This window comes from Pseudomonas vancouverensis (assembly GCF_004348895.1).
Classification (GTDB): domain Bacteria; phylum Pseudomonadota; class Gammaproteobacteria; order Pseudomonadales; family Pseudomonadaceae; genus Aquipseudomonas; species Aquipseudomonas vancouverensis.
The window spans coordinates 1-115343 of the sequence record NZ_RRZK01000031.1 but is presented as its reverse complement, the minus strand read 5'-3'; the positions used below and the strand labels follow the sequence as shown (position 1 = coordinate 115343).

Annotated in this window: 99 protein-coding genes and 4 pseudogenes (1 of these 103 running past the window's edge); 51 read left to right on the top strand and 52 right to left on the bottom strand. The window is 61.3% G+C overall.

The window, feature by feature from the left end; all coding sequences use genetic code 11:
• From EIY72_RS24140 to EIY72_RS24080, 13 genes are all read left to right on the top strand, one after another.
• Window positions 1-603, top strand: the 3' portion of a protein-coding gene (locus tag EIY72_RS24140; protein WP_093227551.1) for an ABC transporter permease. Its footprint begins 249 nt before the window's first position; only the last 603 of its 852 coding nucleotides appear in the window; its start codon lies beyond the left edge, outside the window; its stop codon occupies window positions 601-603.
• A complete protein-coding gene (locus EIY72_RS24135; protein WP_093227549.1) occupies window positions 600-1430 on the top strand; it encodes a quaternary amine ABC transporter ATP-binding protein in 831 nt (276 codons plus the stop codon). Before EIY72_RS24140 ends, EIY72_RS24135 begins: the two co-directional genes overlap by 4 nt.
• A gap of 81 nt (window positions 1431-1511) precedes the next feature.
• The gene (gene hutH, locus EIY72_RS24130; protein ID WP_093227547.1) at window positions 1512-3035 is read left to right on the top strand and encodes a histidine ammonia-lyase; all 1524 of its coding nucleotides are present in this window, start codon (window positions 1512-1514) and stop codon (window positions 3033-3035) included.
• Between the two features lie 116 nt (window positions 3036-3151).
• Window positions 3152-4684: a histidine ammonia-lyase gene (gene hutH / locus EIY72_RS24125; RefSeq protein WP_093227545.1), complete on the top strand. Its 1533-nt coding sequence runs from the start codon at window positions 3152-3154 to the stop codon at window positions 4682-4684.
• A gap of 100 nt (window positions 4685-4784) precedes the next feature.
• Window positions 4785-5990 (top strand): imidazolonepropionase, encoded by a 1206-nt coding sequence (hutI, locus tag EIY72_RS24120; protein ID WP_093227542.1) that lies wholly within the window; start codon window positions 4785-4787, stop codon window positions 5988-5990.
• A 10-nt stretch (window positions 5991-6000) separates the two neighbouring features.
• On the top strand, window positions 6001-6804 hold the full coding sequence (gene hutG, locus EIY72_RS24115; RefSeq protein WP_093227540.1) for an N-formylglutamate deformylase: 804 nt from the start codon (window positions 6001-6003) through the stop codon (window positions 6802-6804).
• A 250-nt stretch (window positions 6805-7054) separates the two neighbouring features.
• On the top strand, window positions 7055-8026 hold the full coding sequence (pip, locus tag EIY72_RS24110) for a prolyl aminopeptidase (RefSeq protein WP_093227538.1): 972 nt from the start codon (window positions 7055-7057) through the stop codon (window positions 8024-8026).
• Window positions 8023-8460 carry a D-aminoacyl-tRNA deacylase gene (dtd, locus tag EIY72_RS24105; protein WP_093227536.1) on the top strand — a complete coding sequence of 146 codons (438 nt, stop codon included), beginning with the start codon at window positions 8023-8025 and terminating at the stop codon, window positions 8458-8460. The genes pip and dtd overlap by 4 nt, the downstream gene beginning before the upstream one ends.
• A gap of 321 nt (window positions 8461-8781) precedes the next feature.
• Complete coding sequence (locus tag EIY72_RS24100; RefSeq protein WP_093227534.1) at window positions 8782-10596, top strand: glucan biosynthesis protein G; 1815 nt, start codon at window positions 8782-8784, stop codon at window positions 10594-10596.
• A complete protein-coding gene (mdoH, locus tag EIY72_RS24095; protein WP_093227532.1) occupies window positions 10589-13159 on the top strand; it encodes a glucans biosynthesis glucosyltransferase MdoH in 2571 nt (856 codons plus the stop codon). Before EIY72_RS24100 ends, mdoH begins: the two co-directional genes overlap by 8 nt.
• Before the next feature lie 190 nt (window positions 13160-13349).
• Window positions 13350-14147: a transporter substrate-binding domain-containing protein gene (locus EIY72_RS24090; protein ID WP_093227530.1), complete on the top strand. Its 798-nt coding sequence runs from the start codon at window positions 13350-13352 to the stop codon at window positions 14145-14147.
• Window positions 14148-14328: 181 nt separating this feature from the next.
• Window positions 14329-15288, top strand: coding sequence for an amino acid ABC transporter permease (locus EIY72_RS24085; RefSeq protein ID WP_093227527.1), 960 nt, complete (start codon window positions 14329-14331; stop codon window positions 15286-15288).
• Window positions 15281-16015: an amino acid ABC transporter ATP-binding protein gene (locus tag EIY72_RS24080; RefSeq protein WP_093227525.1), complete on the top strand. Its 735-nt coding sequence runs from the start codon at window positions 15281-15283 to the stop codon at window positions 16013-16015. The genes EIY72_RS24085 and EIY72_RS24080 overlap by 8 nt, the downstream gene beginning before the upstream one ends.
• Window positions 16016-16180: 165 nt before the next feature.
• On the opposite strand, the gene EIY72_RS30430 is transcribed toward EIY72_RS24080, so the two are convergent.
• From EIY72_RS30430 to ubiE, 11 genes and pseudogenes are all read right to left on the bottom strand, one after another.
• Window positions 16181-16894, bottom strand: coding sequence for a methyl-accepting chemotaxis protein (locus tag EIY72_RS30430; protein ID WP_425048633.1), 714 nt, complete (start codon window positions 16892-16894; stop codon window positions 16181-16183).
• A 141-nt stretch (window positions 16895-17035) separates the two neighbouring features.
• Window positions 17036-18097 (bottom strand): annotated as a pseudogene (locus EIY72_RS30425) (methyl-accepting chemotaxis protein); the annotation flags it as partial.
• 92 nt (window positions 18098-18189) lie between these two features.
• Entirely contained in the window at window positions 18190-18897 is a 708-nt protein-coding gene (locus tag EIY72_RS24070) for a 16S rRNA (uracil(1498)-N(3))-methyltransferase (RefSeq protein ID WP_093227521.1), read from the bottom strand.
• Window positions 18894-19688 carry a twin-arginine translocase subunit TatC gene (gene tatC, locus EIY72_RS24065; RefSeq protein ID WP_093227519.1) on the bottom strand — a complete coding sequence of 265 codons (795 nt, stop codon included), beginning with the start codon at window positions 19686-19688 and terminating at the stop codon, window positions 18894-18896. Before tatC ends, EIY72_RS24070 begins: the two co-directional genes overlap by 4 nt.
• A complete protein-coding gene (gene tatB, locus EIY72_RS24060) occupies window positions 19685-20173 on the bottom strand; it encodes a Sec-independent protein translocase protein TatB (protein WP_093227517.1) in 489 nt (162 codons plus the stop codon). The genes tatC and tatB overlap by 4 nt, the downstream gene beginning before the upstream one ends.
• A 10-nt stretch (window positions 20174-20183) precedes the next feature.
• The gene (locus tag EIY72_RS24055) at window positions 20184-20456 is read right to left on the bottom strand and encodes a twin-arginine translocase TatA/TatE family subunit (RefSeq protein ID WP_093227515.1); all 273 of its coding nucleotides are present in this window, start codon (window positions 20454-20456) and stop codon (window positions 20184-20186) included.
• A 25-nt stretch (window positions 20457-20481) separates the two neighbouring features.
• Window positions 20482-20814, bottom strand: coding sequence for a phosphoribosyl-ATP diphosphatase (locus EIY72_RS24050; RefSeq protein ID WP_046816939.1), 333 nt, complete (start codon window positions 20812-20814; stop codon window positions 20482-20484).
• Window positions 20807-21208 carry a phosphoribosyl-AMP cyclohydrolase gene (gene hisI, locus EIY72_RS24045; protein WP_007989281.1) on the bottom strand — a complete coding sequence of 134 codons (402 nt, stop codon included), beginning with the start codon at window positions 21206-21208 and terminating at the stop codon, window positions 20807-20809. The genes EIY72_RS24050 and hisI overlap by 8 nt, the downstream gene beginning before the upstream one ends.
• Before the next feature lie 80 nt (window positions 21209-21288).
• A complete protein-coding gene (gene ubiB / locus EIY72_RS24040; protein WP_093227513.1) occupies window positions 21289-22893 on the bottom strand; it encodes a ubiquinone biosynthesis regulatory protein kinase UbiB in 1605 nt (534 codons plus the stop codon).
• Window positions 22890-23513: a ubiquinone biosynthesis accessory factor UbiJ gene (locus EIY72_RS24035; protein ID WP_093227511.1), complete on the bottom strand. Its 624-nt coding sequence runs from the start codon at window positions 23511-23513 to the stop codon at window positions 22890-22892. Before EIY72_RS24035 ends, ubiB begins: the two co-directional genes overlap by 4 nt.
• A complete protein-coding gene (gene ubiE / locus EIY72_RS24030) occupies window positions 23513-24283 on the bottom strand; it encodes a bifunctional demethylmenaquinone methyltransferase/2-methoxy-6-polyprenyl-1,4-benzoquinol methylase UbiE (protein WP_093227509.1) in 771 nt (256 codons plus the stop codon). The genes EIY72_RS24035 and ubiE overlap by 1 nt, the downstream gene beginning before the upstream one ends.
• A 166-nt stretch (window positions 24284-24449) precedes the next feature.
• Here ubiE and EIY72_RS24025 point away from each other — a divergent pair, with 166 nt between their 5' ends.
• The 3 genes from EIY72_RS24025 (at window position 24450) to EIY72_RS24015 (ending at window position 26298) form a co-directional block, all read left to right on the top strand.
• The gene (locus EIY72_RS24025; RefSeq protein ID WP_093227507.1) at window positions 24450-24725 is read left to right on the top strand and encodes a polyhydroxyalkanoic acid system family protein; all 276 of its coding nucleotides are present in this window, start codon (window positions 24450-24452) and stop codon (window positions 24723-24725) included.
• Between the two features lie 246 nt (window positions 24726-24971).
• A complete protein-coding gene (locus EIY72_RS24020) occupies window positions 24972-25394 on the top strand; it encodes a phasin family protein (protein ID WP_093227505.1) in 423 nt (140 codons plus the stop codon).
• 10 nt (window positions 25395-25404) lie between these two features.
• A complete protein-coding gene (locus tag EIY72_RS24015; RefSeq protein ID WP_093227503.1) occupies window positions 25405-26298 on the top strand; it encodes a phasin family protein in 894 nt (297 codons plus the stop codon).
• Between the two features lie 90 nt (window positions 26299-26388).
• Here the strand turns inward: EIY72_RS24015 and EIY72_RS24010 are convergent, their stop codons facing one another.
• From EIY72_RS24010 to EIY72_RS23960, 10 genes are all read right to left on the bottom strand, one after another.
• On the bottom strand, window positions 26389-27009 hold the full coding sequence (locus EIY72_RS24010) for a TetR/AcrR family transcriptional regulator (protein ID WP_093227501.1): 621 nt from the start codon (window positions 27007-27009) through the stop codon (window positions 26389-26391).
• Window positions 27010-27066: 57 nt separating this feature from the next.
• Complete coding sequence (gene phaC / locus EIY72_RS24005) at window positions 27067-28749, bottom strand: class II poly(R)-hydroxyalkanoic acid synthase (protein WP_093227499.1); 1683 nt, start codon at window positions 28747-28749, stop codon at window positions 27067-27069.
• Window positions 28750-28864: 115 nt separating this feature from the next.
• Window positions 28865-29719, bottom strand: a complete 855-nt coding sequence (gene phaZ / locus EIY72_RS24000; protein ID WP_093227497.1) for a poly(3-hydroxyalkanoate) depolymerase — start codon at window positions 29717-29719, stop codon at window positions 28865-28867.
• Between the two features lie 153 nt (window positions 29720-29872).
• Window positions 29873-31552 (bottom strand): class II poly(R)-hydroxyalkanoic acid synthase, encoded by a 1680-nt coding sequence (gene phaC, locus EIY72_RS23990; RefSeq protein ID WP_093227495.1) that lies wholly within the window; start codon window positions 31550-31552, stop codon window positions 29873-29875.
• A gap of 260 nt (window positions 31553-31812) precedes the next feature.
• Window positions 31813-32184 (bottom strand): gamma-butyrobetaine hydroxylase family protein, encoded by a 372-nt coding sequence (locus tag EIY72_RS23985; protein ID WP_093227493.1) that lies wholly within the window; start codon window positions 32182-32184, stop codon window positions 31813-31815.
• A 143-nt stretch (window positions 32185-32327) separates the two neighbouring features.
• Entirely contained in the window at window positions 32328-33665 is a 1338-nt protein-coding gene (gene hslU, locus EIY72_RS23980; RefSeq protein WP_093227491.1) for an HslU--HslV peptidase ATPase subunit, read from the bottom strand.
• A gap of 55 nt (window positions 33666-33720) precedes the next feature.
• A complete protein-coding gene (gene hslV, locus EIY72_RS23975; RefSeq protein ID WP_007975582.1) occupies window positions 33721-34251 on the bottom strand; it encodes an ATP-dependent protease subunit HslV in 531 nt (176 codons plus the stop codon).
• 280 nt (window positions 34252-34531) lie between these two features.
• Window positions 34532-35245, bottom strand: coding sequence for an SPOR domain-containing protein (locus EIY72_RS23970; RefSeq protein ID WP_093227489.1), 714 nt, complete (start codon window positions 35243-35245; stop codon window positions 34532-34534).
• Between the two features lies 1 nt (window position 35246).
• Window positions 35247-36983: an arginine--tRNA ligase gene (gene argS, locus EIY72_RS23965; RefSeq protein ID WP_093227488.1), complete on the bottom strand. Its 1737-nt coding sequence runs from the start codon at window positions 36981-36983 to the stop codon at window positions 35247-35249.
• A 258-nt stretch (window positions 36984-37241) separates the two neighbouring features.
• Complete coding sequence (locus EIY72_RS23960) at window positions 37242-39461, bottom strand: primosomal protein N' (RefSeq protein ID WP_093227484.1); 2220 nt, start codon at window positions 39459-39461, stop codon at window positions 37242-37244.
• Between the two features lie 282 nt (window positions 39462-39743).
• Between EIY72_RS23960 and rpmE the strand changes: the two genes are divergently transcribed.
• The 3 genes from rpmE to EIY72_RS23945 all read left to right on the top strand — a co-directional run bounded on the left by rpmE (window position 39744) and on the right by EIY72_RS23945 (window position 42238).
• Complete coding sequence (gene rpmE, locus EIY72_RS23955) at window positions 39744-39962, top strand: 50S ribosomal protein L31 (protein ID WP_008047849.1); 219 nt, start codon at window positions 39744-39746, stop codon at window positions 39960-39962.
• A gap of 35 nt (window positions 39963-39997) precedes the next feature.
• Entirely contained in the window at window positions 39998-40786 is a 789-nt protein-coding gene (locus EIY72_RS23950; protein ID WP_093230753.1) for a thermonuclease family protein, read from the top strand.
• A gap of 183 nt (window positions 40787-40969) precedes the next feature.
• Window positions 40970-42238 carry a malic enzyme-like NAD(P)-binding protein gene (locus EIY72_RS23945; RefSeq protein ID WP_093227482.1) on the top strand — a complete coding sequence of 423 codons (1269 nt, stop codon included), beginning with the start codon at window positions 40970-40972 and terminating at the stop codon, window positions 42236-42238.
• A 154-nt stretch (window positions 42239-42392) separates the two neighbouring features.
• Here EIY72_RS23945 and EIY72_RS23940 read toward each other — a convergent pair whose 3' ends face one another.
• Window positions 42393-44834: a penicillin-binding protein 1A gene (locus EIY72_RS23940; RefSeq protein ID WP_371315407.1), complete on the bottom strand. Its 2442-nt coding sequence runs from the start codon at window positions 44832-44834 to the stop codon at window positions 42393-42395.
• A gap of 216 nt (window positions 44835-45050) precedes the next feature.
• Between EIY72_RS23940 and EIY72_RS23935 the strand changes: the two genes are divergently transcribed.
• The 23 genes from EIY72_RS23935 to gspM all read left to right on the top strand — a co-directional run bounded on the left by EIY72_RS23935 (window position 45051) and on the right by gspM (window position 71805).
• Window positions 45051-46103 (top strand): pilus assembly protein PilM, encoded by a 1053-nt coding sequence (locus EIY72_RS23935; protein WP_093227478.1) that lies wholly within the window; start codon window positions 45051-45053, stop codon window positions 46101-46103.
• A complete protein-coding gene (locus EIY72_RS23930) occupies window positions 46103-46669 on the top strand; it encodes a PilN domain-containing protein (protein ID WP_093227476.1) in 567 nt (188 codons plus the stop codon). Before EIY72_RS23935 ends, EIY72_RS23930 begins: the two co-directional genes overlap by 1 nt.
• Window positions 46666-47289 (top strand): type IV pilus inner membrane component PilO, encoded by a 624-nt coding sequence (locus EIY72_RS23925; protein WP_093227474.1) that lies wholly within the window; start codon window positions 46666-46668, stop codon window positions 47287-47289. Before EIY72_RS23930 ends, EIY72_RS23925 begins: the two co-directional genes overlap by 4 nt.
• The gene (locus EIY72_RS23920) at window positions 47286-47813 is read left to right on the top strand and encodes a pilus assembly protein PilP (RefSeq protein WP_093227472.1); all 528 of its coding nucleotides are present in this window, start codon (window positions 47286-47288) and stop codon (window positions 47811-47813) included. Before EIY72_RS23925 ends, EIY72_RS23920 begins: the two co-directional genes overlap by 4 nt.
• 13 nt (window positions 47814-47826) lie before the next feature.
• A complete protein-coding gene (locus tag EIY72_RS23915) occupies window positions 47827-49587 on the top strand; it encodes a type IV pilus secretin PilQ (RefSeq protein ID WP_093227470.1) in 1761 nt (586 codons plus the stop codon).
• A gap of 4 nt (window positions 49588-49591) precedes the next feature.
• Window positions 49592-50110, top strand: coding sequence for a shikimate kinase AroK (gene aroK, locus EIY72_RS23910; protein WP_093227468.1), 519 nt, complete (start codon window positions 49592-49594; stop codon window positions 50108-50110).
• A gap of 150 nt (window positions 50111-50260) precedes the next feature.
• Complete coding sequence (aroB, locus tag EIY72_RS23905; protein WP_093227466.1) at window positions 50261-51361, top strand: 3-dehydroquinate synthase; 1101 nt, start codon at window positions 50261-50263, stop codon at window positions 51359-51361.
• Between the two features lie 10 nt (window positions 51362-51371).
• Window positions 51372-52964: an AAA family ATPase gene (locus EIY72_RS23900; protein WP_093227464.1), complete on the top strand. Its 1593-nt coding sequence runs from the start codon at window positions 51372-51374 to the stop codon at window positions 52962-52964.
• 350 nt (window positions 52965-53314) lie between these two features.
• Entirely contained in the window at window positions 53315-57760 is a 4446-nt protein-coding gene (gene gltB, locus EIY72_RS23890) for a glutamate synthase large subunit (RefSeq protein ID WP_093227462.1), read from the top strand.
• A gap of 32 nt (window positions 57761-57792) precedes the next feature.
• Window positions 57793-59211, top strand: a complete 1419-nt coding sequence (locus tag EIY72_RS23885) for an FAD-dependent oxidoreductase (protein ID WP_093227460.1) — start codon at window positions 57793-57795, stop codon at window positions 59209-59211.
• A gap of 251 nt (window positions 59212-59462) precedes the next feature.
• Window positions 59463-60530, top strand: a complete 1068-nt coding sequence (hemE, locus tag EIY72_RS23875; protein WP_093227458.1) for a uroporphyrinogen decarboxylase — start codon at window positions 59463-59465, stop codon at window positions 60528-60530.
• A gap of 294 nt (window positions 60531-60824) precedes the next feature.
• Window positions 60825-62291: an N-acetylglucosamine-binding protein GbpA gene (gbpA, locus tag EIY72_RS23870; RefSeq protein ID WP_093227456.1), complete on the top strand. Its 1467-nt coding sequence runs from the start codon at window positions 60825-60827 to the stop codon at window positions 62289-62291.
• A gap of 145 nt (window positions 62292-62436) precedes the next feature.
• Window positions 62437-62970 (top strand): type II secretion system protein N, encoded by a 534-nt coding sequence (locus EIY72_RS23865; protein ID WP_231985510.1) that lies wholly within the window; start codon window positions 62437-62439, stop codon window positions 62968-62970.
• A gap of 8 nt (window positions 62971-62978) precedes the next feature.
• Window positions 62979-64898 (top strand): type II secretion system secretin GspD, encoded by a 1920-nt coding sequence (gene gspD, locus EIY72_RS23860; protein ID WP_093230748.1) that lies wholly within the window; start codon window positions 62979-62981, stop codon window positions 64896-64898.
• A 4-nt stretch (window positions 64899-64902) separates the two neighbouring features.
• Window positions 64903-66375 (top strand): type II secretion system ATPase GspE, encoded by a 1473-nt coding sequence (gene gspE, locus EIY72_RS23855; protein WP_093227454.1) that lies wholly within the window; start codon window positions 64903-64905, stop codon window positions 66373-66375.
• Window positions 66376-66379: 4 nt separating this feature from the next.
• Window positions 66380-67585 carry a type II secretion system inner membrane protein GspF gene (gspF, locus tag EIY72_RS23850; protein ID WP_093227452.1) on the top strand — a complete coding sequence of 402 codons (1206 nt, stop codon included), beginning with the start codon at window positions 66380-66382 and terminating at the stop codon, window positions 67583-67585.
• A 3-nt stretch (window positions 67586-67588) separates the two neighbouring features.
• A complete protein-coding gene (gspG, locus tag EIY72_RS23845) occupies window positions 67589-68044 on the top strand; it encodes a type II secretion system major pseudopilin GspG (RefSeq protein WP_093227450.1) in 456 nt (151 codons plus the stop codon).
• 3 nt (window positions 68045-68047) lie between these two features.
• Window positions 68048-68515, top strand: coding sequence for a type II secretion system minor pseudopilin GspH (gspH, locus tag EIY72_RS23840; protein WP_093227448.1), 468 nt, complete (start codon window positions 68048-68050; stop codon window positions 68513-68515).
• Window positions 68508-68891: a type II secretion system minor pseudopilin GspI gene (gspI, locus tag EIY72_RS23835; RefSeq protein WP_093227446.1), complete on the top strand. Its 384-nt coding sequence runs from the start codon at window positions 68508-68510 to the stop codon at window positions 68889-68891. Before gspH ends, gspI begins: the two co-directional genes overlap by 8 nt.
• Window positions 68884-69426: a type II secretion system protein GspJ gene (locus EIY72_RS23830; protein ID WP_093227444.1), complete on the top strand. Its 543-nt coding sequence runs from the start codon at window positions 68884-68886 to the stop codon at window positions 69424-69426. The genes gspI and EIY72_RS23830 overlap by 8 nt, the downstream gene beginning before the upstream one ends.
• Window positions 69423-70274 carry a type II secretion system minor pseudopilin gene (locus tag EIY72_RS23825; RefSeq protein ID WP_093227442.1) on the top strand — a complete coding sequence of 284 codons (852 nt, stop codon included), beginning with the start codon at window positions 69423-69425 and terminating at the stop codon, window positions 70272-70274. The genes EIY72_RS23830 and EIY72_RS23825 overlap by 4 nt, the downstream gene beginning before the upstream one ends.
• Window positions 70271-71377 (top strand): type II secretion system protein GspL, encoded by a 1107-nt coding sequence (gene gspL, locus EIY72_RS23820; protein ID WP_093227440.1) that lies wholly within the window; start codon window positions 70271-70273, stop codon window positions 71375-71377. The genes EIY72_RS23825 and gspL overlap by 4 nt, the downstream gene beginning before the upstream one ends.
• Complete coding sequence (gene gspM / locus EIY72_RS23815) at window positions 71374-71805, top strand: type II secretion system protein GspM (RefSeq protein ID WP_093227438.1); 432 nt, start codon at window positions 71374-71376, stop codon at window positions 71803-71805. The genes gspL and gspM overlap by 4 nt, the downstream gene beginning before the upstream one ends.
• Here gspM and EIY72_RS23810 read toward each other — a convergent pair.
• Window positions 71794-73045: pseudogene (locus tag EIY72_RS23810) on the bottom strand (MFS transporter); the annotation flags it as partial. The gene gspM and the pseudogene EIY72_RS23810 overlap by 12 nt on opposite strands.
• Before the next feature lie 153 nt (window positions 73046-73198).
• On the opposite strand from EIY72_RS23810, the gene EIY72_RS23805 reads away from it, so the two are divergent.
• Complete coding sequence (locus EIY72_RS23805; protein ID WP_093227434.1) at window positions 73199-74101, top strand: LysR family transcriptional regulator; 903 nt, start codon at window positions 73199-73201, stop codon at window positions 74099-74101.
• Window positions 74102-74346: 245 nt separating this feature from the next.
• Window positions 74347-74790, top strand: a complete 444-nt coding sequence (locus tag EIY72_RS23800; protein WP_093227430.1) for a DUF2846 domain-containing protein — start codon at window positions 74347-74349, stop codon at window positions 74788-74790.
• A 38-nt stretch (window positions 74791-74828) separates the two neighbouring features.
• Here EIY72_RS23800 and EIY72_RS23795 read toward each other — a convergent pair whose 3' ends face one another.
• From EIY72_RS23795 to EIY72_RS23695, 21 genes are all read right to left on the bottom strand, one after another.
• On the bottom strand, window positions 74829-75266 hold the full coding sequence (locus tag EIY72_RS23795; protein WP_093227428.1) for an excinuclease: 438 nt from the start codon (window positions 75264-75266) through the stop codon (window positions 74829-74831).
• Between the two features lie 234 nt (window positions 75267-75500).
• On the bottom strand, window positions 75501-76727 hold the full coding sequence (locus EIY72_RS23790) for a beta-ketoacyl-ACP synthase (protein WP_093227426.1): 1227 nt from the start codon (window positions 76725-76727) through the stop codon (window positions 75501-75503).
• Entirely contained in the window at window positions 76727-77455 is a 729-nt protein-coding gene (gene fabG / locus EIY72_RS23785) for a 3-oxoacyl-ACP reductase FabG (protein ID WP_093227424.1), read from the bottom strand. Before fabG ends, EIY72_RS23790 begins: the two co-directional genes overlap by 1 nt.
• Window positions 77448-77921: a hotdog family protein gene (locus EIY72_RS23780; RefSeq protein ID WP_093227422.1), complete on the bottom strand. Its 474-nt coding sequence runs from the start codon at window positions 77919-77921 to the stop codon at window positions 77448-77450. The genes fabG and EIY72_RS23780 overlap by 8 nt, the downstream gene beginning before the upstream one ends.
• Window positions 77918-79114 carry a beta-ketoacyl-[acyl-carrier-protein] synthase family protein gene (locus EIY72_RS23775; protein ID WP_093227420.1) on the bottom strand — a complete coding sequence of 399 codons (1197 nt, stop codon included), beginning with the start codon at window positions 79112-79114 and terminating at the stop codon, window positions 77918-77920. Before EIY72_RS23775 ends, EIY72_RS23780 begins: the two co-directional genes overlap by 4 nt.
• Entirely contained in the window at window positions 79111-79602 is a 492-nt protein-coding gene (locus EIY72_RS23770) for a hypothetical protein (RefSeq protein ID WP_231985509.1), read from the bottom strand. The genes EIY72_RS23775 and EIY72_RS23770 overlap by 4 nt, the downstream gene beginning before the upstream one ends.
• A complete protein-coding gene (locus tag EIY72_RS23765) occupies window positions 79599-80324 on the bottom strand; it encodes a class I SAM-dependent methyltransferase (RefSeq protein WP_093227416.1) in 726 nt (241 codons plus the stop codon). The genes EIY72_RS23770 and EIY72_RS23765 overlap by 4 nt, the downstream gene beginning before the upstream one ends.
• Window positions 80321-81568, bottom strand: coding sequence for an NAD(P)/FAD-dependent oxidoreductase (locus EIY72_RS23760; RefSeq protein WP_093227414.1), 1248 nt, complete (start codon window positions 81566-81568; stop codon window positions 80321-80323). The genes EIY72_RS23765 and EIY72_RS23760 overlap by 4 nt, the downstream gene beginning before the upstream one ends.
• Window positions 81555-82715: a sodium:proton antiporter gene (locus EIY72_RS23755; protein ID WP_093227412.1), complete on the bottom strand. Its 1161-nt coding sequence runs from the start codon at window positions 82713-82715 to the stop codon at window positions 81555-81557. The genes EIY72_RS23760 and EIY72_RS23755 overlap by 14 nt, the downstream gene beginning before the upstream one ends.
• Complete coding sequence (locus tag EIY72_RS23750; RefSeq protein WP_093227410.1) at window positions 82712-85051, bottom strand: MMPL family transporter; 2340 nt, start codon at window positions 85049-85051, stop codon at window positions 82712-82714. Before EIY72_RS23750 ends, EIY72_RS23755 begins: the two co-directional genes overlap by 4 nt.
• Window positions 85035-85793, bottom strand: a complete 759-nt coding sequence (locus EIY72_RS23745; protein ID WP_249044121.1) for an outer membrane lipoprotein carrier protein LolA — start codon at window positions 85791-85793, stop codon at window positions 85035-85037. The genes EIY72_RS23750 and EIY72_RS23745 overlap by 17 nt, the downstream gene beginning before the upstream one ends.
• Window positions 85790-86215 carry an acyl-CoA thioesterase gene (locus EIY72_RS23740; protein WP_093227407.1) on the bottom strand — a complete coding sequence of 142 codons (426 nt, stop codon included), beginning with the start codon at window positions 86213-86215 and terminating at the stop codon, window positions 85790-85792. The genes EIY72_RS23745 and EIY72_RS23740 overlap by 4 nt, the downstream gene beginning before the upstream one ends.
• A complete protein-coding gene (locus EIY72_RS23735; RefSeq protein WP_093227405.1) occupies window positions 86205-87752 on the bottom strand; it encodes an HAL/PAL/TAL family ammonia-lyase in 1548 nt (515 codons plus the stop codon). Before EIY72_RS23735 ends, EIY72_RS23740 begins: the two co-directional genes overlap by 11 nt.
• On the bottom strand, window positions 87733-88674 hold the full coding sequence (locus EIY72_RS23730) for an LpxL/LpxP family acyltransferase (protein ID WP_093227396.1): 942 nt from the start codon (window positions 88672-88674) through the stop codon (window positions 87733-87735). The genes EIY72_RS23735 and EIY72_RS23730 overlap by 20 nt, the downstream gene beginning before the upstream one ends.
• Window positions 88671-89405 (bottom strand): glycosyltransferase family 2 protein, encoded by a 735-nt coding sequence (locus EIY72_RS23725; protein WP_093227393.1) that lies wholly within the window; start codon window positions 89403-89405, stop codon window positions 88671-88673. The genes EIY72_RS23730 and EIY72_RS23725 overlap by 4 nt, the downstream gene beginning before the upstream one ends.
• A gap of 53 nt (window positions 89406-89458) precedes the next feature.
• Complete coding sequence (locus EIY72_RS23720) at window positions 89459-91144, bottom strand: acyl-CoA synthetase family protein (protein WP_093227390.1); 1686 nt, start codon at window positions 91142-91144, stop codon at window positions 89459-89461.
• Window positions 91141-91686: a COG4648 family protein gene (locus EIY72_RS23715; protein WP_093227387.1), complete on the bottom strand. Its 546-nt coding sequence runs from the start codon at window positions 91684-91686 to the stop codon at window positions 91141-91143. Before EIY72_RS23715 ends, EIY72_RS23720 begins: the two co-directional genes overlap by 4 nt.
• The gene (locus tag EIY72_RS23710; protein WP_007992314.1) at window positions 91683-91937 is read right to left on the bottom strand and encodes an acyl carrier protein; all 255 of its coding nucleotides are present in this window, start codon (window positions 91935-91937) and stop codon (window positions 91683-91685) included. The genes EIY72_RS23715 and EIY72_RS23710 overlap by 4 nt, the downstream gene beginning before the upstream one ends.
• Before the next feature lie 9 nt (window positions 91938-91946).
• Window positions 91947-92207: a phosphopantetheine-binding protein gene (locus EIY72_RS23705; protein ID WP_093227384.1), complete on the bottom strand. Its 261-nt coding sequence runs from the start codon at window positions 92205-92207 to the stop codon at window positions 91947-91949.
• Window positions 92188-92997, bottom strand: a complete 810-nt coding sequence (locus tag EIY72_RS23700) for a lysophospholipid acyltransferase family protein (protein WP_093227381.1) — start codon at window positions 92995-92997, stop codon at window positions 92188-92190. The genes EIY72_RS23705 and EIY72_RS23700 overlap by 20 nt, the downstream gene beginning before the upstream one ends.
• Window positions 92973-93698: a beta-ketoacyl synthase chain length factor gene (locus tag EIY72_RS23695; RefSeq protein WP_093227378.1), complete on the bottom strand. Its 726-nt coding sequence runs from the start codon at window positions 93696-93698 to the stop codon at window positions 92973-92975. Before EIY72_RS23695 ends, EIY72_RS23700 begins: the two co-directional genes overlap by 25 nt.
• A 275-nt stretch (window positions 93699-93973) precedes the next feature.
• On the opposite strand from EIY72_RS23695, the gene EIY72_RS23690 reads away from it, so the two are divergent.
• Complete coding sequence (locus EIY72_RS23690; protein ID WP_093227375.1) at window positions 93974-94744, top strand: ParA family protein; 771 nt, start codon at window positions 93974-93976, stop codon at window positions 94742-94744.
• A 114-nt stretch (window positions 94745-94858) separates the two neighbouring features.
• Here the strand turns inward: EIY72_RS23690 and trxC are convergent, their stop codons facing one another.
• From trxC to EIY72_RS30415, 6 genes and pseudogenes are all read right to left on the bottom strand, one after another.
• Window positions 94859-95293, bottom strand: coding sequence for a thioredoxin TrxC (gene trxC / locus EIY72_RS23685; RefSeq protein ID WP_093227372.1), 435 nt, complete (start codon window positions 95291-95293; stop codon window positions 94859-94861).
• 74 nt (window positions 95294-95367) lie between these two features.
• Window positions 95368-96831: a protein adenylyltransferase SelO gene (gene selO / locus EIY72_RS23680; protein WP_093227369.1), complete on the bottom strand. Its 1464-nt coding sequence runs from the start codon at window positions 96829-96831 to the stop codon at window positions 95368-95370.
• A gap of 48 nt (window positions 96832-96879) precedes the next feature.
• Window positions 96880-100251, bottom strand: coding sequence for a mechanosensitive channel MscK (mscK, locus tag EIY72_RS23675; RefSeq protein ID WP_093227367.1), 3372 nt, complete (start codon window positions 100249-100251; stop codon window positions 96880-96882).
• A gap of 34 nt (window positions 100252-100285) precedes the next feature.
• A complete protein-coding gene (locus tag EIY72_RS23670) occupies window positions 100286-102028 on the bottom strand; it encodes a potassium/proton antiporter (RefSeq protein WP_093227364.1) in 1743 nt (580 codons plus the stop codon).
• A gap of 302 nt (window positions 102029-102330) precedes the next feature.
• Window positions 102331-103194, bottom strand: a complete 864-nt coding sequence (locus tag EIY72_RS30420) for a methyl-accepting chemotaxis protein (RefSeq protein WP_425048632.1) — start codon at window positions 103192-103194, stop codon at window positions 102331-102333.
• Window positions 103186-103941: pseudogene (locus EIY72_RS30415) on the bottom strand (MCP four helix bundle domain-containing protein); the annotation flags it as partial. The pseudogene EIY72_RS30415 and the gene EIY72_RS30420, both read right to left, overlap by 9 nt.
• Before the next feature lie 289 nt (window positions 103942-104230).
• On the opposite strand from EIY72_RS30415, the gene EIY72_RS23660 reads away from it, so the two are divergent.
• From EIY72_RS23660 to EIY72_RS30405, 4 genes and pseudogenes are all read left to right on the top strand, one after another.
• Window positions 104231-104461, top strand: a complete 231-nt coding sequence (locus EIY72_RS23660) for a hypothetical protein (protein WP_093227358.1) — start codon at window positions 104231-104233, stop codon at window positions 104459-104461.
• Window positions 104458-104760 carry a cell division protein ZapA gene (locus EIY72_RS23655; protein WP_093227355.1) on the top strand — a complete coding sequence of 101 codons (303 nt, stop codon included), beginning with the start codon at window positions 104458-104460 and terminating at the stop codon, window positions 104758-104760. Before EIY72_RS23660 ends, EIY72_RS23655 begins: the two co-directional genes overlap by 4 nt.
• Before the next feature lie 101 nt (window positions 104761-104861).
• Window positions 104862-105935: pseudogene (locus EIY72_RS30410) on the top strand (HAMP domain-containing protein); the annotation flags it as partial.
• 18 nt (window positions 105936-105953) lie between these two features.
• Window positions 105954-106799, top strand: a complete 846-nt coding sequence (locus tag EIY72_RS30405; protein ID WP_408003247.1) for a methyl-accepting chemotaxis protein — start codon at window positions 105954-105956, stop codon at window positions 106797-106799.
• A gap of 173 nt (window positions 106800-106972) precedes the next feature.
• Here EIY72_RS30405 and EIY72_RS23645 read toward each other — a convergent pair whose 3' ends face one another.
• Window positions 106973-108775 (bottom strand): acyl-CoA dehydrogenase, encoded by a 1803-nt coding sequence (locus EIY72_RS23645; RefSeq protein ID WP_093227349.1) that lies wholly within the window; start codon window positions 108773-108775, stop codon window positions 106973-106975.
• A gap of 259 nt (window positions 108776-109034) precedes the next feature.
• Window positions 109035-112985, bottom strand: coding sequence for a trifunctional transcriptional regulator/proline dehydrogenase/L-glutamate gamma-semialdehyde dehydrogenase (gene putA, locus EIY72_RS23640; protein WP_093227347.1), 3951 nt, complete (start codon window positions 112983-112985; stop codon window positions 109035-109037).
• 459 nt (window positions 112986-113444) lie between these two features.
• On the opposite strand from putA, the gene putP reads away from it, so the two are divergent.
• Together putP and EIY72_RS23630 are read left to right on the top strand one after the other, a co-directional pair.
• Window positions 113445-114929: a sodium/proline symporter PutP gene (putP, locus tag EIY72_RS23635; protein ID WP_093227344.1), complete on the top strand. Its 1485-nt coding sequence runs from the start codon at window positions 113445-113447 to the stop codon at window positions 114927-114929.
• 288 nt (window positions 114930-115217) lie between these two features.
• Window positions 115218-115343: PAAR domain-containing protein (locus tag EIY72_RS23630; RefSeq protein ID WP_132680171.1), on the top strand; the 126-nt coding region annotated here is incomplete at its 3' end.

The following is a 115343-nucleotide window of genomic DNA, read 5'->3' as shown; positions in this document are numbered from 1 at the left end:
GGTGCGGTCGGCCTGTGGGACAAGCTGATGCAGACCCTGGCGCTGATGATGGTAGCGACGGTCATCTCGGTGTTGATCGGCGTTCCCCTGGGCATCCTGTCGGCGCGCAGCAATCGCCTGCGTTCGGTGCTGATGCCGCTGCTCGACATCATGCAGACCATGCCGAGCTTCGTGTACCTGATCCCGGTGCTGATGCTGTTCGGCCTGGGCAAGGTCCCGGCGATTTTCGCCACCGTGATCTACGCCGCGCCGCCGCTGATCCGTCTGACTGACCTCGGCATCCGTCAGGTCGATGGCGAGGTGATGGAAGCGATCAACGCCTTCGGTGCCAACCGCTGGCAGCAACTGTTCGGCGTGCAACTGCCGCTGGCCCTGCCGAGCATCATGGCGGGGATCAACCAGACCACCATGATGGCCCTGTCGATGGTGGTGATCGCCTCGATGATCGGCGCCCGTGGCCTGGGTGAAGACGTGCTGGTGGGGATTCAGACCCTCAACGTCGGACGCGGCCTTGAAGCCGGTCTGGCGATCGTGATTCTGGCCGTGGTCATCGACCGCATTACGCAGGCGTATGGTCGCCCACGGCATGAGGTGAGCAAATGAACAACGCAACCGTAAGCAAGATTGAAGTCAAAAACGTCTTCAAGATTTTCGGCAACCGTTCCAAGGATGCGCTGGCCATGGTCGGCCAGGGCAAGACCAAGGAACAGGTGCTGAACGAAACCGGCTGTGTGGTCGGCGTGAACGACTTGTCGTTGAGCATCGGCAGTGGCGAGATCTTCGTGATCATGGGCCTGTCCGGTTCCGGCAAGTCGACGCTGGTGCGCCACTTCAACCGCCTGATCGACCCGACCAGCGGCGCGATCCTGGTGGACGGCGTGGACATCCTGCAATACGACATGGATGCCCTGCGCGAATTTCGTCGGCGCAAGATCAGCATGGTGTTCCAGAGCTTCGGCCTGTTGCCGCACAAGACCGTGCTGGACAACGTCGCCTACGGCCTGAAGATCCGTGGCGAGAGCAAGGCCATGTGCAACGAGCGCGCCCTACACTGGATCAACACCGTGGGCCTCAAGGGCTACGAAAACAAATACCCGCATCAGCTGTCCGGCGGCATGCGTCAGCGTGTGGGCCTGGCTCGTGCCCTGGCCGCGGACACCGACATCATCCTGATGGACGAAGCCTTCAGCGCCCTCGATCCGCTGATCCGCGCGGAAATGCAGGACCAGTTGCTGGAGCTGCAAAAGACCCTGCACAAGACCATCGTCTTCATCACCCACGACCTCGACGAGGCCGTGCGCATCGGCAACCGCATCGCGATCCTCAAGGACGGCCGCCTGATTCAGGTCGGCACGCCAAAAGAGATCCTGCACTCGCCGGCGGATGAGTATGTCGACCGCTTTGTGCAGCGTCGGGCGGCGGTGGTTTAAAGGTTAAGCGCTTTTGTGGCGAGGGAGCTTGCTCCCTCGCCACAGGTGTGATGCATCCACGAATTTTGTATGAGGCTCCAGATGTCCCAGGCTGAAAAAATCGTTATCACCCAAGCGCCAGTCACCTGGCAGGACGTAGTCGCCGTCGCCCGCGATGGCGCACAGCTGGAGCTGTCGGCGGCTATCTGGGCACGCATCGAAAACGCCCAGGCCATCGTCCAGCGCATTGTCTCCAGCGGCGAACGGGCCTACGGCATCAACACCGGCCTGGGTGCCCTGTGCAACGTTTCGCTGCAGGACGAACAACTCAGCCAACTGTCGCGCAATACCCTGCTCAGCCACGCCTGTGGCGTCGGCGCGCCACTGAGCGACGAGCAGACCCGCTCGATCATGTGCGCCGCCATCGTCAACTACAGCCATGGCAAATCCGGCCTGCACCGCCAGGTCGTCGAAGCGCTGCTGGCCTTGCTCAACCGTGGCATCACCCCGCAAGTGCCGTCCCAGGGTTCCGTGGGCTACCTGACGCACATGGCGCACATTGGTATCGCGCTGTTGGGCGTCGGCAATGTCAGCTATCGCGGACAAATCGTTTCTGCGCAGCAGGCACTGGCCGAAGCAGGCCTGCAACCGGTCAAGCTGGGAGCCAAGGACGGTTTGTGCCTGGTCAACGGCACGCCGTGCATGACCGGCCTGAGCTGCCTGGCGATTGCCGATGCCACGCGTCTGCTGGAGTGGGCCGACGTGATCGGTGCCATGAGCTTCGAGGCCCAGCGTGGTCAGATCGATGCGTTCGACGCCGAAATCATCGCGCTGAAACCGCATCCGGGCATGCAACAGGTCGGCATCAACCTGCGCGCTTTGCTCGACGGCAGCGAAGTGATCGCCCAGAGCAAAGGCATTCGCACCCAGGACGCCTTGAGCATCCGGTCGATCCCGCAGGTGCACGGTGCCGCGCGCGATCAACTGCTGCACGCGACCCGTCAGATTGAAAACGAACTCAACGGCGCCAACGACAACCCGCTGGTGCTGGGCACGGCGGACAACTACCGCGTAGTGTCCCAGGCCAACCCGCATGGCCAGTCCGTGGCCATGGCCGCCGATCTGCTGGCCATCGCCATGGCGGAAATCGGCTCCATCGCCGAACGTCGCCTGGATCGCTTGATCAACCCGCACGTCAGCGGCCTGCCGGCATTCCTGGTGGCCAACCCGGGGGTGAACTCCGGGATGATGATCGTGCAATACGTGGCCGCTTCGCTGTGCGCCGAAAACCGCCAGTTGGCGCAACCGGCGGTCCTCGACAACTACGTCACCTCGGGCCTGCAGGAAGACCACCTGAGCCTGGGCACCAATGCTGCGCTCAAGCTGCATCGCGCGCTGGAAAACTGCATGCAGATCCTCGCCATCGAATACTTGCTGGCCGCCCAGGCATTTGAATTCCTCAAGGAGCAGCGTTTCGGCGCCGGCACCGATGCCGCCTGGCGACTGCTGCGCGAACGTGTCCCGGCCTATGATCAAGACCGCTGGTTGGCACCGGACATCGCGGCGGCCGCCAGCGTGTTGAAAGAGCGGGATTTGTTGAACAAGACACTGCCGAATCTGAACTGATTTTTCCCGACACCAGCGTGCCAAGGCGCCAGCCCGCCCAAAAGGCGGGAAGCGACGGACAACGGATATTTCCGGAGCGTCTGGTAGTTGCTTATAACTCTCAAAAGGAGCCAAAAATGACTGCGCTAAACCTGATCCCCGGCCAACTGACCCTCGCCCAACTGCGCGACGTCTACCAGCAGCCGGTGACACTGACCCTCGACGGCAGCGCCGCTGCGCAGATCGACGCCAGCGTCGCCTGCGTCGAGCAGATCCTCGCCGAGAACCGCACCGCCTACGGCATCAACACCGGCTTCGGCCTGCTGGCCTCGACCCGCATCGCCAGCGAAGACCTGGAAAACCTGCAGCGCTCGCTGGTGCTGTCCCACGCCGCCGGCGTCGGCCAGCCGATCAGCGACGACCTGGTACGGCTGATCATGGTGCTCAAGGTCAACAGCCTGAGCCGTGGTTTCTCCGGCATTCGCCGGGTGGTGATCGATGCGTTGATCGCCCTGATCAACGCCGAGGTCTACCCGCACATTCCGTTGAAAGGCTCGGTCGGCGCTTCCGGCGACCTCGCGCCGCTGGCGCACATGTCGCTGGTGCTGCTCGGCGAAGGCAAGGCACGCTACAAGGGCGAGTGGATGGAAGCGACCGAGGCGCTGAAAGTTGCCGGTCTGACCCCGCTGACCCTGGCGGCGAAAGAAGGCCTGGCGCTGCTCAACGGTACGCAAGTGTCGACCGCGTTCGCCCTGCGTGGCCTGTTTGAAGGTGAGGACCTGTTCGCCGGCGCCCTGGCCCTCGGTGGCCTGACCGTCGAAGCCGTGCTCGGCTCGCGTTCGCCGTTCGACGCACGCATCCATGCCGCCCGTGGCCAGCAAGGCCAGATCGATGCCGCCGCCGCTTATCGCGACCTGCTCGGTGAGCGCAGCGAAGTCTCCGACTCCCACGAGAACTGCGAAAAGGTCCAGGACCCGTACTCCCTGCGCTGCCAGCCGCAAGTCATGGGCGCCTGCCTGACCCAGTTCCGCCAGGCCGCCGACGTGCTGGCGGTTGAAGCCAACGCCGTGTCCGACAACCCGCTGGTGTTCGCCGCCGAAGGTGACGTGATTTCCGGCGGCAACTTCCACGCCGAGCCGGTGGCCATGGCCGCCGACAACATGGCCCTGGCCATCGCCGAAATCGGCTCCCTGAGCGAGCGACGCATCTCGTTGATGATGGACAAGCACATGTCGCAACTGCCGCCGTTCCTGGTGGCCAACGGCGGGGTCAACTCCGGTTTCATGATCGCCCAGGTCACCGCTGCGGCACTGGCCAGCGAAAACAAGGCGCTGGCCCATCCGCATTCGGTGGACAGCCTGCCGACCTCGGCCAACCAGGAAGACCACGTGTCCATGGCCCCGGCCGCCGGCAAGCGCTTGTGGGAAATGGCCGAGAACACCCGCGGCATTCTCGCCGTGGAGTGGCTGGCGGCGGTGCAGGGGCTGGATTTGCGCAACGGTCTGAAGACTTCGCCGAAGCTGGAAAAGGCCCGTGCCATCCTGCGTAACGAAGTGCCGTTTTATGAAAAGGACCGCTTCTTTGCGCCGGACATCAACGCCGCGAGTGAGCTGCTGGCGTCGCGTTGCCTGAACGAGCTGGTGTCGGCGAAATTGCTGCCGAGCCTGTAAGGACCTCTTCGCGAGCAAGCTCGCTCCCACAGGGGAACGCATTTCCATGTGGGAGCGAGCTTGCTCGCGAATCGATTTTGAACAAGACGAGGAACCCGGGATGAAAACCCTCTGGCAACACTGCCACGTCGCAACCATGGCGCACGGCGCTTACTCGATCATCGAGGATGCGGCCATCGTGACGTCCGGTGCGCACATCGAGTGGGTCGGCCCGCGCAGTGAACTGCCGTCCGGCGAGTACCCGGCGGTCAATGATTTGAACGGGGCCTGGGTTACACCGGGCCTGATCGACTGCCACACCCATACGGTGTTTGGCGGCAACCGCAGCGGTGAGTTCGAGCAGCGCCTGCAAGGCGTCAGCTACGCGGAAATCGCCGCGGCCGGTGGCGGCATCGCCAGTACCGTGCGCGCCACCCGTGCGGCCAGCGAAGATGAACTGTTCGCCAGCGCCGCCAAGCGCCTGAAAAGCCTGATGCGCGATGGCGTCACCAGTATCGAAATCAAGTCCGGCTACGGCCTGGACCTGGCCAACGAACGCAAAATGCTCCGGGTCGCTCGCCGTCTCGGTGCCGAGTTGCCGGTCAGTGTGCGCAGCACCTGCCTGGCTGCGCATGCCTTGCCGCCGGAATACAAGGATCGTGCTGACGATTACATCGAGCACATCTGCGCTGAAATGCTTCCGGCACTGGCCGCTGAAGGCCTGGTCGACGCCGTGGATGCGTTCTGCGAATACCTGGCGTTTTCGCCGGCGCAGGTCGAGCGCGTGTTCATCACCGCACAGAAGCTCGGCTTGCCGGTGAAGCTGCACGCCGAACAGCTGTCATCCTTGCACGGTTCCAGCCTGGCGGCGCGTTACCACGCACTGTCCGCCGATCACCTGGAGTTCATGACCGAAGAAGACGCCATCGCCATGGCCGAATCGGGCACGGTCGCGGTGCTGTTGCCGGGTGCGTTCTACTTCCTGCGCGAAACCCAATTGCCGCCGATGGACGCCCTGCGCAAGCACGGCGTGAAAATCGCCATTGCCAGCGATCTCAACCCCGGTACATCGCCGGCGCTGTCGGTGCGCCTGATGTTGAACATGGCCTGCACCTGTTTCCGCATGACCCCGGAAGAAGCCCTGGCCGGTGCGACCATTCATGCTGCCACCGCATTGGGCATGGCCGACACCCACGGTTCGATCGAGGCGGGCAAGGTCGCTGATTTCGTTGCCTGGCAAATCGATCGTCCCGCCGACCTGTCGTACTGGCTGGGCGGCGACCTGGAAAAACGCGTCGTGCGCAACGGCGTCGAAACACCTTTGTAGGAGAGCGGTTGTGGATAAGGTTCTGAACTTCAAACAAGGCCGCGTGCCGCTGCTGATCAGCATGCCCCATGCCGGCGTGCGCCTGACCCCGGCGGTGGAAAACGGCTTGATCCCCCAGGCGAAAAGCCTGCCGGACACCGACTGGCACATTCCGCAGCTGTACGACTTCGCGGCCGAGCTGGGCGCCAGCACCCTGGCCGCCGAATACTCGCGCTTCGTGATTGACCTGAACCGTCCGTCCGACGACAAGCCGTTGTATGTCGGCGCCACCACCGGCCTGTATCCGGCGACGCTCTTCGACGGCGTGCCGTTGTTCGAGGAAGGCCGCGAGCCTTCGAAAGAGGAACGTGCGACTTATCTGGAACAGATCTGGACGCCGTATCACGACACCCTGCGAAACGAGCTGGCACGACTCAAGGCCGAGTTCGGTTATGCGTTGCTGTTCGACGCGCACTCGATTCGCTCGCTGATCCCGCACCTGTTCGACGGCAAGTTGCCGGACTTCAACCTCGGCACCTTCAACGGCGCCAGTTGCGATCCGCAGCTGGCGAGCCGACTGGAGGCCATCTGTGCGGGTCACGCCAACTACACCCACGTGCTCAACGGTCGCTTCAAGGGCGGTCACATCACTCGTCATTACGGCAATCCGGCCGAGAACATCCACGCCGTGCAACTGGAACTGGGCCAGTGCACTTATATGGAAGAGTTCGAGCCCTTCCGCTATCGCGCCGACCTGGCCGAGCCGACGCGGGTGGTCTTGAAGGAACTGCTGCAAGGCTTGCTGGCCTGGGGTGAAGAGCACCACAAGCGCTAGAGCGAACGCATGACCCTGTGGGAGCGAGCTTGCTCGCGATGGTCTTCAACGATAACGCTGGCTGCCTGAATGCCCGCGCTGTCTGAACATTTTTCGCGAGCATGCTCGCTCCTACAGAGAAGCGCAGCCTGTGACTGGATCAGCGATCCAGCAAGTGCATGCTCATTGACGTAAATCGGGTTTATGATGCCCCACGGCAGAATAATAGAAGTCCCCCCAGGGATGACCTCGACCCCTTACGGAGTGCGCAATGCAGACTTTGTACCCACAGATCAAACCCTACGCCCGGCACGATCTGGCCGTCGACGCGACCCACACCCTGTATGTCGACGAAAGCGGTTCACCGGAAGGTTTGCCGGTGGTGTTCATTCACGGCGGCCCCGGTGCCGGATGTGATGCCCAGAGTCGTTGCTTCTTCGATCCCAACCTGTACCGTATCGTCACCTTCGATCAGCGTGGCTGCGGTCGCTCGACCCCGCACGCCAGCCTGGAAAACAACACCACTTGGGACCTGGTCGCCGACCTCGAGAAGATCCGCCAGCACCTGGGCATTGAAAAGTGGGTACTGTTCGGCGGCTCCTGGGGGTCGACCCTGGCCCTGGCCTACGCACAAACCCACCCGGAGCGTGTACACGGTCTGATCCTGCGCGGGATTTTTCTCTGCCGTCCGCAGGAAATCGAGTGGTTCTATCAGGCCGGCGCCAGCCGTCTGTTCCCTGATTACTGGCAGGACTACATCGCACCGATCCCGCTGGACGAGCGCGACGACTTGCTCACCGCTTTCCACAAGCGTCTGGTCGGCAACGATCAGATCGCCCAGATGCACGCGGCCAAGGCCTGGTCGATGTGGGAGGGGCGTACCGCAACCCTGCGTCCGAACCCGCTGGTGGTTGACCGCTTCTCCGAGCCGCAGCGTGCGCTGTCGATTGCCCGCATCGAATGCCATTACTTCAGCAACAACGCCTTCTTCGAACCGAACCAGTTGATTCGCGACATGGGCAAGATTGCCCACCTGCCCGGCGTGATCATTCATGGTCGTTATGACGTGATCTGTCCGCTGGACAACGCCTGGGAACTGCATCAGGCCTGGCCGAACAGCGAACTGCAGGTGATCCGCGACGCCGGTCACGCGGCTTCCGAACCGGGCATCACCGATGCGCTGGTCCGCGCCGCCAACCTGATGGCCCGGCGCCTGCTCGACCTGCCGCCTGAAGAAGCATGAAGGGGCTGTTGCAGCGCGTGCGTGGCGCACGAGTCGAGGTGGCGGGCGAGATTGTCGGGGCTGTGGATCAGGGCTTGTTGGTGTTGGTAGCGGTAGAACCCGACGACACGCGTGTCAGCGCCGACAAACTTCTCCATAAGCTGCTTAACTATCGAGTGTTCAGCGACGCCGAGGGCAAGATGAATCTGTCCTTGGCGGATGTGGGCGGCGGGTTGCTGCTGGTCTCTCAGTTCACCCTGGCCGCCGACACCAAAAGCGGGCTGCGTCCGAGTTTTTCGACCGCGGCCCCTCCGGCGTTGGGCGAAGAACTATTTGACTATCTATTAAGCAAAGCGAAACAGATGCATGGCACTGTGGCATCAGGTAGATTCGGCGCGGATATGCAGGTGCACCTGGTCAATGATGGCCCGGTAACCTTCCTGTTACAGACCTGAAAGCGCTTGAAACATCTTTTTGAGCTCATTTCGACTGTAAACAGGGGATTTTCGCGATAAATACTTTGTTACCCCTGATGCGTTGTAACGCGGCCTACTAGATAATCGCGCGCTACGGGGATCAGCGTTCGTTGGTCCATTTTTGACTTAGGTAGAGACTTGTCCGGATCCGATTGGGGAATCATTTTGCCCCTGCGGAGTCGGAACAATGCTCGCCAACTTGGCAAGAGTGGTTTGCAAGGGTGGTTTTTTCATGCCGTTTACCTGCGAACCCTTTAACTGGCCGTTGGTTTTTTGATCTGTTTTCGGCGAGGGTTGCTCGTGATTGTTAGTCCCTGTAATGCTCCAAAATTGTCTGCCAAACGGTTACGTAGCGCTCTGGTAGCAGGCTCTGCACTGCTTTGCCTGTTCAGCGCCGGCCAGCTTTGGGCATTCAATCTGGATGACGTGTCGGTCAAGGCGAAAGAGCTGGCCGCGCAGAAGTACGAAGCGCCGCGCAGTAACTTGCCGAACGAGTTCCGCGACATGAAATTCGCGGACTATCAGAAAATTCGTTTTCTGACCGAAAAAGCCGAATGGGCGGATCAGAAGACGCCGTTCAAGCTGTCCTTCTACCATCAGGGCATGCACTTCGACACACCGGTGAAAATCAACGAAATCACCGCGAACACCGTCGAAGAAATCAAATATGACCCGAGTCGTTTCGATTTCGGCGACATGAAATTCGATCCGAAGGCCACTGAGCAACTGGGTTATGCCGGTTTCCGTGTTCTTTACCCGATCAACAAGGCTGACAAGCAAGACGAAATCATGACCATGCTCGGCGCGAGTTACTTCCGCGTTGTCGGCAAGGGTCACGTCTATGGTTTGTCCGCCCGTGGCATGGCCATCGATACCGCCTTGCCGTCCGGCGAAGAATTCCCGCGCTTTCGCGAGTTCTGGATTCAACAGCCCAAGCCGGGCGACAAGCACCTGGTGATCTTCGCCCTGCTGGATTCCCCGCGTGCCACCGGTGCCTACCGTCTGATCCTGCGTCCGGGCAGCGACACCATTGTCGACGTCAAGGCGCAGATGTTCCTGCGTGACAAGGTCGGCAAACTCGGTATCGCGCCGTTGACCAGCATGTACCTGTTCGGCGCCAACCAGCCGTCGAAAGTACTCAACTACCGTCGCGAACTGCACGACTCCAGCGGCCTGGCGATCCATGCCGGCAATGGCGAGTGGATCTGGCGTCCGCTGAACAACCCGAAACACCTGTCCGTGAGCAACTTCAGCGTCGAGAACCCGCGCGGTTTCGGCTTGCTGCAGCGTGGCCGTGACTTCAGCCACTATGAAGACCTCGACGACCGCTACGACAAGCGCCCAAGCGCCTGGATCGAGCCGAAGGGCGAGTGGGGCAAAGGCACTGTCGATCTGGTAGAGATTCCGACCGCCGACGAAACCAACGACAACATCGTTGCCTTCTGGAACCCGGAGAAATTGCCGGAACCTGGCCAGCCGCTCGATGTCGCTTATCGTATGCACTGGACCATGGACGAAGCCGCGATTCACGCGCCTGACAGCGCCTGGGTCAAGCAGACCCTGCGTTCGACCGGTGACGTCAAGCAGTCCAACCTGATTCGTCAGCCGGATGGCAGCGTGGCTTACCTGATCGACTTCGAAGGCCCGTCGCTGGCGGCATTGCCGGCCGATGCCGACGTGCGCAGTCAGGTCAGCGTCGGCGACAATGCCGAACTGGTCGAGAACAGCGTGCGCTACAACCCTGAAACCAAGGGCTGGCGCCTGACCCTGCGGATGAAGATCAAGGACGCGGGCAAGGCCACTGAAATGCGCGCCGCTCTGGTACAGAACATCGTGCCTGCGGACCTGGCCAAGACCTCGATCCCGGCGTCGAACTCGTCGGTTGCCAAGGCCGACAAGGTTGCCGCCAAGCAACAGGAAAAAGAAGACAAGGAAGCCAAGCCAGGGGAGGCCAAGCCGGCCGAAGCCAAGCCGGTAGCAGATGCCAAGGACAAGGCCAATAAAGACGCCAAGCAGCCAGCCGCTGCCGACGCGGCCCCAGCCACACCGGAATCGGCACCGACTGAAGAAGTCCTGACCGAGACCTGGAGCTATCAGTTGCCTGCCGATGAGTAACGCTCAAGTACAGCCAGAGACACTTTCCGAGTATCTGGCACATCTACCGATGACCGACGAGCAGCGCGCGGAACTCGCGGGCTGCCAGTCTTTCAGCGAATTGCACGAACGCCTGTCGTCCTCGACGTTCGACGCCCCGTCCGAGGCCGCCCAGGCTTCGGTCGGCAAGCGCCTGACCCTGAGCACCGCCGAAGAGCTGCAGGACGCGGAAATGCTGGTGCTCGACGCCAACGGTCGGGTCTGCCTGAAAGCGACCCCGCCGATCCGTCGCACCAAGGTCGTGCCGGAGCCGTGGCGCACCAATATCCTGGTGCGCGGCTGGCGTCGAATGACCGGTCGTACCAACCCGCCGAAGCCACCGAAGGACGAACGCGTCCTGCCAGCGGCCCGCTGGCGTACGGTCGGCTCGATCCGTCGCTACATTTTGCTGCTGCTGATGCTCGGCCAGACCATCGTTGCCGGCTGGTACATGAAAGGCATCATGCCGTACCAGGGCTGGTCGTTCGTCGACCTCAACGAAGTCCTGCATCAACCGCTGCTGCAAACCGCCACGCAAGTGCTGCCGTATGCCTTGCAGACCAGCATCCTGATCCTGTTCGGCATCCTGTTCTGCTGGGTGTCGGCCGGTTTCTGGACCGCGCTGATGGGCTTCCTCGAATTGCTCACCGGTCACGACAAGTACCGCATTTCCGGCGCCAGCGCCGGTAACGAGCCGATTCCGAAGGATGCCCGCACCGCGCTGGTGATGCCGATCTGCAACGAAGACGTGCCCCGGGTGTTTGCCGGTCTGCGTGCGACTTTCGAGTCGGTGGCGGCGACCGGTGACCTGGATCGCTTCGACTTCTTCGTCCTCAGCGACAGTAACGACGCCGATATCTGCGTGGCCGAGCAGCAGGCCTGGCTGGACGTCTGCCGCGAGGCCGGTGGCTTCGGCAAGATCTTCTACCGTCGCCGTCGCCGTCGCGTTAAACGCAAGAGCGGCAACCTCGACGACTTCTGCCGTCGTTGGGGTGGTGACTACAAGTACATGGTCGTTCTCGACGCTGACTCGGTGATGAGCGGTGAGTGCCTGACTAGCTTGGTGCGCCTGATGGAAGCCACGCCGGACGCCGGGATCATCCAGACCGCGCCGCGTGCCTCGGGCATGGACACCCTGTATGCACGCATGCAGCAGTTCGCCACCCGCGTGTACGGCCCGCTGTTTACCGCCGGCCTGCACTTCTGGCAGCTGGGTGAATCCCACTACTGGGGTCACAACGCGATCATCCGCATGAAGCCGTTTATCGACCACTGCGCCCTGGCGCCGTTGCCGGGTAAAGGTGCGTTCTCTGGTGCGATCCTGTCCCACGACTTCGTTGAAGCCGCGTTGATGCGCCGTGCCGGTTGGGGCGTGTGGATTGCCTACGACTTGCCGGGCAGCTACGAGGAATTGCCGCCGAACCTGCTGGACGAGCTCAAGCGTGACCGTCGCTGGTGCCACGGTAACCTGATGAACTTCCGTCTGTTCCTGGTCAAGGGCATGCACCCAGTGCACCGTGCAGTGTTCCTGACGGGGGTGATGTCGTACCTGTCGGCGCCGCTGTGGTTCTTCTTCCTGGTGTTGTCGACGGCGCTGCTGGCGGTGAACACGTTGATGGAGCCGCAGTACTTCCTCGAACCGCGCCAGCTTTATCCGCTGTGGCCGCAATGGCACCCGGACAAGGCCATCGCGCTGTTCTCGACCACCATCGTGCTGCTGTTCCTGCCGAAGCTGTTGAGCATCATCCTGATCTGGGCCAAGGGCGCGAAAGAGTTCGGCGGCAAGTTCAAGGTGACCCTGTCGATGCTGCTGGAGATGCTGTTCTCCATGCTGCTGGCGCCGGTGCGGATGATTTTCCACACCCGTTTCGTCCTCGCCGCGTTCCTCGGCTGGGCCGCGACCTGGAACTCGCCGCAACGTGACGACGACTCCACGCCATGGAGCGAGGCGGTCAAGCGCCACGGTCCGCAGACCCTGCTGGGCTTCCTCTGGGCGCTGCTGGTGATCTGGCTGAACCCGAGCTTCCTGTGGTGGCTGGTACCGATTGTCGGCTCGTTGATGCTGTCGATCCCGGTGTCGGTGATCTCCAGCCGTGTCGGCCTGGGCTTGAAGTCCCGTGACGAGAGCCTGTTCCTGATCCCTGAGGAATACAATCCGCCACAGGCGTTGCTGGCAACTGACCAGTACACCCACGAAAACCGCTGGCATGCGCTGAACGACGGCTTTGTCCGTTCGGTGGTCGATCCGCAGCAGAACGCCCTGGCGTGCTCGCTGGCGACCTCCCGTCACCGTCAGTCCGAGCCGATTGAATGGCTGCGGGTCGAGCGCGTGCGCCACGCGATGAAGGTGGGCCCGAACGGGCTGACCAACAACGAGAAGGTGCAATTGCTCAGTGACCCGGTAGCGCTGGCGCGCCTGCACGAACAAGTGTGGAGCGAAGGCCATGCCGAGTGGCTGGACGCCTGGCGTGCATCGGTGAAAGCCGACCCGCATGCACCGCTGCTGCCGCTGCGACCGGCAACTTTGCAGGCTCAGGTAGCCTGATGAAAAACCCCGCGAAAGCGGGGTTTTTTTTGCCTGATCGTCCCCAAGCCCTTGTGCAAACGGGGGAGTACGTTAGGATCCGTCCCCGAATTGGTGCGCCCGGATAATTTTTGTCCGTAACGGTGCGTTTCCTCCAGGGGAGCCGCCATTTTTGCGCGCCTCACAACGCAATGGTTTTGGGGACTTGAAGATGAAGAAGTATCTCTCGATGCTGCTGGTCGGCGTCACGGCACTGGTTGCAGTCAATGCGGCGCAGGCCGGTGCCATCGATGACGCAGTCAAGCGCGGCACCTTGAAAGTCGGCATGGACCCGACCTACATGCCGTTCGAGATGACCAACAAGCGCGGCGAGATCATCGGTTTCGAAGTCGACCTCCTCAAAGCCATGTCCAAGGCCATGGGCGTCAAGCTGGAACTGGTGTCCACCGGTTACGACGGCATCATCCCGGCGCTGATGACTGACAAGTTCGACATGATCGGCAGCGGCATGACCCTGACCCAGGAACGCAACCTGCGCCTGAACTTCAGCGAACCCTTCATCGTGGTCGGCCAGACCCTGCTGATCCGCAAGGAGCTGGAAGGCACCATCAAGTCCTATAAAGACCTGAACACCGCCGACTATCGCATCACCTCCAAGTTGGGCACCACCGGCGAAATGGTCGCCAAGAAGCTGATCGCCAAGGCCAAGTACCACGGCTACGACAACGAGCAGGAAGCCGTGCTCGACGTGGTCAACGGCAAGGCTGACGCCTTCATCTACGACGCGCCGTACAACGTGGTCGCGGTGAACAAGGTCGGCGCCGGCAAGCTGGTGTTCCTCGACAAGCCGTTCACCTACGAGCCGCTGGCGTTCGGTCTGAAGAAGGGTGACTACGACAGCATCAACTTCATCAACAACTTCCTGCACCAGATCCACGAAGACGGCACCTACGATCGCATCCATGACAAGTGGTTCAAGAGCACCGAGTGGCTCAAGGACATGGAGTAAGGCTGCCTTAGTGGCGAGGGAGCTTGCTCCCGTCCGGTTGCGAAGCAGCCGCAAATCGATTGATTTGTTCTACCCGACGTTACGCGGTGGCTGATTTCAGGGCTGCTGCGCAACCCAGCGGGAGCAAGCTCCCTCGCCACAGAGGGAGCAGGCGCCCTGATCGTTATGGATTTGCCTTCAAATGAAACATAAAAAAGCCCAATGGCCCTGGCACATGCTCACCGTGCTGGTGCTGATCGGCCTGGCCGGCGCGCTGTATTACGCCACCTCGCTGATGTCCTACGAATGGCGCTGGAACCGCGTGCCGCAGTACTTCGCCTACCAGGCGGAAGAGTCCCAGCGTGCCGCCGACATCTCCACGGTCAGCGAACTGGTACGCAAGGGCGACAAGGCCGAAGTGACCCTGCGTAACGACGCCGGCAGCGAACAGCGCCTGAGCGTCGCCGAAAACAGCCTGCAAGTCGCCGAGGGCGATGACGTGGCCGAAGGCGATGTGATTGGTGTCACCCGTCATTGGGCTGCCGGACCGCTGCTCTGGGGGTTGTGGACCACCTTGTGGCTGTCGGTCGTCTCCGGCGTGCTGGGCTTGCTGATCGGTCTGGCCACCGGCCTGTGCCGTCTGTCGAACAACCCGACCCTGCGCGATCTGTCGACGATCTACGTCGAACTGGTGCGCGGTACGCCGCTGCTGGTGCAGATTTTCATTTTCTACTTCTTCATCGGTACAGTGATGAACCTGTCCCGGGAATTCGCCGGGATCGCCGCGCTGTCTTTGTTCACCGGTGCCTATGTCGCCGAGATCATTCGCTCCGGCGTCCAGTCGATTGCCCGTGGCCAGAACGAGGCGGCGCGCTCGCTGGGTTTGAGCGCAGGCCAATCGATGCGTCACGTGGTGCTGCCACAGGCGTTCAAGCGCGTGCTGCCGCCGCTGGCCGGGCAGTTCATCAGCCTGGTCAAGGACACTTCGCTGGTGTCGGTGATCGCGATTACCGAACTGCTCAAGAGCGGTCGTGAAGTCATCACGACCTCCTTCTCGCCGTTTGAAATCCTGTTCTGCGTCGCCGGCCTGTACCTGTTGATCAACCTGCCGCTGTCGAAAATCGCCAGCCGGCTTGAGCGGAGGCTCGCGCAAAGTGATTGAAGTCCGCGATCTGGTAAAAGTCTTCGACACCCGCGGGCAAGTGGTCCGTGCAGTGGATAACGTCAGCACTGACGTCGCCAAGGGAGAAGTGCTGGTGGTGCTGGGTCCGTCCGGCTCCGGCAAGTCGACCTTCCTGCGTTGCCTCAATGGCCTGGAGGCGTTCGACTCCGGCTCGGTGAGCATCGACGGCCTGCAACTGGCCGACCCGAAGACCGATGTGAACGCCTACCGCCGCGAAGTCGGCATGGTGTTCCAGCATTTCAACCTGTTCCCGCACATGACTGTGCTCGACAACCTGTGCCTGGCGCAGAAGGTCGTGCGCAAGCGCGGCAAGAAAGAGCGCGAGGCCAAGGCCATGGCCTTGCTGGAAAAGGTCGGGATTGCGCAGAAGGCCAACGAGTTTCCCTCACGCCTTTCTGGCGGCCAGCAACAGCGCGTGGCGATTGCCCGGGCGCTGGCGATGGAGCCCAAGGTCATGTTGTTCGATGAGCCGACTTCGGCGCTCGACCCGGAGATGGTCGGCGAAGTGCTGGACGTGATGAAAAACCTGGCCCTGGAAGGCATGACCATGGTTTGCGTCACCCACGAAATGGGCTTCGCCCGGGAAGTGGCGGACCGGGTGCTGTTCTTCGATCACGGCAAATTGCTGGAAGATGCTTCGCCAACCGAGTTCTTCGATGCACCGAAGGATCCGCGGGCTCAGGCGTTTTTGCGCCAGGTTCTGTAACGCTACTGGCCTCTGTGGCGAGGGAGCTTGCTCCCGCTGGGGCGCGCAGCGGCCCTAACACCAGGCGCCGAATTTTGTCAGATGAATTCGGTTAGCCGGTTTTGCGCCGGCTGCGCCGCCGAGCGGGAGCAAGCTCCCTCGCCACAAAGTGATCAGTTGTGCCAGTTAAACCTTGAATCGCCCCACCAGCATCTGCAAATGCGTCCCCAGCCGCGCCAGTTCAACACTGGACGCCGCTGTCTCTTCACTCGCCGCCGACGTCTGATCCGACACATCACGTACATTCAGCACGCTGCGGTTGATCTCCTCGGCGGTGGCGCTTTGCTGCTCGGCAGCGGCGGCAATCTGCTGGTTCATTGCCTGAATCGCCGACACCGTGCGGGTGATGCTTTCCAGTGAGCCGCCGGCACGACGGGTGAGTTCGACGCTGCTGTCGGTCAGGGCACGGCTGTTGTCCATGATGGTCGACACCTGCTGGGTACCGTTTTGCAGGCTGACGATCAGCTCTTCGATTTCCTCGGTGGATTTCTGTGTGCGTTGGGCGAGGCTGCGGACTTCGTCGGCGACCACGGCAAAACCGCGCCCGGCTTCACCGGCACGGGCGGCTTCGATGGCGGCGTTGAGTGCCAGCAGGTTGGTTTGCTGGGCCACGGACTTGATCACGTCGAGCACGCTGCCGATCTTGTCGCTTTCGCGCTTGAGTTCGCCCATGGCTTCGGTGGAGTGGCCGACTTCCAGGGCCAGGCGCTCGATCTGGGCGATGGCTTCGCCGACCACCTTGTCGCCTTCGCGGGCCTGTTGGTCGGCGGCGACCGCAGCTTCCGACGCTTCCTCGGCGTTGCGCGCGACTTCCTGCACAGTGGCGGCCATTTCGTTCATCGCAGTGGCGACCTGATCTGTTTCGACTTTCTGGCTGTTGACCCCGGCGCTGGTCTGTTCGGTGACGGCAGACAGTTCTTCGGCGGCGCTGGCGATCTGGGTGACGCCGTCGCTGATGCCACCGATCAGTTCGCGCAGGCCCTGGGTCATGCGTTGCATGGCGCGCTGCAGCTGACCGAGTTCGTCTTGCCGTGGGGAGCTCAGGTCGTGGGTCAGGTCGCCGCCGGCCACGCGCTGCGCCACGAGCAGAGTCTGGTTCAGCGGGATGATGATCTGCCGGGTAATCGCCCAGGCGGCGAGCAGGCCGAAGGCGATGGCCAGCGCGGTGGCGAGGGCCAGCATGTTTTTCGCGTGGGCGGCATCAGCGTCACGAATCACCGTTTGCGAGACGGTCAGTTTGTTGCTCAGGTCCAGCAGAATGTCGCCCTGTGCGGACATGCGTGCCAGCGCATTGCTGGTGGCGGTCTGGGAGTCGCTGAACTGGCTGACGGCGGCACGATAGGCCTTGAGCGAAGCGGTGGCCTGTTGCAGGTTGGCCAGGTGTTCGGCCGGCAGTTTGCCCGGCAGGCTCTCGAGGTTTTTCAGCGCGTTGTCGATGGCGTCCAGGGCCGGTTGAGCGGCGTCACTCTTGCCGCTGTAGGTGTAACCACGGACCTGGAAGCGCGCCTGCTGGATCAGCTTGCTCAGGTCGATCACGCTATTGAAGGCGCTGACACTGTCACCTTGCAGCATGGATTTTTCCACTTCAGCGACGCGGGCCACGGCGTTGTCGGCGGTGGCGCCGAGCTTGCTGCGGGCGTCTTCACGCTGGACGCCGGCCTGGGTCATGTCGCTGAAGGCGCGGCGATACTCAGCCACGGCCGCCAGTTGCTGATCGACTTTGGCCGCGTCAGCCGGTTGCTCGATCAGGCCGCGGGCGGTTTGCAGGCCGCTGTCGAGCTTGCCCAGCAGGTCGTTGACCGCGCCCGGGCCTTGCTCGCCGCGACGCATTTCGTAGTCCAGTCGGGCAATGCGCAGATCCTTGGTCAGGTCGTTCAGGCTGGCAATGAAACCCAGTTTGTCGCCACGGCTGGTCACGCCGCTCAGACCGCTCCAGCCGGTGAAGGTGATCAGCAGGGTGAGTAACAGTACGAGACCGAAGCCGATCCCCAGTTTGCGTTTGACGCTGACGTTACCCAGCTTGTCGGCTAGCCATTGGTACATGTTGCAACTCCCCGGACCACGAATTGGTTCTATTGGGGATGTATCGGCCGGTCGGCGCGGTTCTGTAGCGGTCGTCCGATGAGCTGTAGGTATTAGAAAAGCCGAGCCAGCAGTGCGGTCACGGCCGTCTCGACACGCAGGATACGCTCGCCCAGCTGCACCGGTTGCAGGCCGGACTTGCCGAGCAGATCGATCTCGTAGGGAATCCAGCCGCCTTCCGGACCGATGGCCAGGGTCACCGGTTCGCTGAGGGCGCGAGGGCAGGGCGGGTAGTTACCGGGATGGCCCACAAGGCCGAGGGTGCCTTCGGTGATCGCTGGCAAACGATCTTCAACGAACGGTTTGAAGCGTTTTTCGATGACCACCTCCGGCAGCACGCTGTCGCGAGCCTGTTCCAGGCCGAGGATCAACTGCTCACGAATCGCTTCCGGCTCCAGAAAAGGGGTTTGCCAGAAGCTCTTCTCGACGCGGTAGCTGTTGACCAGCACGACACGGGGCACACCCATGGCGGCCACGGTCTGAAACACCCTGCGCAGCATCTTGGGCCGTGGCAGGGCCAATACCAGGGTCAGTGGCAGCTTGGCGGGTGGTGGTTGGTCGAGGGTGACGCGCAGTTCGGCTTCACCGGCCTCCAGGCGTAGCACTTCAGCCGAGCCCATCAGGCCACCGATCCGCCCGACCCGCATGCTGTCACCGACTTCGCAGCGGTGGACTTCCTGCATGTGGGTCAACCGGCGATCGCGCAGGATCGCCCGGTCGGCAGATATGAAATCGGCCTCTTCAAGCAACAGCAGGTTCATGCCTGGGTCGCTGGCGGCTGGTCGTTGTGATCGTCAGCCGGCTGGTCTTCCGTATGGTCGCTGCGCTTGCTGATCAGGCTGCCGAACAGGATGCCGATCTCGAACAGCATCCACATCGGCACGGCCAGCAGGGTCTGCGAGAAGATGTCCGGTGGTGTCAGGATCATGCCGACCACAAAGCAGCCGATGATCACGTACGGGCGGATTTTCTTCAGGTATTTGACGTCGACCACGCCGATCCAGACCAGCAGCACCACGGCCACCGGGATCTCGAACGCCACGCCAAAGGCGAAGAACAGCGTCATGACGAAATCGAGGTAGCTGGTGATGTCGGTCATCATTTCCACGCCGGCCGGGGTGGCGGCGGCGAAGAACTTGAAGATCAGCGGGAACACCAGGTAGTAGGCGAAGGCCATGCCGGCATAGAACAGCACGATGCTCGACATCAGCAACGGCACGGCGATGCGCTTCTCATGCTTGTACAGGCCCGGCGCGATGAAGCCCCAGATCTGATGCAGGATCACCGGGATGGCCAGGAACAGCGAGACCATCATGGTCAACTTCAGTGGCGTCAGGAACGGCGACGACACGTCGGTGGCAATCATCGTCGCACCGGCCGGCAGGTACTGGCGCAGCGGCGTGGACACGAAGGTGTAGATCTGCTGGGTGAAGGCAAACAGCCCGGCAAAAATGATGAAGATCGCCGCTACACAGCGCAGCAGACGGGTACGCAGCTCGGTGAGGTGCGAAACCAGCGGCATGTGCTGGTCGTTTTCTGGGAGATCGCTCATGGGGCTCGCGGCGGCAAAGTGGTGTCGTGAGAAGCCGGCGTCGTCGGCGCGGCAGCAGGCGTAACCGGTGCAGGTTCGGCAGGCGCTGTGACGGGCGCAACGGCTTCAGCCGCAGGCGCTGTCATGACGGGCGCGGGCTCCACGGCTGCGACCACAGGTGCAGGCGTTGGCGTGGCAGCAGCGGCAGGCGCTTGAATCGCCTGCTCACCCACGTGCTCCACCGGCGTCGGCTCCTGCTGGGTCGGCGTGAAAATCTTCCGCGCCTCCTGCTCAAGCGACAGGATATGTTCGTTGTGCAGTTGTCGACGGATTTCGTCGGCACCGATTTCACGTTCAACTTCCTGTTTGATCGCGTTGAAGCTGCGCTTCAGGCGGCCGACCCACAGGCCGGCGGTGCGCGCAGCGCCCGGCAGGCGCTCGGGGCCGAGCACCAGCAGGGCAACGAGGCCGACAAGCAGCAGTTCAGAGAAGCTGATACCAAACATTAGTCAGTGCTCACACGTCTTTGCGGATCGGCTCTTCGACTTTCTGTGCCTGCACATCGATGGTGTGCGGCTGGTTGACCGAAGCCTGAGGCTGTACCGGCGGAACCGGTTGGGCCGGGGTCACGCTCGGGTCAGCCGGTTTTTCATCATCGTTCATGGCCTTGCGGAAGCCCTTGATCGATTCGCCGACATCGGTGCCGAGGTTTTTCAGTTTCTTGGTGCCGAATACCAGTACCACGACAACCAGGATGACGATCCAGTGTTTCCAGTCAAAAATGCCCATGGTGCTGCTCCTCTCTAATAGTTATTCAGGCGGACGGACGCGAGGCTTTCTCGGCGTGTCCGGACAGACCGAAGCGACGGTCCAGTTCATCGAGTACAGCCTGTGGATGCTGCCCCAATTGAGCGAGCATGACCATGCTGTGGAACCACAAATCGGCGGTTTCGTAGATCACATCGCTGCAGTCGCCACTGACGGCGGCGTCCTTGGCGGCAATGATGGTTTCGACCGACTCTTCGCCGACTTTTTCCAGAATCTTGTTCAGGCCCTTGTGATACAGGCTGGCGACATACGAGCTGTCGGCAGCGGCGCCTTTGCGCTCTTCCAGAACCTGTGCCAGACGGGTGAGAGTGTCACTCATGTTTGTGTCCTGCGGAATAGATGGCGTGCGGATCTTTCAGGACCGGGTCGACGGTGGTCCAGTCGCCGTTCTCGTAGACGCGGTAGAAGCAGCTCTGGCGGCCGGTATGGCAGGCGATGTCGCCAATCTGCTCGACCATCAGGATGATCACGTCGGCGTCACAGTCCAGGCGCATCTCATGCAGGGTTTGCACGTGGCCGGACTCTTCGCCCTTGCGCCACAGCTTGCCGCGCGAGCGCGACCAGTAGATCGCACGGTTCTCGGCAGCAGTCAGTTCCAGTGCTTCGCGGTTCATCCAGGCCATCATCAGGACGCGCCCGGTCTTGTGATCCTGGGCAATCGCCGGCACCAGGCCATCGGCGTCCCACTTGATCTCGTCCAGCCAGTTTTTCATCTTCGACTCCGACAACGGGCTCGACACTTCATGAGTCGAGCCCCGCGTTGAAACAGTGTGCCAGCGTGTGACGCGACTGGCTATCGGCGAACGACCAGATACAAGCCGACGGCCATCATGATGCCAGCGGGCCAATAAGCCAATTGGTTGAGCGGCCCGCCGGCGGCGAGGATGGCGCCACCGGCCAGGTGAGCCGTGCCGAGCAGACGCAGGAACCAGTCGTCCCGGCGGCGATGCCAGGGTGGCGGCGGGTCATAGGCGTGGGGCTGGGACATGCGTTCGAGCAGGTCACGGGCCATGTTGGCCAGGTGCGGGAGCTGTTCGAACTGGCTCTGCACGTTACCGAGCAAGGCCTTCGGGCTGACGCGCTCGCGCATCCAGCGTTCGAGGAACGGTTGCGCGGTGTTCCACAGATCAAGGTCCGGGTACAACTGACGGCCCAGGCCTTCGATGTTCAGCAGGGTTTTTTGCAGCAGCACCAACTGCGGCTGCACTTCCATGTTGAAGCGTCGGGCGGTCTGGAACAGGCGCATCAACACCTGACCGAAGGAAATATCCTTTAACGGTTTTTCGAAGATCGGTTCGCACACGGTACGGATCGCCGCTTCGAATTCGTTGAGCTTGGTTTCTGCCGGTACCCAGCCCGAATCGATGTGCAACTGCGCCACGCGCCGGTAGTCGCGCTTGAAGAAGGCGAACAGGTTGCGTGCCAGATAGTCCTGGTCTTCCGGGGTCAGGCTGCCGACGATGCCGCAGTCGATCGCAATGTACTGCGGGCTCCACGGATTGACGGTGCTGACGAAGATGTTGCCCGGGTGCATGTCGGCGTGGAAGAAACTGTCGCGGAACACCTGGGTGAAAAAGATCTCCACGCCGCGCTCGGCGAGCATCTTCATGTCGGTGCGCTGGTCGGCCAGGGTCGTCAGGTCAGTGACCTGGATGCCGTAGATACGCTCCATCACCAGCACTTTCGGCCGGCACCAGTCCCAATAGACTTGCGGTACGTACAGCAGCGGCGAACCTTCGAAGTTACGCTTCAACTGGCTGGCGTTGGCCGCCTCGCGCAGCAGGTCGAGTTCGTCGTAGATGGTTTTTTCGTAGTCGCTGACCACGTCCACCGGGTGCAGCAGGCGCGCATCGGCCGAGAGCTTTTCCGCGGCGCGGGCGAGGATGAACAGCCACGCCAGGTCCTGGGCGATGATCGGCTTGAGCCCTGGGCGGATCACCTTGACCACCACTTCTTCGCCGGTTTTCAGCTGCGCGGCATGCACCTGTGCCACCGAGGCCGAAGCCAATGGCTCGACGTCGAAGCGGCTGAACACGTCGCTGATTTTCTTGCCCAGCTGTTCTTCGATCAGCTTGATCGACAGCTGCGAGTCGAACGGCGGAACGCGGTCTTGCAGCAGCATCAGCTCATCGGCGATGTCTTCAGGCAGCAGGTCGCGGCGGGTGGACAGGATCTGTCCGAACTTGATGAAAATCGGCCCCAGGTCCTGCAAGGCCAGGCGCAGGCGTGCGCCACGGCTCAGGTCGAGGGTCTTGCGTGGAAACCAGCGCCACGGCAAGGCATAGCGCAATGCGCGCAGAAACCAGGGCAGCGGCAGGGCGAACAGCAGGTCATCGAGGCGGTAGCGGATCACGACGCGCTGGATGCGCAACAAACGGCGGACGGCAAGCAGCTTCATGCGTTATCGCTTGGGTCGAGGGATCGGGAAAGGCGCTCGAAACGCGCCTCGAGACGTTCCAGATCAAGTTTGATCCGGTCCAGTTCACTGAATCGTGCTTCGGCTTCGCGCTGACCGACGAGGGTGCGCGACTCTTCGGCCAGGTATTCGCTGAGGTTCTGCCCCAGACTGGCAAAGCCCTGCTGGTACCAGCGGGCGCGGCTGCGCAGATGGCCGCCGACCAGTTGTGTGGCGACAGGTCCAAGCCAGCGCGAGAGTTCGTACTCCCAGTCCAGCTCCAGGTCCTGAAGGATTGCGGCCAGTTCCAGCAGTACGCCGCTGTCGCCGTCGAGCTCAACCTCAGGGCCGTGCAGGATCGCGGTCTTGTCCTTGCTCAGCGCCAGTTTCAACAGGCTCGAGGCTGGTGCACGCAAGGTGCAGTCGGCGCCGGTTTCCCACTGTGAGGCGAGCATCAGGCCTTCGTCGCTGGGCAGGATGAACAGGTGCAACGCCAGGTTGCGGCAGTCGACCTCGATCACCTTGCCGGTCAAATGCGCCAGCCGCGGCAGCGCCGTGCTGTCGAGACGCAGCACCCGGTTCAGGCCGAGTTCGACGCTGGCGAGCAGCCCGGCGAGCAGCATCAGGGCTTGATGCCGCGGTGCAGGGCGACGATGCCTGCGGTCATGTTGTGATAGGTCACGCGGTCAAAACCGGCTTCGACCATCATCGACTTCAGTGTTTCCTGGTTTGGGTGCATGCGGATGGATTCGGCCAGGTAGCGATAGCTTTCCGAATCGTTGGTGATCAGCTTGCCCATCAACGGCATGAAGGCGAACGAGTAGGCGTCGTAGGCCTTGGACATCAGCGCGTTGGTCGGCTTGGAGAACTCCAGCACCAGCAGGCGGCCGCCCGGCTTGAGCACGCGCAGCATCGAACGCAGGGCGTCTTCCTTGTGCGTCACGTTGCGCAGACCGAAGGCGATGGTCACGCAGTCGAAGTGGTTGTCCGGGAACGGCAGCTTTTCCGCATCGGCCTGGACGAATTCGACGTTGCCCGACACACCGAGGTCCAGCAGGCGGTCGCGACCGACCTTGAGCATGGATTCGTTGATGTCAGCCAGTACGACCTGGCCAGTCGGGCCGACCAGATGCGAGAACTTTTTGGTCAGGTCACCGGTACCGCCGGCGATGTCGAGCACGCGATTGCCGCTGCGCACGCCCGACAGTTCGATTGCGAAACGCTTCCACAGACGGTGCATGCCGCCCGACAGAAGGTCGTTCATCAAGTCGTACTTGGCGGCTACCGAGTGGAAAACCTCAGCGACTTTTTCCGCTTTCTGGCTTTCCGGAACGTTTTTGAAGCCGAAGTGAGTGGTGGGTTCGGCATCGCTGCCTTTGCGCTGATCAGTCATATCGCTGTCACCAAAAGAGAATGCGCGACATTCTAATCCCCAAGGGATGCTTTGTCTTGGCAAGGCTGAAGGTAAGATGGTTCATCCTCGGGACGTTTTGCCGCAGCGACGGTCAAGATTCAACGAGCAAGCATTCATAGCTGTATTCAAAAAAGGGAGTCAATCGATGGCCCATATTAGTGTTGAGCGTGCCCACAGCCTGGGTAAGGAAGCGGCGCGCGAGAAGGCCGACAAGCTGGCGCAGAAACTCTCCGACCAGTACGGCCTGGAGCCGCAGTGGTCAGGCGACACCCTGAATCTCAAGCGTTCGGGTGTGAAGGGCGCAGTGCATGTCGCCGATGATTCGATCCGGGTCGACGTCGAGCTGGGCCTGATGATGTCGGCCATGAGCGGCATGATCAAAGCGGAAATCGAGAAGGCGCTGGATAAAGCGCTGGTTTGATTCCCGATTGAAATCATATTCCCTGTAGGAGCGAGCTTGCTCGCGATGACGGAGTGCCAGTCGACATCAATGTTGATTGCTCTACCGCAATCGCGAGCAAGCTCGATCCCACATTTGTTTATTAGTGGTGCCCCTGCTGTTTATGTCAGTTGTTAGGGTGCCGTTTCTAATTTTTCTGCCTACTTTGTGCCAGAGCCCGACACCTGTCCGGGCAGTTCCTCAAACCTTCTGCGCGTGAGGTGGACCATGGCCAAAGTTATTCTGAAGAAAAAAATCGACGCAACGACCAGCACGCTGAGCGACGTCAAATCCTATGCCCGCAAAGTCTGGCTGGCTGGCCTGGGTGCCTACGCCAAGGTCGGACAAGAGGGCGCCGATTACTTTCAGGAACTGGTGAAAGCCGGTCAGGTTGTTGAAAAGAAAGGTAAAAAAGTAGTCACCGAAAAACTTGAAGCGGCCAATGCCGAGATCGATGAAGCCAAGAGTGAAGTCAGTACTTTCAAAGGCAAAGTCGAACTGCAACTCGACAAGGTCGAGAAGGCGTTCGACACACGTGTTGCAAGTGCCTTGAATCGTATCGGCATTCCGTCTAAACATGACGTTGAGACACTCTCTGCTAAGCTCGATGAGCTGACGGCATTGCTCGAACGCGTCGCGCGTAAATCTTAAGGAGAACGGGATGGCTGTTAAAAAGAACACCGAAAAAGAAGGCAGCTCGTGGATCGGGAAAGTCGAAGACTACTCCCGTAAAATCTGGCTGGCTGGTTTAGGCGTGTACTCGAAGATCGACACTGACGGCAGCAAAATCTTCGATGCATTGGTTAAAGATGGCGAGAAGGCCGAGAAGGCGATCGGCAAGAAAGTCGACACCGCCAAAGACACCGCCAAGGACTCTGCTTCCTCGGCCAAGTCGCGCATCAGCGGCGTGAAAGACAAAGCGCTGGGCAAATGGGATGAACTGGAAGGGGCTTTCGACAAGCGCCTGAACAGCGCTATTTCGCGCCTCGGTGTACCGAGCCGCAATGAAGTGAAAGCGCTGCACAGCAAGGTCGATACCCTGACCAAGCAGATCGAAAAGCTGACCGGTGCCAAGGTTGCGCCAGTGGCGGCGAAACCCGCAGCCGCGAAGCCGGCCGCCAAGACTGCCGCTGCCAAACCCGCTGCTAAAACGGCTGCCAAACCCCTGGTGAAAGCAGCGGCCAAGCCTGCTGCGAAAACCGCAGCAGCAAAACCGGCAGCCGCCAAGCCAGCCGCCAAACCGGTTGCAGCGAAAGCCGCCGCCAAGCCAGCAGCGAAACCCGCTGCCAAACCCGCAGCGGCCAAGCCTGCTGCGAAAACCGCGGCGGCCAAACCTGCGGCTGCCAAGCCAGCGGCCAAACCTGCTGCTGCGAAAAAACCAGCTGTGAAGAAGCCGGCTGCTCCCAAAGCTGCTGCGCCAAAACCAGCCGTGGCCGCTGCCAAGCCAGCAGCACCGGCAGCTCCGGTCAGTGCTTCGAACTCCGCGACCGCACCGACCCCTGCCGTGACCCCGACTGCCGCACCGACTCCATCGGCGCCAACCAGTCAGTCCTGATTTTCAGGACTCAAGAAAACGCCCGGCCTGTGAAGGTCGGGCGTTTTTGTTTGTGCACAGATTTGAGAGCGACAAAAGTCCCCAGTGGGATTATTCGTGGTCTTTCAGGTACTCCATCGCCATCTGTTCCGTCGCCGCCTTGATCGGTGCCAGCAAGTGCGGCGCCACCAGCATCATGATCTGGTAAACCACCAGCCGCACTTCACCTTCCCGGTCGAGAATCCGCTGATAGTCCAGCGAGAACAGCAGCGTCATTGTGATCTGCTCCACCAGTTGCCCCAGCGCCTGGGTTTCGCTGACCAGCAGCCCTTGAGCCTGTAGCCGCGCCAGCAGCGACGCCATGGTGCGTTTCAGGGCGTTGAGCAGACTGCGAATGCCCTTGGCCAGTTTCGGCAGGCGTCCGGCGAGGTTCGACAGGTCCTGAAAGAGAAACCGGTACTGCGCCAGGCGTTCGACGATCAGGTGCAGGAACAGCCAGTAATCCTCGGGGGCCAGTTCGACATCTGCAGGTGGGTCGAGCAAGGGCGTCAGCTCCGCCTGGAAACGCTCGAACAACCCGAGAATCAGCGGTTCCTTGCCGTGGAAGTGGTAGTAGAGGTTGCCCGGGCTGATGCCCATTTCATTGGCCACTTCCATGGTGGAGACGTTCGGTTCGCCCTTCTGGTTGAACAACTGCAGGGCACATTCGAGGATCCGGTCGCGGGTTTTCATCCAGTCTTCTTAATGGTCGAGTCAGGCCACGGCCGTTTGGCCGTGGGTCGTTGAGCGTCAGCGCACGCGGACATAAGTGCCAGGTGCCGCCTCCATCGGGGGATAGTTCTGGTTGCCGAGCGCCATGTGGGTTTCCTTCTGCGCCCCGGAGCGTTGCTGAATCCAGTCCAGCCACTGGTTCCACCAACTGCCATCGACGTGCTTGGCGTCGTAGTACCAGGCGCGCGGATCGCTGCTCAGCTTGCCGTTCTCGACATAGTTGGCTTTCGGGTTGTTCGGCGGGTTGAGAATGCTCTGCACATGGCCGCTGTTGGACAGCAGGAAGCGTCGCTCGCCGCCCAGCAGCAGCGTCGAGCGGTACACCGCATCCCACGGCGTGATGTGGTCGTTGATGCCAGCGACGCTGAAGCTGTCGACGTTGACCTTCTGCAGGTCGATCGGCGTGCCGCAGACTTCCAGGCCGCCGGGGTGGGTCAGCGGGTTGTGCTTGAAGAAGTCCAGCAGATCGCCGTGCAGTGCAGCCGGCAACCGGGTGTTGTCGTTGTTCCAGTAGAGGATGTCGAACGCCGGTGGCTCCTTGCCCAACAGGTAGTTGTTGACGAAGTAACTCCAGATCAAATCGTTGGGGCGCATCCAGGCGAAGACCTTGGCCATGTCGCGACCATCCAGCACTCCGCGCTGGTACGAACGACGCTTGGCGGCTTCGAGGGTCTGCTCGTCGGCAAAGAGCGTGGCCGGGCTGTCCAGCTGACTGTCGAGCAAACTCACCAGATAGGTCGCACTGGAGACCCGGCGCAACTGGCGCTTGGCCTGCAAGTGGCCTTGCAGCGCGGCGATGGTCAAGCCGCCGGCGCAGGCCCCCATCAGGTTGACCTCGCGCGCGCCGGTGATCGCCCGGCACACATTCATCGCTTCTTCCACGGCCTCGACGTAGGTCGAAAGGCCCCATTCGCGGTGGCGCACATCCGGGTTGCGCCAGCTGATCATGAAGGTTTGCAGGCCGTTTTTCAGGGCGTACTGGACGAAGCTGTTGTGCGGGCTGAGGTCGAAAATGTAGTACTTGTTGATCTGCGGCGGCACCACCAGTAATGGCTTGGAATACTGCTTTTCACTCATCGGCTTGTACTGGATCAACTCCAGCAGTTCGTTGCGAAACACCACCGCACCCGGGGTGGTGGCGACGGTCTTGCCGACTTCGAACGCTTGCTTGGTGACTTGCCTGGGCAGGCCGTCGTTGTGCAGGAGGTCGTCCACCAGGTGACTGATCCCGCGAACCAGGCTGGTGCCGCCGGAGTTGAAGAGTTCCTTGATCGCCAGCGGATTGAGCAGGGTGTTGGACGGCGACACGGCGTCATTGAGCAGGGCGAAGGCGAAATGGGCGCGAGCGCGGTCGTCCGCGCTCATGCTGCTGTCGTCGATCCAGTGCCTGACCTGTTTTTGCCAGCTCAGGTAGGCCTGCAGGCTGCGCCGATAAAACGGGTTGAGGCTCCAGGCAGGGTCGGTGAAACGAGCATCCTGGGGATTGGTCGGGTGCAGGGTGTCGCCCAGCAACACGCGACCCAGTTGCCCACCCAGTTTCAACGCGTGGCGCGCCGTGTGTACCGGGTTGCGCAAACCATGGGCGGCCACGCTGCGCAGGGTCGAAATCAGATCCCGACCACGCAGGCCGGTAATCGCACTCTGTGCATTGATGAACGCGGCGGGAGTGGGTAAGGATTCCCTCGCTGGTTTCTCGCGCATGACTCAACACTCCTTCGTCTTCAGGCCAAAAACAAACACACCAAACCAGAACACCATAGTCGCTGTAGCGGGTTGTTGCGCGGCACGGCGTCCTGCCGTTCTCATCGTGTGAGATTCAGCCACCCAGCGGCGACGGATGCGGGTGCATCACGGCGCGCTGACGCTCCTCCTGAAGGAACTTCATGATGATCGGGGCCACCGCTTCGGCCCGGGTAATGAGGAACAGGTGCCCGTCGTCGATGATGTGCAACTGCGAGTTGGGAATCCGCCAGGCCAACACGCGCATGTTGATCAACGGGATCAGCGGGTCGTCGTCACCGGCCAGCACCAGGGTCGGCTGGTGGATTTTGTGCAGCCAGTGAATGCTGGTCCAGCCAAGGCCGGCGAACAGTTGCCAGTAGTAGCCGAGCTTGCCCGCCGAACGCACCTTGGCGGCATGGCTGGCGGCCAGGGTCGGGTCGCGGCGGAACGAACCACCGTAGATCATCGGCGCTATGCGAATCACGTGGGAAGGCTGAATGTAGCGGCGTGGGCTGGCCATCATCCACAGCACCTTCGGCTTGCCCGGCACCATCACCGCACCGGCAGCGGTGGCGGCGAGGACGAGTTTCTTGCAGCGCTCCGGATAGTCATAAGCGAACTGCTGGGCCAGGGCACCGCCCCAGGACACGCCGATTACATTGACCTGCCCGTAGTCGAGGTAGTCGAGCATCCGTGCCGTCAGCTTGGCCAGGCCCGGAAAACGGTAAGGCCGGTTTGGCGTGGATGAACCACCGACCCCAGGCACGTCGAAGGCGATGACCTCGAGGTCCGGGTCCAGTGCCGCGACGAACGGAAAAACCAGCTCCAGGTTGGCGCCGATGCCGTTGAAAATCAGCAGGGGCGTCAAATGAGGCTTGCCGGGGCGTACCGCCGTGCGGAGCGTCTGGCCATCCAGATCGACGGTACGGAATATGAAGGGTTGCGGCATGCTCTGGCCCTGTGGGTCGCTCTTTCGAATTCGTTCCCCAATCCCTTGTGGGAGCGTGCCTGCTCGCGAAAGCAATCGACCATTGAACCTCGTCGACTGAGTTGCCGCCTTCGCGAGCAGGCTCGCTCCCACAGGTGGGGCGAGGTGTGTCAGTTACCGCTCGTGTACGTAAGTGCCGGGGGCTGCTTCACCCGCCGCAAAGGTTTTGTTACCAAGCGCCGTCGGCGACTTCTTCAGCTTGCCTGAACGCTCCGCCTGCCATGCCTGCCAATGCAGCCACCAGGAATCGGTGTGCTTGGTCGATTCTTCCTGCCAGTCATCGGCGTTGGCGGTCATTTCGGCGCTGGTCATGTAACGCGCCTTCGGGTTGCCCGGCGGGTTCAGAATGCTCTGGATATGCCCGCTGCTGGACAGCACGAATTCCACTTTGCCGCCGAACAGTTGTGCCGACTTGTAGCAGGAGCGCCATGGGGTGATGTGGTCGTTGGTGCCGGCCAGGGAGAAGATGTCGGCGGTGACGTTCTTAAGGTTGATCGGCGTGCCGCACACCTCCAGTGCATCCGGGCGGGTCAGCGGGTTGTTTTTGAACATCTCGATCAGGTCGCCGTGGAAGGCGGCGGGCAAGCGAGTGGTGTCGTTGTTCCAGAACAGGATGTCGAACACCGGCGGCTCGTTGCCCAGCAGGTAGTTGTTGACCCAGTAGTTCCAGATCAGGTCGTTGGGGCGCATCCAGGCGAAGACCTTGGCCATGTCGCGACCTTCGAGTACGCCGGCCTGGTAGGAGTGGCGCTTGGCGGCCTCGAGGGATTTCTCGTCGACGAACAGGGCGACGTCGCTGTCCAGGGTGGTGTCGAGCACGCTGACCAGCAGGGTCAGGGCGTTGACCTTGTTTTCGCCCAGGGCGGCGTAATGGCCCAGCAGTGCGGTGCAGGTGATGCCGCCGGAGCAGGCGCCCAGCATGTTGACGTCCTTGCTGCCGGTGATCGCAGTGACCACATCCACCGCTTCCTTGAGTGCTTCGATGTAGGTCGACAGGCCCCACTCGCGTTGCGCCTTGGTCGGGTTGCGCCAGCTGACGATAAACGTCTGCACGTTGTTGCGCAGGCAGAAGCGCGCCAGGCTCTTTTCCGGGCTCAGGTCGAACACATAGAACTTGTTGATTTGCGGCGGCACCACCAGCAGCGGACGCTCGTGCACCTGCTCGGTGATGGGTCGATACTGGATCAGCTCCAGCACGTCGTTGCGAAACACCACGGCGCCTTCGGTCACGCCCAGGGTCTTGCCCACTTCAAAGGCGCCCATGTTGACCTGGCTCGGCATGCCGCCGTTGTGCACCAGATCCTTGGCCAGGTGGGAGAGACCGTCGAGCAGGCTTTTGCCGCCGGTCTCGAAGAAGCGTTTGACCGCTGCCGGGTTGGCCGCGGTGTTGGTCGGGGCCATGGCTTCGGTCATCAGATTGATGACGAAGTGTCCGCGGCTGATGTCTTGGGAGGACAGGTTGCTGTCATCGATCCAGTCGTGGAGTTCCTTGCGCCACGCCAGGTAAGTTTGCAGATAACGTTTGTAGAGCGGGTTCTGACTCCAGGCCGGATCGGCGAAGCGACGGTCATCGCTGGTCGGTTGCAGCTCGGATTTGCCGAACAGCACGTTCTTGAGTTCAAGGCCGAAATGAGCGACATGCCTGGCGCTGTGTATCGGTTGTTTGATGGCTTGCCTGAGCACCATTCGAGCAGAAGCCAGTAGATCCTTTCCACGCAGCCCAACGACAGGATTCAGCCCCAAGGTGTTTTCCGAGGCTTGATACTTCAAGTCATCGTTATTCTTGTTACTCATCTACGACGCTCCATTGTCCTGAGACGAGTACCCGGGTCCTGCTGTGTAGTCACACAGCCAATGCCAGGTACTACTGCTCGGGGTGACCGTTAATACTGTATCGCTGCTTTTTTACCGCAGAGAACACTGCAGGGAACTTGCCAGTTCCATTGGTTACCCGAGTTTAATTTTTTTCGCAAGCAGGCCATTGCGCGGCCCTGGAGCGGAGCATTCAAACAGATGAAATTAGAAAATGCCCTCTAAAGAGCAAGAGGCTCGGACTAGAGCATCAGCTTGACGACGGACTCGTTCGGGTCGCGGGTTTTTCCGGCGGCTTTGAGCTCGGCCAGATAGTCTTCCCAGAGTGCGTCATAACGTCGCGCCAGTTCGTAGAGATATTCCCATGTGAACAGGCCGCTATCGTGGCCGTCGTCGAAGGTCAGTTTCAGTGCGTACTGACCAGCCGGTTCTATCTTGCTCAGGCCTACGTTGATCTTGCCAAATTGCAGGATGGGTTTGCCGTGGCCCTGGACCTCGGCGGAGGGCGAGTGCACGCGCAGGAATTCGGCGGGCAGGGTGTATTCCTCGCCGGACGCGTATTTCAGCGACAGGGTTTTCGAGGCTTTGTGCAGTTTGATGTCGGTGGGGATCATGGCCGAATGTCCGTTTTGTGCGAAACCTTGTGGGAGCGAGCTTGCTCGCGATAGCGGCGTATCAATCAACACAAGGGTTGAATGTACCGCCTTCATCGCGAGCAAGCTCGCTCCCACAGTTCCGCTACATCTGTAAGAGTTGCTTACAGGATATAACGGGACAGGTCTTCGTTCTGCGCCAATTCGCCGAGGTGGCTGTTGACGTAGTCGGCGTCGATCTGGATCACCTTGTCGTCATGGGCGCTGGCCAGGTCGCCGGCACTGAACGACACCTCTTCGAGCAGACGCTCAAGCAGGGTATGCAGGCGACGGGCGCCGATGTTCTCGGTTTTCTCGTTGACCTGCCAGGCGATCTCGGCGATGCGCTTGATGCCGCTTGGCTGGAACTCGATGCCCAAGCCTTCGGTTTTCAGCAGGGCGCAGTATTGCTCGGTGAGCGAGGCGTGCGGTTCGCTGAGGATGCGTTCGAAGTCTTCCGGGCTCAGGGCCTTGAGTTCGACACGAATCGGCAGACGACCTTGCAGCTCAGGCACCAGGTCGCTTGGCTTGCTCAGGTGGAAGGCGCCGGACGCGATGAACAGGATGTGGTCGGTCTTGACCATGCCCAGCTTGGTGTTGACGGTGCAGCCTTCGATCAGCGGCAGCAAATCGCGCTGCACGCCTTCACGGGACACATCGGCACCGCCGACGTTACCGCGCTTGGCGACTTTGTCGATTTCGTCGATGAACACGATGCCGTGCTGCTCGACGGCTTCCAGGGCCTTGGCCTTCAACTCTTCATCGTTGACCAGGCGGCTGGCTTCTTCGTCGCGCACCATCTTCAGCGCTTCTTTGACCTTGAGCTTGCGCGCCTTTTTCTTGCCCTTGCCCATGTTGGCAAACAGGCTTTGCAGCTGGTTGGTCATCTCTTCCATGCCCGGTGGCGCGGAGATGTCGACGCCGGCCATTTCGGCGACTTCGATTTCGATCTCCTTGTCATCCAGCTGACCTTCGCGCAGGCGCTTGCGGAACAACTGACGGGTGTTGGAATCCTGAGTCGGCGCATCGTCGCTGGCAAAACCCATGCGCGCCGGCGGCAGCAGTGCGTCAAGGATGCGCTCTTCGGCGGCGTCTTCGGCGCGATGGCGAACCTTGACGATTTCCTGTTCGCGCAGCAGCTTGATGGCGGCATCGGCCAGGTCACGGATGATCGATTCAACGTCGCGGCCGACATAACCGACTTCGGTGAACTTGGTCGCTTCGACCTTGATGAACGGCGCGTTGGCGAGTTTTGCCAGGCGACGGGCGATTTCGGTTTTACCGACACCGGTCGGACCGATCATCAGGATGTTCTTCGGGGTGACCTCAACGCGCAGCTCTTCAGGCAGCTGCATGCGGCGCCAGCGGTTACGCAGGGCAATGGCGACGGCGCGCTTGGCATCGTCCTGGCCGATGATGTGGCGGTTGAGTTCGTGGACGATTTCACGGGGAGTCATGGACATAATACTCAGTGGACCTCAAGCAAGAATGAGCCGTGGTGCGATGGGCTGCACGGGCTTACTCGGCGCAGTCCTGCTCCTCAATGGTCTGGGTGTGGTTGGTGAATACACAGATGTCGCCGGCGATACCGAGCGCGGTCTCGACGATTTCACGGGCCGACAGGTCGGTCTTCTTCAGTAGCGCGCTGGCGGCTGCCTGGGCGTAGGCGCCACCGGAACCCATGGCGATCAGGCCATCTTCGGGCTCAACCACGTCGCCGTTACCGGTGATGATCAGCGAGGCGTCCTTGTTGGCGACCGCGAGCATGGCTTCGAGGCGGCTCAGGGAACGGTCGGTACGCCATTCTTTAGCGAGTTCAACAGCGGCGCGCACCAGGTGGCCCTGATGTTTTTCAAGCTGGCCTTCGAAACGTTCGAACAGGGTAAAGGCGTCGGCGGTGGCGCCGGCAAAACCTGCGATGACCTGACCGTGGTACAGGCGGCGAACCTTTTTCGCGTTGCCTTTCATCACGGTGTTGCCAAGGGAAACCTGGCCGTCGCCGCCCATGACGACTTTGCCGTGGCGGCGAACTGAAACGATGGTGGTCAAGGGAAGAGTCTCCACGCAGCAGGGCGAAAATGCCTTATGACCCTTCATATGGGGGTGGTGGAGTGTTTTTCAACTGTAGGAAAGGAGAGGGGACGAGCGGCTTGGCGGGTAGGTGCAAACCTCTGTGGCGAGGGAGCTTGCTCCCGTTCGGCGGCGAAGCAGTCGTAAATCCGGGGAATGCAGTATGTCTGATATACCGAATTCGCTGGTTTTAGGGCCGCTTCGCGACCCAGCGGGAGCAAGCTCCCTCGCCACAAGGGCCAGTTGTTGTGAGCCTGAATCAGCGGCTCTGACGTTGTTGTAACAACAGATTGCTGAAGCCCGCGCCCGCCAGTTGTTTCTGCGCGGTGGTCAGCTGTTCGCGGTTGCTGAACGGCCCGACCAAGACCCGGTACCAGGTCTCGTCCTTGACGGTGCCGGACTCAACTGCCACCGCCTGACCGAGCAGGATGATCTGCGCTCGCACCTTGTCCGCGTCGGTCTCCTTGCGGAACGAACCGGCCTGCAGGAAAAACTTGGTCACAGGCGCTGCCTTGACCGGTGGCGCAGGCGGCGGCGTGATCCCGGACAGGGCTGCCTGGGCGCGTGCGGTATCGATCTTCGCCGCTTCAGCCGGGGTGACCGGCGTCGTCGGAATGGCCGGCACTTGTGGCGTCGGCAAGGTTTTTTCCGGCACGGCATCCGGCGGCACTATGACTTCCGATTCCGGCAACAGCGTGTAGAAGTCGTACTTCGGCTTCACCGGTTGCGTCGGGCTCGGCGGGGTTTTGTTGGCTTCGGCAATCTTCGCGGCTTTCTGCTGCTGTTGCTGTTCGACCTTTTCCCGCTTGACCGTGTCACTGCCCTTGCCCGGTTCCAACTTCATCAGGAACACGATGAAGGCGCCGACTGTCAGGCCGATGGCCATCCACAGCCAGCCCGGGATCGGTTTCTTTGCAGGAGCTTGATAACGGCTGGCGCCACGCTTGGGTGCAGGTTTTTTCTTGGCAGCCAACTTACATGCGCTCCAGAGTTTCCAGGCCCAAGAGTTCCAGGCCTTGCTTGAGGGTGCGACCGGTCAGCGCGGCGAGGCGCAGGCGGCTCTGCATCTGTGCCGGGGTGTCGGCGGCGAGAATCGGGCAGTTCTCGTAGAAGCTGGAGAACAGGCCGGCAACGTCGTACAGGTAGGTGCAAAGGATGTGCGGCGTGCCTTTGTCGGACACGTTGTTGAGGATCTCGCCGAACTGCGCGAGTTTCGCCGCCAGTTCGTGTTCGTGGGCTGCTTCCAGCACGATCTGGCCATCGACTTCGCTGAAGTCCTTGCCCAGCTTGCGGAACACGCCGGCCACGCGGGTGTAGGCGTACAGCAGGTAGGGTGCGGTGTTGCCTTCGAAGTTCAGCATCAGGTCGAAGTTGAAGCTGTAGTCGCTGGTGCGGTGCTTGGACAGGTCGGCGTATTTCACCGCGCCAATGCCCACGACCTTGGCGATGTTGCGCAGCTCCGCTTCGGCCAGCTCCGGGTTCTTGTCCTTGACCAGGGTGTAGGCGCGCTCCTGGGCTTCGGTCAGCAGGTCGATCAGCTTCACGGTGCCGCCATCACGGGTCTTGAACGGACGGCCGTCAGCGCCGTTCATGGTGCCGAAGCCCATGTGTTCCATTTCCATCGGATGGGTCACAAAGCCGGCCTTGCGCGCCACGGCGAACACTTGCTGGAAGTGCAGGGCCTGGCGCTGGTCGACGAAGTACAGTGCGCGGTCAGCCTTGAGGGTGCCGCTGCGGTAGCGCACGGCAGCCAGGTCGGTGGTGGCGTAGAGGTAGCCGCCGTCCGCTTTCACGATGATCACCGGCAGCGGGTCACCGTCGGCGTTCTTGAACTCATCGAGGAACACGCACTGGGCGCCATTGCTCTCGACCAGCATGCCGGCGGCCTTGAGGTCGTTGACCACGTTGATCAGGTCGTCGTTGTAGGCGCTTTCGCCCATCACGTCGGCCATGGTCAGTTTGACGTTGAGCAGTTCGTAGATCTTCTGGCAGTGGGACAGCGAGATGTCCTTGAACTTGGTCCACAACGCCAGGCAATCGGCATCGCCGGCCTGCAGCTTGACCACCAGGCCACGGGCGCGGTCGGCAAACTCTTCGGACTCGTCGAAACGCTGCTTGGCGGCGCGGTAGAAGTTTTCCAGGTCCGACAGTTCGTCGCTGGTGATCGGGTTTTCCTGCAGGTAAGCCATCAGCATGCCGAACTGGGTGCCCCAGTCGCCGACGTGGTTCTGGCGGATCACGGTGTCGCCGAGGAATTCGAGAACACGGGCGACGCCGTCGCCGATGATGGTCGAACGCAGGTGGCCGACGTGCATCTCTTTGGCCAGGTTCGGCGCCGACAAGTCAACCACTGTGCGTTGCAGCGGGCCGGCCTTGCGTACGCCGACCTTGGCGTCAGCCAGGGCGGCGTCCAGGCGCGAAGCCAGGGCATCGGTGTTCTGGAAGAAATTCAGGAAGCCCGGGCCGGCGATTTCGGTCTTGCTGATGTTTTCGTCAGCGGGCAGCGCAGCGATGATTTTTTCCGCCAGATCACGCGGTTTCATGCCGGCGGGCTTGGCCAGCATCATGGCGATGTTGCTGGCGAAATCGCCGTTTTTCTTGTCGCGGGAGTTCTCCACCTGGATCGCCGGCGACAGGCCTTCAGGCAACACACCTTCGTTGACGAGTTGGGTGATGGCTTGTTGGATCAGCTGGCGAATGGTGTCTTTCATGGTCTTCTCTTTCGACCGCAGGCGCGGCGGCGCTTCATGCGCTGGTGGAAAAACTGGGCATTATCCGTGGCGAAGGCGGGCTTGCCAACCTTAGCAGGCTGCTTGTGGATGTGTGGTGACAAATTGGCCGTCTTCTTTGTAGGAGCGAGCTTGCTCGCGATGGACGTTAACGATAACGCGTGTTTTCTGAAAAAACGCGTCGCCCTCAAGTTCATCGCGAGCAAGCTCGCTCCTACAGGGGATCAGGCAATTTCGAAATCAATACAAGTCCACAGGATCAACATCCAGCGACCAGCGCACCGCCCGCCCGCTCGGCATCTGCTCAAGCGCCAGCAACCAGCTGGCCAGCAACCGATGCAGTGGCGCGCGCGCTGTAGCCTGCAACAACAGCTGCGCGCGATAGCGCCCGGCGCGACGCTCCATCGGTGCCGGCACCGGCCCGAGCAATTCGATGCCGCTCAGGTTCAGTTCGCCCAGCAAGCGCTCGGCCTCGGTACAGGCCTCGTCGAGAAAACCTTCGGCCTGCCCTGGCTTGTGCGCCTCGGCCCGGAGCAGCGCGAGATGGGCGAAGGGCGGCAGCCCGGCTGCGCGGCGCTCGCTCAAGGCCTGTTCGGCAAAGGCAAAGTAACCCTGCTCGGTCAGCTGGATCAGCAGTGGATGGTCGGCCAGGTGGGTCTGGATGATCACCTTGCCCGGCTCTTCGGCACGCCCGGCCCGGCCCGCAACCTGGACGATCAGCTGCGCCATGCGTTCACTGGCGCGGAAGTCGCCGGAGAACAGGCCGCCATCGGCGTCGAGAATCGACACCAGCGTTACCCGCGGAAAGTGATGACCTTTGGCAAGCATCTGCGTGCCGATCAGGATGCACGGCTGGCCTTTCTGGATGGTCGCGAACAGCTGGTTCATCGCGTCCTTGCGCGAAGTGCTGTCGCGGTCGACCCGCAGCACCGGGTAGTCCGGGAACAGAATGGCCAGGCGCTCCTCGGCCCGTTCGGTACCGGCGCCGACCGGGCGCAAATCGACCTTGTTGCACTTTGGGCACTGGCGCGGCACCCGTTCAACGTAGCCGCAATGGTGGCAGCGCAACTCGCCGTAACGTTGATGCACGGTCATGCGTGCGTCACAGCGCTGGCACTCGGACATCCAGCCGCAGTCGTGGCACAACAGTGTCGGGGCAAAGCCGCGTCGATTGAGAAACACCAATACCTGCTGGCCGGCGGCGAGGGTCTGGCCGATGGCCTGTTGCATGGGGCCGGAAATGCCGCTGTCCAGCGGACGGCTTTTCACATCCAGGCGCAGGAAACGTGGCTGCTTGGCGCCGCCGGCACGCTCATTCAGTCGCAGCAAGCCATAACGGCCGGTGTAGGCGTTGTGCAGGCTTTCCAGGGACGGCGTGGCAGAGCCCAGGACAATCGGGATGTTTTCCTGCCTTGCCCGCACCAACGCCAGGTCGCGGGCGTGGTAGCGCAGGCCTTCCTGCTGTTTATAAGAGCCATCGTGCTCTTCGTCGATGATGATCAGGCCGGGGTTTTTCATCGGCGTGAACAGCGCCGAGCGGGTGCCGATAATGATGTCGGCCTCACCGTCGCGGGCCGCCAGCCAGGCGTCGAGGCGCTCGCGGTCGTTGACTGCCGAGTGAATCAACGCGATGCGTGCATTGAAACGCTGCTCGAAACGCGCCAGAGTCTGCGGGCCGAGGTTGATTTCCGGGATCAGCACCAGTGCCTGCTTGCCAGCCTCGAGGGTTTCGCGGATCAACTGCAAATAGACTTCGGTCTTGCCGCTGCCGGTGACGCCGGCCAGCAAAAACGCGTGATAACTGTCGAAGCCTGCGCGAATTGCTTCATAAGCGGTGCGCTGCTCGCTGTTGAGCGGCAGTTCCGGTTGCGCCAGCCAGTGCTCGTGGCGGGCGCCGGGGGCATGCCCGCGTATCTCGACCTGAACCAGCTCCTTGGCCAGCAACAGGTCCAGGCTGTCCTTGCTCAACATCAGCTTGCTCAGCAGCCGATGCGCTACGCCGTGCGGATGCTGGGCCAGCGTCGCCAGGGCTTCACGCTGGCGTGGGGCGCGGGCGATGCGCGGATCATCAAGGCTGGCACCTGGCGCGGCCGACCAAAAGCGCTCCTGGCGTGCCTCGGCCAGTTCACCCTGGCGCAGCAGCACCGGCAGCGCCCAGCTCAAAGTGTCACCCAGGCTGTGCTGGTAGTACTGGGAGGTCCACAGGCACAGCTTGAACAGGGCCGGCGGCAGCGGTGGCGTCGCATCCAGCAGCGCCAGCGCCGGCTTGAGTTTTTCCACAGGCACTTCGCTGGTGTCGGTGACTTCCACCAGAATCCCGATCATCTCGCGGCGGCCGAACGGCACACGCAGGCGCATGCCGGGCTGCAACTGGGCGCGCGCGACCCCGGCCGGAGCTCGGTAGTCGAACAGGCGGCGCAGCGGCGAAGGCAGGGCGAGGCGCAGAATGGCGTCGGGCACGCGGGGAATTCTCGATAAACAAAGAAGGGTAATGCATGTCCTGTGGGAGCGAGCTTGCTCGCGATGAGGCCCTGTCAGGCAGAATTTATGTCACCTGACACGGCGCTATCGCGAGTAAGCGCGCTCCCACAGGGGGATGTGCTTGGGACCGGGAGCCTAGCAGACGGTCGGTCGAAGCGACAGCTTGCGTGATCGGCATTGTCTGGTAGAATCCGCGGCCTAATTACGTGCGGTATTCAACAATAGTGTTGGGTGGCGGCACGCTAGCCTGAGGAATACACCATGAAAGCTGATATCCATCCAGAATACCCAGCAGTTGCTGTTACCTGCAGCTGCGGCAACAAGTTCGAAACCCGTTCGACCTTCGGCAAAGCCCTGGCGATCGACGTTTGCAACGAATGCCACCCGTTCTACACCGGTAAGCAGAAGACTCTGGACACTGGCGGCCGCGTTCAGCGCTTCGCCGACCGTTTCGGTGCTTTCGGCGCGAAAAAGGCCTAAGGCCAGTCAACTTGGGGAACCGTTTCGGTTTTTCCATGCTGATGAAAAAGGCGTCCCTTGTGGGCGCCTTTTTTATGTCCGCGATTTGGCTGTCGGCGGCCCAGGCGTTTTGCCCGGCACCGAGCGGCCTGACGCCCGTCGCGGTGCAGCGAGTGGTAGATGGTGACACCCTGCGCCTGAGCGATGGTCGCAGCGTGCGCATGATCGGCTTGAACACGCCGGAGCTGGGCAAGAAAGGCCGCTCCGACGAACCGTTCGCCGTGGCCGCACGCAGACGCCTGGAAGCTCTGGTGGCGGCCAGCGACGGACGGGTCGGCTTGCTCCCGGGTAAAGAAGGCAAAGACCATTACGGCCGTACCCTGGCCCATGTCTACGGCGCCGATGGAGCCAACCTCGAAGCGCAAATGCTCGCCGAGGGCCTGGGATTTCAGGTGGCTGTGGCACCGAATGTCGATCTGGTCGCTTGCCAGCAAGCGGCGGAACGCAGCGCCCGTCAGGCAGGCCTCGGCATCTGGCGGCAGTCACCTGTGCTGAAAGCGGAGCAGATCAACGCTTCCGGTTTTGCCGTGCTCAGCGGTCGCGTGAGCAAGGTGCAACGCAATCGTGGTGGCGTTTGGATCGAGTTGCAGGACGCTGTTGTATTGCGCGTTGCACCCAATCTGCTGGGCAGTTTCGATGCCGCAGCGCTTGAGCGACTCCAAGGCAAGCAGATTGAGGCGCGCGGCTGGGTGCTGGATCGCTCGCGACGTGGTGGCCTGAAGGAAGGTCAGCCGCGCTGGATGCTGCCATTGACCGATCCGGCGATGCTGCAAGTGGCGCAGTGATAAAAAATTGTAGACATTTTTTCTGCCGATTGTGAACAGTCTAACCCTTGTGCGCCGTGGCTCTTGGCCCAAAGTCGTAGGGCAGGGCGCTTGACAGGGGTGACCAGTCAGTCTTGTGGGGACTTTGCGAGGCGCGTATCCTCGCTGACCAGTCTGTCCAACAGTAAAAAGCGGAATGCCAAAATGTCTGATCTGAAAACTGCCGCTCTCGAATATCACGCCAATCCTCGTCCAGGGAAGCTGAGTGTCGAGCTCACCAAGGCCACTGCTACCGCTCGCGATCTGTCGCTGGCGTATAGCCCGGGCGTAGCCGAACCAGTACGTGAGATCGCCCGCGATCCTGAGCTGGCCTACAAGTACACCGGCAAAGGCAACCTGGTTGCAGTCATTTCCGATGGCACCGCGATTCTCGGCCTGGGTAACCTCGGCCCATTGGCTTCCAAGCCGGTGATGGAAGGTAAAGGCGTACTGTTCAAGCGTTTCGCCGGCATCGACGTTTTCGACATCGAAGTCGATTCCGAAAGCCCGCAAGCCTTCATCGACACCGTCAAGCGCATTTCCATCACCTTCGGTGGCATCAACCTGGAAGACATCAAGGCACCTGAGTGCTTTGAAATCGAACGCGCTCTGATCGAGCAGTGCGATATTCCGGTATTCCACGATGACCAGCACGGCACCGCCATCGTGACCGCTGCCGGCATGATCAACGCCCTGGAAATCGCCGGCAAAACCCTGCCTGAAGCCAAGATCGTCTGCCTGGGTGCCGGCGCTGCCGCCATCTCCTGCATGAAGTTGCTGGTGAGCATGGGCGCCAACATCGAAAACATCTACATGGTCGACCGTACCGGCGTGATCCACTCCGGCCGTGACGACCTGAACCAGTACAAGGCGGTCTTTGCTCACGCAACCGACAAGCGCACCCTGGCTGACGCCCTGCAAGGCGCTGACGTGTTCGTAGGCCTGTCCGGCCCGAACCTGCTGAGCCCTGAAGGCCTGCTGTCCATGGCGGCCAACCCGATCGTGTTCGCGTGCTCCAACCCGGATCCGGAAATCTCCCCGGAACTGGCACACGCCACCCGTAGCGACGTGATCATGGCCACCGGCCGTTCGGACTACCCGAACCAGGTCAACAACGTACTGGGCTTCCCGTTCATCTTCCGCGGTGCCCTGGACGTTCGCGCCAAGCGCATCAACGAAGAAATGAAAGTGGCTGCGGCCAATGCCCTGCGTGAACTGGCCAAGCTGCCAGTGCCTCAGGAAGTGTGCGACGCCTACGGCGGCATCAAGCTGGAATTCGGTCGTGAGTACATCATTCCGAAGCCAATGGATGCCCGTCTGATCACCGTGATCTCCGATGCCGTGGCCAAGGCCGCCATCGAGACTGGTGTGGCGACCCTGCCGTATCCGAAGAACTACCCGCTGAAAAGCGTGGATGACGTGTTCAACGGCTAAGTCGTTGTAGCGCTTCAATCGAAAGCCCTGGCTCGTGAGAGTTGGGGCTTTTTTATGCCTGAGGATTTTGTGTCGGCCCAGTCAACACAAAAGGGTCAGGCATAAAAAAGCCCCGCACTTCAACCGAAGGCGGGGCTTTTTGCGGTCGCTGTGATCAGAACAGATCGATCGGCGCCTGCTCATCCGCCGGCAGCGGGCTGCCCGGTGCCGTGCCGTTGCCCAGCTCATTGACCGATGGCGGTGTGTCTTCGGCCTTGAACAGCTCGAAGTAGGCCCCCGGCGTGCCCGGTGAGGCGGCACGACCGCTGACCGGGTCAACCCGCAGGCTGAGAATGCCTTCCGGCTCAGGTTGCGTGTGCGGCGGCTTGCCTTTGAGGGCGGCGCCCATGTAGTTCATCCAGATCGGCAGCGCCACGGTACCGCCGAACTCCTTGCGGCCGAGGCTTTCCGGCTGGTCGAAACCAGTCCAGACAGTGGTCACGTAATCGGCGTTGTAGCCGGAGAACCAGGCGTCCTTGGATTCGTTGGTGGTACCGGTCTTGCCGGCGATGTCCGGGCGACCCAGCGCCAGTGCGCGACGGCCGGTGCCCAGTTTGATCACGTCCTCCAGCATGCTGTTGAGGATGTAGGTGGTGCGACCATCGACAATTCGTTCAGCCACGGCCGGCGCTTGTGGCGCAGGCGTGGTGCCTGGTGCTTCACCCGGCAGTGCGTTGACGGTGAAGGCCTGTGGCGTGGTCGGCGCGGCGATGCCATCGCTGGCAGCGGCGCCCTGAGGCACGCTCGGCGGATTGGCGACGAACAGCGTGTCGCCGTTACGGCTTTCAATCTTGTCGATGATGTACGGGGTGATCTTGTAGCCACCATTGGCGAAAGTGCTCCAGCCCGTGGCGATTTCCATCGGCGTCAGGGTCGCGGTACCCAGGGCCAGGGACAGGTTCGGCGGCAGGTCCTGCTTGTTGAAGCCGAAGCGCGTGATGTAGTCGATGGTCTTGCCGACGCCCATCGCTTGCAGCAGGCGGATCGACACCAGGTTACGCGACTTGTACAGCGCTTCACGCAGGCGAATCGGTCCAAGGAAGGTGTTGGTGTCGTTCTTCGGACGCCAGACCTTGTCCAGGTATTCGTCGACGAACACGATCGGTGCGTCGTTGACCAGGCTGGCAGCGGTGTAGCCGTTATCCAGTGCGGCAGCGTAGACGAACGGCTTGAAGCTCGAACCCGGCTGGCGCTTGGCCTGCAGGGCGCGGTTGTAGTTGCTCTGCTCGAAGGCGAAACCGCCGACCAGTGAGCGGATGGCGCCGTTCTGCGGGTCGAGGGACACCAGTGCGCCCTGTGCCTGAGGAATCTGGCTGAACTTCAGCGAGTCGTCCGCCTGGCGCTGTACGCGGATCAGGTCGCCGACCTGGGCCACATCCGAAGGCTGCTTGGGGCTGGCGCCCATGCTGTTGGTGTTGAGGAACGGGCGAGCCCATTTCATCGTTTCCCAGCTGACGTGTTCCTGACCGGTGCGGGTCAACACTTGCAGGCCATTCTTCTCGACCTGGGTGACGATGGCCGGTTCAAGGCTGCTGATGGTGCGTTGCTTGGTCAGCTCAGTCGCCCAGGCTTCCTTGGTCTTGCCTGGGAGGCGCGACTCGGGACCGCGATAACCGTGGCGTTGGTCGTAGGTCATCAGGCCTTCGTGAACAGCAGTGTTGGCCAGCTCCTGAAGGTCGCTTGGCACGGTGGTGGTCACGCGGAAGCCTTCGGTGTAGGCGTCGCTGCCATAGCGGCCAACCATTTCGGCACGGGCCATTTCCGCGATGTACGGCGCGTTCACTTCCGGCGTCGGCACGTGATAGCTGGCGTTGAGCGGTTCGTTGATGGCGGCGGTGTAGTCGGCTTCGCTGATTTTACCCAGCTTGTACATGCGCCCCAGGATCCAGTCGCGACGCTCCTTGCTGCGGGCCGGGTTGGCCAGCGGGTTGAAGCGTGACGGTGCCTTGGGCAGGCCGGCGATCATGGCCATCTGCGCCAGGCTGACGTCACGGATGGATTTGCCGTAATAGACCTGAGCCGCGGCCTCGATGCCGTAGGCGCGGTTACCCAGGTAGATCTTGTTGACGTACAGCTCGAGGATTTCGTCCTTGGTCAGCTGCCGCTCGATCTGCAGGGCCAGGAGGATTTCGGTGGTCTTGCGCGAGAAGCTGCGTTCGCTGGTCAGGAAGAAGTTCTTCGCCACCTGCATGGTGATCGTACTGCCGCCGGACTGAATGTGCCCGCTCTTGACCAGTTGGGTCGCGGCGCGCATCAGGCTGCTGGGATCAACACCATAGTGATTGGCGAAGTTGTCGTCTTCAGCACTTAGTAACGCATTGATGAAATTGGGGGGAATGTCGGCGAAACGGATCGGAGTACGGCGCATTTCGCCAAATTCTGCGATCAACTTGTTGTCGCTGCTGTAGACCCGCAAAGGGATCTGCAACTGGATGCTACGCAGTGCCTCCACCGAAGGTAAACCGGGACTAAGGTAGAGGTACGCCCCGCTCAGACCCAAAAGGAGTCCGCAGAAAACCGCGACGATGGACCAACCGAAAAATTTCAGCAGACGAATCAAGGCTTTTGGATATCCAGGGCAAAAATGAATGGGGCAACAGGGTTCAGGCTAATGGAGAACGACCCGCACTTGAGAAAAAGCGGAAAAAAACGCTGGGCATTATAAGCATTTTTCTGCCCGAGAGCGTCATCGGCGCTGCTGTCAAGACGGGCGGATTGAACGCAATGGACATTGCACAGTCCGTAACTCACGGAAAGTCATAGGGAATTTGTAGTGCTAGGACTCTTCAACAAAAACGCCAAGACACTTTTGGGGATCGATATCAGCTGCGCTTCGCTGAAGCTGGTGGAGTTGAGTCGTCAAAATGACGGCTACCGGGTCGAAGCCTATGCCGTGGAGCCGTTGCCGGCGGGCACTGTGATTGAGAAGGACATCGCCGAACTCGAAGGTGTGGGCATGGCGTTGTCTCGTGCCTTGGCCAGGTCGGGAACTGCTATCAAGAACGCCGCGGTGGCCATCGCGGGGTCGGCAGTGATCAGCAAAACCATAGAGATGGATGCCGGTCTTGACGATGACGACATGGAAAGTCAGCTCAAGGTCGAGGCGGATCAATACATTCCCTATGCCCTGGACGAAGTGGCCATCGATTTTGAAGTCCAGGGGTTATCCCCACGCCACCCTGGGCGTGTGGACGTCTTGCTGACCGCCTGTCGCAAGGAAAATATCGAAGTGCGTGAAGCGGCCCTGTCGCTTGCTGGCGTGACAGCCAGGGTGGTCGATGTCGAAGCCTGTGCGCTGGAGCGCGCTTATGCATTGCTGGCGACAACCGACGAGCTGTCGACCGTTGCCCTGGTGGAGATCGGTGACAGCATGAGCACCCTGAACGTGCTGCGCGAAGGGCGAATCATCTACTCCCGCGAGCAACTGTTCGCTGGCCGCCAGTGGACGGGTGGCGCTCAGCGCCATTACGACATGCCCATCGAACCGGCCGGATTGGCGAAGGGGCCGGGGACGTTTGCCGCTGATTATCCCGACGAAGGCCTGCAGTCTTTCTGCGAGGCGCTGGTCGAGCAGATTTCGCGTTCGTTGCAGTTTTTCCATGCCAGCGGCCAGTTCGCGCAGGTTGAGCAAATCCTCTTGGCCGGTGATGCAGCGGCGATGCCAGGGCTCGATCAGATGATCGAACAGCGCTTGAATACACCGACCAGGGTCGCCAACCCATTCGCGGGCATGTCCGTTGGCAGCAAGGTGGATGGCGCCGCACTGTCGGCAGATGCACCAGGCTTGTTGATCGCCTGTGGGCTGGCGCTCAGGAGCTTTGACTGATGCCGCGCATCAACCTTTTGCCCTGGCGCGAGGAGCGAAGGGCGGCGCGGCGTAAGCAATTTCTGCTGGTTCTGTTGGTCGTGGTCATAGGCTCGGCAACGGCGGTGCTGATTGCCAATCAAGTCATAGGCCTGGCCATTGATCGACAGATCGCCCGCAACGACTACCTCGGCAAGCAGATTGCCGTCGTCGATGAGCGGATCAAGCAAATCGACGATCTCAAGGAGCGCCGTCAGCAATTGCTCGAGCGCATGCGCATCATCCAGGACCTGCAAGGTAATCGTTCGGTGAGTGCGCGGATTTTTGACCAGTTGGCTCGCGCCTTACCGGACGGTGTGTATTTCACTGAAGTCAAAATGACGGGCAAGGTGCTGTCGATCACCGGCGTCGCGCAGGCCAATAACCGCGTCTCGGACTTGATGCGCAATCTGGAGGCATCCGCCTGGTTCGACGCGCCAAGCCTGACCGAGGTGAAAACGACAGCCACCGGGCAGATGGGGCAGGCCAACGTATTCCAGTTGAGCGCGCATCAAACCCGACCCGCAACGCCGGAGGAGGGGCAATGAGTCCTTCCGAGTGGTTTGCAGGATTGCGCAAGATCGACATCAGGGCGCTCGACACCCGCAACATCGGCTCCTGGCCGACAACCATCAAGGTGTTGGTGGCGTGCCTGGTGATGATTCTGGTGTTGGCATCGGGTTATAGCGTTTCCATCGTCGAACTGGAGGAACAGCTTGCCCTCAAGCGTCAGGAGGAATCGACGCTCAAGGACCAGTTTGCCGGCAAGAGCCGCATGGCCGCGAACCCCGACCTCTATATTGAGCAGTTGAAAGACATGTCGAATGCCTTTGACGCGTTGCTGCGGCAATTGCCCGGTGATGCCGAAGTGCCGGGCTTGTTGGAGGACATCACCCGTACAGGTTTGAACAGTGGTCTGGCGTTCGAGGAAATCAAGCTGCTGCCGGAAGTGACGCAGGCCTTCTACATAGAGCTGCCGATTCAGATCACCGTCACTGGCGCCTACCACGACCTGGCCAGGTTCGTCAGTGGTGTGGCGGGATTGCCGAGGATTGTCACCCTGCACGATTTCGATCTGGTGCCGGTCGGAGCGGAGGGTGGCCAGGTGTTGCGCCTGAGTATTCTCGCCAAGACTTATCGTTATATCGATCAGGGGCAGCAGCCATGAGTCGGGGCCGTTGTTTTGCCGCCGCGTTATTCATGCTCGTGCTTGCAGGTTGCGATGACAGGAATGACTTTCGTGATCTGGATGCATACATGGCACAGTCGCGCCTGAGTGCGCCCGTCACCATCGAGCCCGCGCCCGTCTTGCGGTCTTACCCCGCATTCGCTTACGAGGCGGCAAACCTGCGCAGCCCGTTTTCACCACGCCAGGACGTCGATGCGTCCGCGCGCAGGCCAGGTTCGAACCTTGTCAAGCCGAACCCCGACCGAGTCAGGCAGTACCTCGAAGGGTTCAATATCGAGCAGTTTGAAATGGTCGGCACCCTCGCCAATGCCCACAGCTCCTTTGCCTTGTTGCGAGGTGCGGGCGGGGTGCATCGATTGAAGGTCGGTGACTACCTGGGGCGCAACGATGGGCGAGTCGTCGCCATCACTCGTGAACAAGTGGATGTCATTGAAATCGTACCCGACGGCGAGGGCGCCTGGCAGGAGCGTCCCAGAACCATTCCTTTGAAAAAACACTCATAGTGGATCTCGAAAAATGAACAGGATTTTCCCTGCCATCGGCCTTTCGCTATGGATAGCGATGTTGTCGCCGATGGCACAAGCGGCAAGCCTCACGGCGCAGGTTGCCAGCCCTCCGACGGGTGGCCGAATCGAGTCGCCGCCTGCCGCCGCAGGTGGCAAAGCCATCCGCGGCGTGGACTTCCAGCGTGGTCCGCAGGGCGAAGGCAATGTGATCATCGATCTGTCCGATCCATCCATTGCACCCGAGATTCAGGAGCGCGACGGCAAGGTCAGCCTGACGTTCGCCAAAACGCGTTTGCCCGAATCGCTGCGTGTACGTCTGGATGTGAAGGATTTTGCCACGCCGGTGCAGTACATCCGTGCCAGTGAGGCGGCTGGTCGCACCACGCTCACGATCGAGCCAAGTGGACCGTTTGACTACTCGACCTATCAGACCGACAACAGGCTGACGGTGAGCATCCGGCCGATGAGCGCCAGTGAGTTGCAAAAACATCACCCCGATCACAATGCCTACAACGGCGAAAAGCTCTCGCTGAATTTCCAGGACATCGATGTGCGTTCGGTGCTGCAACTGATTGCCGATTTCACCAACCTCAATCTGGTGGCCAGCGACACGGTGCAGGGCGGAATTACCTTGCGCCTGCAAAACGTGCCCTGGGACCAGGCGCTGGATCTGGTGCTGAAAACCAAGGGGCTGGACAAGCGGCAGGTCGGCAATGTGCTGCTGGTGGCGCCGGCCGATGAAATCGCTGCCCGTGAGCGCCAGGAGCTGGAGTCGCAACGGCAGATCGCCGATCTGGCGCCATTGCGCCGGGAGCTGATGCAGGTCAACTACGCCAAAGCCACCGATATCGCCAAACTTTTCCAGTCGGTAACCGGTTCCGAAGCGAAAGCCGACGAACGGGGCTCTATCACTGTCGATGAGCGAACCAACAACATCATTGCCTACCAGACCCAAGAGCGCCTCGACGAGCTGCGCCGGATAGTGACGCAACTGGATATCCCGGTACGCCAGGTGATGATCGAGGCGCGAATAGTCGAGGCCAATGTCGACTATGACAAAAGCCTCGGTGTGCGCTGGGGCGGTTCGATACAGAACCGTGGCAACTGGAATGCCTCAGGTGTCGGCGGTGCAGCCAATGGCCCATCGGTCGGCGCGCTGGGCAGCACCAGCAGCAGTTCGCCGTTCGTCGACTTGGGGGTCGCCAACAATACGTCGGGCATCGGCATCGCCTTCATCACCGATAACGTCCTGCTTGATCTGGAATTGACCGCCATGGAGAAGACCGGCAACGGCGAAATCGTCTCGCAACCCAAGGTGGTGACCTCCGACAAGGAGACCGCGAAAATCCTCAAAGGCACCGAAATCCCTTACCAGGAAGCCAGTTCCAGCGGGGCTACGTCGGTGTCTTTCAAGGAGGCGTCGCTGTCGCTCGAAGTGACCCCGCAGATCACCCCGGATAACCGGATCATCATGGAAGTCAAGGTCACCAAGGACGAACCGGACTACCTGAACAAAGTCCAGGACGTACCGCCGATCAAGAAGAACGAGGTCAATGCCAAGGTCCTGGTCAATGATGGCGAGACCATCGTAATCGGCGGTGTTTTCTCAAATACTCAAGCCAAGGTCGTAGATAAGGTGCCATTTCTTGGCGATGTGCCGTATCTTGGCCGCCTTTTCCGGCGTGACGTGGTGTCGGAGAAAAAATCCGAGCTGTTGGTGTTTCTCACTCCGCGTATCATGAATAACCAGGCGATTGCTGTGAGTCGTTGATTCTGTGCGAAATTTGATTCTTGTAGGACCGATGGGGGCTGGAAAAAGCACCATCGGCCGATTGCTGGCCAAAGAGTTGCGCTTGCCATTCAAAGATTCCGATAAGGAAATTGAATTACGCACAGGCGCCAACATCCCGTGGATCTTCGATAAGGAAGGCGAACCCGGCTTTCGTGATCGCGAACAGGCGATGATTGCCGAGTTGTGCGATTACGACGGCGTAGTGTTGGCGACCGGTGGTGGCGCTGTCATGCGCGAAGCCAACCGCCGGGCCTTGCACGCCGGAGGGCGCGTGGTTTATCTGCATGCCTCTGTCGAGCAGCAGGTCAGCCGTACGTCCCGCGACCGCAATCGTCCCTTGTTGCGCACTGCCGATCCGGCCAAAACCTTGCGGGACTTGCTGGCGATCCGTGATCCCCTTTATCGGGAAATCGCCGATGTGATCATTGAAACCGATGAACGGCCGCCGCGGATGGTTGTGCTCGACATTCTCGAGCGCCTTCAGCAATTGCCGCCCCGTTAAAGCGCTGGGCGAAATGCGCTATCCTCGGCGTCCCGCCGCAATCGTTTCAGGTTGTGGCGGCCAGCCATCGAGCGGCGTCACACCCGTTGAGGCCGAGAACATTCGTAAATTCAAGGCAGGACGCCTGATTCATCTTCACTGTGGGGACACATGCAGACACTCAAGGTTGATCTAGGCGAGCGCAGCTACCCGATTCATATTGGCGAAGGTTTGTTGGATCAGCCTGAGCTGCTGGCCCCGCACATTCGCGGACGGCAAGTGGCAATCATCTCCAACGAGACCGTCGCGCCGCTCTATCTTGAGCGTCTAACCCGCAGTCTGGCGCAGTTCTCGGTGATTTCCGTGGTGCTGCCCGACGGCGAAGCCTTCAAGACCTGGGAAACCCTGCAACTGATTTTCGACGGTCTGCTGACCGCTCGGCACGATCGCCGCACCACAGTGATCGCTCTCGGCGGTGGCGTGATCGGTGACATGGCCGGTTTTGCGGCGGCCTGCTATCAGCGTGGCGTCGATTTCATCCAGGTGCCCACCACCCTGTTGTCGCAAGTCGACTCTTCCGTGGGTGGCAAGACCGGGATCAACCATCCGCTGGGCAAGAACATGGTCGGCGCCTTCTATCAGCCGAACGTGGTGCTGATCGATACGGCCAGTCTCAAGACTTTGCCGGCCCGCGAGCTGTCTGCCGGCCTGGCTGAAGTCATCAAATACGGCCTGATTTGCGATGAGCCGTTCCTGACCTGGCTCGAAGCCAACGTCGACCGCCTGCGCAATCTGGATCAGCAGGCGCTGACCTATGCCATCGAGCGCTCCTGCGCCGCCAAGGCCGCAGTGGTCGGTGCCGATGAAAAGGAAACCGGTGTACGCGCCACTTTGAACCTGGGCCATACCTTTGGCCACGCCATCGAAACCCATATGGGCTATGGTGTGTGGCTTCACGGTGAGGCGGTGGCTGCTGGCACGGTAATGGCGCTTGAGATGTCCTCGCGCCTGGGCTGGATCAGCGAACAGGAGCGTGATCGCGGGATCCGCCTGTTCCAGCGCGCCGGCTTGCCGGTCATTCCGCCGGAAGAGATGACCGAAGCCGATTTTCTCGAACACATGGCAATAGATAAAAAAGTGATCGACGGTCGTTTGCGCCTGGTGCTGCTGCGCCGGATGGGCGAAGCGGTGGTGACCGACGATTATCCGAAAGAGGTTCTACAGGCCACGCTGGGAGCGGATTACCGCGCCCTGGCTCAGCTTAAAGGTTAATAAGAACGCGATGACTAGTTTGCATGCCGACGAGGCTTTCCTCGGCCATTACCAGTTGAGTCACGACCCCTTTGCGCCACGGGTCCCTGGCTTCAAATTTTTCCCGGCCCAGCGCAAACCCGTACTGGGGCAATTGCATCACCTGGCACGTTACAGCCAGTTGCTGCTGGTGGTCACTGGTCCGATAGGCAGCGGCAAGACCCTGTTGCGTCAGGCCCTGGTGGCCAGCACCAACAAGCAATCGGTGCAAAGCGTGGTGGTTTCCGCCCGTGGTGCGGGCGATGCCGCCGGTGTGCTGCGTCAGGTTGCCCAGGCGCTGAACGTTGCCCAGGCCGATATCGACGCTATCCTGGCTCAAGTGGTGCAATTGGCGCTCACCGGTCAGGAAGTCTATTTGCTGGTCGATGATGCCGAGCATCTCGACGAGTCGGGACTCGAGGCCTTGATGATGCTGGCCGCCGGCGCCCCGGAAGGTCGTCCGCATGTATTTCTGTTCGGCGAGACCTCGCTGATCGCTCAGCTGGAGGCGTTGCACCTCGAAGAGGAGCGTTTCCACGTCATCGAGCTGCAGCCCTATACCGAAGAAGAGACCCGCGAATATCTGGACCAGCGGCTGGAAGGTGCTGGCCGGGGTATCGAACTTTTCACCGCGGATCAGATCTCTGATATTCACGAAAGCTCCGAAGGTTGGCCTGGCAACATCAACCAGGTCGCCCGCGATGCAATGATCGAAGCCATGATTGCCAGCCGCTCAGCGGTCAAGCGTCCAAGTATGGGGTTCAATATGCCGAAGAAACACGTATTGGCGATTTCCGCCGTCGTCGTGGTCGCGGTAGCTGCCGCCTGGTTGATGCCGGGTCGCAACAAGGCACCGACCACCGGTGCGCCTGCAAACGAACAGGCGCAATTGCCACTGGGCCAGGGCGCTCAGTCGAACGGCGGCGCTCCCGCTGTCGAATTCGCCGGCAACACACAGCCGATGCCGCTGCCGTTGGTGGGTAATTCGCAACCGGTCATGCGCAAACCGCTCGCCGAGGCGGCCGGTGGCATCACCGAAGGCGACGATGGCGTGCCGGTCGAAGGCTCCAGCGCCACTCCGCCGACCGTGACCACCACTGCACCACCTGTGGGCGTTCCAGCCGGTCCTGCGCCGACTCCGGCCGCCAAGCCAACACCTGCGCCAACCCAGGTTGCCAGCGCCAAGCCGGCGCCAGCTCCAGCCCCGGCAGCCAAGCCTGCTCCGGCACCCGCCAAGCCTGCAGTGGCGGCAGCGGCCAAGCCTGTCGAGAAGGCAGCTCCGGCGGCCAAAGCAGCCGGTGGCACCTGGTACGCCGGTCAGACGCCAAGCCACTACGTGGTGCAGATCCTCGGCACCAGCTCTGAAGCCACGGCGCAAAATTTCATCAAGGAACAGGGCGGCGAGTACCGCTACTTCAAGAAAGTCCTGAACGGCAAACCGCTTTACGTCATCACCTACGGTAGCTTCCCGACGCGTGACGCGGCCGTATCTGCCATCAAGGCCTTGCCAGCGAAGGTTCAGGCTGGTAAACCTTGGCCTCGCACTGTCGCCAGCGTCCAACAGGAACTGGCAACAACTCGCTGAAGATTCGGCGGCCTTACCCAGGCCGCCTCTCCAGGCACCTCAAAAATACTACAAGTGCGCGCCGCCCCTACGGGCCGCGTGCCTTGTGGTGTCTGCGTCACAGTAGTCTTTGAGTCGCTGCGGTCAAAATTAAAAAAGTTTTGACTAGCACAGCATATCGCTTTAAACCTTTCACAAATGCGACATAGATTTGCGACATTTCGTCGTCAAATTTGTGAGGCCAAGTGTCGGTGTGTACAATGACCTCCCTTTTGCCCCCGCAAAGCCGGCGTACGTTCGGCGCGGATGGTAAGTGGTTGAATTGAAAAGAAATTTGCCTCGATCAGAGGCAGCCTGGTGAGAAAGTGTCTATGAAAGCAGGTCTGTACCAACCAGATGAATTCAAGGATAACTGCGGTTTCGGCCTGATAGCCCATATGCAGGGCGAGCCCAGTCATACCCTATTGCAAACGGCCATCGAGGCCCTGACCTGCATGACCCACCGCGGTGGGATTAATGCCGACGGCAAGACCGGTGACGGTTGCGGTCTGCTGATTCAAAAGCCGGACGTGTTCCTGCGAGCGATCGCCCAGGAAACCTTCGGCGTCGAAATGCCCAAGCAATATGCCGTGGGCATGGTCTTCTTCAACCAGGACCCGGTCAAAGCCGAAGCTGCTCGCGAGAACATGAACCGCGAGATTCTGGCCGCCGGCCTGCAGTTGATCGGCTGGCGCAAAGTGCCAATCGACACCAGCGTCCTCGGCCGCCTGGCCCTTGAGCGCCTGCCGCAGATCGAGCAGGTGTTCATCGGCGGTGAAGGCTTGAGCGACCAGGACATGGCCGTCAAGCTGTTCACCTCCCGTCGTCGCTCGTCGGTGGCCAACGCCGCCGATACCGACCACTACGTGTGCAGCTTTTCCCACAAGACCATCATTTATAAAGGCCTGATGATGCCGGCGGATTTGACCGCCTTCTATCCGGACCTGAGCGATGAGCGCCTGCAAACCTCGATTTGCGTGTTCCACCAGCGCTTCTCCACCAACACCCTGCCGAAATGGCCATTGGCTCAACCGTTCCGCTTCCTGGCGCACAACGGCGAGATCAACACCATCACCGGCAACCGCAACTGGGCCGTGGCCCGTCGCACCAAGTTCAGCAACGACCTGATGGACCTGGAAGAGCTCGGCCCGCTGGTCAACCGCGTCGGTTCCGACTCCTCGAGCATGGACAATATGCTCGAGCTGATGGTCACCGGCGGTATCGACCTGTTCCGTGGCGTGCGCATGATCATTCCGCCAGCGTGGCAGAACGTCGAGACCATGGACCCGGATCTGCGTGCATTCTACGAGTACAACTCGATGCACATGGAGCCGTGGGACGGCCCGGCCGGCGTCGTAATGACCGACGGTCGCTACGCGGTGTGCCTGCTCGACCGGAACGGTCTGCGTCCGGCGCGCTGGGTCACCACCAAGAACGGTTTCATCACCCTGGCCTCGGAAATCGGCGTCTGGAACTATCAGCCTGAAGACGTCATCGCCAAGGGCCGCGTGGGCCCGGGCCAGATCTTTGCCGTGGACACCGAAACCGGTCAGATCCTTGACACCGACGCCATCGACAACCGCCTCAAGTCCCGTCATCCGTACAAGCAATGGCTGCGCAAGAACGCCCTGCGCATCCAGGCGACCATGGAAGACAACGACCACGGTTCGGCGTTCTACGATGTCGACCAGCTCAAGCAATACATGAAGATGTACCAGGTCACGTTCGAAGAGCGCGACCAGGTGCTGCGTCCCCTCGGCGAACAAGGCTACGAAGCCGTGGGTTCGATGGGCGACGATACGCCGATGGCCGTGCTGTCCCAGCGCGTGCGCACGCCGTACGACTACTTCCGCCAGCAGTTCGCGCAGGTCACCAACCCGCCGATCGACCCGCTGCGTGAAGCCATCGTCATGTCGCTGGAAATCTGCCTCGGTGCCGAGCGCAACATCTTCCAGGAATCGCCGGAACACGCCTCGCGCGTGATCCTCAGCTCGCCGATCATTTCCCCGGCCAAGTGGCGTTCGCTGATGAACCTTGATCGCCCGGGCTTCGAGCGCGCGATCATCGACCTCAACTACGACGAAAGTGTTGGCCTCGAAGCGGCGATCCGCAACGTGGCCGATCAGGCTGAAGAAGCCGTGCGTTCCGGTCGTACCCAGGTGGTCTTGAGTGACCGTCACATCGCCCCGGGCAAGTTGCCGATCCATGCTTCGCTCGCTACCGGCGCGGTGCACCATCGCCTGACCGAAAAAGGCCTGCGTTGCGACTCCAACATCCTCGTGGAAACAGCGACCGCGCGTGACCCGCATCACTTTGCCGTACTGGTCGGTTTCGGCGCCTCCGCCGTTTATCCGTTCCTTGCGTACGAAGTGCTGGGTGACCTGATCCGTACCGGTGAAGTGCTGGGCGACCTCTATGAGGTGTTCAAGAACTACCGTAAAGGCATCACCAAGGGCCTGCTCAAGATCCTGTCGAAGATGGGTATCTCGACCATCACGTCCTATCGCGGCGCACAGCTGTTCGAAGCGATCGGTCTGTCCGAAGAAGTTTGCAACCTGAGCTTCAAGGGCGTGCCGAGCCGGATCAAGGGCGCGCGTTTTGTCGACATCGAAGCTGAGCAAAAAGCCCTGGCCGTAGAAGCCTGGAGTCCGCGCAAGCCGATCCAGCAAGGCGGTCTGCTGAAATTCGTCCACGGTGGCGAATACCACGCCTACAACCCGGACGTGGTCAACACCCTGCAAGCCGCCGTGCAGCAGGGTGATTACAGCAAGTTCAAGGAATACACCTCGCTGGTGGACAACCGTCCGGTGTCGATGATCCGCGACCTGCTGAAAGTCAAAACCCTCGACACGCCGCTGGATATCAGCGAAGTGGAGCCGCTGGAATCGGTGCTCAAGCGCTTCGATTCGGCGGGTATTTCCCTGGGCGCCCTGTCGCCGGAAGCTCACGAAGCCCTGGCCGAAGCCATGAACCGCCTCGGTGCGCGTTCCAACTCCGGCGAAGGCGGCGAAGACCCGGCGCGCTACGGCACCATCAAGAGCTCGAAAATCAAACAGGTTGCCACTGGCCGTTTCGGTGTGACCCCGGAATACCTGGTCAACGCCGAAGTGTTGCAGATCAAGGTCGCCCAAGGCGCCAAGCCGGGCGAGGGTGGTCAACTGCCAGGCGGTAAAGTGAACGGTCTGATCGCCAAGCTGCGTTACGCAGTGCCGGGCGTGACCCTGATTTCACCGCCGCCGCACCACGACATCTACTCGATTGAAGACTTGTCGCAGCTGATTTTCGACCTGAAACAAGTCAACCCGCAGGCGCTGGTCTCGGTGAAGCTGGTGGCAGAAGCGGGCGTCGGCACCATCGCCGCCGGTGTGGCCAAGGCCTATGCGGACCTGATCACCATCTCCGGCTACGACGGTGGTACCGGTGCATCGCCGCTGACTTCGATCAAATACGCAGGCGCGCCGTGGGAGCTCGGCCTGGCCGAAACCCACCAGACCCTGCGTGGCAACGACCTGCGCGGCAAAGTCCGGGTGCAGACCGACGGCGGCCTGAAAACCGGCCTCGACGTGATCAAGGCGGCGATCCTCGGCGCTGAAAGCTTCGGCTTCGGCACCGCGCCAATGATCGCCCTGGGCTGCAAATACCTGCGTATCTGCCACCTGAACAACTGCGCCACCGGCGTTGCGACCCAGAACGAGAAGCTGCGCAAGGATCACTACATCGGTACCGTCGACATGGTGGTGAACTTCTTCACCTATGTCGCCGAGGAAACCCGTGAGTGGCTGGCGAAACTGGGTGTGCGCTCCCTCGAAGAGCTGATCGGCCGTACCGATCTGCTGGAAGTCCTCAATGGGCAAACCGAGAAACAGCATCACCTGGACCTGACCCCATTGCTGGGCAGCGACCATGTGCCGGCGGACAAGCCGCAGTTCTGTGGTGTGGACCGCAACCCGCCGTTCGACAAAGGCCTGCTGGCCGAGAAGATGGTCAGCATGGCCACCTCGGCGATCAACGACCTGAGCGGTGCCGAGTTCGCCCTGGATATCTGTAACTGCGACCGTTCGATCGGTGCACGGATTTCCGGCGAAATCGCGCGCAAACACGGCAACCAGGGCATGGCCAACGCGCCGATCACCTTCCGCTTCAAGGGCACGGCTGGCCAAAGCTTCGGCGTGTGGAACGCCGGCGGTCTGAACATGTACCTGGAAGGCGACGCCAACGACTATGTCGGCAAAGGCATGACCGGCGGCAAGCTGGTGATCGTGCCGCCGAAAGGCAGCGTCTACCGCACCCAGGACAGTGCCATCATCGGCAACACCTGCCTGTACGGCGCCACCGGCGGCAAGCTGTTCGCCGCTGGCACCGCGGGCGAGCGTTTCGCCGTGCGTAACTCCGGTGCCCACACAGTTGTGGAAGGCACTGGTGATCACTGCTGCGAGTATATGACCGGTGGTTTCGTCTGCGTATTGGGCAAGACCGGTTACAACTTCGGCTCTGGCATGACCGGCGGTTTCGCCTACGTGCTCGACCAGGACAACACCTTCGTTGACCGGGTCAACCACGAACTGGTGGAAATCCAGCGGATCAGCGGCGAGGCGATGGAGGCCTACCGTAGCCACCTGCAACGCGTGCTGAACGAGTACGTTGAGGAAACCGACAGCGAGTGGGGTCGTGAACTCGCCGAGAACCTCGACGATTACGTGCGCCGTTTCTGGTTGGTCAAGCCCAAGGCTGCCTCCCTGAAGTCGTTGCTTTCCAGCACCCGTGCCAACCCGCAGTGATATGCGCCTGAAGAGTTTGATGAGGTTTTAAAATGGCTGAACGTCTGAATAATGACTTCCAGTTCATCGAGGTCGGGCGCAAGGATCCGAAGAAGAAACTGTTGCGTCAACGCAAGAAAGAGTTCGTGGAAATCTACGAACCGTTCAAACCCCAGCAGTCGGCCGACCAGGCCCACCGCTGCCTGGGTTGCGGTAACCCGTATTGCGAATGGAAGTGCCCGGTGCACAACTTCATTCCCAACTGGCTGAAGCTGGTGGCCGAAGGCAACATCCTTCAGGCCGCCGAGCTGTCGCACCAGACCAACACCCTGCCGGAAGTCTGCGGCCGGGTGTGCCCGCAGGATCGTCTGTGCGAGGGTGCCTGCACCCTCAATGACGGCTTCGGCGCGGTGACCATCGGTTCGGTGGAGAAGTACATCACCGACACCGCGTTCGCCATGGGCTGGCGCCCGGACATGTCCAAGGTCAAGCCGACGGGCAAGCGCGTCGCGATCATCGGCGCGGGCCCGGCGGGCCTGGGTTGTGCCGACGTGCTGGTGCGTGGTGGCGTGACCCCGGTGGTGTTCGACAAGAACCCGGAAATCGGCGGTCTGCTGACCTTCGGCATCCCCGAGTTCAAGCTGGAAAAGACCGTGCTGAGCAATCGTCGCGAAGTCTTCACCGGCATGGGCATCGAATTCCGCCTCAACACCGAGGTTGGCAAGGACGTGACCATGGAGCAACTGCTCGCCGAATACGATGCGGTGTTCATGGGCATGGGCACTTACACCTACATGAAAGGCGGTTTTGCCGGTGAGGACCTGCCCGGCGTGTACGACGCGCTGGACTTCCTGATCGCCAACGTCAACCGCAACCTGGGCTTCGAAAAGTCGCCGGAAGATTTCGTCGACATGAAGGGCAAGAAGGTCGTGGTCCTCGGTGGTGGCGACACGGCGATGGACTGCAACCGTACCTCGATCCGTCAGGGCGCCAAGTCGGTGACCTGTGCCTATCGTCGTGACGAAGCGAACATGCCGGGCTCGCGCAAAGAGGTGAAGAACGCCAAGGAAGAAGGCGTGAAATTCCTCTACAACCGCCAGCCGATCGCCATTGTCGGCGAAGACAAGGTAGAAGGCGTGAAGGTGGTCGAGACCCGTCTCGGCGAACCGGACGCCCGTGGCCGCCGCAGCCCCGAGCCGATCCCGGGCTCCGAAGAGATCATCCCGGCCGACGCCGTGGTCATCGCTTTCGGTTTCCGTCCGAGCCCGGCGCCGTGGTTCGAGCAGTTCGAGATCCAGACCGACAGCCAGGGCCGCGTCGTGGCACCGGAACAAGGTCAGTACAAGCACCAGACCAGCAACCCGAAAATCTTCGCCGGTGGCGACATGGTGCGCGGTTCTGACCTGGTGGTGACGGCGATCTTCGAAGGCCGTAATGCGGCGGAAGGGATCCTCGACTATCTGGGCGTCTAACCCCGCCCGGAACCCAATGCAATATCCCTGTGGGAGCGAGCTTGCTCGCGATAGCGGTGCATCAGTCAGCAGAGATGTTGAATGTGAGGCCCTCATCGCGAGCAAGCTCGCTCCCACAGTTGTTTCGTGGTGTTGCAAATGGCTGTTTTCGGCCGCGACAAATTGACCCGATAGACAAAAGGCTGAGCTGTATCCGTGCCTTTTGCGCCCGGCTCTGAGAAAATGCCCGCACTTTTTTTCCGGATGCCGACATGACTGCCCTGAAGAACGACCGTTTCCTGCGCGCCCTGCTCAAGCAACCCGTAGACGTCACCCCTGTGTGGATGATGCGTCAGGCCGGTCGCTACCTGCCTGAATACCGCGCCAGCCGTGCCAAGGCCGGCGATTTCATGAGCCTGTGCATGAACCCGGCGTTCGCTTGCGAAGTCACGATGCAACCCCTCGACCGTTATCCACAACTGGACGCGGCGATCCTCTTTTCCGACATCCTGACCATCCCCGATGCCATGGGCCAGGGCCTGTACTTCGAAACCGGCGAAGGTCCGCGCTTCAAGAAAGTCGTCAGCACCCTGGCCGACATCGAAGCCCTGCCGATCCCCGATCCACAGAAAGACCTGGGCTACGTGATGGACGCGGTCAGCACCATCCGCCGCGAACTGAACGGCCGCGTGCCGCTGATTGGTTTCTCCGGCAGCCCATGGACCCTGGCCACCTACATGGTCGAAGGCGGCTCGTCGAAAGACTTCCGCAAGACCAAGGCCATGCTCTACGACAACCCGCAAGCCATGCACCTGCTGCTCGATAAACTCGCGCAGTCGGTCACCAGCTACCTCAACGGCCAGATCATGGCCGGTGCGCAAGCGGTGCAGATCTTCGACACCTGGGGCGGCAACCTGTCGGCGGCGGCGTATCAGGAGTTCTCCCTGGCCTACATGAAGAAAATCGTCAGCGGCCTGATCCGCGAGCACGAAGGTCGCAAGGTGCCGGTGATCCTGTTCACCAAGAACGGCGGTCTGTGGCTGGAAAGCATCGCCGAGGCCGGCGCCGACGCGCTGGGCCTGGACTGGACCTGCGACATTGGCAACGCCCGTGCCCGGGTCGGTGACAAGGTTGCGCTGCAAGGCAACATGGACCCGACCGTGCTGTACGCAAAACCCGAAGCGATTCGCGCCGAGGTCGGCCGTATCCTCGCCAGCTATGGCAAGGGCAGTGGACACGTGTTCAACCTGGGTCATGGCATCACGCCGGAAGTCGACCCGGAGCACGCGGGTGCGTTCCTGCGTGCGGTGCATGAGTTGTCGGCTCAGTATCACGTGTAAGGCGTTTAAGTTTTAGCAGAAACCTGTCCCGCCTCGTGCCGGACAGGTTTTTTTATGCTGCTGAAAAGGCACGGGTTATTCCCATCCCCTGCTATAGGAAACTTTCAATCAGTCGTCGGAAAAAAGGATCGTGAGACAGTTCCCTCAGTGTCCGCCGATTACTCCTACATAGAAAATTTGCCACTCCCCGTAAGGTTCCAGGCCCTTGTCCGGCGTAATGCCGGATCCAAAAAGAAGAAAGCATCGTTGCCCCACAAGACGCCTTGTTTTCGATAAAAAAGCCTGGAAAACACCATGAAAATGACTTTTGACAAGCGAAGTGCATTGACCGCATGCACTTCGTCGATCGTCCTGTTGTCGGTAATGCTGACTTCGCAAATCGCCTCTGCCCATGGCTATCTGGAAGTGCCACCATCACGCGCACTGGCTTGCCAGAAAGGCTTGAATACCCACTGCGGCGGTGCGCAATACGAGCCGCAAAGTGTCGGTGAAACCTTCAAGGGCTTTCCGGCAGGTGTCGGTGGTGCACCCTTACAGGGGCCAGTTGATGGCAAGATTGCCAGCGGTGGTCACTCGCTGTTCTCAGCCATGGACGCCCAGTCCGCCGTACGTTGGCACCTGACGGAAATCAAGGATCGCAACACTGCGTTCCAATGGCGCTACACCGCCGTTCACCCGGCCACCAAGCATGAGTATTTCATCACCCGCAACGGCTGGAACCCGAACGAGTCCATCAAGCGCGCCACCTTCGAAAGCACGCCGTTCTGCACCATTGACGGTGGCAACCAGAAGCCGTCCGACAGCGACAAACACAACTGCACCATTCCTGCCGACAAATCCGGTCAACACATCATCCTGGCGATCTGGACTGTGGGTGATACCGATGCTGCGTTTTACAACGTGGCGGATGTGAACATCCTCGCTGAAGCCGACCTGCCGGGCGGCTGGTCGCCGGTGGGCAGCCTTGCCCCGGCTACCACGTTGCTGGTGGGTGACAAGGTCAAGGCCCGTGCATTCTCAGCCAATGGCGAGAGCCCGAACTACAGCGTTGAAATCAGTATCGACAAGGCCGAAGAGGGCACCCCGCAAAACTGGGCGTTCAAACTGGCGGAAAAAATCAATGCGACTCACACCCTCATTCGTGCCGGTGTCCGTGATGAAAACGGCAACATCGAACCGGCCAAAGGCAGCAACAGTCTGTATGCCCAAAAAGAAAGCGGCGTCATTCGCTACGAAGTGCAACTGGACATGAAGGAAGACACGGCTGCGCGCATGTCGGTGGCTGCTCAGCAAGCCGAGTACAAGCTGGATAAAGGTCAGGTCAAAGTCGATTTCAGCATGATTTCGAATCGCCCGATGAACGTCGAAGCCACCCTGTTCGATCAGAACAACAAACCAGTGGGCACAACGGCGGCACAAGTGGCCAGTGGCTCAACCTGGCTGGCCATGGATGTTCGCAGCAATCCGGGTACACACACCTTGACGTTGGTCGGCACCACACTGGATGGCCGCACCACTCGCCAGGATAACCAGCCCACTCAACTGACCGGCGAAGGTGCGGGCACCGAGTATGACTTCGTGTTCCCCGAAGGCCTCGGCAACTACACCGCCGGTACCAAAGTACTGCAACCGAAAACCGGCGAAGTCTTCGAGTGCAAACCTTTCCCTGAGTCTGGCTACTGCAAGCAATACAGCCCGAGTGCCAATGGTTATGAGCCGGGCATAGGGGCTCACTGGCATATGGCCTGGAACAAGCTGTAAGTCTCTTGCGTCACCCTTCGGGCGATCCATTCCGGTCGCCTGAGGGCTTATACCTCCCAGCTGAACGAGTTGAAAAATGAAAATTTCGGTTTCCACCGGGCTGCATTTGTCTTTGCTGCGCAGCGTCCGCGTGCGGGCAGTTTGAGTGACAGTAAAACTTTCCCTCACGGTTGGGGCGTGGCTCAACGGCTTCTTGCTCCTGATGCCGTTGGGCCTTGGGGTGTTTCTCGTCTGGCAGGAATGGCATTTTCGCGCCGGCCTCATCGTCCCGCAGGCACCTGTCGAAGTGGCCCTGTCGACCCCGTTGTCTGGTCAGAATGTCAATGCCGATGCGATTGCAAGCGTTCTGGGACTTGCAGCCAACGTCGAGCTGTTGCCCAGTGCCGAGCCGTTGCTTCTGCATGCGAGCTTTATCGTGATCAATGGCGTATCCAAGGCATTGATTGCCGACGCACAAGGTTCACGTATTTATCAGATGGGCGAGACGCTGCCGGGTGGCAGTGTATTGCGTCGCATCGAGCCCGATCGGGTGGTGTTATGGAGCAAGGGGCGAGAGGAGGTGCTGGCGCTTCTACCCTCAGCCACCCCCTATCTGCGCCGAGCCGGGGCTCATCCCGGTGATCAGGCTGGCGCCGTGCCTGCGCGTTTCCTCCGCCCTTCTTCCGGGCCTTCAGAGTGATCAAGTTCATGAAAGCCTTTATGGGCGCACAGGCCTTGCAGCCTGTGCTTTTTGTCGTCGCCATGATGACCACGCTCCTCACCGGCACCCTCCAGGCCGAGGAAGAAAAATGGCAGTTGGCGATGAACAATGCCGAGTTGCGTGACATCGTCACAGAAATCTCCTCCATGCTCGGCACTACCGTGGTGCTGGACCCCAGAGTCTCGGGACGGGTCACGGTGATGTCCCGGCAGGCGCTGGACCGTGAGGGTGTGCGCCGACTGTTTTACTCGGTGCTCGATGCGCACAATTTTACCGTGATCGATGAGGGCGACCGGATTCTCATCACTCCGGTTGCCGAAGCGAAAACCCGTGCGGGTCAAGGCGCTTCCAAAAACACCACCGCCTCGCAGTTCGTGACGCGGGTCATCGAACTGGACACCGGTAGCGCCACCGACCTGGCAGCTCTGGTGCGGCCGCTGGTTTCAGCCAATGGCTATGTAGGCCCCTCGGTGTCTGCCAACGCCTTGGTGGTGACCGATACCGCAGCCAATGTCACCCGCATTGCCGGGGTCATCCGGCAACTGGACGCGGGTCAGAACAACCGACATGCCGTGTTTCAGCTGCACCATGCGCAGGCGGCGGATATGGCGTTGGTCATCGAGGCTTCACTGGGCAAGCGCAATGCCGAGTCGGCGGTACAGGTGTTGGCTGATACCCGATCCAATCGCCTTGTGTTCATCGGCCCCGCCGCCGTTCGTCAACGATTGATCGACCTCGCTCGAGGGCTCGATACGCCGGCCACGGCAAACCTGGACACCGCGCGGGTGATTCGCCTGCGCCACAGCGATGCGCGGCAGTTGGCCGAGATCCTGGAGTCCATGGGGCAGGGCAGAAAACCGGCTCCCGCCGTCGCTAACGCTCGGGACACCGCCAGTAGCACGCCGTTCATGATCAAGGCTGACGAGAGCCAGAATGCCCTGGTGCTGATTGCTGAACCGGCTCAGGTGCGCACTATCGAAAACATCGTGCGCCAGCTCGATCAGCCTCGCGCCCAGGTACTGATACATGCCGCCATCGTCGAGATTTCCGGTGATATTTCTGAGGCCGTCGGGGTGCAATGGAACCTGAACGCCGGGGACGCCAGGGGTTTCATCAATTTTCCAGGCACCGGTATTCCCATTGTCAGCGGGTTGAACTTCGATGAAAAAAAGTCTGCCCCGGAAGGGGCGATACTGAATCTGGGCAGTGACCGTTTCGGTGCGTTGATCTCGGCGCTGGCCAGCAATACCCACAGTAACCTGCTTTCCACGCCAAGCCTGCTGACGCTGGACAACCAGGAAGCCGAAATCATCGTGGGGCAGAACGTACCCTTCAAGACCGGTTCATACGCGACCAACAGCAATGGTGCCGACAACCCCTTCACCACCGTGGAACGCAAGGACGTTGGCATCAGCCTCAAGATCAAGCCATACATCAACGAAGGCTCGACCATGCGCCTTGAGGTTCAACAGGAGGTCTCTGACATCGCACCGGCGGTGTCGGGTATTGATTCCTCGGACCTGATCACCAACAAGCGCGCGCTGAAAAGCACCATCCTGGCCGACGATGGCGAAATCATCGTGATCGGCGGACTGATCCGCGACAGCGTACGCACCCAGAGTAGCGGCGTGCCGCTGTTGCGCGACATCCCTTACCTGGGCGCGCTGTTCCGCTGGAACCGCGACACCCAGACCAAGAGCAATCTGATGGTGTTCTTGCGACCGACTATCGTGCGCAGCAAGGAAGACCTGTCGCAGGTCAGCCAGCAACGTTACGACGCGCTGCGAGACCTGAGCCGATCAGGGGCCGGGGAGAACAACTCGTTGTTATTACCGGCCGAGGCGCGCGAGTTGTTCGAGCCGTCCGGCAACGCTCCCGTGTTCGATTTACGTAGCAAGGGGCGGTGAAGCCATGAGCGGGCTCTGTGAGCAATTACCCTTCGGTTTTGCCCGGCGCTTTGGTGTGTTGCTGGAGCGCGACGCGGATGCCTTTCGCCTGGTGCTGCGCGATGATGCAGCGCTTGGCGCATTGGCCGAAGCGCGCCGGCTGTGTGCCAGGGAGCTACCGTTTCAGGTCGTTGCGGCGGATGAATACGCGGCACGCCTGGCCGCGACCTATCGCGAGGGGCACAGTGCCGCCGAACAAGTTGCCCAAGGCCTGGATGACGAGCTGGATTTGCTCAGCCTGGTCGATCAGGTGCCGCAAACGGCTGACCTGCTGGAGCAACAGGGCGACGCTCCGATCATCCGCCTGATCAACGCCCTGCTGGGCGAAGCCGTGCGCGAGCAGGCCTCCGACGTGCACCTGGAAACCTTCGAGCAGTACCTGTCGGTGCGTATGCGAGTCGATGGCCAATTGCGGGAAATGCTCCGGCCACGACGTGAACTGGCGACCTTGCTGGTGTCGCGTATCAAGGTCATGGCGCGCCTGGACATCGCTGAAAAACGCGTGCCCCAGGATGGGCGTATAGCCCTGCGTCTGGCCGGGCATGAAGTCGATGTGCGCGTCTCGACACTGCCCTCGGCGCACGGCGAGCGCGTGGTGTTGCGATTGCTCGACAAGCAGGCGGGTCGTCTGGACCTGCAGCGATTGGGCATGCCCGATGACACTCTGTTGGCGCTGCGAGAATTGTTGGGCAAGCCCCATGGCATCCTGCTGGTCACCGGGCCGACCGGCTCCGGTAAAACCACCAGCCTGTACGCCGCGCTCAGCAGTCTGAACGATCAGACCCGCAACATCCTCACCGTCGAAGATCCGATCGAATATCACTTGCCGGGAGTCGGTCAGATGCCAGTGAATCCGAAGGTCGACATGACGTTCGCCCGAGGTTTGCGGGCCATTCTGCGACAGGACCCGGACGTGGTGATGGTCGGTGAAATCCGCGATCGCGAAACCGCCGAGATCGCCGTGCAGGCATCACTGACCGGGCACCTCGTACTCTCGACCCTGCACACCAACAGCGCAGCCGGCGCTGTCTCGCGACTGGTGGACATGGGCGTCGATGCCTACCTGCTGGCCTCCTCGCTGGTGGGCATTCTGGCCCAGCGTCTGCTGCGCACCCTATGTCCTCTTTGCAAGGTTTCCTACGTTGCCGACGCTGCGGCCTGTGAACGGATGGGGCTCGATACCGGGTCGCAGCCGCGGCTGTTTCGCGCCGCGGGATGTGAGCAGTGCCAGCACGGTTATCGTGGGCGCATCGGCATTTACGAACTGATCAGCATGACTCCGACAATTTCGGCGCTCATTCACGCGGGGGCCAGCGAACAGTTGCTGCTTGAAGAGGCTCGCAAGGCTTCGCGTGGACTGTTTCAGGACGGTTGCAAGCGCGTACTGGAGGGCTTGACCAGCCTCGACGAGTTGCTGCGCGTGACCCAGGAGCGCTAGCAGGATGCCAACTTTCGATTATCGCGCTCACGACGCTCAAGGTCGCCCCAGCAAGGGGAGACTGGAAGCCGATGGCCCTCGGCACGCAAGGCAACTGTTGCGTGAGCGGGGACTGTGGCCGCGAGCATTGAGCGAGGTGATCGTCGGCAACGCCGGAAGTAATCAGCCTGGTGCACGTTTGGGCGCGGCTGATCTGGCCTTGCTGACGCTGCAACTGTCGACGCTGGTTCAGGCCGGGCTGCCTCTGGAGGAAGCGCTTGAGGCGGTGGCCAAACAGAGCGCAAAGCGCAAGGTCGCGGGCGTGTTGTCAGCCGTTAGAAACCGGGTGATGGAAGGCCATACCCTGGCCTCGGCGCTGGGTCAGTTTCCCAAGGCATTTCCCGATTTGTTCTGTGCCACCGTCGCTGCCGGTGAGCGGTCCGGGCACTTGGGGCATGTGCTGGAACAGCTGGCGGCCTATACCCAGGCCCGTCAGGCGTCGCGGCAGAAAATCCAGATGGCACTGGTCTATCCACTGATTCTGATGCTGGCCAGCGTGGCGATCGTCGGTTTTCTGCTCGGTTACGTGGTTCCCGACGTCGTGAAAATTTTCGTCGACAGCGGTCAGCCACTCCCTTGGCTGACCCAGGCATTGATCGGTGTGAGCAATGGTCTGCGCAGTCACTTTCTATTGATGATGAGTGTGCTGGCGGTGCTGATCGGGTTGTGGCGCTGGAGTCTGCGCCAGCCGCAGTGGAACCTGCGCTGGCACCGTTGGGTGCTGAAGGTGCCGGTCATGGGGGATGTATTGCGCGCTATGGACGCCGCGCGGTTCGCCAGCACGCTGGCCATCCTCGGCAAAAGCGCGGTGCCATTGGTCGACGCGCTGGAGATCGCCGCAGCCGTCATCGGTAACCAGACCATTCGCACGCGAATGATCGATGTCGCCCGTTCAGTCCGTGAAGGCGGGACGCTCACCCGTGGCCTGGAGCTGAGCGGCGATATCCCGCCAATGATGCTGCACATGATCGCCAGCGGCGAACGTGCAGGTGAGCTCGACCGCATGCTCGCACGGGCCGCCGAACAGCAGGAAAGCAGCCTGGCCACACGCATCGCTCTGGTGGTGAGCCTGTTCGAGCCGGCCATGCTGGTGTTGATGGGGGGTGTGGTCCTGTTGATTGTCATGGCCATCCTGCTTCCGATTCTGAGCCTCAACCAATTGGTGAATTGACCCATGCAAGCCCATCGTAAAAATACGTCCAACAGGCAACGAGGATTCACTCTGATCGAAATCATGGTGGTCGTCGTGATCATCGGAGTCCTCGGGGCCATCGTCGTGCCGCAGTTCATGAGCCGTCCGGATCAGGCCAAGGTTACCGCTGCCAAAATCGACATCCAGGCCATTTCGACCGCCCTGGAAATGTATCGCCTCGACAACGCGCAATACCCTTCGACCCAGCAAGGACTCGATGCCTTGGTCAAGCGTCCTGTGGGTGTGCCCGTCGCGCGTAACTGGAACCCGCAGGCCTATCTCAAAAGCCTGCCGGTCGACCCTTGGGGTACGCCCTATCAGTACCTCAATCCGGGGGTGAAGTCGGTCGATGGCGGTTATGACTTGTACTCGCTGGGCTCCGATGGGGTGCCGGGCGGTGAGGGACATGCCGCTGAGTTGGGTAATTGGGGCGGTTGAGCCATGAAGCAGTGCTGTCGGGGGTTCACCTTGCTGGAATTGATGATTGTGATCGTGCTGGTCGGCGTACTGCTGGGCATGGTCAGCCTTGCCACGGGCGGCAGTCCGGGCCGCCAGGTGAGGCAGGAAGCCGAAGTCATGGTGCAGGTCATCCATCAACTGCGCCAGCGTGCGGTGTTCGAAGGTCAAGAGTACGGCCTGCGGCTGAGTGGCGAGGGCTACCGGGCCATGCGTCAGACCGCACGCGGCTGGGAGCCGGTGGCAGGCCTTTCACGCTGGCCGGCCAGCGTGAAGCCACGGCTGAGTCAGGATGGCTTCTGGATCAGTCTGGGGGCCGACGATGGGGCACCGCAGTTATTGATGCTCAGCAGTGACGAAAGCAATGCGTTCAAGCTGACGTTCGTGTCCAGCAACCGTGTCTGGCTGAGCCTGTCCGGTGATGGTATCGGCGAGGTGGTGATCGATGGCTAGTCAGCGTCCCTTACCGGCCATGGCGGGCTTCACCTTGCTGGAGATCATGGTTGCCCTGGCGGTTTTTGCAACGCTGGCAGCGGCGGTGTTGTCGGCCAGTAAATACGTGATCAGACAAAGCGGGGCGGTCGAACAAAGGCTGCTCGCCGCCTGGGTGGCGGACAATCGATTGAGCGAGCTGCGTTTGCAATCGGGCCTGGTAACGGGCCAGCAACAGCAGGTCGTGCGTATGGGCCAGCGCGACTGGTGGCTGCGGCAGCTCGTCAGCACTGGCAGCGAGCCACGTTTGTTCAGGGTAGAGATTCAGGTCAGTCAATCAGATCGGGAACATGTCTTGCACCGCGCCGTTGGCTGGATTGCCGCGCGCGATGAGTAAGCAGAGCGGCTTTACCTTGCTGGAGCTGGTTATCGCCATGGCCATTTTTGCCCTGTTGGGTCTGGCCAGTTGGGGCCTCTTCGATGGCGTGGTGCGCGTGCAGCAAGGCACCTCGGCGCATGAGCGAGAACTCCGACGCTTGCAGCGGGTGGTCACGATGATCGAGCGTGATCTGCTGCATGCCACCACTGCGCCCGTGCAACTCACAGCGGATTTTGTGCAGTTTCAGCGCAGTCACTGGCGCAACCCGTTGGACTTGCCACGCAGTGAGCGCCAATCGGTGTCTTATCGCCTCGACAATGGTGTGTTGTGGCGTGAAAGTCAGGGGGAAGGGACGCAGGAGATGCGCAGGCAAAGGTTACTCGAGGATGTCCATGGACTGAGCTGGCGACTGTTCGAACCGCAGGCGGGCTGGGTTGATCAATGGCCGAGCGGGCAAGATTCGAGGACGCCGATAGCCATCGAATTGCAGTTCTCTGTCGGCCGTTTCGAGGCCATTCGCCGTGTGCTTCCGCTATTGGGCGTCATCCCGTGAAACATCGCCAAAGGGGCATCGCCCTGATCAGCGTGTTGCTGGTCTTGAGCCTGGCGTTGCTGATTGTTGGGGGGCTGCTGCGCAGCCATCATCTGTCGCTGCAAAGCAGCGGGCAGGTGTTGCAGCAATTGGGCTTGCATCAGCTCGCAGCGGGTGGCGAACGCTGGGCTGTCCTGTTGTTGCAGGACGCGTTGCGTGATCCGGAACAACCCGTCGAGCGGATGCCGGACTGGAAGGCGCTGACGCCCGAATTCGATGCCGAGGATGCGCAAATCCTGGTCGACATCGAAGACCTCGCCGGGCGATTCAACGTCAACTCACTGTTGCGCAAGGGGCAGATTGATCAGGTTACGCTCAAACGTTGGGCGCGCTTGCTCCTGCTGCTGGAGGTACCGCCGGTGTCATTGGATCAGGTCGGCGCGTTGCATGAGCTAAGCCAGTTGCGCTTGCTGGACGGCATCGACGGGGCGTTGTTGCAGCAGCTTGAGCCATGGGTGGCCGTGCTGCCCGTCGAAGCCGCATTGAACATCAATGCCGCATCGCCGTTGCTCATCAGAGCGCTCGGCGAGATCGATGGCGCGACAGCCGAGGCTCTTGCTCATCAGGCATTGGCGTCGCCTTGGGCGAGTGTGCAGGCGTTCACTCAGGACCCATTGATCTCCGGGCTGGGCTTGAGCAGTCATGGCCTCGGCATCACCAGTCGCTGGTACCGAATACAGGTGCGGGTGACTCAGGGAGGGCGAAGCCTGCAGCTGGCGACGGATGTCGAGCACGATCCCAAGGCACTTCAACTGAGCGTGCTGCAACGGCGTTTCATGCCTGTAAACAATCAGCAGAGGTCGCAATGAATACCTGGCTTTACCTGACACCGGAAGGCCTGAACTTGCCATCGAAAACCTGGCCTTGTTGTCTGTGGTCCGCGGCTGGGCAACGCCAGCTCATGTCGCTGGACCTGGCAGCACAGGCTTTGAATGGGCAAGCCATCGATCTGTTGTTACCCATGGAAGTGTGCAGCTGGGTGCGCAGCGAACCGTGGCCGACCAAATGTAAACCCGAAGATCAGGCCATCGCATTCGCCGTGGAGGAGCAACTGAGTGAAGCTCTGGAAACGCTGCATTTGAGCATCGGGCCTTGCGACGGCGAGGGCTGCTATCCGGTGATGGTCATCAGTCGGGAGCGACTGGCTGCCGTGCTGGCAGTGCTCGACGAAGTGGGTGTACGTGCGAAGGGCGTGTTCGTCGACGCCGACCTGCTGGCCAACGTTCAGCCTCGGGGCGTCTGGTGGTTCGGCCGCTGGTTGTTGGGTGGAGAAAGGATTCCCCGCATGGCGGTGTCGGCAGACAATCTGCAGGCGCTCATGCCCCTGCTGCCGGAGAACATGCAATGGCTGGACGAGCGGCAGGATCGCGTTGCGATCGATCAATGGCTGACCGATCGTCCGACCCAGTCCATCAACCTGCTGCAAGGGGCATTCGCACCGCGCGCCAAACCTCTGCCATGGCGAATATCAGGGTTATCGCTGCTGATGCTGGCAGTGCTGACCTGGAGTGCCGGTGCCATTCGAATCGGTTTTCTCGACGGCGAAACACAAAGGCTCACGGCACAAAACGAGCAGCGCTTCAAAGCGCTTTATCCAGATCAGGATCGAATCGTCGACATGGCGGCACAGCTCAGGGTCTTGCAAAACCAGCCTGCCGAGGCGCAAGGGACGCGCATCGCCGGGTTGGTGAGTCTGATCGAGCGGGTGGTCGGTGCCAGCGAGGTCGAGGTGCAACGCATCGAGTTTAGTGAAACCGCTGGCTGGAGAATCCAGCTCACCGCCAACAGCTTCACCGAGCTTGAACAGCTGCGCGCGCGCGGGCGCCAGCAAGGGATGCCAGTGCGGCTCGACAGCGCTACCAAGGCAGCGGAAAAAGTGCATGCCACGCTGAGTGTGGAGGACGAGGCATGAAGCAGGCATGGCAGCGGATTTCTGCGCGGGAGCAGCGGTTGTTGCAGATGTTGGCGGCGTTCCTGTCGGCCGTCGTGGCGTACAGCCTGATCTGGCAACCCACCCGGCAACGACTCGAATCCGCCGAGCGTCAGTATCAACAACAAGCGCAACTGGCCGCGCAATTGCTACAGGCAACGCCGCGTGGCCGGTCTTCGGTTGACACTCGCCAACCGTTTTCACTGCGTATCAGCCAAAGCGCTTCGGTGGCAGGCCTGGAAATCCATCAGATGGAAACCGATGCCGAGCTGCTGCGCCTGACCCTCAACGGTACCCCGCAAGCCTTGTTGCAATGGCTCGATGGTGTTGAGCGTGAGGGTGTCGCGCTGCACACGCTGACGCTGGAAAAACGCGATGCCCGTCTGGAAGCGCGGGTTGTGCTCAGGTAGCCGGATGCTGTTGTGGCAACAGCGGCAACTTCGCCAGTTTCAACGCCACCAGCAGGGCGATCAGCAGCAAGGTGCCGATGAACAGCCCGATCCCGCTCCACCCGGCCAAATGCCAGAACATCCCGCCCGCCGTACCGGCGATACTGCCGCCAGCGTAGTAGCTGAACAGGTACAGGGAAGACGCCTGTCCCTTGGCCTTGATGGCGCGACGACCGATCCAGCTGCTGGCCACCGAGTGGGCGCCAAAGAAACCGAAGGTGAAGATCAGCATACCGATGATCACCAGCGGCAACGGCGTGAACATCGTCAGGGCAAGGCCGGCGAACATCAGTGCGATGGTCGCCCATAGCACTTTGCGCCGTCCCAGCTTGTCGGCCAGCGAACCGATTTTTGCCGAGCTGTAGATACCGGATAGATAGACCACCGACAGCAATCCGACGAACGCCTGTTCCAGGTGGTACGGCTCAGCCAGCAGGCGGTAGCCGATGTAGTTGAACAGGGTGACGAATGCGCCCATCAACAGAAACGCCTCGAGGAACAGCAGCGGCAGGCCGGCATCGCGAAAGTGCATGGTAAAACCGTCGAGCAGGCTGCGCGGGTGCAGCGAGCGTGGACGGAAGTTGCGCGACTCCGGGAGGATCTTCCAGAACACGGCGGCGGCAATCAGCGCCAGGCCACCGATCACCAGCATCGCCGTGTGCCAGCTGACGAAGTCGATCAATACGCCGGTGATCAGGCGACCGCTCATCCCGCCAATGGCGTTACCGCCGATGTACAAGCCCATCGCCAGACCAATGTGTTGCGGGTGGATCTCCTCGCTCAGGTAGGTCATGGCGACCGCTGCCAGACCACTCAACGACAAGCCAATCAAGGCACGCATCAGCAACACGCCATGCCAGCTCGGCATCATCGCGCTGGCCATGGTGCACAGGGCGGCAGCGAACAAGGCGGTCACCATCACTTGTTTGCGCCCGACTCGGTCCGAGATGGGACCAGTGATCAGCAGGCCAATGGCAAGCATGCCGGTGGCAATCGAGAGAATCAGGCTGCTCTGCGCCGCATTGATCGAATACTCGTGGGACAGCAGCGGCATCATCGGTTGCACGCAGTAAAGCAGGGCGAAGGTCGCGAAGCCGCCGCAGAACAATGCCAGCACCGTGCGCATGAACGCCGGCGTGCCTTTTTCGATGTAGATCTCCTGGAGCTCGGCGACGATTTCGTCCTGCGCAGCGGGGTGGATTTCATGGGCGAGTGGAGCGACAGCAGTTTTCACGGGGGACCTCGGAGGGGCACAGCCGGTCAGGCAATGGAAAAAAGCATATAGCTGGCTAATGATGCAATCCAATATATTGTTCGACCTGTTTGATAGCTTTCGCGACCTAATGAGGGATTCATGGAACTGCGTCATCTGCGCTACTTCATTGCCGTCGCCGAAGAACTGCACTTCGGCCGCGCTGCACAGGTGCTTGGCATCTCCCAACCACCGTTGAGCCAGCAGATTCAGGCACTGGAACAGGAGGTCGGCGCACGGTTGTTCGAGCGTACCAATCGTCGGGTCGAGCTCAGCGAGGCCGGTCGGCTGTTCCTCGAGGAGGCGCGATTGGCGCTGGCGCAGGTCGACAAAGCGGCCGATGTCGCCCGGCGGGCGCAGTTGGGCGAATTGGGCGAGCTGAAAATCGGCTTCACGTCATCGGCCCCGTTCAACTCGACCATTCCCCAGGCGATTTTTTCCTTTCGCCAGCGCTTCCCGGCGGTTCACCTGAACCTGCGGGAAATGAGCAGCACCCAGGTGGCTGATGCGCTGGTGGATGAGTCGATTGATGTGGGCATCATGCGACCTCTGGGGTTGCCCGACTCGCTCAGCGTGGTGGAGCTGATGCGCGAACCCTTGGTGGCGGTACTCAGCTCCAAGGATCCGTTGGTGGAGGGCAGTGAAGAGGGCATCCACCTGTCCGCCCTGGCTCTTGAACCTTTCGTGTTTTTTCCGCGCAGCTACGGTAGCGGGCTGTACGCCCAGTTATTGAGCCTGGCACGAGACGCGGGGTTCAGTCCGCATTTTGCGCAAGAGGCCGGAGAGGCAATGACGATCATCGGGCTCGTGGCGGCAGGGCTGGGGGTGTCGGTGTTACCGGCGTCGTACCGACGGATGCGTATCGATGGCGTGGTGTATCGGCCATTGCTCGACCCGGCGGCGGTGTCGGCGGTGTGGCTGGTGCAGCGCAAGGATCAGAAGTCGGCGATGGCCAGGGCGTTTGTCGATTTGCTCACAAGCAAGGTTGAGCCGTTGAAATCCTGATGGTTGCGCCATCAATCGCGAGCAAGCTCGCTCCCAAAGGGGTTAGCAGCGTAAGCACGATTGTCGCAACACCATTGAACCCTGCGGGAGTGGGCTTGCCCCGGGGCGTTACGACGAAGGCGATCGCCAGCACACAGCAAGACCTTGGCAGCAAGAAACAAATGGAATTTCAGATGATGGCCTTTTGCTTTTATTCGGTCTGCCGATAACAGCCACAAGCCTAATCAAACTCATGGAGACCCACGATGTTCAAGCAATTAACCCTCGCTGCCTTGCTGACGTTCACCGCACTGACCGCCGGCTGCGCCTCGGTGAAGATGGCCGATGACACCCTGGATGCCCAGGCCAAGACCTTCCATACCGCCCCGGACCAGGCCCACATCTACGTCTACCGCAACGAAAGCATGGGCGCAGGCGTGAAAATGCCGGTGGCGCTCAACGGCAAACCAGTCGGCGTGACCGTGGCCAAGTCCTACCTGATGCTGGCGGTGCCGGCCGGTCAGCAGACGCTGGTGTCGTCTGCCGAAAACGATTCGGAACTGAAGCTCAACACCGAAGCGGGCAAAAACTACTTTGTCTGGCAGGAAGTGAAGATGGGCTTCATCAAGGCGCGTAACAGCCTGCAAGTCGTCGATGAGCAGACCGGCCGTGATGGCGTGAATGAAAGCAAACTGATTCAAGCACAGTAAGCGCTCATCCCCCCGCGCGGGTCGCGGGGGGATTGCACTCAGGGCAGCCGCACCAGATCCCCGCGCAACGCCACCCGCGCCACAAACACCCCGGCCCGGCATTCATAGGTGTTGAGGTCCTTGCGGGCATGCTGATCGTAGTAACTGACGATGTTGGTCACCGCATTCGCGCCAACCCGCTTGGCCTCGTCCTGCAGCTCGATCAAGGTCGATTGCACGGCCCATTCACAGGCATCGAAATCGCTCTTGTTGGACGCATTGGTCGGCCAGTCGCTGACCACATTGGCACGCAGCATGTGCAGGTTGGCGCTCGGCCCGTTCCCGGCCAGATAAAACTTCACACTGCCATCCAGCCGCCCGGCACGCAGGGCATTCGACAGCACGGTCTCGAACGGCATGTACATAAGGTTGGTGGCGTGACTGGCGCTGGGCAGCAGGCTGAACAGAAGCGCGGCGATCAGGGCTTTCACTTGCATGGTCAGGTCCTTGACGTGAAAGAGCTTGGGGGCGACCCAAGCGGAGGGGACCTTGGCGAGTGTAGTTGGTGGTTTGGCGAGGTGCATATTCGCGCGGCCCGCTCCCCACAGGTTTCATTGTCGTTCGCAGATGTTGTGATCAGCAGCGAACATTGTGGGGGCTGGCTTGCCAGCGAAGGCGCCAGCAGGGGCAACGCTGATGGCGGCAGAGTGAAGGCGGTTGCCTCCACAGGGTTACGCCCAGCGCTTGAAGATCAGCGACGTATTCACCCCGCCAAACGCAAAGTTGTTGTTCATCACGTACTGGTTGCTCATCTGCCGGAACTCGCCGCGCAGGTAGTCGAGCTTGCCGCAGTGCGGGTCGACGTTGTCGAGGTTGAAGGTGTGGACGTAGAGGTCGCGGTTCATCATTTCGATGCTGAACCAGGATTCCAGCGCACCGCAGGCGCCGAGGGTGTGGCCGAGGAAGCTTTTTTGCGAGCTGATCGGCATGTGTTCGCCGAACAGGCTGCTGGTGGCCAGGGTTTCGGCGATGTCGCCCTGTTCGGTGGCGGTGCCGTGACCGTTGACGTAACCGATGTCTGACGGTTGCAGGCCGGCGTCTTCCAGGGCCAGCTCCATGGCGCGACGCATGGTGACTTGCTCGGGGCGTGTGGTGTGTTGGCCGTCGGCGTTGCTGCCGAAGCCGACGATCTCGGCGTAGATGTGCGCGCCACGGGCCAGCGCATGTTCGAGTTCTTCGAGCACCAGCATGCCGCCGCCTTCGCCGATCACCAGGCCGTCGCGGGCAGTGTCGTACGGGCGTGGGCTGCGTTGCGGGGTGTCGTTTTTCAGGCTGGTGGCGTAGAGCGCGTCGAAGACCATGGCTTCGGTCGGGCACAGCTCTTCGGCGCCACCGGCGAGCATCAGCGGCAGGCGGCCGAACTTGATTGCCTCGTAAGCGTAGCCGATGCCCTGGCTGCCGCTGGTGCAAGCGCTGGACGTCGGGATCAGGCGCCCGGTGAGGCCGAAGAAGATGCTGATATTGGCCGCCGTGGTGTGCGGCATCATGCGCACGTAGGAGTTGGCGTTGAGGCCCTCGGCCACCGAGTTGAGCAGCATGTTGCCGAACGCCTTGATCTCGTCGGTGCTGCCGGTGGAGGAACCACAGGCGACGCCCATGCGCCCGTCCTTGATCGACTCGTCGCCCAGCAGACCGGCATCGGTCAGGGCCATTTCCGCCGCGCCCACCGCCAACCGCGATACCCGGCCCATGCTGCGCAGTTGCTTGCGGGTCCAGTGGCTGGGCACCTTGAAGTCATCGATAGGCCCGGCCAGGCGCGTGTTGAGTTCGGTGAACCGATCCCACTCGTCCATCCGACGGATGCCGCTGCGGTTGGCCGCGAAGTTGCCGGCGATGGTGTCCCAGTCGCTGCCCAGTGAGGTGATGCCGGCCATGCCGGTGACGACGACGCGCTTCATCAGCACAGGCCTCCGTTGACGGCCAGAACCTGCCGGGTGATGTACGAGGCTTCCGCCGACATCAGGAAATTCACCGCGCCGGCCACCTCTTCAGGGGTGCCCATGCGTTGTGCGGGGATCATTTTCATCAGTTCTTCCACCGGCACGTTGTCGTCGAGCATGGCCGTGTCGATCAGGCCGGGGGCGACGCAGTTGACGGTGATTTTGCGCTTGCCCAGCTCGATCGCCAATGCCTTGGCCGCGCCGATCAACCCGGCCTTGGAGGCGCTGTAGTTGACCTGGCCACGGTTGCCGATCAACCCCGACACGGAGGTGATGCAGACAATCCGCCCCGGTGCGCGACGGCGAATCATCGGCATCATCACCGGGTGCAGCACGTTGTAGAAACCGTCGAGGTTGGTGCGCATCACCACATCCCAATCGTCTTCAGTCAGCGCCGGGAACGCGCCGTCACGGGTCAGGCCGGCGTTGAGCACCACGCCGTAATAGGCGCCGTGGGCTTCGACGTCGGCCTCGAGGATTGCCTTGCAGCGCGCGCGGTCGGCTACGTCGAATTGCAGGATGCGTGCGCTGCGGCCCAAGGCTTCAACATCGGCTTTGACCGCTTCGGCCTCGGCCAGACCGCTGCGGCAATGCAGCACGAGGTCATGCCCGGCCCGGGCCAGGCGCAGGGCAATGGCGCGGCCGATGCCACGGCTGGAACCGGTGACCAGTACGGATTCAGTCATGGCGAGGCTTCTCTTCAGTGGGCGTTTCATCAAGGTATTTGGCAGCCTGCGGCGGGCGGAACACGTTCAGACGGGCGGTGGCGTGAATGCCGGGGGCATTGATGTGGCATTCGAACACGCCCATGCCGTTGTCGTCTTCCAGGGAGCGAATGCCGTGCAGGGTCAGCTCGGTGCCGGCGGGGAAACTGTCGACGTTGCATTCGAACTTGCGGCTGCCGAGCAGAAAGCCCAGCTCCACCGCATCACCCCGTTGGCGTGCATGACAACCGGCGAAAGCGGCGACGCTTTGGGCCATCAGTTCGATGCCGACCCAGGCCGGCAGGCTGCCATCGGGACGATTGAACAGGCCGTCGGGCTTGACGGTGAGTCGTGTGTGGATCTGCTCGTCATCGAACGCGAGGATCTCATCGATGAGGATCATGTCGCCAGCGTGGGGCAGCAGTTCGGCGAGCGGCCAGTCAATCATGGTGCGTCTCCGATTATCAGGCTGACGTTGTTGCCCCCGAAGGCGAAGGAGTTGCTCATCAGGTAGCGTGGTGCAATGGACGACAGGCGCGTCGTCTTGGTCACCCACTGCAGCGCTGGCAGCTCGGGATCGGCCTGGCCGTCCCAGATGTGCGGCGGTAAGGCGTGTTCGCGATTTTCCGCACTCAGGCTCAACCAGCAGAACGCCGCTTCCAGCGCACCCGCAGCACCGAGGGTGTGACCGGTCATGGGTTTGCTCGACGAACAAGGTACGCCCGCCGGGAACAAAGCGGCCACGGCCACGCTTTCCATGGCGTCGTTGTGCTGGGTGGCGGTGCCGTGCAGGTTCAGGTAGGCAATTTCCTGCGCTTGCAGGCCGGCGCGACTCAGGGCCTTGCCCATGGCTTGCAGTGCGCCGCGGCCGTTGGGTTCCGGGGCGGAGATGTGATGGGCGTCCGAGCTGGCGCCACTGCCGAGCAAGGCAATCGAGTGGTCGTCGGCGGCCTGTCGGGTCATCAGGAACAGCACCGCGGCTTCGCCGATGTTGATGCCGTTGCGATTCGCCGAAAATGGATTGCAGCGTTGCTCCGAGACCGCTTCCAGCGCCGAAAATCCGTTGAGTGTCAGCTTGCACAAAGTGTCCACACCGCCGCACAGCACCGCGTCGCACAGGCCCAGGTCCAGCAGGCGCTGGGCGCTCATCAAGGCCCGGGCGCTGGAGGTGCAGGCGGTGGATATCACATAGGCAGGGCCGCTCAGTTGCAGCCACTCGGCGAGAAAATTCGCCGGGGCACCCAGTTCCTGTTGTTGATAGTCGTATTCGACGGGGAATTGCTGTTCGCGCAGGTAATGCGCCAGCCCTTGACTGGCTTCGTCGATACCCGAGGTGCTGGTGCCCAGCACCACACCGACGCGCTCTCGGCCGAAGTTCTGGATCGCCTTGTCGATATCCGGGCGGATTTGCAGCGCGGCTTCCAGCAGCAACTGATTATTGCGACTGCGATGGTGCGGCATGTCATCGGCAATGGCCGTCAGCTCACCCTGGACCGCGCCCACCGGCAACGCCCGTTGCGGCACCCAGCCCGCCTGTTCGCGCATGCCGCTGCAGTCGCCGGCAAACAGATTGCGCGCGACTTCTTCTTTGCCACGGCCCAGGGCGCAGATCACGCCGAGGGCATTGAGGTAGGCGGTCATGGTGTTTCACCGCTCAGGGGCGTGATTTGATAGCTCAGGCCGTTGGCCAACTTCAGCTTGAAGTTCTGCAATTGCTGGTACTGGACGTCCCAGCGATCCGGCAAGGAACGTTGCAAGCCATGCTGCCAGGCCGTGGGGTAATTGGCCGACAGTTCTTCCTTGGGCGTCAGCGCAAACAGCAGGGCGGCGAACAACTCGCGGGCTTCCGAGTTCGGTGGCAGCAGGCCGTCGGCCTGCCAGTGCTTGTCGAGCAATATCTGCCGCGCCTGGGGAATACCGAGCAAATCCATCATCGACCAGCGAATGCCAGGGCCTTCCTGCTGGATCACCAGGACCCAGTCCTGGCGCTGATCGGCTTGCAGGCGCTGGATGTGCAGCTGCGACGGCAACGGCAGTGTCGGAGCTTTTTCAGGCAGCGGCGCACGCCCGGCGCAGGCGCTGAGCAGCAGGGCGCAAGCCAACGCAAAAAGCCTGACAGCGGACGTCACTGAACACCTTCCACAGGTTTACGCGCCACCACATTGACCAGGGTTTCCTCGCGTTCGCCGAACGGTTTCGGCTTGCTCAGGCCGAGGCGTTCCAGCAGGCCGAAATCTTTCGCGCGGCTCCACCACAGGTACGGATAGGAAACGTTCTGCGCACTGAACGCAAAGCCTTGCCGGCGGATCATGTCCAGGTACTGCGCGGCACTTTTCTGCACCTGCATGGGGTGGCGGAACAGCCAGCGAATCACCCAGGTGTCGATGTAGGCCTCGGTGGACTCGGCAAACAGCAGATAACCGCCGGGCTTGAGCACCCGGTAGAACTCCGCCAGTGCCGATTCCTGCTCCACCAGGTGATGGAAGGTCTGGTGACAGAACACCAGGTCGACGCTGGCATCCGCCAGGTCGAGACGCGCGCAATCGCTGCCGAGCAACTCGACGTTCATACCTTGTCGGACTGCTTCTTCACGACTCTGGTTCAGGCTCTGCGGGTCGGCGTCGATGCCGATCAGACGACCGGGCGCGAAGGCATCGCGCAGCAGCGAAAAGGATTTGCCCTGGCCGCAGCCGGCATCGAGCAGCACGGGGTTTTCCGGCAGCGCTTCGCTGAACAGGCTGCGCAGGTCATTGATCGCCACCCGTAACACGTAGTGCTGCCAGGTGCGGCTGCGCAGGAACCACAACCCGAACCGGGTTTCTTCGACGTAGTTGTCGCTCATGTAATTCATGACGCATCCCTTGCACAAAATTGCGAAATTGCCTTTAACCGCCGTCGCGCTTCGCTGACGAACGGGTTGCGTTCGTCCCAGGCGTAACCGGCCAGAATGGAACTGATCATGCCGCGAATCTGCGCCGAACTGTCTTCATGGAAGATCACATCCTGGAAGGTCCCGGCGTACCAGCCTTCAACGTAGCAACGGAAGGTGTCGACGCCGCGCTTGAGCGGCTCGGCAAACTCGGTTTGCCAGTCGACGCTTTCGCCCTGCAACTGCCGGTGCAACACCCCGGCAGCCATGCTCGCCGAGCGCATGGCAATGGTCACGCCGGAAGAGAATACCGGGTCGAGGAACTCGGCGGCATTGCCCAACAAGGCAAAACCCGGCCCGTGCAGGGTTTTCACATTAGCCGAATAACCGCCGAGGGTGCGCGCGGGCGTGTCCCATTGCGCCTTGTCCAGCACAACGGTCAGGCTCGGCGTCTCGGCGATAAAGCCGCGCAGGCACTGGTCGAGGTCTTCGCTACGGCCTTCGAAATGTTCAGCCGCTGCGACCACGCCGACCGAACAACGGCCATTGCTGAACGGAATGGTCCAGAACCACACGTCGCGCTGGGTCGGGTGGGTGGTGACGAGGATTTTGCTGCGGTCGAAACCCGGGTGGTCGATGCGGTCTTCAACGTGGGTAAAAATCGCCTGGCGCAGCGGGAAATTCGAGGGCGCCTCAAGGTCGAGCAAACGTGGCAGTACTCGACCATAGCCGCTGGCATCGAGCATGAAGTCGGCCTCGATGCGGTATTCGCTGCCGTCTTCGCGGCGCACGCCCAACAGCGGTTTCACGGGCTCGACATCCACGCTGACGAGGGTTTCGCCATAACGGATCTCCACGCCTTGCAACGCCGCTTGATCGGCCAGCAGCTTGTCGAAGTCCGCACGCTGCACCTGAAAGGTCGTGGCCTTGCCGTGGCTGAAGGTTTCACCGAAATCGAAGGCGCTATAACGCTCGCCCCAGGCAAACGCGGCACCGGTCTTCACCTGGAAACCGGCAGCGTTGACTGCCTCGAGCATGCCCGCTTCCTCGACGAAATCCAGGCAGTGGGCCAACAGGCTTTCGCCAATGGAGAAGCGCGGAAAATGCTGGCGTTCGATCACCAGCACATCGTGGCCCTTGCGCTTGAGCAGCGCAGCGGCGATAGCACCGGAAGGGCCGGCGCCGATGACCACGACCTGACGACGTTCCATTTCAACGGTTGGCATGGGGGCTCCTTGTCGGGACGGTGGCTTTCAAGGGAATTCGGTGCATGCCGGTAAGTGCCGGCAGCAGGGTGGCGATCAGGCCCATCAACATCAGGGCAAAGTACAGCGGCGGGCTGATGAGTTGTTGTTGCAACAGCAGGTTGAGAAAGACGATTTCGCTCAGGCCGCGAATGTTCAGCAATACGCTTTCGCGCCAGCGACTGGCGCCCTGGAACGAGGCCCCGGCCCAGCCAAGACCGAGCCAGTTACCCAGCAGTTTGCTGGCCATCGGCAACAGCAGCAGGGCCGCCAGTTGTACCCAGCCGAGGCTGTCCAGCGCACTGTGCACGTTGATCTGCACGATACCGAAAGTGAGGATCAGCGGGATGGCGAGGTAGGTCTGTAGCCGAGTCATCCACAGAATGGGAATCGGCAACTTCAACGGCGCCTTGAGCGCGGCCATGATCAGCAGATAACCGATGCCGAAAATCAGCGCATTGAGCTTGAAGTGTTCGGCCACCACCAGCAGCGCAAAGAAGCAGCCGCTGTACAGCCAGGCCTGACGCAGTTGCAGCAGGCGCAGCAACAACGGCAGGCAGGCGCCGGCCAGGGGCAGCAACAGGCTGCTCAGGTGCAGGCTGCCCTGGGCGATGCCGAACAGGGTCCAGCAGCTCAGATCGATGAGGATCGCGGTTTGCACCAGGCGACGGGTGGCGGCGTACGGGTAATCGATATGCCGCAGGTACAGGTACAACACCGGGATCGCAGTGATCGCGAACAGCAGGCCGACCGCCAGCGAGCTGATCCAGGGTTGTGGCGGCAGCAGCCAGATCGCCGTGGCCAGGCCGCAGGCGAAGGGCACGAGGAAACTCGGCAAGGCGATTTTCAGGCTCTGGCGGTCCAGTTGCAGGTCGATCACGTCGCTGAGGATGTAGCCAAGCAGCAGGGCGAAGCTCAGGCTGTAGAGGTTTTTCAGCCAGTCCGGCGATACCAGTGTGGCACCGCTGAGTTGCCAGTGCGGCTCGACCCAGAAATACATCAGCAGCGGCAGGCCGAGGGTCGCCAGCAGCAACTGGCTGACAATCGGGATCAGGCCGAAGTGACGCCCGACGCGGGTAGCGACGGCGAACAACACCAGGGCCATCAGCCAGAACAGTGCGATCATCATGCGCGGTGCTCCACGACCACAGGCGCGTGCAACTGGCGACCGGCCCAGGGTGCGAGCAGGAAGCTGAAGATCAGGCCCAGGCTCACCGACAGGCCGAAGTTGCTCACCGCTGGTGTGTTCGACACGGCTAGCAGGCCGAACGACAGCCAGGTGGTCAACGCCGCGAGCAAGGTGCCGAGCAAACTGACGGCCGCACCGCCGACCTGCTCACGCATGAGGATCGCGTAGTCGACGCTGATCGCTGTGACCAGCAACAGGCCAAACAGGCTGAACAGGGTCAGGGGTTGCCCCAGCCAGCCGAGGCTGGCCAGGCTGCACAAGGCCGCCAGCAACGGCAGGGTGACGATACGCAAGGCGCCGCCCAGGCCGAAGGGCACGATCAATACCAGCACGATCAGCACGCAGGACGCGAGTTTCAGTTCGGCGGCGCTGATCTGGGTGGCGGCGAACACTGTGTTCAGCTCACCCAGCCGGTCCACCAGGGTCACGCCCGGCAGGCCATCGGCCTGAACCTGCAGCAGTGTCGGGTTGTTCAAGCCTTGCAGGCTGACCATCGCCGCCACGCCTTCATCATTCGGTCCGAGCCACAAGTTGCGGTAGGGCTCTGCCAGCGGGCCGCTCAGCGCGGTATCGATGTCCTGGGTGGGCAGTGCCTGAAGTTCGCTCAACTCGGTTTTCAGTGCCTCGACGGGCATGCCGACTTCGAGCAACGGCTGCCAGAACTCCGGCAGCTTGTTCAGGGCTTCACGAATCTTTTGCTGCTCGCTGGGCGGGCTGAGCAGTTGATTGAGCGACAGGTAACCCTGCAGCTTGTCCATGCCGACCAGTTGATCCAGACGTTCGCTCAGCGCGCTGGTACGTTCGAGCAATTGCTGCTGATTGGCGGCGCGTATCAGGTAGAACTGGCTGGTAGGTTGATAGCCGGTGATCTGCGCGATGGTCTTGGCTTCGTCGGTCAATTGCGCAGGCGCACTGATCCATTGGCGGACATCATTTTTGCTGCCCAGTTGCCAGACGCCGCCGGCACAGAAGGCAATCAGCAAGGCCAGCAGGATCGGTGTGCTCAGACGTTTGAGCAGCGCCTCGCGACAGCCCAGCAAAAACTCGCAAAACCGCAACGGCCATTGTGCCGGTCGCAGCTCGGTGTTTTTCAGCAGGGCCGGTAACAGGCAGACCGCCGACAAATAGGCACCGAGCAAGCCGGCGGCGGAGAACACGGCGATTTGCGTCAGTGCCGGGAACGGTGTCCAGGCCAGGGCCAGGTAGCCGATGCCGCTGGTGATCAGGCTCAGGGTCAGCCCCGGCAGGGTCAGGCGCAGGGCCGGCCAGCTGCGCCAGGGGTTCAGGCTCCAGCTCTTGGACAGGTAATGCAGCGGGTAGTCGACCGCGACGCCGATCAGGCTCGAACCCAGCACCAGCGTGATCACGTGCATATGGCCGAACAGCGCCACGCAGGCCACGGCGCCGAACAGCATACCGACCAACACCGGAACGAACGCCAGCAGCACGCGCCAGCGGCGGAACGCCAGCAGCAGCAATAACAAAATGCCCAGGGTGGCGCCGCCTCCGACCCAGGTCATTTCCCGGGTGGCCTGTTGCTGCCCGGCGGCGGCGTACAGCAGGCCGCTGGCGGCCAACAGTTGCACGTCACTCTGGGCGGCTTGTTCACGGCTGTGTTTGAACAGGGCGGCCACTTGCAGCGGCAGGTTCATGTCGAAGGCGTTGCCGGTGGTGCGGGCGCGCAGCAGCACCCAACTTTTACCGTTGGCGTCGGCGATCAGCGCACCGCTGCCAATGTCCAGCTGCACCGCGCCGTGCTGTGGCTGGCTGTTCTGGATGCGCCCGGTCAGGCCCAGCCAGTCTTCCTGGCTCGGCACCAGGCTGAAGCCGGTGAAGGGGTCGAACAGCGCCTGTACGCGTTGCTGGATGAATGCCTCGGGATGCTCGATCAATTGCTCGCGATCATCGGCCGAGAGCATCGCCAGGCGACCTTGCAGCAATTGCGTGCGCAGGGCCGGCAGGTCGGCTTGCAACGTCCACTGGACCTTTTCGAACAGCCCGCTGGCTTGCCATTGCTCGCCCAGTTTCTGCGCCATGGCGATGGCTTGCTCGCGATCCTTGTGACCGACCAGCACCAGCATTTCGCGGTTCAACGGTTCCTGCATGCGCTGTTCGGCGCGCAGCTCAAGGGCATCCGGCGCCGTGCCCGGGACCAGCTCCATCAGGTTGGCCGACAGCGGCGCACCGTCACGCCATTGCCAGCCGGCGAGCACCAACACCGCCAGCAGCAGGATCAGAAACAGCCGTGGCAGCAACCGTTCACTCGGCAAAATCATGCTGCTCCGCGTCGCTCAACGGTTGCGCGCTGGTGCTGTCCTGCATGCGCAGCAGGGTGCTGTCGCCCTGGGTTTCCAGCAGTTCGATGCTGTTGACCAGTTCGCCACCGCTGATATTGATCTGGTTGAACACCTGCTTGAGCAACATCGAGCGTGGTACCAGGGCCAGTTTCCAGCTTTGTGCGTCGCCACTTAGAGTCAGTTCGAAATCCCGTTGCAGCCCACTGCTGTCGCCCTGCAACACGGCGAGGAACAAGCGGTTCTGCTCGGCCCCGGCGCTTTTGCCCGGCAGCATCTGCCAGCCGCCGGGATCGCGCCGGGCGATGCCGGCGGCGGTGATGCGGTAATCCTGTTGCAACGGCGTTTTCAGCAGCCACAGCAAGCCGTGGTTTTTTGCCAGGACGAAGGTGCCCTTGCTGGTCAGTGGCAGGGGCAGGGCGCGCAGGTGTTTTTCCTGGATGAAGTTGCCGTGGATGACGTCAGGCTTGGCCAATTGATCGCTAAGCTGCTGAAGATCAAAAGCATGGGCGATGGAGGTCAGGCCGAGCAGTGCCAACACCGCGATGGATCTGAATACTGAGAAACGTGGCGAGCGAGCTTGCTCGCGTTGGGCAGCGAAGCGGCCCCAATACTTCGGCACAGCTGGACGGGAATGTGAGTGCTGCGCACTCAAGCGCGAGCAAGCTCGCTCGCCACATAGAGTCAGCCTGGCATCAGATGTTGTGTTAATTCCCAGACTCATGTCAGCGCCCTCTCGACCGCATCGGTGAACACCTTGGGCGAAGCCAGTTGCATTTCCCGGCTGGCAATCTCGACCGCCACTTGCACCGACACGGCGCGGGTCAGGCGTTCGCCCGTAGCGAGGTCGGTAATCAGGTAGTTGATCTTCAACCGGTTCTCCCATTCCACCAGATTGGCGCGCACATTCAGCTTCTGGCCGAACACCGCGCCGCGCACGTAGCGCAGTTGCAGGTCGATTACCGGCCAGGCATAACCGGACTCGTTCATCGCCGTGTAGTTGTGGCCGATCCGGTCCAGCAGCGCGCAACGGGCGACTTCCAGGTACTTCACGTAATGGCCGTGCCAGACCACGTGCATGCTGTCGACATCGAAGAACGGCACGAGGATTTCCGTATCGGTGTGAAGCACTCCCTTAGTGCGCATGCAGCCTCCAGTGTTGTTCGGCGATGCGTTGCAGGCACAGGCGCAATTCGCCTTCCAGGGCGCGGTCTTCGATGACCGGCGGGAAGTCCTTGCCCAGCTCTTCATGCATGGCTGCCAAGGCCGGCGGCAGCGCTCGTGCATCCTCGGCCTGGCCGCGCAGCCAGACGCCCTGATTGGCGGCGAGCAACGTGGCGGCGGCGACCTGTTCGGTCAGCTCCAATACGCGAATGGCGTCGCGAGCGGCGATGGTGCCCATGCTCACCTTGTCCTGGTTGTGGCACTCGGTGGAGCGCGAGAACACACTGGCGGGCATGGTGTTTTTCAGGGCTTCGGCGGTCCAGGCGCTGGTGCCGATCTGCACCGCCTTGAAGCCGTGATTGAGCATCGCGCGCTCGGCACTGGCACCGGACAGGTTGCTCGGCAAGCCGTGGTTGTAGCGTTCATCCACCAGCAAGGCGAGCTGGCGGTCGAGCAGATCGGCGACGTTGGCCACCAGGTTTTTCAGGCTGTCCATGGCGAACGCGATATGGCCGCCGTAGAAGTGCCCGCCGTGCAGCACGCGTTCGGCTTCGGCATCGATGATCGGGTTGTCGTTGGCGCTGTTGAGTTCGGTCTCAATGAACGAACGCAGCCAGTTCAGGCTGTCGGCCAGCACGCCGAGCACGTGGGGCGCGCAGCGCAAGGAATAGCGGTCTTGCAGGCGATGCAATGGTGCGGTCGGCGCGTCGATGGCCAGGTCCTTGCGCAACCAGGCGGCGACCTGCATCTGCCCCGGATGCGGCTTGGCGGCGAACAGGCGTTCGTCGAAGTGTTCCGGGTTGCCTTGCAGAGCGACCACGTTCAGCGCGGTGATGCGGGTGGCCAGTTGCAGCAGGTAGTCGGCGCGCGCGTAGGCCAGGCAGGCCAGGCCGGTCATCACCGCAGTGCCGTTCATCAATGCCAGCGCTTCTTTCGGACGCAGCACCAGCGGTTGCCAGCCGAGTTCGCGGTGCACGTCGGCGGCCTGGCGACGCTCGCCACGGAACATCACTTCGCGCTCGCCGGACAAGGTCGCGGCCACGTAGGACAGCGGCGTCAGGTCGCCGCTGGCGCCCACCGAACCTTCTTCCGGGATCAACGGCAGAATATCGTGTTGCAGAAAGGCTTGCAGGCGTTCCAGCAATTCGACACGCACACCCGAAACACCGTGGCACAGCGACTGCAAACGCGCGGCCAGCACCGCACGGGTGGCCTGGGCGTCGAGCAGTTTGCCCAGCCCGCAACCGTGGAAGGTGTACAGATGACGCGGCAGCGCCTCGACGTGATGCAGCGGCACCGCCACCACGCAGGAATCGCCGTAGCCGGTGGTAACGCCGTAGATCACGCCTTCCTTGTCCAGCAATGAGTCGAGAAACCGTGCGCCCTTGGCGATGCGTTCGCGAAACGCAGGATCACTCTGCAACTGGGTCGGCGCGCTGCGGTTGGCCAGTGCCAGCACGTCTTCAATGCGCAAGGGGCGTTCGCCGAAGGTTACCGGCTCAAGCGTTGGCGTCGTCATCGGTTTTCCAGAATGGGTAAAAGTTGAACCATTGTTGGGGCGCCTCAAGGCAATAGTGACTCAGGCGTTCGGCGTAGCGGGAGGCCCACTGATGAATGACCTGCTCACGGTCGCCGCGTTTCCAGGTGATGGTCTCGGCGATCGGCTCAATGGTCAGCCGGTAGGCACCATCGGGCCTCTTCAGGCACATCAGCAGGTTGATCGGGCATTTCAGCAGGCCGGCGAGCAACCACGGGCCTTGGGGGAAGCGGGCCGGGTGGCCGAGAAAATCCACGGTCACTGTGCGTGCGCCATGCAGCGGTACGCGGTCGCCGGCAATCGCCAGCCATTCGCCGCGCTCCAGGCGTTCGCTCAGTTGCAGCATGATCCCGGGGTCGAGTTCGCTGACCTGAATCAGCCGCAGATGGGTCGCGCCGGCTTCACCGAGTAAACGATTGAACTGCTCGGCGTGCTTGGTGTGCACCAGCACGTTCATCGTGACCTTTTCACCGATTTCCGCCAGTGCGCGACAGACTTCCAGGTTGCCCAGGTGTGCGCCCACCAGCATTTGCCCGCGCGCGCCGCGCAACTGATTGCGCAACAGCGCCGGGTCGACGATTTCGATCTGGTCGATGCTCAGTTTGCGGTTCCACACATCGAGTTTGTCGAGCATGGAATCGGCGAACGCCATGAACTGGCCGAACACCCGCCAATGGGTCGGCCGCAAATCATTGCGCGAGCTCCAGTCGGCCAGGCGTTGCTGGTATTGCCAGGCGCTTTTGCGCGCACTGCGGCCGAACAGGAAAAAGTACAGGACGATGCCGTACAGCAACGGGCTCAGCAGGCGCCGACCGAGCACACGGGCGGCGAAGGCGGTGAATTTCATCAGCCAGAAACTGCCGCGCTCTTCGCGATCGGCCCAGTGCTGCTTGTCGGCGCTCATGCTCGCCACCGTCGCCAGAGAATCACCGGCAAGCGCAGCAACATGCCGAAGAACAGCCGGGTGTGCATGCTGGAGATCAGTACGTTGTCGTGGAACAGGCGGAAGTGCGAAACGCCATCGAGCGGGTAATGAACCTTGGTTTGCAGCCACTGCATCGGCAGATTGCGCCAGGCCAGGCGCACCAGAATGTCCGAGTCGAAATCCATGCGTTTGCCGATCTTCGCCGAGTCGATCAACGCTAGAACCGGTGGTAACGGATACACGCGAAAACCGCACATGGAGTCGCGGATCTGCAAAGAGAGAGTGTTGATCCAGACCATCACGTGGGTCAGGTAGCGCGCATACAAACGGCCCTTCGGTACGCTGTCGTCGTATAGCGGATAACCGCAGATCACCGCTTGCGGATGCTCGCGGGAGCATTGCACGAAACGCTCGACGTCCTGCAGGTCGTGCTGGCCATCGGCGTCGACCTGCAATGCATGGCTGAAACCGAGGCGCGCGGCCTCGCGCAAACCAGTCATGACCGCACCACCTTTGCCCTGATTGACGGCAAGGCGGATCAGGTGAACCTTGTCACGCAGGGCCAATTGATCGAGCACCTTTGCACAGGACGGATCGCTGGCGTCGTCTACCAGAAGACACGGCAAACCTCTGGTCAGCAGGGCCTCGACCACCGTCGTGATCGCGCCTTCGTGGTTGTAGACCGGTATGACGGCGCAGGGGTTATGCATCTTTGGCTACACCAGATGAACCGAGGTGCTCGCGATTGAGTGCGCAGCACTCATCAAACCTGAGCATGACCAGCCTCCAGCACAATCCGCCCGCTGGAGCAGGTCGCGGTCTCGTTGCGATAGGCGAAATACAGCTTGCTGCGCTGCGGATCGAAGCGCAGGTGCAGCTGGATTTCATCGCCGGGGCGTACCAGTTGCTGGAATTTCAGCACTTCCATGCCGGCGAATCGCGGCGGCAGGTCCATCAGTTGCTGACCCAGCGCCAGTGCCCAATCCACCTGCACCACGCCGGGCAGGACCGGTGCCTTGGGGAAGTGGCCACTGAAGTAGGCGAGGTCCGGCGGCACGGCCAGTTGCAGGCTCCATTCGCCGTCGGTTTCGATTTGCTCCAGCACCTGCGGTGTTTTCGGCCGGGGCGCCAGCAGCAGGGCTTCGACATCGGCCTGGGGCAGTTTGCCCTGAGCATTCAGTGGCAGTTGCCGCAGCAGGCGCCAGCGGCGCGGCAGGGCGAGGGTTTCGCAGTGATCGCTCAGATACCGACGCAATTGTTCGGTGAGGTTTCGCCGTCCCTGATTGCGCAACGCGTGCAGGCCGGCGTCGGTCAAAACCAGCAAGGCGCCCAATGAGGCGCGATTCTCCTGAACCACACCCAGGCGCGCCTCACAGACCCAGTCATGGGCCATCAACGCCTGTTCGAGCATCGGCAGGGAGATGCGTTTCTCTTCCAGTTTGACGATCCGGTCGAGTCGCCCGAGCAGCTCGAAACGGCCATCGGCATCAAGGCGCGCCGCGTCGGCTGTCTGTTCGACATGCCCGGCAGGCAGGTACGGCGATGAGATCAACAGCGCGCCATCGTCACCCAGACTCAGGTTGACGTCGGCAAACGGCTGCCAAGGTTCATTGCCCTGACGCCAGGCGATGCCACCGGTTTCCGAACTGCCGAAAATCTCCGTCGGCCATTGCCCGAGACGTTCATGCAGGTGGCGTGCGGCTTCGACCGGCAGCGCACCGCCGGAGGAAAACACTCGGCGCACGGCGCTCAAGGCCGGCCAGTCGAGGTTGTCGCTCATGCGTTTGAGCAAGGCCGGGCTGGCGACCCAGGCGAAGGTCGGGTGCTCGCGGCTGGCCCGCTGCAGGTCTTCCGGGAAGGCCAGTTGCCGGCGCACAAACGGGCGCCCGGCGCACAGCGGCCAGAGCACGCGAAACAGCAGGCCATAGATGTGTTGGGTGGCGACGCTGCCGATGATGCATGCCCGGCCCAGATCTGCGCCCCAGAGTTGCTCAAGGCCTTCGACTTCATTGGCCAGTTGCCGCAGGTTTTTGTCGATGCGCTTGGGTTCGCCACTGGAGCCCGAGGTGCACAGGCTCAGGCGGCAAGCGTCGAGATCCAGTGCGGCGGCTTCAAGCGGGGGCGTGCTGTCATTGAGAACACAGGCGTCGTCGGGCTGATCGGTCAGCCAGAGGTCGACGTCCTGCGCCCAGCGCAAGCGGGTCTGCGGCTGCAAATCAGCGGGCAGTAACACGCTGACACCCGCGCGCCACGCGCCGAGCAGGGTAATGGCCAGGTCAGCGGCGTCTTCAAGGTGCACGGCAACCCGTTGTACGCCCCGGGCTTGCAGATGCGCGGCCAGGCACAAGGCCCGCTCGCACAGCTGGGCGTGATCCAGTGCCGGAGCGACCGTGACGGCGCGCTCCGGCTGAGCCTTGAGCAGCAGGTGCTCAAGTTTTATCCAATTCATCTACGGCCTCGTACCCTTTGTCGTATGAGCCATTCAAGGGCAAACATCAGGCCTATCAATCCGTAGGAAATCAGGCCGGTGTACAACGTCCACCAACTCAGCGGCGCCCAAAGGGTCAGGGCGGCGGCGCACAAACCGTTGCAAAGAAAAAACAGGCTCCAGGCGATGGTCACCTGGCGGGTATAGCGAATGCCTTCATCCGGCAGCTGCGGCTCGCGCACACGGGCCAGGCGCTCGACGATCGGCGCGCCGATGACCAGGCTCGACCCGAACAGCACCAGCATGAACGCGCTGATCAGCACCGGGTACCAGCGCAGCAGCGCCGGGCTGTCGAACCACGCCAGCAGCAGGCAAAACACAATGGCCACGGTGGCCATCCACAGGCTGCCCGGTCGCCGCTGGCCGGTCAGTGCCCGCGCCAGCCACAGCGCGCCAAGCAGCAGGCCGAATTGCCACGGGGCGAAATGCTCCATGCCGAAATACACCGCAAAGGGGTACAGCAGGCCCGCCAGCAGCAGGCCAAGGCCGATCAGTCGGCTCATGCGGCCGGTTGTACAAGACGATAGACCGCCTCGACCACGTCACTGACGGTACGCACCGATTTGAACTCTTCGGCGGCGATTTTCTTGCCGGTCTGACGCTTGATGTGATCGATCAGGTCGACGGCGTCGATGCTGTCGATTTCCAGATCCTGGTACAGGTTGGATTCGAGGCTCACGCGCTCGGGGTCCAGTTCGAACAGCTCGACCAAGGCATCGCGCAAGGTGTTGAAAATGTCGTCACGAGTTTGCATGGTCCGGTCTCAAGCTGCCTGTTTTGCGGTGACGAAGGCCGCTAGGCTCGCCACATTACTGAAGTGATTGCGCGTGTCCTTGGCGTCGGCGTCGATTTTGATGCCGTACTTTTTCTGGATCGCCAGGCCCAGTTCCAGGGCGTCTACCGAGTCCAGGCCGAGGCCTTCGCCGAACAGCGTCTGCTGATCGCCGATGTCGTCGACACTGATGTCTTCGAGACCGAGGGCGTCGATGATAAGCATTTTGATATCACGGTGCAGATCGCTCATCTTCGGCGAGCTCCTTGATGAAATAAGAGTGCAGGTAATCGTTGAGCTTGCGCGACGCTTGGGGAGCAGGCCCCTGCGCGGCGAAGGCCTGTGGGTCTATATCGGCGCCGACACGGAAACTGAAGTGCACGCGTCGTTTCGGAATGCGATACCAGGGCTCGGCCTTGGTCAGCGTGGTCGGGCTGACCTTGATGATCACCGGGGTGAGGATTTTCGCACCACGCACTGCAATTGCCGCGCCGCCCCGATGAAAGGCGGGTGTTTGCCCGGGCTGGGTACGGGTGCCCTCTGGGAAAATGATCAGGGTCTGGCCGCTTTTGAGGGCGTCGGCAGCGGCATCGAGCATGTCCATGCTGCCGTCGTTGCTGATGTATTCGGTGCTGCGCAGTGGGCCGCGAGTGAACGGGTTATCCCACAGGCTTTGCTTGACCACGCAATTGGCATGGCGCACCAGGCCGATCAGAAACACCACGTCAATCAGCGAGGGGTGATTGGCGATGATCATTTGTCCGGGACGGCCGAGTTTTTCCGCGCCCTGGATGTCGTAGGTCAGCACGCCGGTGCGGGCCATGAATTGCACGAATATCCAGAAACAGCGGCTGACCATGTGTCGTGCACGCGTCCGGTGGGCCTGCGCGTCACCGGGCAGGCAACTGAGCACCGGGAAAATCACCAGGCGCAGGCACAGGCCGCCCAACCCGAACAGGGTGAAGCTCGCGGCGGTGGCCAGCAGCCGCCAGTAATAGGCGTCGCGGTTTTTCTCGGTCACAGGTTGCGTTGCCAGGTCCATACACGATCATTCCAGGCATGTTGGCAGGTGGTTTGCTGGCCAAGCAACGCAGGTAAGAGGCTCAGTGCGTGGGGCCAACGGGGTTTTGACAACATATTGCCGGGGCTGTTCAGGGACAGCTGCCAGTCATTTCCGGGCGTAATCAGCAGGCCGAGGGCGTAGGCGAAGGGCACGTCGTCGATCCAGCTTGAATAGGCTTGAGGCGGTCGCTCTTCGGTGATCACCAGCAACACCGCGGGCTCGCCTTCATTGAGTAACGCTGCCGCTTCCAGCATGCCGTGTTCGAGGCCGTCGCCCGCCGCGGCCAGCGCGGTCATTTCACTGGTTTCACCACGCATGATCGACCACAGGCCAATGATGGCGTTATGCACCGAGAGGCTGAACTGGGTCGGCGACAACGGCTGGTCGTGGGCCAGGTCGGTGAGAATGTCGACGGTGCGCGGGGTTTCGCCATGCCGGGAAATAAAGACCAGCGGCAAGTCCTGCCGGCCATCGGCAAGAGGCCAGCCAACGCTGAACGCCATCCGTGCCAGACGGCTGAGCCGCCGCCGCTGCATAGCCGGCAGAAAGGAGACGTCCGGGGCGGCATCGTTGTCTGCCAGCACGACCGGTTGTCGGCTCCAGGCCTGCCAATCGTCCACACTTTCGAGCCCCGGGGCCCACGCGCGCCACTGGGCGATGTTGAAGTTGATCACAGACATTCATCCCGCCCCTGCGGGCTTTCTTGACGCGGTGAGTGACCTGAAGACCACGACTCACCCCTGACTGGCGGGCATTATCCCGTTGCGGTGAGTGTGTAGCAAACACTGGTTACATTTTGCTCAATGGCCTGTGCTGCTGCGATGAGTGCAGCAGGATATTGCCGCTTTTTTATCGCGATAGACAGCGTGACTGTCCGGTCCCTTGTCGTCGAGGTAGCGAAGCCATGCCCTGCACCACTACACTCGGTCATTCTTTGATACACGGAGGTTTTGACATGCGGCGCGTGGTGTTCAATCAGAAAGGTGGCGTGGGCAAATCCAGCATTGCCTGCAATCTGGCGGCGGTCAGTGCCAGCGAGGGTTTTCGCACCTTGTTGGTGGATCTCGATGCCCAGGCCAACTCCACTCAATACCTGACAGGCCTCACCGGGAGCGACATTCCGATGGGCATCGCCGACTTTTTCAAGCAAACGCTGTCCTCCGGGCCTTTCTCCAAGAAGAACCAGGTCGATATCTACGAAACGCCTTTCGACAACCTTCACGTCGTCACCGCCACCGCCGAGCTGGCGGACTTGCAGCCCAAGCTCGAAGCCAAGCACAAGATCAACAAGCTGCGTAAGTTGCTCGAAGAGCTTAGCGAAGATTACGACCGGATTTACCTCGACACGCCACCGGCATTGAATTTTTATGCGGTTTCGGCGCTGATTGCCGCTGATCGCGTGCTTATTCCCTTCGACTGCGACAGTTTCTCCCGTCAGGCGCTCTACGGGCTGATGGCGGAAATCGAAGAGCTCAAGGAAGACCACAACGAAGACCTGCAAGTCGAAGGCATCGTGGTCAACCAGTTCCAGGCGCGGGCCAGCCTGCCCCAGCAAATGCTTGATGAATTGATTGCCGAAGGTCTACCGGTGCTGCCGGTCTATCTGGCCAGCTCCGTGCGCATGCGTGAATCGCACCAGGCGAACATGCCGCTGATCCATCTCGATCCCCGGCACAAGCTGACCCAGCAGTTTGTCGAGCTGCACAGCCTGCTGGAAAACGCCTGATCCAAACTTTGTGGGAGCGAGCTTGCTCGCGATGGCGGTCTGACAGTCAAATCATCTTCGACTGACACGCCGTCATCGCGAGCAAGCTCGCTCCCACAGGGATTCCAGGTGGTTTCAGATGCCTTGGCTACGCAACCACGCCATCAGTTGCGGCAGCGGAAACGCGCCGCTCTGGCGGGCAACTTCGCGGCCATTGCGGAACAGGATCAGGCTCGGAATCGAACGAATACCCAACTGCGCCGACAACTGCTGGTTGGCTTCGCTGTCCAGTTTGGCCAGCCGGCATTTGCCCGCCAGCTGTCCAGCCGCCTGTTCGAACACCGGTGCAAACGACTTGCACGGCCCGCACCAGTCCGCCCACACGTCCACCAGTAGCGGCAGATCGCCCTTGATCTGGCTGGCGTAGTCGCCTTGTTTCAATTCGAAAGGCTTGTTCAGCAACACCTCGGCCTTGCAGCGCCCGCATTTCGGCTGGTCGTTGAGACGATCGGCAGGGATGCGGTTGAGGCCGTTGCAGTGAGGGCAGGGGATGAGCAGGGGATCGGTCATGGCGCAGGGTCCAGTGAGGAGCGGATACCCCTGATCTGGTGGCATCCGCTGGTTTTTTCAATCCTGCAGCTGGCTCAGGACGAACAGCTGATTTCCAGATGCTTGCCCCACTCCGGCGGCCGCTGCGCGTAGCTTTCCATGCCTGGTTGTTCTTCAAAAGGCTTGCTCAACACGGCGTGAAGCCGACGCACTTCCGTGTAATCGCCCTGCTGCGCAGCATCGATGGCGTTCTGTGCCAGGTAGTTGCGCAGGATGTACAGCGGATTGACCGCGTGCATGCGTTGCTGGCGCTGTACCTGATCCACTTCGCCTTCGCGGGACACCCGCTCGATGTAGTGCTCGCCCCAGGCATCGAAACCCTTGAGGTCGACAAAGTCGTCACGCAGCCGGGCGATGGCCGCTTCAGGGGCGTGATCACCCAGGCGACGGAAGAACAGGCTGTAGTCGACGCCGCTGTTCTGCATCAGCTGCAGCAGTTGCTCGATCAGCTTCTGGTCGTCGTCTTCGGCAGTGGTCAGGCCGAGACGGCGGCGCATCAGGTCGAGGTAATGAGCCTGGAACAGCGGCAGGTACAGGCCGAGGGTTTCACGCAGGGCCTCGACGCTGATGAACGGGGTCAGGGCCTGGGCCAGGGCGCTGAGGTTCCATTGGCCGATGGGCACCTGATTGCTGAAGGAATAGCGACCCTGATCATCGGAATGGTTGCAGATGAAGTTGGCGTCGAAGTCATCGAGGAAGGCGAACGGCCCGAAGTCGAACGTGATGCCGAGGATCGACATGTTGTCGGTGTTCATCACGCCGTGGCAGAAGCCGTAGGCCTGCCACTTGGCGATCAGTTCGGCGTTGCGCTCGACGATTTCGCGGAACATCGCCAGGTAGGGCTCCGGCTGTTCCAGGCACTCGGGGAAGTGCATCGCCAGCACGTGCTCACCGAGGGTTTTCTGTTGCTCGGGGCGCTTGGTGTAGTAGAAATATTCGAAGTGGCCGAAGCGCACGTGGCTCGGCGCCAGGCGCAGCACCATGGCGGCGCGTTCCTGTTTTTCCCGCCACACCGGGGTGTCCGAGCCGATTACACAGAGTGCGCGGGTGGTCGGGATGTTCAGCGCGTGCAGGGCTTCGGAGGCGAGAAACTCGCGGATCGACGAGCGCAACACCGCGCGACCATCACCCATGCGTGAAAACGGCGTCTGGCCGGCGCCCTTGAGGTGCAGGTCCCAGTGTTCGCCGGCTTCGTTGTACACCTCGCCCAGCAAGAGGCCGCGACCGTCGCCCAGTTGCGGGTTGTAGGAGCCGAACTGATGCCCGGAATAGACCATCGCCCGGGGCACCGCGTCAGCCCACAGCTTGTGGCCGCTGAACAGCTCGGCAAACTCCTGCGTCTCGGCCACGGCCGGGTCGAGGTCGAGCAGCTCCATGGCGGCGGGGCTGGCGACCACCAGGCGCGGGTTGTCGATGGGCTCGGGTAGCACATGGGCGGAAAACGCATCGCCCAGGCGGTCGAAGCGGTTGTCGAAGGTCAGTTCGTCGAGGGCTTTCAAGGGCCGGCTCCAGCAGAATGTCCGAGCATTCTGCTGGGGAAAGACCGGTTAGTCGAGCTTGTCGGCAGGCGGCGCGGGCGGCAGTTTCTGGCCATCGACCAGCGGTACGATGGTTTTCGTTTCCGGCTCGATCGGCACCATCTTGTATTCCTGACCGTGCAGGTTCTTCAGGTAAACCTCCATCTGCCGGAACGAGATGTTGATGTGCTGCTTCTTGAATTCGCGGTTGATGAAGCGGTTGACCTCGTCAATGACCGGGTTGCGGTCGCCAAGGTCGCGCACATGCATGCGCAGTTCGTGGTCGAGGGTGCTTTCGCCGAAGTTGAGGAAGTACACATGCGGCTCAGGGTCTTTCAGCACCCGCGGGTTTTCCCGGGCAGCCTTGAGCAGCAGTTCCTTGACCAGGTCGAGGTCGGAACCGTAGTCGACGCCGAGTTTGAGGGTCACCCGGGTGATGGTGTCGGTCAGCGACCAGTTGATCAGTTGCCCGGTGATGAACGTCTTGTTCGGGACAATGATGTCCTTGCGATCGAAGTCGGTGATGGTGGTGGCACGGATGCGGATCTTGCTCACCGTGCCCGACAGGTTGCCGATGGTGATGGTGTCGCCGATCCGCACCGGACGCTCGAACAGGATCATGATGCCGGAGATGAAGTTGGCGAAGATCTCCTGCATGCCGAAACCGAGGCCGACCGACAGCGCCGCCACCAGCCATTGCAACTTGTCCCAGCTCACGCCGAGGGTCGACAGCGTCGAGACGAAACCGACCCCGGCGATCACGTAGGACAGCAGGGTGGTCGTTGCGTAGGCGCTGCCCTGGGCGAGGTCGAGCTTCGACAGCACGAACACTTCGAGCAGGCCCGGCAGGTTGCGCGCCAGGGCGAAGGTGATGCCGACGATGATCAGCGCACCGAGCATGTCGCCGATGCTGATCGGCACCATGCTCATGTTGGCACCGGTGCCGCTGGTGTATTCGTAGAGGGTGATGTTGTCCAGGTACGAGAACACCGTGATCAGGTCGGCCCAGACCCAGTACAGGGCGGCCATGAAACCGCCCAGCAGCGCGAGGCGGATCAGGCGCAGGGACTGTTCGTTGACCTTCTCGATGTCCAGGGTCGGTTCTTCGATCACCGCTTCGCCATCGCCGGCTTCTTTCGCCGCCTGACGCTTGGCCAGTGCACGCTGGTAGGCCAGGCGCCGGGCGGCGACGCTGAGACCGCGCACGAAGGTGGCTTCGATCACCAGCCAGAACATCAGCAGGTACAGGGTGTTGATCAAGCGGTCGCTGAGCTTCAGGGCGGTGTAGTAGTAGCCGAAGCACACTGCCACGAACAGCGCGACCGGCAGCATGGTGAACAGGATGCCCACGAGCTTGCGGAACAGCGGCGCGTTTTCGTGGGTCGGGCTGCTGACCAGCAAGCGGCTGAGCAGCAAGGTCATCAGCGCGTAGCAGATCAGTACCACCGGCATGCCGATCACGTCATCGGCCAGCGCCGCCGGTTGCAGTTCGGCCACGGCGACGACGGTCACCAGCGCCATCACCACGATGCCGAGGCGGCGCACCCAGCGGCGCAGGAACTCGACCTGGGCCTTTTCCCAACGGAAGTGCAGCTCTGCCACGCCGCCTGGCGCGAGAATCCGGTAGGCGGTGTAGAACACCAGCCAGGCCTGTGCCATTTGCAACAGCGCCGCGCCCATATTGGCGTTCTGCCCGCGGGCGTCGATTTGCAGGGCCAGACCGCACAGGGCCAGGCCCAGCGAGACCGGCATGGCCAGCAGGATATTGATCAGGATTGCCTGGGGCGTATGCCACTGGCTGTCGCGCTTGAAGTGGCCGATGTCCTGGTGGACCTTGTTCAGTCGTGCGTACAGGGCCCGGCGTCGCCACAGCAATGCTCCGATCAACAGCGCCAGCGGCAGGAACAGCAGCGGGCGCTGGGTCAGGCCGTCGGTCAGTTCGCTCAGGCTTGAGGCCAGTGGCAGGGAGTCGATCTGGCGTTGCAGGCGCTCGGGCACGCCCCGAATCCACTCCAGGTCCAGCGGCTTGTTGCTGGGGATCCAGAACATCTGCTCGTCGAGGGTCGCCCGCAGGCTTTGCGCGGTGGCGAGCAATTGCTTCTGGTTCAGCTGCAGGGTGATGGATTCGTTGAGCACCGCGCTCAATTCGCGGTTCAGCCGCTCCAGCAGATCGGCGCGCGTGGTGGCCAGTTCCAGCAGGCTTTTGCGCAGTTGCGGGGTGACTTGCTCTGGCGGCTGGGTCGACAGCAGGTTGTCGACGTAGCTCGCCGGACTGCTGAGCAGTTCCCGTTGCTGATTCACTTCGAACTGATACAGGCGAATGTCGGCGATCTGGTCGGCCAGGTTGCGGTCGACCCGCAGGCGCGGCAGGGCCTGCTTCTGTTTATAGAGAATCTTGGACAGCAGCAGGCTGCCCTTGAGCACGTTGATCTGCTCGTCGAGGGCCGAGTCGCTCTGGGTCACGCTGTCCAGTTGCTGCTTGGTCTGCAGGTTCTGTTGGGTGACTTCGTTGAGGCGGTCGGTGCTTTTGAGCAGGTAGTCCGAGAGCTTCAGGTTGGCCGCGCTTTCCGTCGCCAGCAGACTGCTGCCCCCGGCTTTCTGCGCTTCGATGGACTGCTGGGTCACCGTCTCCTGGGACTGGGCCAGGCGCTTCTGGTTGATCAGGTTTTGCAGTTCCTGGATTTCCTGGTCCAGGCGGTCGGATTTTTCCGAGAGCAGGTCATGGCGGCTGTTGCCCAGGTCTTGCAGCTGGGTATTGCCGGCCAGTTCCTGGCGACGCAGCGGGATCAGTGCATTGAGTGCGGCTTGTTCGGCGTTGAGCAGGTCACGCTGTTCGGCGCTGATGGTCTTGCCGCTGTCCTTGCCGGTCTTGAGGATGTTGTTGATCTGCTGGATGCGCGTCTGGCTGCTGGCGATTTCGGCCTGGGCACGTTCCGGGCGGGTCTGCGCGGTGATGATCAGGCTGTTGGCATCAGCCAGGTCTTTTTGCAGGTCGCTTTGCTCGGTGGAGCGATCGGTGAGGATCTGTTCCAGCTGCTGGATCGGTTCTTTGCTGAACCGCTGCGCCACCGGTTGCACGGTGCTGGCTTTGAGGCGCGCCAGTTCACGCTGGTTTTCCACCGTTTGCTTGGGCGCGGTGCTGAGCAGTTGCTTGAGATCGCTCAGCTTCTGCTCGTAATCACGCTTGTTGTTGAGCTGGTTCAGCGTGTTTTGCAGGACCGTTTGCAGGGCTTTCTGATCGGCTTCCGGCAGTTTGCGCTCGGCAATCTTGTCCAGGCTGGCCTGCACGGCTTCGCTGGAGGGCGGTTCGGCCGCTTGCACCGTTTGCGAAAAACCAAGGGTGCCGACAGAGAGACTCAACCCCAGAAGGGCAGTGGCGAAAAAACAGCGCAGGTTAGGCATAAAGACCGGTCAAGCAAGTGAGAGTGGAAGCAGTTTAGAGGAAGAGTCCCGGACCCGGGCGACTTCCTTCGGGGAATCTGACGCCCACTTTGCCGATCTTGTTCCCGTCCATGACGGCAACAGTCCAGATGGTGTTGTTCCACTCCACCTGGTCACCAACGATCGGTGCGCCGCCGACTTTCTGGGCGATGAAGTGACCCAGGGACATGCCTGGATCGATACCTTCGACCTTCAACCCGTAGAGTGCCGCAACCGCGGCCAACTGGGCGTCTCCTTCGAGTACGAAGTCACCGAAGAAGCGCAGGTCGAGGCCCCGTTGCGGTGCCTGGCTGAAGAGTTTGCCGAGGGCCGGCAAGTTGTGTTCGTGGCCGATGACGCACAACAAATCATCGACTTCCAACACCGTACTACCCGACGGATGGAGCAGTTGCTGGCCGCGAAACAGTGCCGCGATACGGGTACCTTCGGGCATTTTCAGCTCACGCAGGGGCGAACCGATGCACCATTTCTCCGCGCCGAGACGATAAACGAACAGTTCCCACTCGCTGGTGACGTGAACTTCCAGGGCCGAGCGCGAGATCGGCGCAGGCTCTGGTGGCACCGTCACCTTCAGTAGCTTGGCCACCCATGGCAGGCTCGTGCCCTGCACCAGCAGTGACACCAGCACGATAAAGAAGGCGAGGTTGAAGTACAGCTGGGCGTTGGGCAGCCCGGCCATCAACGGGAACACCGCCAGAATGATCGGTACCGCGCCGCGCAGGCCGACCCAGCTGATAAACGCCTTTTCGCGACCGTGGAACGCCTTGAACGGCAGCAGGCCGACGATCACCGACAGTGGGCGGGCAAACAGGATCATCCACAGCGCCAATGCCAGTGCCGGCAGGGCAATCGGCAGCAGGTCGTGGGGCGTGACCAGCAGGCCCAGCACGAGGAACATGCCGATCTGCGCCAGCCAGGCCATGCCGTCGAGCATGTGCAGGATGCCGTGGCGGCTGCGCACCGGACGGTTACCGATGACCAGACCGCACAGATATACGGCGAGGAAGCCGCTGCCGTGCAGGGCGTTGGTCAGGGCAAACACCACCAGGCCGCCGGCGATCACCAGAATCGGGTACAGGCCGGTGGCCAGGTTGATACGGTTGACCAGTTGCAGCATCAGCCAGCCGCCACCAAGGCCGATCACACCGCCGATGCCGAACTCGCGGATCAGGTGGGTGAGCAGGCTCCAGTGCAGGCCGGTCTGGCCGCTGGCGAGCATGTCGATCAGGGTGACCGTGAGGAACACTGCCATCGGGTCGTTGCTGCCGGATTCGATTTCCAGGCTGGCGGTCACCCGTTCGTTCAGGCCCTTGCCACCGAGCAGCGAAAACACCGCCGCGGCGTCGGTGGAGCCGACGATGGCGCCGATCAGCAGGCCCTGGATCAAGTTCAGGTCGAACAGCCAGGCCGCGGCCATGCCGGTCAGGCCGGTGGTGATCAGCACCCCGACCGTGGCCAGCGACAGCGCCGGCCACAAGGCCACACGGAAACTCGACACCCGCGTGCGCAAGCCGCCGTCGAGCAAGATCACCGCCAGGGCGAGGTTGCCGACCAGATAGGCCGTGGGGTAGTTGTCAAAAATGATGCCGCCGCCATCGACGCCCGCCGCCATACCGACAGCCAGGATGATCACCAGAATCGGGATGCCCAGGCGGGAGGACAGGGAACTCACCAGAATGCTTGCACCTACCAGCAACGCGCCGATCAGAAACAGGCTGTTGATGGTGATTGCATTCAAAGGCAGTACTCCAGGATTTCAAAAGGCGGGGCGCGAACTGACCATGCAGTCGGCGTGCCATCGATTCTAACCTGTTGAAATGTGATGCTGTCAAAAAGCTTTTGACGATGTTCCGGTATCACACAAAATCGCTGTGGCGAACGCGCTTGCTGTGGCGAGGGAGCTTGCTGTGGCGAGGGAGCTTGCTCCCGTTGGGCTGCGAAGCAGCCCCCCCCAAAAAAAAAATCTAGCGCAAATTTCATGACGAGCGCTTTGCACTCGGACGGGAGCAAGCTCCCTCGCCACAGATACGAGGTCAATCGTTACAGGCTGAACCGGCTGACCATGGTGTTCAGATCCACTGCCAACCGCGACAGCTCGCTACTCGCCGCGCTGGTCTGGTTCGCCCCGGTCGCCGACTGCACCGACAGGTCGCGAATGTTCACCAGGTTGCGATCCACCTCGCGCGCCACTTGCGCCTGCTCTTCTGCCGCGCTGGCGATGACCAGGTTGCGCTCGTTGATTTCGACGATGGCGCTGTTGATGGTGTCCAGCGATAGACCGGCGCCACGGGCGATGTTCAGGGTCGACTCGGCACGTTCGGTGCTGTTGCGCATCGAATCCACCGCGTGTTCGGTGCCGCTCTGTATGCTGCCGATCATGCGCTCGATTTCGCTGGTCGACTGTTGGGTGCGGTGCGCCAGGGCACGGACTTCGTCGGCGACCACGGCAAAACCGCGTCCGGCTTCACCGGCACGGGCCGCTTCGATGGCCGCGTTCAAGGCCAGCAGGTTGGTCTGGTCGGCCAAGCCACGGATCACGTCGAGGACCTTGCCGATATCACGGGATTCGTTGGCCAGGTCGCCGATCAGGGTCGCCGTACTTTGCACGTCGGCGCTCATGCGTTCGATGGCGCTGACGGTTTCCTGCACGAGGTCGCGACCATCGCCGGCAGAGCTGGTGGCGTTCTTCGAGGCTTCGGAGGTGCTGACCGCATTGCGCGCGACTTCTTCAACAGCGCTGGTCATCTCGTTGACCGCTGTGGCGGCCTGCTCGATTTCGTTGTTCTGCTGGGTCAGGCCACGGGCACTTTCGTCGGTGACACTGTTGAGTTCCTCTGCCGCCGACGCCAACTGAGTCGCGGAGCCGGAAATGCGCTGCAGCGTGTCGCGCAGTTTGTCCTGCATCTTCGCCATGGCCAGCAGCAAGCGGCCGGCTTCGTCCTCGCCATCGACTTTGATCGGGCGCGTCAGGTTGCCTTCGGCGATTTGCTCGGCGGCGCCCAGGGCGTTGGCAATCGGTTGAGTGATACTGCGGGTCAGCAGCCAGGCCAACAGAAGCGTCAGTGCGGTGGCGAGCAGCAGCAGGATGATCACCAGGGTGAACGCCGAATCGTACTGATCGGCTGCCTGCTGGTTGGTGTCGTGGGATTGCTGGGTGTTGATTTCCAGCAAGCGGCTCAACACGGTGTTGATCGCTTCGGAGTTGTTGAGCAGATCCGAGTTGAGCAGGCTGCGCAGTTCGTCGACCTGATTGTTACGTGACAGGGCCTTCATGCGGTCTTCGATCTGGCGATATTGCCCGAGCAACTGCACGTACTGATCGTAGGCTGCACGTTCCTGAGGGCTGGCGATCAGTTTTTCGTAGGTCGCCTGGGCAGTGCGAATCTGCTGGTTGCGTGACTCCAGCAGGTCGATGGTTTTCTGCTGCACATCAGGCTCGCGATTGACCAGCAAGCGGTAGGACAGCACGCGCAGACGCAGGGTCAGCTGAGTGAAGTCGTCGAGTGCCTTGATGCTCGGCACGCTGTTGTTGGTGATGTTCTCGGCGGCGCCGCGGATCTTGCTCATCTGGTTCAGGGCGAACACGCCCAGAACCATCATCAGGCCGCCGATCAGGGCAAAACTCAGGAACGCCCGTGGAGCGATATTCATATTACGAAGGGACATGGCGGTTACCGGAAAGGGCGCATCCGTGCGGGGCTGAGGCAGGTGTATGAATGACTTATCGGTCGTCTTGCAGAAGTCTTGAGTCGGGTCTGATTTCGTCGGTTGCACCTTGTGGCGACGAAGTGCAGGAACCAGATCGGCCAATCACAGTCTTTAAAACTCGCGAGGACGGTCCCCCGTCAGGAAAATCAAGGCGTTGCGCCTGTATAACCCTGGCATCCGGGGTGACTTTTCTTTATCGTACGCGCCCTTTGAAAATGCCTGGAAAATCAAAATGTTGGAAACATCCCTAAGCCAATTGGAACAACTGGTCAGCGACCTGGTACAACAGAACCAGACCTTGATCGGCACCAACCAGACCCTGAGCGCAGAACTGGCCCAGGCCAAGGATGAAAACGAAAGCCTGCAACTGAGCCTGATGGAACAGGAAGAGAAGCAAGGCGCCACGGCCGCCCGTATTCAGGCCCTGGTTGAGCGCGTCAGCGCAGGCCCAGTCAGCGCATGAGTTACAACGCCGCAGGGGTAAAAGTCGTCTCGATCATGGGAGAGGACTATTCGATCAAGGCACCGGCCGGGGAAGAACAGACCCTGCTCGACGCTGCGATGATGTTGAAGGCAGCCCTGGCCGATACCAAACGCAAGTACCCGACCCTGATCGGTGACCGACTGCTGGTGCTGGCGGCGATGAATCTGTGTTCCCAGCAGATTGAAATGCAGAAGCAGCACAAGCTCGAACTCGACCGTTACCAAGAGCAAGTCAGCGCCACGGTTGAAGTGATCTCCAAGACGATCAATCAGGCCTGATCGGCTTTGCGCACAACCAAAGAATAAATTGTCGGTTACATTTGTATACAATCGGCACGGCTGTTGCAGTGTTTCAGCCTCTTATTCTTTGGGGGTGCTCCATGCAGTTCTGGCGACGCAGTATTCAATGGCAACTGATCCTGAGCATGGGCAGCGCCTTGCTGGTCAGCATCCTGATCGTGGTCGGCATTTATACCCTGGTGGTCAATCGTCTCGCCCAGAGCTATCTGGTCGAACAAGCCTTGCCGTCGAGCATCGAAGCGATGCGCAACGACATCGAGCGCATCCTCATTCAACCGGTCACCGCCGCCAAGGACATCGCCAGCAACAGCATGGTCCGCGACTGGCTGGCAGGGGGCGAAGACCCTTCGCGCACCGCTGAATTCGTCCAATACCTGCAAGGCATTCGCACCGAGCACAAAGCCTTTACCGCCTTGGTGATTGGCGCCGCCTCCAATCACTACATCACCGAAAAAGGCCTGGATCGCACCCTCAGCCAGTCCAATCCCAACGACGCCTGGTACTACTCCTTTCTGGCCGGCAGCCCCTCGCGCACTCTCAATATCGACAACGATACGGCCACCGGAGAATTGGCGCTTTTCATCGACTTCAAGGTCGAGCAGGCCGGCAAGGTCGTGGGGGTTGCCGGGCTCGGTTTGAGCATGAAAGAGCTGTCGGAGCTGATTCACAACTACAGCTTTGGCGAGCGCGGCAAGGTCTATCTCGTGCGTTCTGACGGTTTGATCCAGGTTCATCCCGAGACGCAATTCAGCGGCAAACGCACGCTGACCGAGCAGATTGGCGCGACAGCAGCTCAGGCGGTGATGAGTCAAAAAGCTGCCACCAGCCATGGTTTCCAGCGTGACGGTGAGGACTACCTGGCCTTGAGCCTGCCGCTTCGTGACCTGGGCTGGACGCTGGTGGCCGAAGTGCCGCAGTCGCAAATCTACGTCGAGGCCCGTCGCGCCATGTGGATGAGCAGCGGAATCGGCCTGGCCGTGGCGATTGTCTGCCTGTTGTTGGTGGTGTTGCTGGCCCGTGGCCTGGTGCGGCCGATTCGTCAGGTAACAGCCGCGCTGGTAGCCATCGGTAGCGGTGGTGGAGATTTGACCCACCGGTTAGATTCCAGTCGCGCCGATGAGCTGGGTGATCTGGCGCGTGGCTTCAACCGCTTTCTCGACAGCCAGCGCGACATGATTGGTGAAGTGTTGACCACCAGCGAAAAACTGCGCACGGCAGTGGGGCAAGTGGCGCAGGTGGTGGACAACACCGCCGAACGTTCCGGCCGTCAGCAGGAAATGACCGACATGGTGGCCACCGCTGTGCATGAAATGGGCCTGACCGTGCAGGACATCGCCCAGAACGCCGGCAACGCGGCGCTGGCGTCGCAAACTGCGCGGGACGAAGCACTGCAGGCGCGGGAAGTGGTCGGTGGCTCGATCCGCCATATAGAAAGCATGTCCGATGAAATCGGCGTAGCCGCCAGTGCGGTCGGTGAACTGGCCCATCAGGTGGCCTCCATCGATCAGGTGCTGGCGGTGATTCGCGGGATTTCCGAACAGACCAATCTGTTGGCCTTGAACGCAGCCATCGAGGCGGCACGAGCCGGTGATATGGGGCGCGGGTTTGCGGTAGTGGCCGATGAAGTGCGCACCTTGGCGCGACGTACCCAGTCGTCCACCGATGAAATCCAGCAGATGATCGGCAGCCTCAAGCAAGGCGCCGAGAACGCGGTATCTTCGATGCATTCCGGGCAGGCAGCGACGGGCACGGGTGTCGAGTCGAGCCAGCGCACCGGAGCGTCGTTGACGGCGATTACCGGCCAGGTCGAACGCATCAGTGACATGAACCACCAGGTGGCGACGGCCACGGAAGAGCAGTCGGCAGTGACCGAGGAAATCAATCGTAACGTGCAGGGTATTTCCGATCTGGCGCGGGCGACGGCGGGCGAGGTCAGGGCTTGCCGGGAGGATTGCCGGACGTTGCAGCGGTTGGCCGATGATCTGGCGCGGCAGATGGGTGGGTTCAGGTTAAGCTGATAATCAACTTTGTGGCGAGGGAGCTTGCTCCCGCTGGAGTGCGAAGCGCTCCCAAATCCGGCAACCCAAATGCATCTGATGCACCGTGTTGTCGGTATTTGCGCCTGCTTCGCAGTCGAACGGGACGGTTCGGCGATCCGACAAGCTCCCTCGCCACAAACACTTGCCGATCGTCAGAACCACTCATCCTGCATGTTCAGGCACACATCATCCCGCGCCTCAAGAATGGCCAGCTCATGGTGGCAACCCGGAATTTCCCAGGTCAGGAAGTACCGCGCCGCCTGTAGTTTGCCCTTATAGAAGCTGACATCCGTCGCATTGCCCTTGGCCAGTCCTTCCTCGGCACGGATTGCCTGTTCCAGCCAGCGCCAGCCGATGACGGTGTGACCGAAGACTTTCAGATACAGCGCCGAGTTCGCCAGGCTGCTGTTGACCTTGCCTTGGGCCAGGTCGGTGAGCAGGCCGATGGTCACCGTTTGCAGGCGCTCCACCAGTTTTTCCAGCGGCTCGCGCAAGGCGTCGAGTGAAGAGTGAGCCTGTGCGCGCTCGGCGGTGTCGGCGATCAGGCGAATCAGTTGCTTGAGACCGGCACCGCCATTCTGCGCCAGTTTGCGCCCCAACAGATCCAGCGACTGAATGCCGTGGGTGCCTTCGTGGATCGGGTTCAGGCGGTTGTCGCGGTAGTACTGCTCCACCGGGTATTCACGGGTGTAGCCGTGGCCGCCGAGGATCTGGATCGCCAGTTCGTTGGCCTTCAGGCAGAACTCCGACGGCCAGGATTTGACGATGGGCGTCAGCAGGTCCAGCAACTCATGGGCCTGTTTGCGCTCGGTTTCCGTTTCCAGCGTTGTGGTGTCATCGAACAACCGCGCCGCGTACAGGCCCAGGTCGAACGAGCCTTCGACGTAAGCTTTCTGGGTCAGCAGCATGCGTTTGACGTCGGCGTGATTGATGATCGCCACTGGCGCCGTGCTCGGGTCCTTGCTGTCGGGCACGCGACCCTGGGGACGTTCGCGGGCGTATTCCAGCGAGTACAGATAACCGGCGTAACCGAGCATTACCGCACCCATGCCGACACCGATCCGCGCCTCGTTCATCATCTGGAACATGTAGCTCAGGCCCTGATGCGGTTTACCCACCAGATAGCCGACGCACTCACCGTTATCGCCGAAGTTCAGCGCGGTGGATGTGGTGCCGCGCCAGCCCATCTTGTGGAACAGGCCGGCCAGCAGTACATCGTTGCGCTTGCCGAGGCTGCCGTCGTCGTTGACCAGAAACTTGGGCACGATGAACAGCGAGATGCCCTTCACCCCGGCCGGCGCGTCCGGCAGCTTGGCCAGGACCATGTGCACGATATTTTCCGACAGCGGGTGATCGCCGCCGGAGATGAAAATCTTGTTGCCCTTGAGCCGATAGGTGCCGTCGGCCGCCGGTTCGGCGCGGGTACGAATATCCGAGAGCGACGAGCCAGCGTGGGGCTCGGTGAGGGCCATGGTGCCAAAGAAGCGGCCGTCGATCATTGGCTGCAGGAAGTGGCGCTTCTGCTCGTCGGTGCCGAAGCTTTCGATCAGGTTGGCCGCGCCCATGGTCAGGAACGGATAGGAGGTCGACGCCGCGTTGGCCGACTGGAAGTGCGAAAAGCAGGCCTGGGACAGCAGGGTAGGCAGTTGCATGCCGCCGGCCTCGAAGCTGCGCGCGGCATTGAGAAAGCCTGCTTCGAGGAAGGCGTCCACCGCCGGTTTCACTTCCGGAATCAGGATTGCCTGACCGTTTTCATAACGCGGCTCGTTCTCGTCGCCCTTGCGGTTATGCGGGGCGAAGAACTTCTCGGCGATGCTGCGGGCGGTGCCTATGGCCGCGTCAAAGGTTTCGCGGTTGTGCTCGGCGAAACGCTCACGCCGGGTCAGGCCCTCGGCATCGAGGACTTCATACAGCTCGAAAGCCAGATTGCGGGAACTGAGCAGCGTCTCGGACATGGCGGCCTACCTTTTATTGGGATGGGCCGAGTCTAGGCGTGCGAATAAAGACTGAACAGGATGATTGATAACGGTGATATTGGAGCCGAGCGGCGGCTTAACAACCACCCCCTATAACAAATGTGGGAGCGAGCTTGCTCGCGATTGCGGTAGATCAGTCAGGAAAGAGGGTGACTGATGAATCGCTATCGCGAGCAAGCTCGCTCCCACAAGGGATCTTGCATGCCGGACAACCGTTGCGGCTGCCCGGCTTATCGGTTTAACCGATGGTCATCAGGCTGGCGTTACCACCCGCCGCCGCAGTGTTGACGCTCAAGGCACGTTCGATCACCAGGCGTTCCAGCGCGATGTTGGTTTCGCCCTGGGACAGACCCTGCACGCCAACGATGGCACCGGCACGCTTGGCCACCTGCTGGCAGACTGCACGCAACTGGTCGGAATGGCCGTGATGCAGAACGGCATCGAACACCGCTTCATCCTTGGTCCAGTCGGAAACCAGCTTGATGCGTGCCTGAATGTCCTTCGGCAGGCGTGCGAACAAGGCCTTGCTCAGATCGGATTCCGGCCACACCGCCGAACCGCCCACCGCCAATACCGCGGCCAGTTGCGTCAGCAGATCGCCTTCGACTTCGGCCAGGCACAGCACGTGTTCACGTGGCAGGATCGCATAGCTGTTGCGCTCGCCGGTCGGGCCGGCCAGGACGCGGGTAATGCCGCTTTGCGATTGCGCGGCGAACTGCACGCACAGGGTGCTCAGGTCGGCGAATTTGTTGTTGTCGGCCCAGGCCTTCAGCGCGGTCAGCGGTTTGCTCATGGCGTCGCGCAAGCGAACGTCCGGCGCAGCGGCAGCATCACCGCGAGCGAAGGACTGTTCAATGGCGTCCGCCGGGCGCGTCGACAGCAGGCGGTACAGGTACAACGGACCACCGGCTTTCGGGCCAGTACCCGACAGGCCTTCGCCACCGAATGGCTGCACGCCGACCACGGCACCGACAATGTTGCGGTTCACGTAGACGTTACCGGCATGGACGTTGTCGATCACCTTGGCGATGGTCTCGTCGATACGGGTGTGCACGCCCAGCGTCAGGCCGTAGCCGGAAGCATTGATCTGCGCGATCAGTTGATCGATGTCCTTGCGCTTGTAGCGCACCACGTGCAGCACCGGGCCGAAGATTTCCCGTTGCAGTTCGTCGAAGCTTTCCAGTTCGATCAGGGTCGGCATCACGAAAGTGCCGCGTTTGACTTCTTCGGCATCGGCGATGGCCACCTGGTACACGCTGCGACCTTTGTCGCGCATGGCCTGGATGTGCTTCTCGATACCGGCCTTGGCTTCGGCGTCGATCACCGGGCCAATGTCCACGGACAGACGCTCCGGGTTGCCTAGGCGGCTTTCAGCCATCGCGCCTTTGAGCATTTCGATGACACGATCGGCGGAATCTTCCTGCAAGCACAGCACACGTAGGGCCGAGCAACGCTGGCCAGCGCTGTCGAAGGCCGAAGAAACCACGTCGATGACCACTTGTTCGGTCAGTGCCGAGGAGTCGACGATCATCGCGTTCTGGCCGCCGGTTTCGGCGATCAGCGGGATCGGACGACCCTGGCTGTCCAGGCGACCGGCAATGTTGCGTTGCAGCAGGCGCGCGACTTCGGTGGAACCGGTGAACATCACGCCTTTGACGCGATCGTCGCCGACCAGGCCGGCGCCGACGGTTTCACCGCGACCCGGCAACAGTTGCAGCACGCCTTCGGGGATGCCGGCTTCGAGCAACAGACGTACAGCCTGGGCAGCCACCAGCGGCGTTTGCTCCGCAGGCTTGGCGAGTACCGGGTTGCCGGCGGCCAATGCTGCGGCCACCTGACCGCTGAAGATCGCCAACGGGAAGTTCCACGGGCTGATGCACACCACAGGACCCAGCGGACGGTGGGCGTCATTGGTGAAATCGTTGCGTGCCTGCACCGCGTAATAACGCAGGAAATCGACCGCTTCGCGGACTTCGGCGATGGCGTTGGCGAAGGTCTTGCCGGCTTCGCGAGCCAGCAGGCCCATCAGTGGCTGGATCTCGGCTTCCATCAAGTCGGCAGCGCGTTCCAGGATCGCGGCACGTTCGGCCGGCGGTGTCGCCTGCCAGATCGGTGCGGCGTTGAGCGCGCACTGGATGGCATTGTCGACGTCTTCGACCGTGGCTTCCTGCACATGGCCGACCACGTCGCGCAGATCGGCCGGGTTCAGTACCGGTGCTGGCGCTTCATTGCTGGAGGCGCAACCGAGCATAGGCGCGGCTTTCCAGTGGTTGTGCGCGGTGGCGAGCAGGGCGCAGGACAGCGAGGCCAGACGATGTTCGTTGGCCATGTCGATGCCGGCGGAGTTGGCGCGCTCGGAACCGTACAGGTCACGCGGCAACGGGATGCGTGGGTGCGGCAGGCCGAAACCCCCTTCCACGGTCGCCATTTGCTCGATCTGAGCCACCGGATCGGCGACCAGTTCCTGAATCGAAATCGACTGATCGGCAATGCGGTTGACGAACGAGGTGTTCGCACCGTTTTCCAGCAGGCGACGCACCAGGTACGCCAGCAGTGTTTCGTGGGTGCCGACCGGTGCGTACACGCGGCACGGACGGTTCAGCTTGCCATCGGCAACCTTGCCTACCACCTGTTCGTACAGCGGCTCACCCATGCCGTGCAGGCACTGGAATTCGTACTGGCCCGGGTAGTAGTTCTGACCGGCGATGTGGTAAATGGCCGACAAGGTGTGGGCGTTGTGCGTGGCGAACTGCGGGTAGATGACTTCCGGCACCGACAGCAGTTTGCGGGCGCAGGCGATGTAGGAAACGTCGGTGTACACCTTGCGGGTGTAGACCGGGTAGCCTTCCAGGCCTTCGACCTGGGCGCGCTTGATTTCGCTGTCCCAGTACGCACCTTTCACCAGGCGGATCATCAGGCGATGACGGCTGCGGCGTGCCAGGTCGATGACGTAGTCGATCACGTACGGGCAACGCTTCTGGTAAGCCTGGATCACGAAACCGATGCCGTTCCAGCCGGTCAGTTGCGGCTCGAAGCACAGGCGCTCGAGCAGATCCAGCGACAGCTCGAGGCGGTCGGCTTCTTCGGCGTCGATGTTCAGGCCGATGTCGTATTGCTTGGCCAGCAGGGTCAGCGACAGCAGGCGCGGGTACAGCTCGTCCATCACGCGCTCGTACTGGGCACGGCTGTAACGCGGGTGCAGGGCGGACAACTTGATGGAAATGCCCGGGCCTTCATAAATCCCACGGCCGTGGGACGCTTTGCCGATCGAGTGAATGGCTTGTTCGTACGAGGCCAGGTATTTCTGTGCGTCGTGTTCGGTCAGTGCCGCTTCGCCGAGCATGTCGTAGGAGTAGCGGAAGCCCTTGGCTTCGAACTTGCTCGCATTGGCCAGGGCTTCGGCGATGGTTTCACCGGTGACGAACTGCTCGCCCATCAGGCGCATGGCCATGTCGACGCCCTTGCGGATCATCGGCTCGCCGCTCTTGCCGATGATGCGGCTCAGGGACGACGTCAGGCCGGCTTCATTGTGCGTCGAGACAAGCTTGCCAGTCAGCAACAGGCCCCAGGTGGCGGCGTTGACGAACAGCGACGGGCTGTTGCCCAGGTGCGGCTGCCAGTTGCCGGTGCTGATCTTGTCGCGGATCAGTGCATCGCGAGTGCCTTTGTCCGGGATACGCAGCAGCGCTTCGGCCAGGCACATCAGCGCCACACCTTCCTGGGACGACAGGGAGAATTCCTGCAGCAGGCCTTGAACGATGCCGGCACGGCCGCCAGCGCTCTTCTGATTGCGCAGCTTTTCGGCAATCGACGCGGCGAGTTTATTGGTGGCCTCAGCCATCGGTGCCGGCAGGCGAGCCTGCTCGATCAGCATCGGCACCACTTCCGGCTCAGGGCGACGGTAGGCGGCTGTGATCGAGGCGCGCAGTACCGATTGCGGCAGGATGCTTTCGGCGAATTCGAGGAAGCACTGGTGGGCATGATCCAGCGGCGCGTCGACGGCATCGTCGGCGTCCTTGGTCGAACCGTTCAGCTCGGTCAGGGTTGCACCACCCTCGAGTTTTTCCAGGTAATTGAAGATTGCCTGCTTGATCAGCCAGTGCGGCGTGCGATCAATCGAGGTCGCGGCGGCCTTGAGGCGCTCGCGGGTCGGGTCGTCAAGTTTGACCCCAAGGGTGGTGGTAGCCATGTTTTTATCCTCATGTTTGCCACGACTGCGTGGCATCAGCTGGCGGCAAGATTAGCCGCGAGACCGGAGAGGTGCAACCGGGTGCAACCCTTTTTTGTCGGAATATTTCGCTGCTCGTCAGGAAATGAATTCTGGTACGAAGGTACTGCATCGGCTTGGTGCTTTTGCTTCTAGTAGCGCCGTTTAACTGCGCTAAAAGGGAGCAAAAAAGCCCGTAGATGAAAGGATATGTGTGTGGGTGCAACTAATTCTCAAAAAAGGTTGCACCTTATTTGCTTTGTTGCATAGCATTCGCGCACCAAGGTGCAACCCGTGAAAACGCGGGTGATCCGGCTGATGGCTTTCCTGGGGAAACATCAGTCATAAATGCGCGGGTTCCTGGATCGTCTGTCAAACGTGTGCGTTTGCGAGCGGTTCAACCACCGTCGCTACATAAAAACAAAGCCAGGGCGTAACTTAATGAGCGTAAGCAATCCAACCCTGATCACGTTCGTGATCTACATCGCAGCCATGGTGCTGATCGGCCTGATGGCCTATCGCTCCACCAACAACCTTTCCGATTACATCCTCGGTGGCCGTAGCCTCGGCAGCGTCGTGACCGCACTGTCGGCGGGTGCCTCCGACATGAGTGGCTGGTTGTTGATGGGCCTGCCGGGCGCGATCTACATGTCTGGCCTGTCCGAAAGCTGGATCGCCATCGGCCTGATCGTCGGTGCCTACCTGAACTGGCTGTTCGTCGCCGGCCGTCTGCGTGTGCAGACCGAGCACAACGGCGACGCCTTGACCCTGCCGGACTACTTCGCCAGTCGTTTCGAAGACAAAAGTGGCCTGCTGCGCATCATCTCCGCCGTCGTGATCCTGGTGTTCTTCACCATCTATTGCGCGTCCGGCATCGTGGCTGGCGCCCGTCTGTTTGAAAGCACCTTCGGCATGTCCTACGAGACTGCGCTGTGGGCCGGTGCTGCGGCGACGATTGCCTACACCTTCATCGGCGGTTTCCTCGCCGTGAGCTGGACCGATACCGTGCAAGCCACCCTGATGATCTTCGCGTTGATCCTGACGCCGATCATCGTGCTGCTGGCCACCGGTGGCGTGGACACAACCTTCCTGGCCATCGAAGCCAATGACCCGAGCAACTTCGACATGCTCAAGGGCACCACCTTCATCGGCATCATTTCGCTGATGGGCTGGGGTCTGGGCTACTTCGGCCAGCCGCACATCCTCGCGCGTTTCATGGCGGCGGATTCGGTGAAGTCGATCGCCAAGGCGCGTCGCATCTCCATGACCTGGATGATCCTGTGCCTGGGCGGCACCGTAGCCGTTGGTTTCTTCGGTATCGCCTACTTCTCGGCGCACCCGGACGTTGCCGGCGCGGTTTCCGAGAACCACGAGCGCGTGTTCATTGAACTGGCCAAGATCCTCTTCAACCCATGGATTGCCGGCGTGCTGCTGTCGGCCATTCTCGCGGCCGTCATGAGCACCCTGAGCTGCCAGTTACTGGTGTGCTCGAGCGCCCTGACTGAAGACTTCTACAAGACCTTCCTGCGTAAAACCGCCTCCCAGGTTGAACTGGTCTGGGTCGGTCGCGCCATGGTGCTGCTGGTTGCGCTGATTGCCATCGCGCTGGCCGCCAACCCGGAAAACCGTGTACTGGGCCTGGTGAGCTACGCTTGGGCAGGTTTCGGTGCCGCTTTCGGTCCGGTGGTGCTGATCTCGGTGATCTGGAAAGACATGACCCGTAACGGCGCACTGGCCGGCATCGTGGTCGGCGCGGTCACTGTGATCGTCTGGAAGCACTTCGAACTGCTGGGCCTGTACGAAATCATCCCGGGCTTCATCTTCGCCAGCCTGGCGATCTACTTCGTCAGCAAACTGGGCACGCCGACTGCCGGTATGTTCCAGCGCTTTGCAGCGGCTGAGGCGGATTATCGTTTGAACAAGTGATCGGTGACGGGGTGAACTCCACCCGTCCCGGATAAAAGAACGGCTCGCATCTTCAATGGTGCGGGCCGTTTTTTTGTATGCGAGGTCTGTAAAAAGGCTTTAACCCGACAGTATCTGTGGTCCTTTTCAGTGATGCTCGTAAGGCATTTCCTGATTTTTCGAACCCTCTTGAGTTTCCTTTCTGCCCACGTAGTTTGCGTTACGCCACTCATCCCGAGTCGGCTTGGCGCTGATTAACAGTGACGCGCCTCCCATGAATGGGGCGTCGGTAGAAAAGGAGATCATGTAATGGCAATAGGATATTTCATTCGCCAGGGTGACAAGACCACCTGCGGCGGCGAGGTGCTGGAGGCCGACACGCGCATCACGATGCTCGGTATGGCCCACGCGCGTGAAGGCGACCGGGTTTCCTGC

Excerpts from the sequence above, each read along its gene's own strand:
- EIY72_RS24135 (WP_093227549.1), top strand. The coding sequence starts at position 600 with ATGAACAACGCAACCGTAAGCAAGATTGAAGTCAAAAACGTCTTCAAG.
- hutH (WP_093227547.1), top strand. The coding sequence starts at position 1,512 with ATGTCCCAGGCTGAAAAAATCGTTATCACCCAAGCGCCAGTCACCTGG.
- hutH (WP_093227545.1), top strand. The coding sequence starts at position 3,152 with ATGACTGCGCTAAACCTGATCCCCGGCCAACTGACCCTCGCCCAACTG.
- hutI (WP_093227542.1), top strand. The coding sequence starts at position 4,785 with ATGAAAACCCTCTGGCAACACTGCCACGTCGCAACCATGGCGCACGGC.
- pip (WP_093227538.1), top strand. The coding sequence starts at position 7,055 with ATGCAGACTTTGTACCCACAGATCAAACCCTACGCCCGGCACGATCTG.
- dtd (WP_093227536.1), top strand. The coding sequence starts at position 8,023 with ATGAAGGGGCTGTTGCAGCGCGTGCGTGGCGCACGAGTCGAGGTGGCG.
- mdoH (WP_093227532.1), top strand. The coding sequence starts at position 10,589 with ATGAGTAACGCTCAAGTACAGCCAGAGACACTTTCCGAGTATCTGGCA.
- EIY72_RS24090 (WP_093227530.1), top strand. The coding sequence starts at position 13,350 with ATGAAGAAGTATCTCTCGATGCTGCTGGTCGGCGTCACGGCACTGGTT.
- EIY72_RS24085 (WP_093227527.1), top strand. The coding sequence starts at position 14,329 with ATGAAACATAAAAAAGCCCAATGGCCCTGGCACATGCTCACCGTGCTG.
- EIY72_RS30430 (WP_425048633.1), bottom strand. The coding sequence starts at position 16,894 with ATGAACGAAATGGCCGCCACTGTGCAGGAAGTCGCGCGCAACGCCGAG.
- EIY72_RS24070 (WP_093227521.1), bottom strand. The coding sequence starts at position 18,897 with ATGAACCTGCTGTTGCTTGAAGAGGCCGATTTCATATCTGCCGACCGG.
- tatC (WP_093227519.1), bottom strand. The coding sequence starts at position 19,688 with ATGAGCGATCTCCCAGAAAACGACCAGCACATGCCGCTGGTTTCGCAC.
- tatB (WP_093227517.1), bottom strand. The coding sequence starts at position 20,173 with ATGTTTGGTATCAGCTTCTCTGAACTGCTGCTTGTCGGCCTCGTTGCC.
- EIY72_RS24055 (WP_093227515.1), bottom strand. The coding sequence starts at position 20,456 with ATGGGCATTTTTGACTGGAAACACTGGATCGTCATCCTGGTTGTCGTG.
- EIY72_RS24050 (WP_046816939.1), bottom strand. The coding sequence starts at position 20,814 with ATGAGTGACACTCTCACCCGTCTGGCACAGGTTCTGGAAGAGCGCAAA.
- hisI (WP_007989281.1), bottom strand. The coding sequence starts at position 21,208 with ATGAAAAACTGGCTGGACGAGATCAAGTGGGACGCCGATGGCCTGGTG.
- ubiB (WP_093227513.1), bottom strand. The coding sequence starts at position 22,893 with ATGAAGCTGCTTGCCGTCCGCCGTTTGTTGCGCATCCAGCGCGTCGTG.
- EIY72_RS24035 (WP_093227511.1), bottom strand. The coding sequence starts at position 23,513 with ATGCTGCTCGCCGGGCTGCTCGCCAGCGTCGAACTCGGCCTGAACCGG.
- ubiE (WP_093227509.1), bottom strand. The coding sequence starts at position 24,283 with ATGACTGATCAGCGCAAAGGCAGCGATGCCGAACCCACCACTCACTTC.
- EIY72_RS24025 (WP_093227507.1), top strand. The coding sequence starts at position 24,450 with ATGGCCCATATTAGTGTTGAGCGTGCCCACAGCCTGGGTAAGGAAGCG.
- EIY72_RS24020 (WP_093227505.1), top strand. The coding sequence starts at position 24,972 with ATGGCCAAAGTTATTCTGAAGAAAAAAATCGACGCAACGACCAGCACG.
- EIY72_RS24015 (WP_093227503.1), top strand. The coding sequence starts at position 25,405 with ATGGCTGTTAAAAAGAACACCGAAAAAGAAGGCAGCTCGTGGATCGGG.
- EIY72_RS24010 (WP_093227501.1), bottom strand. The coding sequence starts at position 27,009 with ATGAAAACCCGCGACCGGATCCTCGAATGTGCCCTGCAGTTGTTCAAC.
- phaC (WP_093227499.1), bottom strand. The coding sequence starts at position 28,749 with ATGCGCGAGAAACCAGCGAGGGAATCCTTACCCACTCCCGCCGCGTTC.
- phaZ (WP_093227497.1), bottom strand. The coding sequence starts at position 29,719 with ATGCCGCAACCCTTCATATTCCGTACCGTCGATCTGGATGGCCAGACG.
- phaC (WP_093227495.1), bottom strand. The coding sequence starts at position 31,552 with ATGAGTAACAAGAATAACGATGACTTGAAGTATCAAGCCTCGGAAAAC.
- EIY72_RS23985 (WP_093227493.1), bottom strand. The coding sequence starts at position 32,184 with ATGATCCCCACCGACATCAAACTGCACAAAGCCTCGAAAACCCTGTCG.
- hslU (WP_093227491.1), bottom strand. The coding sequence starts at position 33,665 with ATGTCCATGACTCCCCGTGAAATCGTCCACGAACTCAACCGCCACATC.
- argS (WP_093227488.1), bottom strand. The coding sequence starts at position 36,983 with ATGAAAGACACCATTCGCCAGCTGATCCAACAAGCCATCACCCAACTC.
- rpmE (WP_008047849.1), top strand. The coding sequence starts at position 39,744 with ATGAAAGCTGATATCCATCCAGAATACCCAGCAGTTGCTGTTACCTGC.
- EIY72_RS23950 (WP_093230753.1), top strand. The coding sequence starts at position 39,998 with ATGCTGATGAAAAAGGCGTCCCTTGTGGGCGCCTTTTTTATGTCCGCG.
- EIY72_RS23945 (WP_093227482.1), top strand. The coding sequence starts at position 40,970 with ATGTCTGATCTGAAAACTGCCGCTCTCGAATATCACGCCAATCCTCGT.
- EIY72_RS23930 (WP_093227476.1), top strand. The coding sequence starts at position 46,103 with ATGCCGCGCATCAACCTTTTGCCCTGGCGCGAGGAGCGAAGGGCGGCG.
- EIY72_RS23925 (WP_093227474.1), top strand. The coding sequence starts at position 46,666 with ATGAGTCCTTCCGAGTGGTTTGCAGGATTGCGCAAGATCGACATCAGG.
- EIY72_RS23920 (WP_093227472.1), top strand. The coding sequence starts at position 47,286 with ATGAGTCGGGGCCGTTGTTTTGCCGCCGCGTTATTCATGCTCGTGCTT.
- EIY72_RS23915 (WP_093227470.1), top strand. The coding sequence starts at position 47,827 with ATGAACAGGATTTTCCCTGCCATCGGCCTTTCGCTATGGATAGCGATG.
- aroB (WP_093227466.1), top strand. The coding sequence starts at position 50,261 with ATGCAGACACTCAAGGTTGATCTAGGCGAGCGCAGCTACCCGATTCAT.
- EIY72_RS23900 (WP_093227464.1), top strand. The coding sequence starts at position 51,372 with ATGACTAGTTTGCATGCCGACGAGGCTTTCCTCGGCCATTACCAGTTG.
- gltB (WP_093227462.1), top strand. The coding sequence starts at position 53,315 with ATGAAAGCAGGTCTGTACCAACCAGATGAATTCAAGGATAACTGCGGT.
- EIY72_RS23885 (WP_093227460.1), top strand. The coding sequence starts at position 57,793 with ATGGCTGAACGTCTGAATAATGACTTCCAGTTCATCGAGGTCGGGCGC.
- hemE (WP_093227458.1), top strand. The coding sequence starts at position 59,463 with ATGACTGCCCTGAAGAACGACCGTTTCCTGCGCGCCCTGCTCAAGCAA.
- gbpA (WP_093227456.1), top strand. The coding sequence starts at position 60,825 with ATGAAAATGACTTTTGACAAGCGAAGTGCATTGACCGCATGCACTTCG.
- gspD (WP_093230748.1), top strand. The coding sequence starts at position 62,979 with ATGAAAGCCTTTATGGGCGCACAGGCCTTGCAGCCTGTGCTTTTTGTC.
- gspE (WP_093227454.1), top strand. The coding sequence starts at position 64,903 with ATGAGCGGGCTCTGTGAGCAATTACCCTTCGGTTTTGCCCGGCGCTTT.
- gspF (WP_093227452.1), top strand. The coding sequence starts at position 66,380 with ATGCCAACTTTCGATTATCGCGCTCACGACGCTCAAGGTCGCCCCAGC.
- gspG (WP_093227450.1), top strand. The coding sequence starts at position 67,589 with ATGCAAGCCCATCGTAAAAATACGTCCAACAGGCAACGAGGATTCACT.
- gspH (WP_093227448.1), top strand. The coding sequence starts at position 68,048 with ATGAAGCAGTGCTGTCGGGGGTTCACCTTGCTGGAATTGATGATTGTG.
- gspI (WP_093227446.1), top strand. The coding sequence starts at position 68,508 with ATGGCTAGTCAGCGTCCCTTACCGGCCATGGCGGGCTTCACCTTGCTG.
- EIY72_RS23830 (WP_093227444.1), top strand. The coding sequence starts at position 68,884 with ATGAGTAAGCAGAGCGGCTTTACCTTGCTGGAGCTGGTTATCGCCATG.
- gspL (WP_093227440.1), top strand. The coding sequence starts at position 70,271 with ATGAATACCTGGCTTTACCTGACACCGGAAGGCCTGAACTTGCCATCG.
- gspM (WP_093227438.1), top strand. The coding sequence starts at position 71,374 with ATGAAGCAGGCATGGCAGCGGATTTCTGCGCGGGAGCAGCGGTTGTTG.
- EIY72_RS23805 (WP_093227434.1), top strand. The coding sequence starts at position 73,199 with ATGGAACTGCGTCATCTGCGCTACTTCATTGCCGTCGCCGAAGAACTG.
- EIY72_RS23800 (WP_093227430.1), top strand. The coding sequence starts at position 74,347 with ATGTTCAAGCAATTAACCCTCGCTGCCTTGCTGACGTTCACCGCACTG.
- EIY72_RS23795 (WP_093227428.1), bottom strand. The coding sequence starts at position 75,266 with ATGCAAGTGAAAGCCCTGATCGCCGCGCTTCTGTTCAGCCTGCTGCCC.
- EIY72_RS23790 (WP_093227426.1), bottom strand. The coding sequence starts at position 76,727 with ATGAAGCGCGTCGTCGTCACCGGCATGGCCGGCATCACCTCACTGGGC.
- fabG (WP_093227424.1), bottom strand. The coding sequence starts at position 77,455 with ATGACTGAATCCGTACTGGTCACCGGTTCCAGCCGTGGCATCGGCCGC.
- EIY72_RS23780 (WP_093227422.1), bottom strand. The coding sequence starts at position 77,921 with ATGATTGACTGGCCGCTCGCCGAACTGCTGCCCCACGCTGGCGACATG.
- EIY72_RS23775 (WP_093227420.1), bottom strand. The coding sequence starts at position 79,114 with ATGACCGCCTACCTCAATGCCCTCGGCGTGATCTGCGCCCTGGGCCGT.
- EIY72_RS23765 (WP_093227416.1), bottom strand. The coding sequence starts at position 80,324 with ATGAATTACATGAGCGACAACTACGTCGAAGAAACCCGGTTCGGGTTG.
- EIY72_RS23760 (WP_093227414.1), bottom strand. The coding sequence starts at position 81,568 with ATGCCAACCGTTGAAATGGAACGTCGTCAGGTCGTGGTCATCGGCGCC.
- EIY72_RS23755 (WP_093227412.1), bottom strand. The coding sequence starts at position 82,715 with ATGATGATCGCACTGTTCTGGCTGATGGCCCTGGTGTTGTTCGCCGTC.
- EIY72_RS23750 (WP_093227410.1), bottom strand. The coding sequence starts at position 85,051 with ATGATTTTGCCGAGTGAACGGTTGCTGCCACGGCTGTTTCTGATCCTG.
- EIY72_RS23745 (WP_249044121.1), bottom strand. The coding sequence starts at position 85,793 with ATGAGTCTGGGAATTAACACAACATCTGATGCCAGGCTGACTCTATGT.
- EIY72_RS23740 (WP_093227407.1), bottom strand. The coding sequence starts at position 86,215 with ATGCGCACTAAGGGAGTGCTTCACACCGATACGGAAATCCTCGTGCCG.
- EIY72_RS23735 (WP_093227405.1), bottom strand. The coding sequence starts at position 87,752 with ATGACGACGCCAACGCTTGAGCCGGTAACCTTCGGCGAACGCCCCTTG.
- EIY72_RS23730 (WP_093227396.1), bottom strand. The coding sequence starts at position 88,674 with ATGAGCGCCGACAAGCAGCACTGGGCCGATCGCGAAGAGCGCGGCAGT.
- EIY72_RS23725 (WP_093227393.1), bottom strand. The coding sequence starts at position 89,405 with ATGCATAACCCCTGCGCCGTCATACCGGTCTACAACCACGAAGGCGCG.
- EIY72_RS23720 (WP_093227390.1), bottom strand. The coding sequence starts at position 91,144 with ATGAATTGGATAAAACTTGAGCACCTGCTGCTCAAGGCTCAGCCGGAG.
- EIY72_RS23715 (WP_093227387.1), bottom strand. The coding sequence starts at position 91,686 with ATGAGCCGACTGATCGGCCTTGGCCTGCTGCTGGCGGGCCTGCTGTAC.
- EIY72_RS23710 (WP_007992314.1), bottom strand. The coding sequence starts at position 91,937 with ATGCAAACTCGTGACGACATTTTCAACACCTTGCGCGATGCCTTGGTC.
- EIY72_RS23705 (WP_093227384.1), bottom strand. The coding sequence starts at position 92,207 with ATGAGCGATCTGCACCGTGATATCAAAATGCTTATCATCGACGCCCTC.
- EIY72_RS23700 (WP_093227381.1), bottom strand. The coding sequence starts at position 92,997 with ATGGACCTGGCAACGCAACCTGTGACCGAGAAAAACCGCGACGCCTAT.
- EIY72_RS23695 (WP_093227378.1), bottom strand. The coding sequence starts at position 93,698 with ATGTCTGTGATCAACTTCAACATCGCCCAGTGGCGCGCGTGGGCCCCG.
- EIY72_RS23690 (WP_093227375.1), top strand. The coding sequence starts at position 93,974 with ATGCGGCGCGTGGTGTTCAATCAGAAAGGTGGCGTGGGCAAATCCAGC.
- trxC (WP_093227372.1), bottom strand. The coding sequence starts at position 95,293 with ATGACCGATCCCCTGCTCATCCCCTGCCCTCACTGCAACGGCCTCAAC.
- mscK (WP_093227367.1), bottom strand. The coding sequence starts at position 100,251 with ATGCCTAACCTGCGCTGTTTTTTCGCCACTGCCCTTCTGGGGTTGAGT.
- EIY72_RS30420 (WP_425048632.1), bottom strand. The coding sequence starts at position 103,194 with ATGCAGGACAAACTGCGCGACACGCTGCAGCGCATTTCCGGCTCCGCG.
- EIY72_RS23660 (WP_093227358.1), top strand. The coding sequence starts at position 104,231 with ATGTTGGAAACATCCCTAAGCCAATTGGAACAACTGGTCAGCGACCTG.
- EIY72_RS23655 (WP_093227355.1), top strand. The coding sequence starts at position 104,458 with ATGAGTTACAACGCCGCAGGGGTAAAAGTCGTCTCGATCATGGGAGAG.
- EIY72_RS30405 (WP_408003247.1), top strand. The coding sequence starts at position 105,954 with ATGATTGGTGAAGTGTTGACCACCAGCGAAAAACTGCGCACGGCAGTG.
- EIY72_RS23645 (WP_093227349.1), bottom strand. The coding sequence starts at position 108,775 with ATGTCCGAGACGCTGCTCAGTTCCCGCAATCTGGCTTTCGAGCTGTAT.
- putA (WP_093227347.1), bottom strand. The coding sequence starts at position 112,985 with ATGGCTACCACCACCCTTGGGGTCAAACTTGACGACCCGACCCGCGAG.
- putP (WP_093227344.1), top strand. The coding sequence starts at position 113,445 with ATGAGCGTAAGCAATCCAACCCTGATCACGTTCGTGATCTACATCGCA.